Raw genomic sequence first — 114517 nt, 5'->3', positions numbered from 1 at the left:
CGTCTTGGTGGGGGCGGCGGTGCCGATCTGGATCTTGATGCGCTCGGCGGTGCGCTCGCCGATGAGGAGGTTGTACTTGCGCTTGACGTGCTGGACGATCGCCTCGTCCATCTTGTCGCCGCCGACGCGGATCGACTTGCAGGCGACGATGCCGGCGAGGGAGATGACGGCGACCTCGCAGGTGCCGCCGCCGATGTCGACGACCATGTTGCCGCCGGGCTCGGTGATGGGGAGGCCGGCGCCGATCGCCGCGGCCATCGGCTCCTCGATGAGGAAGACCTCGCGGGCGCCGGCGGCCATGGCCGAGTCGCGGACGGCCCGCTTCTCGACCTCGGTGATGCCGGAGGGGACGCAGATGACGATCCGCGGCTTGACGAGGGTCTGGCGGTTGTGGGCGCGGTTGATGAAGTGACGCATCATCGCCTCGGTGACCTCGAAGTCGGCGATGACGCCGTCCTTCATGGGCCGGATGGCGACGATGTTGCCGGGGGTGCGGCCCAGCATCTCCTTGGCGTCCTTGCCGACCGCGACCACCCGCTTGGTGTTGCCCTTGCGCTGGACGGCGACGACGCTGGGTTCGTGGGCGACGATCCCGCGGCCCTTCACGTAGGTCAGGGTGGTGGCGGTGCCGAGATCGATGGCCAGATCGTTCGAGAAAAGGCCGTATACCCAGTCAAAGAGCATGAAGGAGGTGTTTTTCTGGACGGGTTGGCCCTCCCATACCTTTCCGGGGGGGCAGCGGCAAGCAAGTGCAGCCGTGGGGGCAGCGGAAGGGGTTTGGGGGGGCGGCGCATCGGCAAAACGCCGAGAATTTGCGCTCTTTCTCACGAGCTGCCCGCTTCTGACCCGAGCCTGACAGTGTGGCCGGGCCCAGGGCGGCCTGCAACTCCTCACGCGAGGGCGGTATTCCCGGCGCGCGAGCAGGGTTCGCAGCGAGCGGCGGGGGCGCTACCTTCCCGGTGCTCATGCTCGCAGCTCTCCGAACTTCGCTCAGGCAAGTGATCGTGTGGATCTTCCTCGGTGTGCTGGCGCTGGGCTTCGGCCTCAGCTTCGGGCTGCCGAGCGACGCGATCACCTGCGGCGTCGAGCCGATCGCCAAGACCTACGGCGAGAACCTGCTCGATGAGGACTACCAGTACCAGTACCAGGCCATCTCGCTGGTGTTGCCGCTGCCGAAGGACGCGAAGTTTCAGGAGACGATGGGGCTGAAGCAGGAGGTGCTCGACGCGATCGTGGAGCGGCGCGTGCTGGCGAAGGTCGGCGAGCGCATGGGCCTCGCGGCGGTCAAGGAGGACGCGGAGGAGGCGACCTCGCTGGGGCACGTGATCGTGCTCGGCAACACCTACGACTGGCTCGGCGACGGGGCGTTCAACTACACGATGTTCAAGCAGCGGCACCTGCCGCGCTTCCTGGTGACCGAGCCGAAGTACCTCGAGTACCAGCGCCAGGAGCTGCTGGCGCGCACGGTCCGCGACCTGATCGCGGGAGCGGTGACGGTCTCGGAGGCGGAGCTGCGGGCCGAGTACGAGGGGCGGCAGAACCAGCTGTCGCTGCGTTACGCCCGCTACGAGACGGCGCGCTTCGCTGACCTGGTCGACCCGTCGGAGGGCGAGCTGACGAAGTACGTGGAGGGGCACAAGGACGAGCTGGTCAAGCAGTTCGAGGCCCAGGGGACGCGCTTCACCAAGTTGCCGAAGCAGCTGCGGCTGCGCTTCATCCAGGTGCACAAGCCGGAGCCGCCGGCGGAGGACGCGGACAAGCCGACCAAGGCGGCGTACGAGGCTGCGCTCAAGGCGGCGCGGCTGAAGATCGACACGGCGGCGGCGCGGCTGGCCGACGGCGAGGAGTTCCGGGCGCTGGCGCGGACGGTCTCGGACGACGCGATGACGGCGTCGCGCGGGGGCGACTACGGGTGGGCGAGCGTCGAGGGGACGGGGACGGGGCTCGACCCGGCGATCGACCGCGCGGCGGCGGAGCTGAAGGCGGGCACGGTGTCGCCGGTGGTCGAGAGCGAGGAGGCGTTTTATCTGGTGCGGGTCGACGGGGTGCGCGAGGGCGACGTGCCGCAGGAGGAGGCGCTGCGTGAGCTGGCGGAGGACGGGGTGATGCGCGAGCGGGGCAAGGAGCTGGCGCGGCTGGCGGCGGCGGAGGCGTTGCAGGCGTTGAAGGACGGCAAGAAGCTGACGGAGCTGTTCAAGAGCCCGGACGCGCTGGGGATGGTTGAGCCGGGGATCGACGCGTTGCCGGTGGGGGGCGAGGTCGGTTCGGTGAAGGAGCCGGCGAAGGGTCCGGAGCTGCGGGTGACCGGGTTGTTCGCGCGTGAGCGGCCGATCCCCGGGCTCGGCATGAACCCCGAGCTGACCAAGGCGGCGTGGGCCGCGGATCCGAAGGCGGAGTTCATCGATGGTGTGTTCGAGACCGACGACGGTCTGGTGATCGCGGCGGTGGAGAAGAAGGAGACGGCCACCGAGGAGGGGCTGGCGGCGGCGCGGGCCGGGCTCTATCGCGAGCTGGTCGCGCGCAAGGCGGGGCGGGTCACGGCTCGCTTCGCGTTCAACACTTGCCTGGCCGACAAGGCCCGCGGCGACATCGTGCCGCACGACGCGAAGATCAAGCGGCTGATGACCTACGAGACCAAGGAGGCGGTCGATGAGGACGGCAATCAGGTGCTAAAGCCGTATGTGATGTGCGACCGCGTCGGCAACCGCGGCGGGATGTTGCGGGCGAGCGCGATGATGGGTGGGGCTCGCTAGCGGCGACGTGGTGACCGCCGCGACGCCCACGCGCCAGGCTTCCGGGGCTCCCCTGGGCCTGGCGCTGCTGCTCGAGCGCGGCGGGGTGACCTTGGTGGCGCCGGCGCGGGCGCTGGCGTCGGGGGTGACGCTGCTCGAGTTCGCGGCGACGCTGTCGGGGCCGCGGCCGGGCTCGGCGGCGGAGTGTCGGACGCGCGTGTGTGGCGTGGGCAGCGTGCGCCTGCGGGTCGAGGTGGAGGCGCTGCTCGCGTGGGTGCGCGGGCGGGTCGGCGCCGGGCTGCCGGGCTGGTCGGTGGAACAGGTCGAATGGGACATGGCGGAAGGGACAGGTGACGCGGTGTGGACGCTGCGCGGGCGCGACTGGGCGGGGGCGTCGGCGTGGTTGCGGGTCGAGGCGACGGTGGCGCTGCGCGGCGGTGTGGTGGAGATCGGGGCGCGGCGTTGCTGGTGGCTGGGGCCGGCGGGGACGACGGCGGAGCGGCAGTGGCGGGCGCTGACGCGGCGGCTGTGCGGGCGCGGGGTGGTGGTGCGAGGCGGGCGGCTGGTGGTCGACGTGTTGCGGGCGGGGGTCGGGGTGGAGTTCGCGGCGGCGGGGTGGCGGCTGCCGGGGATGGCCGGGGTTGCGTGTCGGCTGCGAGTCGCGGCGGGGTCGCTGGAGTGGCGAGCTGGGTCGGCGGCGGGGTCGTCGGGGCGGGAGGATGGCGGGTGGTCGTTGGGACAGGTGAGGTCGGGGGAGGGAGGCGAGTCGGAGCTTGAAGCGGGGTCGACGGGCTTCGATCCGCTGGCGCAGGTTCGCGGGTGGTTGCGGGGTGATCGCGGCGAGCGGGGGCGGGCCGAGCGGGCGCTGGCGGGGCTGGCTGCGGCGGTGCCGGAGCTCGCGGGGGAGCTCTCGCGGGTGCGGGTGGCGGCGCTGCGCTTCGTCGACCGTGCGGCCTGCGTGGCGGCGCTGGGCGAGTGGATCTCGTGGGCGCCGACGGACAGCGAGCCGCGGTGGTTGTTGGTCGTGCAGCAGGCCCGGCGCGGCGATGATGACGGCGTGCAGGCGGCGCTGGCCGGGCTCGCGGGGCTGCCGGCGGAGGTGGCGGTGCGGACACGCAGGGTGCTGGCGCGGGCGATCGCGCTGCAGCGGCGCGAGCTGCGGGGCGCGGGGGCGCGGGCCTTGCTCGAGCCGCTGGTCGCGGGCCTGCCGGGCTGTCCGCAGGAGCTGCAGGCGGCGGTGTGGCGGGCGCTGGCGCGGGCGCGGGCGGCCGATGCGGCGACGCCGGGGTCGGCGGTCGAGGCGGCGGTGGCGGCGGCGCTGGGTGAAGAGGGCTGGCGGCGGCGCGGGGAGGCCGGCGAGCTGCGGGGGCAGGTGGCGGCGGCGCTGGTCGCGAGCGGGCGCAGGGAGGCCGACACGACGCGATTGCTGCGACGGATGCTGGGTGACGAGCGGCCCGGTCGCGGCGAGCGGGGCGGGGCTGTCCGGGAGGACAGGTCGGAGGGGGCTGTCCGGGAGGACAGGTCGGAGGGGCGGGGCAGCGTGCGGATCGTCGCCGACTACTACGCGCAGGAGGGGCGCTGGACCGAGCTGGTGACGCTGCTGGGGCGTGAGTTGGTCGCGCTCGACGGGGTGGCGCGGGTCCAGGTGTTGCGGCGGCTCGCGCGGATCTACCTGAACTATCTGCACGACCCGGTGAACGCGGAGCGGGCGCTGCGGGTGGCCCTGGCCGCGCTCGGGGAGGACGAGGGGACCCGGCGCGACCGTTCGCTGCTGCACGAAGAGCTGGCCACCTGCCTCGAGATGCAGGGGCGTCACGCGGAGGCGATGGGGCAGCTCGAGGGGGCGCAGGCGCCGGAGCTGTCCGAAGGGACAGGTGTGGAGTTAGCGGAAGGGACAGGTGGAGTGGAGCTGGCGGAAGGGACAGGTGGAGTGGAGCTGTCGGAAGGGACAGGTGGAGTGGAGCTGGCGGAAGGGACAGGTGGGACGGGCGAGGGCGACGAGCTGGCGCGGGTGCTCACGGAGGTCGCGCGGGCGGGGACGGTGGCGCAGCTCGACGCGGTGCTGGCTGCGGCCGCGGCGTTGCATGGTTCGCCGGCGCGGCTGCGGGTGGCGCTGCAGGCGTGGGCGACGGGGCGGCCGCTGCAGCCGGGGCTCACGCTGGGGCTGGCGCGGCTGCACGAGGTGAGCGGGCAGCACCAGGAGGCGCGGGCGCTGCTGCAGCTGGCGGCGTTCATGGTGCCGCAGGGGAAGATCGCCGCGGAGCTGCTGCCGGGGTTGTCGCCGCTGGTGGTGGCGGCGGACGTGCTGGCGGACGATCGTCAGCCGGACTGCGGGTCGCGGGAGGCGTTGCGGGAGGTGTTGCGGCGGATGGCGGGTGAGATGGCGGGGATCCGTGCGTTCGGCGAGGGGCCGGTGACGGTGCGGACGGACGCGGAGGTCGAGGCGCTGGCGCTGGCGGAGGCGGAGATCGGGGCGCTGCGGGCGGCCCTTGGGCTGCCGCTGCCGCTGCTGCTCGGGCGCGCGGGGCCGGACGGAGGGGTCAGCGTGCGCAACGATCGCCCGCCGGCGATCGTGGTCCACGCGGGCTTCGCCGAACTGCCGCCGGCCGAGCGGCGGTTCCGGCTCGCGCTCGCGGCGGCGATGATCGCGAGTGGGCTGGCGATCGTGACCGACCCGCAGGGGGCCTCGCTGCCGGAGCTGCTGGCGGCGCTGCTCCACCTGTCCGATGCGACATGTCCCGCGAGCTTGCCGGGTTCGCAGGCGATCGTGCGCGCGTGCGTGGCCCGGGGGTTTCGTAGCGAGCGCCTGCCGGTGGGGCTGCGCGAGGCGCTGGCTAGCGAGGTGGGGCGCTGGCAGGAGAGCCGCGACAGCCTGGCGCGGCTGGCTCAGCTGCTGCGACGCGACAGCCTGCGGGTGGCGGCGCGGCTGTCGGGGAGCGTCGACGGGGCGCTGCGGGCGATCGGCCGCGACGCGCGGCTGCTCGGGCCGGGGGCGCTCGACGAGCGCGGGGCGCTGCAGGTGCTGGCCAGCGAGGACGCGCAGTGGTTATTGCGCAGCCTCGGGGTGTTCGCGTAGCTGCGCGCGGGGGGCGGGCTGCGATATCCTGGCGTGATGAGCGGCTTCCTGTTCTGGATCGGGGCTTACAACGCGCTCGGGGCGTTCATCGTCATGGCGATGCACTTTGACGGGGTCGCCGACGCTGTGCTGCGGCGGGCGACCGAGGTGGTCGATCGGCCGTATCACCACGAGGGATATGCCCGCATGTGGATGTGGTGGGCGGCGATGGTCAACCTGTTCATGGGTCTGGTGATGGTGCGCGCGGCGGGCTGGCCTGCCGCGGTGCAGCGCGAGGTCGCGGCGCTGGCGGTCGGTGTGTATATATTCGGGTGGTTGTGCGTGGTGTTCGGGCTCCGGCGTCCGCGTTACGGGCGGGGGATCTACGCGTTGCACCCGCTGTGGCTCGGGCAGGCCGGGTGGGGTGCGTGGGCGGTGTGGCAGGGCGGGTGAGGGCTCAGGGTTTGCGGCCCTGGGCGATCCAGGTGGCGAGCAGCTGGATGTCGGCGAGCGGGACGGGCGTGAGGCCGAGGGGCATGCCGCGTAGCTCGGGGGTGGCGCCGGTGAGCTCGGCGTGGCGGGCGAGCAGGTGGGCGACGATCCTCGGGGTGCCGTCCGGGAGCGGGGCGAGCACGCTGCGACGCTTGCCGTCGGGGCCGCGGCTGCCGCTGGAGATCGCGGCGTGGCTCGAGAGGTCGAGGCTGGCGCCGGTGAAGCCGAGGCCGCCGGTGTTGCCGGGGCCGCCGTCGCCGCTGGCGTAGCTGGGGTCGCTGTGGCAGTGCCAGCAGGTCTTGTGGAAGATCGCGGCGTCGACCTCGGCGAAGCCGACCTCGCGGTCGAGCAATGGCAACATGACCGGAGGGACAGGTGGTGGCAATGGCTCGAGCGGGGTCGTGAGGAGGTAGGTGGCGAGGTCGCGGATCTCGTCCTGGCGGAGATCGGGGTCTGGCATCAGGGTGCCGGGTTTGAGCGCTGCGGGGTCGGCGAGCCAGGTGTGGAGGGCGGCGGGGCGCAGGCGGTCGCGGGTGAAGCGGAGGTCCGGGGCCTGCTGGCTGGCGCGGAGCATGGTCGCGGGGTCGGGCGGGTGCGCGAGCGGGCGGGCGGTGATCGTCGCGACGCCGGTGAAGGCGTGGCAATTGGTGCAGCCGTGTTCGCCGAGCAGGTCGCGGCCGCGTGTGGGGTCGCCGGCGGGCTCGTGCGGGGCGGGCTCGGCGTCGGGGACGAGGGCGGCGGCGAGGGCCTGGGCGCTGGGCTCGTCGAGGTGGAGGCGCGGCATGCTGGTGTTCAGGCCGGGGCGGAGGTCGTGGGGGGAGAGGAGGAACGCGGCGACGAAGCTGCGGCGCAGGCGGCCGAGGCCGCGCAGCTCGGGGAGCTCGCGCAGGTGGGTGATGTCGCGTTGCCAGCGGGCGAGCTCGGCGGGCGGGGCCGCGAAGTCGCCGCCCACGGCAGCAACGCCGGCGAGGATGCTCTGGTGGCAGTGGACGCAGTGGCGCTCGCGCGGGGGCGGGGTGAGGGCGTCGCCGTCGTGGCAGCGGGCGCACTGCAGCTCGGCGAGGAGGGCCTGGCCGCGGGCGATCTGGGCCGGGTCGGCGGCGGGCTCGAGCGGCCTGTCCAGAGGGACAGGTGGGTTTGGACCTGTCCCGCAGGACAGGAAGGCGAGGGCGAGGGCGGCGAGGCGGGGCATCGAGGGTGCGCGGGGGATCGAGGGTGCGCGGGAGTCGTGGTGGAACGACGGTGCGCGCGCCAGGGGGTCAGGAGACGCCTTTGGGGTCGCAGCTGGCGTCGTCGGGGGCGAGCTCTTTGCAGCGGGCGGTGGCGCGGGCGGCCGCGTTGGTGTCGCCGCGTTGCTGCTCGAGGGCGGCGAGGACGGACCAGGCGCGGGCGGTGGGCATGATGTCGGCGTCGGCGAGCTCCTTGAGGAGGGCGTGGGCCTCGTGGCGTTCGGCGGGGCGCTGGGCGAGGGCCTCGGCGAGCTCGCTGGTGAGGACGACGCTGGTGTCGCCGCGGGCGGCGTGGAGGCGGAGGGTGGCGGCGGCCCAGGCGAGGGCGACCTCGCGGTCGGCGTCGGTCCTGGCGGGGAGGCCGGCGATCCGGATGTCGCCGCCGCTGCGGATCTGGGCCAGGGCGACGATGCGCTGGCCGCGGTGGAACAGCGCCTGGCGGCGGGTCTGGTGATCGGCGACCAGGACCTTCGGGAAGGTGCCCAGCACGACCTTGGCGGCGCCGCGATAGTTGTTGCGGGCGAGCAGCTCCTCGGCGGTGCGGATCGCCTGGTTGGTGACGTCGACGACGCGCTCGACCTCGTTCATGCAGGCGCTCGCGGGGCTCGGCGGGGCGGCGAACATGGCGAGGAGGGCGAGGGGGGCGAGGGCGAGGCGGGTGCAGGGCATGGTGGGGTCGTCCATCACGCATGAGCGGGGGTCCTGGTTCCCGCGGCGATCGGAAGGTGGTCGGGTGGTGCCGGGCTGCCGGCTTGGCGAGGCCTGGGCCCGGCGATGGTTCCCGCGGCGAGCATTGGGGGTTGCGAGCGACGGTGACGGTGTGGAACCAGCGGGCCGGGTCGCGCGTTGCGCTCCGACCTGGAGGTCTGGATGCGCTATTTGTCGCTCGTCGTGGTGTTCATTGCTTGTGGTTCCGAGGCGGCCCCTGCCGCGGAGGCGGCGGTGCCGGAGATCGCGGCGCCGGCGCCCGTGATCGCGGCGGGCTCGGTGGCATCGCCGGTGGTGGCCCCGGTGGTCGCGCCCGCGGTGCTGGCGGCGGACGGCAAGGTCGGGGTGCAGGTCTGCGACGCGTATCTCGAGACCTATCGCGCGTGTATCGGCGAGATGAAGGAGGAGTTCGCGGCGCCGCATCGCAAGGTGGTGGAGCAGCAGGCGGCGAGCTGGGTGGTGGCGAAGGCGGACCCGAAGACGGCGGATACGCTGGAGGGGACCTGTGTCGCGGCGCGGGCGGCTGCTGCGATCGCGTTGCCGAGCTGCGGGTGGTAGCGGGAGGCAGTGCCCTGAGCTTCGCGGATGGTGTGATACGCGACCGAAGGGTCGTGTCAGCAAAATACCTATTCATGTGACCACGGCGTCACGGAAGTACCCATAGATCGGCCATACGGAGCGCGTATGATCGGCCCTGAGTATTTGGCCGAGCGCCCGATGTGGGCCCAGCATTGTGCGGGGCGGCGCGTCCTGGGCGGGGCCATCGACAGCTCAGGGATGGTGCGCGATGGGCCGGAGCGAGGCAGGAGAGGACAGGACCGGGCCGGACGGGTCTGGGCAGGAGGCATGGAGGCGGCAGAAATATGGTGATCCGCGCGATTATATCCTCGTATCTGGGTCTGCGACGGTGGTCGGGGGAATGCAAGGGTGGTTTCGGGACGCGATGGTCCGTCGGTTGCGGCGGATCCTGGCCGATCATCTGCCGGTGGGTAAGCTGGTCGACATCGGCTGCGCTGTCGGGGATTGGACCCTGCGATATGCACAGTATGGGTTCGCCCCTGAGATCGTGGGGATCGACCTGAGTCCGCACTTCCTCGAGCTGGCGCGGGCCGGCGCGGGCCGGCTGTGCCGGGAGCTGGCGGCCGGTCCGGTCGCGGCGCCGACGATGCGCTTCGTCGAGGAGAACGCGCTGACGACGGGCGAGCTCGCGGGCGCCGATTTGGTGTGTATGGGGGGGTTTATCCAGTGTCTCCCGGAGGAGGCCGCGGAGGCGCTGCTGGGGCGGGTCGCGGCGGCGCAGTCAGCCCGGGGTGCGATCTATCTGCGCACCAATGTCACGACCGATGGCACGACATGGCGTGGCACGAGTTACTACCGTCCCGCGTCGTGGTACGAGGCGCTGTTTCGTCGGCTCGGATATCGCAGCCGGGACATGCATGCCAGCGCGGCCATCCCGATCGTGGAGTACGCGGCCGGGCTGGGGCCCATCGCGCGCGGGCTCGGGCGGCTCGCTGGGTGGGGTCACTCGCGGTTCTCTCAGCGCGGGCGCCTGCAGTTCGTCAACTGGGTGCTGGTGCGGGACGGGACGTAGGAGGCCAGGTCAGGGTCGACCTGCCTGGGCGCTTCGCGTGACACGGCGCGCACGTCCCTCTACAATGGGCCGCCAGCGGGCCGCACCGGAGCCGCCGTGACCAGCATCGAGGAGCCCGACCTGATCGACGCCCTGATGGCGATCCGCCCGGCGCAGACCGATGTGTTCGCCTGCTCCCTGCGCGCCTGGGTCCGCCACGCTGTCGTCGGAGCCGACGACCAGCCGTTCCGCCTTGGCCGCTTCACCGTGCTGGGCCCGCTCGGCGGCGGCGGCATGGGCACGGTCTTTCTCGCCTACGACCCGGACCTCGACCGCAAGATCGCCCTCAAGGTCCTGCACACCCGCGGCGACCGCGGGCTGCGCGAGGTCCTGCGCGAGGGCCGGGCCCTCGCCCGTCTCAGCCACCCCGCCGTCGTCACCGTGCACGAGGTCGGCGTGCTCGCGGACCAGGTCTTCGTGGTCATGGAATACGTCGAGGGCGGCGACCTCCGGGTCTGGCTCCGCGAGCCACGCTCCTCCGCGGCGATCCTCGACATCCTCCTCGAGGCCGGCAGCGGCCTCGCGGCGGCCCATGACGCCGGCCTCGTCCACCTCGACTTCAAGCCCGCGAACGTGCTCGTCGACGCCGCCGGACACGCCCGCGTCATCGACTTCGGCCTCGCCCGTCCGCTCCTCGACACGGGCGCCGCAAGCCCCGTCTCCGGGTTCTCACCTGCCTCCTTCCCCGGCGCCGGCACGCCCGGATACATGGCCCCCGAGCGCCGCGAGGGCGCCCTCGGAGACCCGCGCGCCGATCAGTACTCGTTCTGCGTCACCGCCTGGGAGGCCCTGCTCGGCCAGCGCCCGCAGGGCGGGCAAGAGCTCCCGCCCGAGCGCCCCGGTGTGTCGTCGCGGGTGCTCGCGGCCCTGCGCCGCGGCATGCGATCGAATCCGGGGGAGCGCTTCGCCACGATGCACGAGCTCCTCGCCGCGCTCGCCCCGCGCCCCGCCCGCGGCTTGCGCGTCCTCGCGGCCCTCCTGCTCGTCGGCCTCGTGCTCGGCGCCTACCAGTTCGGCCAGCGGAGCACCCCCGCCCCGCGCTGCCTCTCGCCCTGGGCGCAGATCGCCGGGACTTGGAACGACGACCGCGCCGACGCCCTCGCCGCGGCCTTCATCACCGCCGCCGTCCCGTTCGCGCGCGAGACCTGGGCGACCGTGCGGCCCGCCCTCGACCGCTACGCCGCCGCGTGGATCGCCGCCCACGCCCGCGCCTGCGAGGACGCCGGCGTGCGGGCGATCCTCCCCGCGCCGCTGCTCGAGCAGCGCCTCGCCTGCCTCGAGGACCACCGCCTTCACCTCGCCGCTCTCGTCGACCGCTTCGCCGCCGCCGACGCCGCGACGATCACCAACGCCGTCACCGCGGTCGAGCGCCTGCCCCCGATCGACGCCTGCGACCGTGCCGCCCCGACCGATCTCATCGTCACCAGCGACCCCGCCCTCGTCGCCCGGCGACGGGTCGTCCGCGGCAGCCTCGCCCGGGCCCGCGCCGAGCTCGACACCGGGCGCGCGGCCGCGGCCGCGCCCCTCCTCGAGGAGGCCCTCACCCGCGCCCGCGAGGTCGACAGCCCCGCCCTGCTCGCCGAGGTCCTGGTCGTCGCTGGCAACTCGGACCGCCTCGCCAGCCGCTTCGACCGTGGCCTCGAGCGCGCCCGCGAGGCGCTCACCACCGCGGTCGCCCACGCCGAGCCGCTGCAGGCCGGCTGGGCCGCGCTCCTGCTCGCCCAGCTGCACAACGCCCAGGGGGACGCGGCCCGCAACGACGAGCTGCTCGCGCTCGCCGACGCCTTCACGCGCCAGGCCGGGGAGCCCACCCCGCTGCGGATGAGCGTGCTCCTCACCCGTGGCACCGTCGCCCTCGAGGCCGCCCCCACCTCAGTGGCCTGCGACGAGCTGAGCCGCGCCCGCGACTACGCCCTGCAGCACGACCAGCGCCGCGCCGCCGCGGTCTCGCTCGGCAACCTCGGCAAGTGCCGCGACATGCTCGGCGAATACGCCGTCGCCGTCGACCTGATCACGCGTTCGATCGCCGAGCTCGAGCCCCTGGTCGGCGCGCTCCACCCGTGGCTCGCCAGCCTCCACATCAACCTCGGCGGCGTCCTCACCGAGCTCGCGGAGTACGACGCCGCCCTGCGCCACTTCGATCGCGCCCGGGCGATCGCCGCCGCCAACTTCCCTGGCGACCACGTCCTCCTCGCCGCCGCCCGCATGAACGCCTCGATCGTCCACAACCGCCGCCGCCGCTGGGCCGACGCGCTCGTCGAGCAGCGAGCCGCCCTCGCCATCGACGAGCGCCTGCTCGGCCCGGACCACCCCACCGTCGCGCTCGTGCTCTGCAACATGGGTACGCCCCTGCGAAACCTCCGCCGCCTCGACGAGGCCCTGGTCCTGACCACCCGCGCCACCGCCATCCAGTCCACCGCCCTCCCCCCCGAGCACTGCGACGTCATGGCCTGCAACGAGATCCACGGCGGCATCCTCCACGAGCTCGGCCGCGCCGACGAGGCCGTAGCGATCCTCGACGCGACCCACGCCCGCTTCGCCGCCGTCGCCTGCCCGCCCGACCAGCGCGCCAGCCTCGAGCTGCAGCTCGCGCAAACCCTGTGGGCCACCGGCGGCGCGGCCGAGCGGGCCCGCGTCCTCGCCCTGCTCGACGCCGCCGAGCCGCACATCGCCGCCGACGTGACCCGGGACGAGCTCGCCCGCCTGCGCGCCGCGGTCCGCCCGTAGCTTACGCCTGCGCCCACTGCCCGCCGAGCGCCTCGACCTGCTCGCGCAGCGCCGCCCGGGCCCGCGCCAGCCGGCTGCGCACCGTGTGCTCCCCGATCTCCAGCGCCTCCGCGATCTCTCGCCCCGAGCAGCCCTCCCAGTGCGCCAGCTCGAGGATCATTCGCTGCTCGAGCGAGATCTGCTGCATCGCCTCGCGCACCAGCGCCTCGCGCTCGTCGCGGGCCACCGCCGCCGACGGCGAGGTCCCCAGCGCCCGCAGCGAGTGCTGCTCGACGTCCTCATGCTGCCCCCGCCGGTATCGGCGGCGCAGATGGTCGATCAAGAGGTGCCGCGCCACCCCGAACATGAAGCCGCGGAAGGTCCCGTCCGCCCGCAGCGTCGCCCGCCGCGCCACGCACACCTGAAACGTGCACTGCACGAGATCCTCGATGTCGTCGCCGAGTTTGCCGCGAAAGAACCGGCATACCGCCTCGAAGTGGCGCCGGATCAGCGCGTCGCCGGCCTCCCGGTCGCCCGCGCACCAGGCGTCGAGCAGCTCGTGGTCCGTCGCCACCGCCTCGCTCGCGTCCGTCATCGCGGGCGCGACTGTACCACAGGCCGTGGCGCCCCCCCGGGGTCGGCCGCGCTCAGGGCGTCAGTCGGGCGACGGACAGCGCGCCGACCAGGTGCCCCACGATCAGCGGGAAGCCGTCGCCGTCGAGCGCGACGTCGAAGAGGCGATTGTGCGTCTGGCCCGGCCCGGGCAGCGTGAGGGAGCACAGCAGGTCGCCCGTGCTGGCGTATCGGCGGTAGGTCCGCTGGTAGACGTCGGGATCGACGTGACCGACGACGTGCACGTGGCCCTCGGCCCCCACGGCGACGCCGTAGCCGACGTCGTAGCTCTCGCCCGGGCCGCCGTTGTGCACGTCGGACCACAGCGGCGCGCCGTCACCGTCGAACACGCCGACCCACAGATCGCCGCCGGCGCCGCCGCCGTAGAAGAACTCGCCGGTGACGGCGACGCCCCCTGCCGGGGTCGGCTCGATGTCCCAGCCGCGGGCGAAGCCGGCGCCCGGGTTTTCGACGGCGACCATCCACTGCTGGACGCCGTCCGGGCCGAGCTTGCGCACCAGGAGGCGCGGGTCGTCGCCGATCCACACGACGCCCGTCGTGTAGATCGCACCGGCAGCGTCGACCGCGACCGCCAGGTGCTGGGCCCCGGTCGTCCCCGGGATCTGGGCGGCGCTCGACCACAGGACCGCGCCGGTGTCCGCGTCGAGGCGCGCGAGCCACGGGATGCTGGTGGTCTGGACCTGCCGGAAGCCGGCCGCGATCACGGCGCCGTCCGGCGTCATCGCCGCCCCGAAGCCTTGCGACGACTGGGCCGCGATGTTCTGCGTGAGCCAGCCGGGGGCGCCGTCGGGGGCGAAGCGCCGCGCGAGGTCGCGGAGGAAGGGCTGCTCGTATTCCACGCCGATGCCGACGATGCCGCCGTCCGCCGTGATCGCCAGACCGTTGCCATCCATGCGCAGATCGGCGGCCTCCTGGGCCCAGATCAACGCGCCCGCGGGATCGAGCTTGAGCGTGAGGAGGCGGGAGTCGACCTGGGCGGGGCGCAGGGTCGCGACGATCACGATGTCGCCGTTCGCGTCGGTTGCGACCTTCTTGCCGTGCAGCGAGCCGTCCGGATCGGCGTGGCTGACCTCCCACACGACGCTGCACGGGGTCCAGCTGCAGTCAGCCTCGCAGCCGTCGCCGGCCACCAGGTTGCCGTCGTCGCACGCCTCGCCGGGGTCGACCATCCCGTCGCCGCAGAGCTCGAGCTGACACCCGGCGCTGCAACCATCGCCCGCGCGCGTGTCCCCGTCGTCGCATGCCTCGCCGGGGCCCAGGTCGCCGTCGCCGCAGACGTTGACCGTGCAGTCGGCCTTGCAGGCGTTGCCGGGCCCGTTGTCGCGGCCGTCGTCGCAGCCCTCGCCGCGGTCGAGGACGCCGTCCCCGCAGCCAGCCGTCGGCTCGCTGCAGAGGTCGTCGATGCACACGAGGGGGTCGTCGCAGACCTGTCCCATGAGACATGCACAGCCGCGGCTCCCGGGTGGACACGGCTCACCCGTGCTGGCGGTGACGGGCTCGCTGCTCGAGCCAGACGGCTCGCCGCTCGTGGGCGGCTCGCCGCTCGTGGGCGGCTCGCCGCTCGTGCCAGGTGGCTCGCCGCTCGTGGGCAGCTCCCCGCTCGTGCCCGGGTCCGTCGGCAGGCCGGAGCTGCTCGCGGCCGTCGCGGTGGGCTCGGAGGCGGTGGTGGCCGCGGGCTCGCCGGGGCAGGCGGCGAGCCCGGGGGCGGCGCACAGGAGGATGCGTATGAGGGCAGGACAGCGGTGCGTGGGCGATGACATCGAAGCGCTCCTTGGGCGCCCGCATTCGGCGCGGGCGTCCCCGGGGGAGTCGTCATCGACGCCAATTTGATCCGCACCTCCGTGTGCGAGTGGAGGAGGTCGCGTGCGCGCGGGCGCTCGTGTCGATTCTTCGGATCAATCGGTCGATGCCGCCGACTCCGCGAGGGTCGTCGGCCGCGGCTGGCAGGCGAGAAAGCAGCACGATGTCACGAGTGTCATTTCGGTTCGCGCCGCGCCCGGTCGCGCGGCTCCTCCTTCTGTGTGTGAGCGCGGGGTCGCCTGGCTGCGTCGGGGACCCTGCGGCCAGCGCGAGCGAGCCCATGGTCACGAGCTCGGTCGGCGAGGCCAGCACCACGGCCGATCTGCCCACCACCACGGCGGGGTCAGGCGGCTCCACGACGACCGCGATGCCGACGAGCGGCGGCACGGAGGACGCGACCGCGGGCGAGACAACCAACACACCGACAAGCAGCGAGACCGGCGACGCCACGACCGGAGGCGCGGGCGACGGCGGCTTCTGCCAGGAGGCCTGCGCCGCCGACCGCGACTGCTGGATCGACGGTGTCGACCAGGGCTACGAATGCAAGGAGGGCCGCTGTCGCCCGGGCGGCAAGCCGGCCGAATGCAACAGCGACGAGTTCTGCCAGATCGTGTTCTCGGGGCAGCTGATCTTCTGCGAGTCGACGGCGGAGTGCGGCACCGGTCGCGTGTGCGTCGCGCTCGCGGGGTTCTCGCAAGGGAGCTGCCCGCTGCTGCCCGACGAGAGGGGCGGGTGCCCGACCGACGCTTACGAGACGGCGACGCTCCCGCTGCTGGAGGGCGGTGAGGCCGAGGTGTGCATCGCCCGAGACGTCTTCTGCGACCCGGTCGGGGGACTCGCGCCGTTCCTTAACTGCAACCTGGTCCCCGAGCCCTGCAGGTCGAACGCCGAGTGCGAGAAGTACCCGACCCAGCCGATCTGCGGCGCAGACGGCGGCTGCGTGTGCGACAGCGACGATCACTGCGCCGACGCCGGGCCGCACGCGTGGTGCGTCGAGGGCCGCTGCGCCTGCAAGAGCGACCAGGACTGCGCCGGCCTCGTCGGCGCCGACACCTGCGTCGACGGCGTGTGCGGGTGCGGCTCGCCCGCGGTGTGCCCGAGCGAGACTGCCTTCGACGGCACCGAGTACGTCTGCGAGCCGCTGTGAAGCGGCGCGACCCCGGCATCAGGGCCGCGGCGAATTGCGGCGGGGCGAGTTCGTCGTACGCAGGCTCGACGAGGAGGAGTACGCGCGGCGATCGCCCTCCTACCCCGCGGAGCTGCTCCCGCGCCTCGAGCATGCGATCTGCGAGGCGACGACGATGCTCGCGGAGCGCGTGTTCCCCTTCGACGACACCTTGCTCGGATGGCGGCCGGACGGCGCCTGAGCCCGGCGCCGAGACGCCCTGTAACATGGGTGCCGCGCTCAGCGGGCCTTGCTGGCTGTCCCGCGGGACAGGTCGGCGAGGAGCCTGCGGGCCGCGGCGAGGGGCTCGCTGTCGGTGGGTTGGCCGCGGAGGTCGAGGGTGGCCTGGCGGGCGAGGGCGAGGGCGTCGCTGTGGGTGTGTGGGTCGCGGGCGCGGAGGGTGGCGAGGACCAGGCGGGCGCGGCCGAGCTCGAGGACGCCGGCGGGGTGGTCGGTGAGGATGGCGACGGCGTGGGTGGCGTGGGCGTCGGCCTCGCTGGGGTGGTTGGCCGCGAGTTCGGCGTGGGCGAGGTAGGCGAGGGTGATGCCGACCTCGAGGTGCTTGGCGCCGTAGATCTGCTCACGGAGGGCGAGGGAGCGCTCGATCAGGGGGATGGCGCGGGCTGGGTCGGCTTGCGCGACGGCGAGGCCGGCGAGGTTGTAGAGGAGCAGGGCGTAGTCGGGGCTGTCGGTCTTGCCGTGGCGCTCGAGCAGGGTGCGGGCGCGGTCGAGGTAGGCCTGGGCGGAGGGGAGGTCGTGGGCGTTGATGAGGCTGTTGCCGAGGTTGTTGAGGGGGGCGAAGAGGTCGAGGTTGTCGAGGCCGCGGCGCTGCTCCTCGAGGGCGAGGACGCGGCGGTAGATCTCGAGGCCGGCGGTCGGGTCACCGCCGTCGGTGAGCGCGGCGCCGAGGCCGTTGAGGGTCTCGACGGTGGCCGGGTGGTCGCTGCCGAGGCTGCGCTCGCGGAGCGCGAGGGCGCGGCGGAACATGGCGGCGGCGGGGGTGAAGTCGCGGCGCTGGTAGAGGACGAGGGCGAGGTTGTGGAGGACCACGCCGACCTGCGGGTGGTCGGGGCCGAGGGCGGCCTCGCGGAGGGCGAGGGAGCGGCGCAGGAGGGCCTCGGCTTCGGTGAGGGCGCCCTTGTCGAGCTCGAGGGTGGCGAGGGCGTTGAGGGCGATGACGTGGAAGCCGGGGTCGATGTCGCGGCGCTGTTCGGCGAGGGCCATGGTCTCGCGGAAGCGGAGCTCGCTGGCCTGGAGCTGGCCGGCGTCGAGGAGGGCGGTGGCGAGGTTGAAGCTGAGGCGCAGGCGCAGGGCCGGGTCGTCGCCCTGGCGGCGGAGCTTGGCGTCGGCGACCTCGGCCCAGGTCTCGGCGCGGGGGAGGTCGTGCTGGCGCTCGCCGTGTACGTACACGAGGCGGATCGCCGCGTCGGTGGCGAGGCGGTCGTGGCGGGCGGACTCGGCGGTGGTGAAGGCGCGCAGGAGGGCGGCGCTGGAGGCCGGGTAGTCGCCGCTGGTGAGCTCGGCGGCGCCGAGCAGGAGCAGGGCCTCGGCGAGCAGGGGGGCGTGGGCGAGGTGTTCGGCCTCGGTGACGAGCTCGTGGGCGAGCTCGCGGGCGCGGTCGTGGTGGCCGGCGTCGAGCTCGGCCCGGGCGGCGGCGAGGCGGGGGGTCTGGGCGCGCACGCGGGCGGCGAGGGCGGGGTCCTCTGGTTCGGGTGATCGGTCGTCGGCGGCGAGCAGGCTGGTGAGGTCGCTGCAGGGTTCGATCGCGGGCAGGCGGGCGACGGCCTGGTTGGCGCGTTCGATGGCGCGGGCGTCGGCGTTGCGCAGGACCAGGGTGGTCGCCGCGAGCTCGCCGCGCAGGCGCTCGGCGCAGTCGATCTGCAGCTCGAGGGCGCGGCCGCTTCGCAGGCCGCGCTGGCGGGCCTCGCAGGTGTCGCGCAGGAGGTGCTCGAGGCGGGCGGCGTAGGCGTCGAGCTGGGCGGCGGTGTGGCGAAAGGCCTGCTCGGCGAAGGGGAGGTCGTGGGCGGCGAAGCGGTCGGCGACGGCGCTGCGGGTGGCGGGGTCCCAGACGCCGGCGAGGGCGTCGTGGGCGGCGCAGCTGCTGGCGATGTCGCGGGTGGCGAGGGCGTAGCCGGCCGCGCCGGCGCTGGCGAGGACGAGGCCGGCGGCGAGGCCGAGGGCGCGTCGACGGTGGCGCTTCGCGGGGTCGTCGGCGAGGGCGGCGAGCAGCGCGGGCATGTCGGCGTGGCGCTGGTCGGGGGTGACGGCGAGGCCGCGGACGAGCACGCGGCCGAGCCACGCGGGGACCGGGCCGCGGGGCGGACGCGGGGGGCCGGCGAAGACCTGCAGCTTGAGCTCGGCGAGGGTGCGGCCGGCGAAGGGCCTGACGCCGTGGAGGGCCTCCCACAGGGCGACGCAGAAGCTGTACTGGTCGGAGCGGGCGTCGGTGGGGTGGCGCAGGAGTTGCTCGGGGGCCATGTACGCGGGGGTGCCGAGCAGGGTGCCGATCGCGGTGAGGGGCTCGGAGAGGTCCTGGGAGTCGAGGGACGCGCCGCTGCGCAGGCTGTCCGAAGGGACAGGTTGTGGTTCGTCGGGCTCGCCGGAGACGGCGCGGGCGAGGCCGAAGTCGAGGACGCGGACGCGGCCGTCGTCGGCGACGAGCACGTTGTCCGGCTTGAAGTCGCGATGGACGAGGCCGACGGCGTGGGCGGCGGCGAGGCCCTGGCCGGCCTGTTGGAACACGGCGAGGAGCTCGGGCCAGGGCCTCTGTTTGGCGCGGGTCCAGGCGCGGAGGGTGACGCCGGCGACGAACTCCATGGCGAGGAAGACCTGGCGGTCGTGCTCGCCGACTTCATAGACCTGGACGACGTTGGGGTGAGACAGGCGGGCGAGGGCCTGGGCCTCGCGCAGGAGGCGGGCCTGGCCGATGCTGCCGTGCTCGCGCGAGACGTGGACCAGCTTGAGGGCGATCTTGCGGTCGAGGCGGTCGTCGTAGGCGGCGTAGACGACGCCCATGCCGCCGCGGCCGAGGCGGCGGAGGATCGTGTAGCGACCGATGCGAAACGGCTGCTCGATCCGCGTGGCCGCGGCGGAGCTGCTGGCATCGGAGGGAGCTTCGGCGCCCTCGTGGCGGGTCACCGCGTCGCTGCCGTCGGCGCTGTCGATGGGCTGCGGCATGCGAGTCCGAGGCTAGCGGGGGGGCGCGGCGAGGGACAGCGAGGAGACTGCGGCGGGGTGCGGGCGCGGGCTGGCGATGTCGCGCGCGTCTCGGCTCATATTGATGGTGATGTCCCCTGCGCGGGAACCATCGCGTGCCGCGGCCTCCCGAGATCGATTGCCAGGCCACGCGAGCAGGTCTAGCCTCGGACGATGATGCAACGATCGTCTCGCCTCCACACCCTGGCAGCGACGCTTGTCGCGGCGATCGTTGCGTGTGAGAGCGGCACGCCGACAGCTCCCTCGCCGCAGCCCTCCGGAATGACACCGACAGGCACAGCCAAGGCCTCGGGCCCGACGCCCCCCAACCCCGGCCCTGACCCCAACACCAACACCAATACCGTGGGAGCCGACACCGATTACCCGCTGCCGACCGCCGAGGAGAAGGCAGAGACACCGCTCGAGGCATACGTACCGATCGTGCCCGCGCCGGCGCTCGACTCGGTGCTACCGTGTCCGCCGGGGACGACCCAGAACACCGGCGAAAACGTGATCGAGTGTCGGCTCGGCGGCAAAGTCGGCGAATCGCTTTCGAAGCGCCAGGGACCGTCTGTGTGGTTTCATCCGAACGGCAAGGTGCAGCGCGCCGGCAATTACGAAAGCCACGAGTGGACCGGCCGCTGGTGGAGCTTCGACGAGCAAGGCCGCCTCGAATCGAGCACTGCGTACATCGCCGGCAAGGAGGAGGGCCTTGGCGTGAGCTTCTATCCGAACGGCAAGCGCCGCTCCGAGTCCGTCTACAAGGCCGGCAAGCTCGACGGCCCGAGCAAGTCCTGGACCGAGGACGGCGAGCTGATGGGCATCACCGTCAACAAGGACGACAAGGCCATCAGCAGCAAGGTGTTCCGTTACACGCTCAAGGAGGCGACGCCGCAGGAGGCCGAGAATGCCCGCGAGGAGTTGCGTCGGCTGCTCGAGGAGCAGAAGAAGCTGACCGAGGCCAAGTGACTGTCCTCGCGTACCGGTCCCACGAGGCGGTCGTCAGGTCGGATCAGCTTGTCGACGGCGGGAGCTCGACCGAGTGCCGGAGACCTACCAATTGCGGCGAGGCCATGTCGCGCGGCGTCAGCTCGGATCGGGCGCCGCCAGCACGCGCTCGATGCGGGCGCGGAGGTGCGGGTCCTCGCTGGCGAGCGCGAGTCGACGCAGGGCAGCCGGGACCTCGGGGTCGTCGGCGATGCGGTCGGTGAGCGCGGCGACCAGCCCGGTCTGCAGCGTCGGTGACAGCGGTCGGCCGTCGACCAGCGCGGCCAGGCGCACGCTGTCGTCGGGCCCGAGGTGGCGTCCGTGGAGCAGGGCGAGCGCGCGTGCGGCGACCCGCGGCGCGCGATCGGTGAGCGCGGCGAACAGCGCCTGGGTGGTGTCGTCGCCGGGCAGCTCGCGGAGCGCGTCGATGGCGGTCCAGCGCACGTCGTCGTCGGCGTCGGCGAGGTAGGCGAGGAGGCGTCCGCGATCGTCGGGGCGGCCGGCGTTGCCGAGGCCTGCGAGCGCGGCGATGAGGTCAGGGCCGGAGGGCTCCGCCGCCAGCGCGACCAGCAGGCGCTCGTGCAGCAGGCCGGCGACCCAGGGATCGCTGGCCTGCAGGCGCCGCGCGAGCGAGCCCAGCGGATACAGCAGCGCCCGGCGCAGCTCGCCGTCGGCGGCGTCGTACAGGTCGAGCACGAACCATCCGGTCGCGCTCTCGGGCCGCTGGATCAGCGCGAAGCGCTGGACCAGCGTGGGTCGCTCGCGCTCCGGGGCCGCGGTGGGATCTGCGATCAGCGTCCGCAGCATCTGCTGCGCCTCCGGTGTGCCCGCGGCCGCCAGCAGGTCGAACACCAGCCGGCGCCCGTGCGACGAGCGGGCCCGGGCCGCCAGCGCGCCGACCTCGGGCGTCAGCTCGGGCCAGCCGCGCAGCAGGCCGACCGCGCGGGTGACCTCGCCGGCGGGCGGCAGCAGGCCGTTGTCGATGTCCTGGACCGCGAGCGCGAGGCCGGCGAGGTCCATGCCCTCGGCGAAGCGGCGCGCCATCATCTGTTCGGCCTCGCCGGTGTTGCGCGGGGCCGACGGATCGACCGCCAGCATGTGCTCGAGGTCGGGTCGCGCGAGCAGCTCGCCCGCCAGCACGCGCGTGCGGATCAGGCGGAAGCGGTCCTCGGAGGCGAAGCCGTCGTCCTCGCTGCGCACCTGCTCCTCGGCGACCAGGGTCTCGAGCGCGCCGCGATCGTCGAAGCCCAGCTCGGTCGCGCCGACGATCGTGGCCGAGCCGGGGGCGCCGGTCGACGCCGCGTCGAGGCGGACCAGCCCGCGCAAGCCGCGGCGCAGCCGACCGGCCTCGCCGCTGTACACCGCCTCGGCGAGCCCGTGCGCGACCGGGACCATGCGAGGCCCCGTCGCTGCCGCCCGCAGATCGAGGCGCACCAGCAGACCGCCCATGACGTGGCGCAGCAGCGAGGGCGCCGCGGACGGGTACCACGCGCGCGTCAAGGACCCGTCCTCCGCCAGCGCGACCGTCACCGGCACGTCGATCAGCCCGGCCGCGTCGAACGCGACCGACTCGCCGAGCGCGACCAGCTCGTGCTCGTCGAGGCGCGTGAACCACAGCGCCAGCAGGGTCTCGCCCGGGCGCCCCGCCACCCGCTGCAGCGCCAGCTCGCCGCGCAGGCGCAGCCCGCCCGCGACCGGCAGCCCGTCCGGCAGGCCCTGCGTGCGCGACCCGAGCGCCTGCGCGGTCCACTCGATCGCGTGCAGGTGCAGCTCGCCGACCGCGTAGCGCGAGCCCTGCGCGAGCGCCTGGGTGGGCCGCTGGTCGACCTGTCCCGAAGGACATCCAGAGAGCAGGCACGCGAGCGCCAGGCCCTGCGCGCGGCGCAAGATCACTGCATCCCCACCAGCGGCAGCGACACCTTCACGGGCGGCATCAGCTTGAGCTCGGCCGGCCCGACCCCGCGCCAGCGGAACAGCTCCCACTCCTGCTCATAAAGCAGGAACTCGATGTAGAGCGACAGCCGCCCGGCCAGGGTCCCGAGGGTCATGACCAGGTTCATGTCGAAGCTGAGCATCGGCTGGGTCTCGTTCGCGATCTGCTGGGTCCCCGTCTTCAGGCCGAGCTTGAAGGGCAGCGACAGGGTCACCAGGTTCAGCGCCCCGCGGATCCCCGCGCTGACGACCCCGGAGATGCCGACGCCGACCTGCGCGTGCGCGTTGGCCATGATCGTGGGCACGAACGCCGCCGTGATCGCGAAGTTCGGGTTGTTGACGTTGCAGGCCGGCACCGTCGCCGTCAGCTCCAGGCCGGCGCCGTAGAGCAGCTCGCCCCAGGCCGCGCCGGTGATCGGGATCGGGCCCGCGGGCACCGTGAACGACGGGCGGAAGCCGGGCGGCAGCTCATATTGTTGGCTCTCGAACACGGACACCAGGGTGCTATTCGTGTCGACGGCGTACAGCGAGTCGCCGAGCACGGTCAGGTGGCTGCGCACCTTCGACTTGTGGTCGCCGGCCTTGTTGAGGTCCGACGAGAGCTCGGCGTCGACGACCTTGATCGTGCTGTTGATCATGTACGCGTCGAAGCCCGCGGCCGCGTGGAAGCCCCCGCCGAGCTCGCACACCTTGTTGTTCGAGCGCTTGACCACGTCGACCTCGAAGCCGAGGTCGTAGTGGTATTCGGCGCCGAACCACTTCTTGTCGCCCATGACCTCGCGGTCGTCCCAGCTGCGCGCGTAGCCCTTGCCGCCCGGTCGCTCGTAGGCCTGCAGCTCGCGCTTGGCCGCGCCGACGACCTGCTTCATCTCCTCGATGTAGGCCGTGACCTCGTCGAGGCTGTTCTTGTTGGTCAGGGTCCCGCCGGTCCAGGTCCGGCACTCCTCCTCGAAGTAATCCTGCCAGCTGACGCTCGGCAGGCGGTCGAGGAAGCGCGCGCTGAGCATGTCCGGGTTCCAGTCGCAGTCGCGGCTGCCGAGGTCGAGGCAGCTCTTCTTGCCGTCCTGTTTGCGCTGCCACTCGACCCGGAGAAACTGGCCGATCTCGCAGCTGATCGGCCCGCGCTTGAGCAGCTCGCTGCCCCAATCCTCGTACCCCACGCAAGGGTTGGCGATCATCGTCGGCGCGCCGCTGGCCCGGCCGAGGGCGAGGTCGGTGTGCGGGTCGGCGACCCGGGCCCGGGCCAGCGCTGCGGCGCCGGCCTGCGTCGACGAGCTCGGCGCCGCTGGTTTGTCGACCTTCGGCGTCGGCGCGGCCAGCCACGCCGTCGGCAGCCCCGGCGCGCGCGTGCCCTGCATCCCCTGGCCTCCCTGCTGGGCCGGCGACTTCACCTCGCCGAGCGCCTGCTTCAGCTGCAGCGGCGTGGCCTTCTGGCGAAACAGCTGCTCCTGGACGCGCGCGTCGCGGATGTAGCGCTGGATGATGTCGAGGCGCTCGAGCGGGTCGCGCGTGCGGGCGTCGAACGGGAACACGCGGGCCTGCTCCTCGGGGATCTGGGCCAGCTCGGCGCTCACGGCCGCGTTCCACGACGACAGCAGTCGGCGAAACTTGGCCTTGCGTCGCTCGTACTCCTCGAACTCCGCCGGGCTCAGGTTCGCGGTCGTCTGGCGCAGCGCCTTGTGCCACTTCCACTCGCTGGCGAACTTGCGGTCGTTGCAGCCGCTCTTGCAGTCGGTGCGGTAGTAGGTCGCCCCGGTGGTCATGGCCGTCTCGAGCGCCGTCAGCTGCGGCGTGCTCGCCAGCGGGGTCGCGCCGTGTGAGCGCACGAACTCGGGGCCGGCCGCGAGGATCTCGTTCTTGGGCAGGATGCCGGCGTAGGACTGCATCTCGAAGCCGACGCCCGGCGGGCCGAACAGCTTGCCGTCCTTGCGCCGCAGGGTCCGGTCGGCGAGGCCCGGGGTCTGGTCCATGAAGGCGACGTCGAACACGCAGTCCTGGTCGCCCTTGCACGCCGCCGACGCGTCGATGAAGCGGGCCACGTCGTACATCCACTCGTAGCCGTACTCCTCGCAGCTGGTGATCTTCTGGCCGTTGGCCTCCCAGGCCGGGTTGCGGTGGACCTTCGCGGCGTCGCTCGCCGCGACCCGCTGCATCCGCGGCAGCGACAGCCCGGCGATCCGGGTGCGCCCGATCTGGTGGTTCGCGCGCTGCATGATGTCGGTCTGCGGTCCGGCGTACTTGAAGTACTTGCCCTGCCGCAGGTCATCCGGCAGCTGGTGGCGACCCGGCCGCAGCATCTTGTAGGCCGGCGCCTCGGTGGCCTCATGGAAGGTCTTGAGCTTGTCCTCGACCAGCGCCGTGCAGGCGCCAGTCCTGGACTTGCCGCACGCGCTCGCCAGATACGCCTCCGAGGTGCACTGGGCGAAGCTCGGCGCCGGACAGCTCTGGCCCTGGTTCTGGGCCTGGTTCTGGTCGCCGCCCTTCGGCACCACGGGCGCCGCGATCGCCACACCCGCGAGACAGACACCGATGAGACCGATCGCAAGGGGCGTGCGCATGGGGAGCTCGTCGCAGACTGACCTGTCGACGGCGGCGCGAAAAGCTCAAAGATCGCGCGTCGCTCCAGCTCGCACGCCGCTGGCCGGTGTTCATCCGCCCCGCGGGCGGGTACCGTGTTCGCCGATGCGGTCCCACGCGCGGCGAGTTGGCGTTGCATCGAGGGGTGACGGTCGTGGCAGCGCCTTGTCGCTGGCCGGTGTGCATCGGTCGCGCGGGCAGGTATGTTGTTCGCCGATGCCGACCGACACGTGGCTCATCCTGTCGTTGCTTGCGGCCTCGCTCGGGCTCGGGTGCCCGCCCGGGGAGTCGACGAGTACCACCCTCACCGCGAGCAGCGGTGGCACGACGGCGCCGGGGGACACCTCGTCGGGGGATGCGTCGGGCGTGGCGCCGACCTCATCGACGACGAGCCCGGCGACGTCGTCGACGTCCGGGACCACGGCGCCGGACCTGCCGGGGCCGGTCCATTGTGGGGAGGGTGGCAACTTCATCGGCAGTCTGGACTGCGAGCCGGGCGAGCTGTGCCTCGAGATGTTCGGCGGGGACACGTGCACGGTGGAGCTGTCGTGCCGGCCGATCCCGGAGGGGTGCACTTCGGGCGACCTATGCGCGGCCGAATGCGCGGACTTGTGTGGTAATTACAACTGTGCGCGGCCTGGTGAATGTGCGGTGAATGCATACGATTGTGGCTACGATTGTTCCAGCCAGAAGACGTGCAAGCTCCCGGGGACCGCGTGCAAGCCGATCAACCTCGGGGAGGAGTCGCCGATCAATCACTGCGTGCCGACGCCCGCCCCGGGCGCCGCGATCGGTGAGCCGTGCGCGCAGGTCGGCGACGGCAAGTGGTCGTGGGACAGCTGCGCGCCGGGCGGGATCTGCTGGCCGCTCGACCCGGACACGCTGGAGGGGACCTGCCAGCCGCAGTGCGGGCTGTCGGATTCGGAGGCGTGCGCGCTGTGCGTCGAGATCGCGGTCACCAATGACTTCATCACCGAGCCGATCGCCGTGTGCGCGACACCCTGTGACCCGCTGGCGCCGGCCTGCGAGACGTCCGAGATCTGCGCGCCGGCCGGGGGGGATTTCATCTGTGTCGCCGACGGATCGGGCGACGCTGGCGCGCTCTACGATCCCTGTACGGCGTTCAACGAGTGCGATCCGGGGCTCGTCTGCGCCAATTCGACGAATGCGCCGCTGAACTGCGATCCAGAGGTGATCGGGTGCTGCGTGGCGTTGTGTGACACGGGGCTCCCGGACTGCCCCGACGCGCTGAGCTGTCAGCCCTTCTACCAGCCGGGCCAGGCCCCGGCTGGGCTCGAGGCGCTCGGGTATTGTCGTGTGATGCCGTGAGCGCCGTGGGCTGACCGCGGGAGCATGCAATGGACATCTATCAGCTCAAGACCCTCGTCGCCGTGGCCCGTGAGGGCAGCATCACCCGCGCCTCGGAGCTGCTGCACCTGAGCCAGCCCGCGGTGAGCGCCCATATCAAGGCGATCGAGGACGCGCTGGGGCTCACGTTGTTCGAGCGCACGTCTCGGGGGATGAGCTTGACCCGCGACGGCGAGCGCCTGCTCGTCAAGGCGGAGCAGACCCTCGCCGCCCACCGGGCGTTGATGGACGAGGCCACGCGGGTGAAGGGGCGTCTGGTGGGCAAGCTCCGCCTGGGCGCCGGCAGCAACTCGAACCATGAGGCGATCGGCCGGCTGCTCACGCGCCTCGCCGAGCGCTGCCCGGACGTGGAGGTCGCGCTCAAGCACGGCAACTCGGTCGATATCCTCGGTGGTATCCGCAACGGCAGTTTGGACGCCGGCTTCTACAACGAGGCCGACGAGCCCGACCCGGAGCTCGCGACGATCGAGGTGTCGCGGTTCAAGATCTACCTCGCGGCGGCGCCGGGGCTCGTGGTCGCGTCCGAGGCGCTGGACTGGCCGGCGCTGGCCGACCTGCCGTGGGTCTACCCGACATCGAGCGCCTGTTGTGGGCGGGCCGCGGAGGACCTGTTCGAGCTGCATCAGATCCGACCGAGGCGGATCGTCAGCGTCGATCGTGAGGATGTCACGCGGGCGCTGATCGCCGGAGGCATCGGCGTCGGCCTGCTGCATGCGGGCACCGCGAAGGCGGCCCAGGCCCGCGGAGAGGTCGAGCTTCTCTGTGAGTCCCGGAGACTGGTGCGGGTCCTGTTCGCGCAGCTGGCCAGCCGCGCGTCGGACCCCGTACTGGCGGCTGCGACCGAGATCGTGCGCGGGGGCGCCGCAGCGTAGCTTGCGGGGCGGCGAGCCTCACTTCCCTGCGGGGATGAGCGCGGCCGTGGCTGTCGCGGCGAGGTACAGGCCGAGGCCATACACCGTGTGGGTGGCGAGGCTCTTCATGGTGTTGAAGAGCGGCGTCGCGGTCTTGGCGGACGCGATCCCCGCGCCGAAGGCCGGCTGCAAGATGAGCAGCGGCGCCACGACCGTCACGAGCCCGATGACGAGCGCGGGCAGCAACGACGGCGTGCGCGCCCACTTCAGGCCGTAGGTCGCGAGCAGGAGAAACGCGAAGCTGATGCCGATCGCGTAATGTGCACACCAGCCGATCAGCAGCTCGCCGCGGATCGGCGCGGCCTGGGTGATCTTCTCATGCATCCACTGGCCGTGCCGGAGGTGGCCGAGCCAGCGGCCGAGGAGCGCGAAGTTCAGGGACGGGACCCCGAACTGCCGGAGCAGGAGCGCCCATCCGTCCATTGTCAGGGTCGCGCCGACGCCGATGAGCGCGGCGCGCAGCAGGAATTCGAGGGTCTGCGTCATGGTGAGGCTCCTGGTCGTCTGATGCGATTGGCATCAACACGACCCAATGTTGCCTGGCGGGCGGGTGGCGATCCAATCGTGATTCCGGAGGCCAGGCCTCGGCGATGCTGAGGTCCAGCGCCCGCCCGCGACCCCTGGGGGCCGTGCGTGCGAGCCCTGGGCTCGCAGTCGCGCGTGATCGGTGGTGGGGGCGGGAGGTGGCGGGTCTGTGATAGGTTGCGAGGCGATGGACGCACGTCGCTTCACGCTCGCATGGCTGCTATCCACGGTGTCGCTGGTCGGGTGCAAGCCGGCGCCCGGCGTGGACGAGCTGCTGGGCACGGCGCCGCTGCCCGCGTACGGGCTGGATGACTTCGACGTCAACCCGGCGCTGGGGATCGCCACGGGCAAGCGGCACCTGATCGTGTTCTTCGCGGAGGAGGCCGACGGGGCGGCGGTCGCCGACGCGCTGGCGGAGGCGAAGGCCGAGGTCGTCGGCAGCGCGCCGGAGCTGCGGCTGGCGTTCGTGGCGGTCGCCGAGGGCAGCGGCTGGGACGGGCTGCAGCACGCCCACGACGTGCTGGCGGGGCACCCGGCCGTGAGCGCCGTGACCCACGATCTGCTGGTGGGGGAGAACTTCACGCCGGCGCGCACGCCCGGGTCCGGCTTCGACACGCCGGGCAACTGGGCGCTGTCGGCGATCGGGGCGCGGCAGGCCTGGAACGCGATCCCGGCGCTGCGGTGGATCCACGAGCGTTCGCCGCGGACCGTGCACGTCGGGGTGATCGACACCGGCTTTCAGAACCACCCGGATCTGCAGGGCGTGATGACCTCGCTGTCGGACTACACGCCGAGCGAGGGCGGGTCCTCCGACCAGTTCTGGACCTTCTGGAACTTCGGCGAGGGCGAGGATGGCTGGCACGGCAGCTTCGTCGCCGGGCTCATCGGCGCGAAGTGGAACAGCCAGTATATCGACGGTGTGGTCCCGCAGCCGTTTGTGCAGATCACGGCGACGCGCGGGCGTACGGCGCAGGATCGCGAGCCGGTCACCTATATCACCAACGCCGGGTCGATGTACGCGGCGGCGGTCGAGCAGCTGCTCGCCGCCGACGGCGCGATCCGGGTGGTCAATCAGTCGCTCGGCTTCAACTGGTATAACAATAGTTTCACGAACGTGGTCGAGCGGCTGCGGGGCATCGTTCGCATCTGCGACCCGCGCCCGAGCGGCCGGCGCCCGGGCTCGAGCTGTGATGATGTCGACGTCCGCCTGTCGATCCAGGAGTCCGGGCGCGCGTTCAAGGAGCTGACGGCCCGCGTGAATCGCCGTCGGCCAGTGCTGTTCATCGTCTCGGCGGGCAACGACTCGGCGGGCTGGGGGCCGTTCCCGGCGGCGCTGTCGAGCCCGGGCGCGAACGCCGGGCTGGCGCAGGGGGACCCGAACGTGATCGTGGTCGGCTCGCACGCGCAGGTCCCGACCACGACGGCCCCGCTGACGGAGTTCGTGGGCAGCAACCGCGACGCGCACATGCTCGGGCCGGGCGTGGCGATCGGGTCGCTGCGCGGCGCCGGGTCGACGGTCTCGCAGACCGGCACCTCGTTCTCGACCCCGATCACCGCGGGGGCGGCGAGCTTCCTGCTGGCGCTCAACCCCGACCTGTCGAACACCGAACTGCGGCGATTGTTGACGACCAACCAGGTCGCGGTGACGGACCCGGTGTCGGGCGCGGTGGCGACGCGGCCGGTGCTCAATCTCCGACGCGCGGTCGAGGCGATGCAGGTCAAGCTACCGACCGGGGGCCTGGTGCCCGGGGCCAAGCTGCTGGCGGACCTCGACGACGGCAGCGAGGACGGGTTCTCGCGGGTGCTCACCAATCGGCCGGGGCCGCGGAGCTGGGAGCGGGTGTCGGTCGACATGGCGGACCTGCGGGCGTTCCGCGATATGTGGTGGCTGACGCGGCCGGGCGGGACGATCGTGTGTCCGCGGGTGATCGCTGCGTGCGACCTCAACGGGGACGGCGCCTTCGAGGCGCCGATCGAGCCCTACTCGCGGGCCGCGCTGGTCGGCCGCGACGTCGATGACGACGCGCTCGCGGCCTTCCAGTTGCGGTGGGACGGCGGCGGCCTGCAGCCCTACGCGGCGGCGGAGCTCGGGGACCTGCTGTATTCGGCGGACCTGAAGATCGAGGGGCGGGCGTTCATCGTCCAGGCCGCGACCACCCAGGCCGGCGTCGACGGCCTGCGCGTCACGCTGGGCGGGCGCGACCGCAACGGCGGCGCGGTCCACCACGCGGCGATCGTCGACCGCCAGCTCGGGCGCGAGCCGAAGCTGCTGACGACGGCGGCCACGCGCGACCCGGAGCTCACGGTGCAGGCGACGGTCGCGGGGAATCCGGTCGGGCGGGTGTACACGGCGCGCTTTGATGACCTCGCGGTCGCCGAGGACCGCACCTTGGTGCTCAATCCCTGCGCGTGGGAGTCGCACGATCCGGAGATATCGATCCTCGAGCCGTGGACCAGCGTGGATTGTGACGACGAGGGGCCGGGGGTCAGGCACAGCAATCCCGAGGCGGCTCCGGGCGGGGACGCCGGGGCGATCGTCCTCGGCGGCGGCGGGTCGGGGTCCGGGGCGCGGGCCTCGGGCGTCGGCGACCCGCATATGATCACCTTCGACGGCCTCGCCTACGATTTCCAGGGCGCCGGCGAATATACGTTGTTTCGCGACGGCGAGGTCGAGGTGCAGGCGCGGATGGAGCCGTGGCTCGGCGACGGGGTCAGCATGCACACCGTGGTCGCGGCGCGGGTCGGGACGGACCGCGTGGCGGTGCGGCGCGGGGCGCCGGGGACGATCTGGCTCAATGGTCAGGAGACCGTCGTGACCGGCGAGCGCGCGCTGGCCGGGGGGCGCGTGACCGTGGCGGGGCCGCAGGTCGCGGTGCGCTGGCCCGCGGGCGACGTGGTCGACCTGATCGTGCGCGACGACTGGGTCGACGTGTTCCTCGCGCTCGCGCCGCGACCGGGCCGCGAGCACGGCGGGCTGTTCGGGCCGGCGCCGAACGGCGACACCAGCGACGACCTCGTCGGCCGCGACGGGGTGGTCTACAGGCAGCCCAGCTTCCTCGAGCTGTACCGCAGCTACGGCGAGAGCTGGCGGGTCGACCGGGCCGGCTCGCTGTTCGACTACGGGCCGGGGGAGGGCCCGGACAGCTATACCGACCGGACCTTCCCGCGCGGTGTGGTGACGATCGCCGACCTCGCGCCGGACGTGTACGCGGCGGCGCACGCCCGCTGCGTCGCCGCGGGGATCCGCGAGGCGAGCCTGCTCGAGGCGTGCATCCTCGACCTCGCGCGCACCGGGAAGGAGGACGCTGTCTGGTCTTTCGGACAGGTGCGCGATCCGAAGGCGGCGTTCCGGCCGGTGCACGCGCGGATCGACTTCGAGTCGAAGCCGACGAACTTCGTGTACGCGAAGGATCCGATGAGCATCTTGAACCCGCCGATCAGCCGCGCGCCGGGCTCGGCCGGGTTCGCGGCGACCAGCGTGTTCGGGCCGCTCGGCGAGGTCGGCGAGCTCAAGGAGGCGCCGATGCTCACGCTCTCCGACTTGCCGCCGCACGACATGATCGAGCTGTCCTTCGACGTGGTGCTGCTCGGCGACTGGCCCGACACGGCGGTGGTCGAGGCGGTCGAGACCTTCCGGCCGATCGCGCGGGCGAGCTACTCGCTGGGGGCCGGGCGCCAGTCGTTCCCCGGGACCTATCCGCAGGCGGACTATCCCGCGGGGACGGGGGTGCTGGCGCGGGATGCCACCGGGCTCGCGCGCCGCGACGCGGTGTATCGCCACCGGGCGCTGTTTCACCACAGCGACGGGTTCTTGCTGGTGCACTGGCTGGCGCGGGGCGTCGGTCGCGGGCAGTGGGCCCTCGACAACATCGAGGTCAACACGCTCGACAGCGGCCTGGTGCGCGAGCCGGTCAGCTTCGGCGAGGGGGTCTTCGAGCTCAGCCACGCGCGGCCGATGGAGAAGGCGGTGGCCGGCTGCGCCGACGGGACGCGCGAGGCCTTCCACGACGCGGGTCGCTTCCCCGCGATCGCCGGCTGCATCGCCGCGTGGGCCGACGCGCCGAGCCTGGTCTCGCCGCGCAGCGGGGCCACCTGCGGAGATGGCGTGGGACCCTGCGCGGCGCCGGCCGACGCCTGCGCGGAGGGCTGGCACCTGTGCGCCGCGGCGGGCGAGCTGCGGGCGCTCGACCTGGTCGCCTGCACCCACGCGGGTCCGGGTCAGTTCCTCGCGGGCGCCTCCGCGTGCGTCGGCGAGGACCCTTGCGGCGAGCCGACGGACGGCCTCACGTGCATGTCCGAAGGAACATGTTCGGACACGGTCTGCTGCGGCAGCATGTGCGGCTTCGGGCCGGTCGAGTGCGGGCCCTCGGCGACCCGGCTGCCGCGCGCCGGTGTGGCCTGCGGACAGGTAGCGAGCTCGCCGCTGCGCGGGGTGCTGTGCTGCAAGGACGGGGCGTGACGGTCGCATGAGCGTGGCGATGATCCCGACGCCGGAGGAGCGTGGCTGGCTGATCGACGAGCTGGCGACGCTGATGGCGGCGGTCGGGTGGGAGCGGCTGATGAGCGCGCCGATCCTCGAGCCGACGCCGGAGTGGTTCCCCGACCGCTGGAGCGCGGACGCGGGCGGGGTCCGCCGCCTGGCGCGTCGCCTGCTGCGTTACGCCGGGCTCGAGCGCCTGGGTGTGCAGGTCAGCCTGTTTCACGGCGACCGCGACGTCGTGCTCGACAGCTACGGGCGCCCGGCGGGCGAGCGTCACCACGGGGCGGCGGCGTGGTTCGCTGGCATCGAGGACGGCGTGTGCAGCTTCGGCGCGGAGGTCGGTCAGCTCGGCGACCCGCTGGGCGTGACCGCGGCGATGGCCCACGAGGTCGCCCACGTGTTTCGTCGGGTCCACGCCGTCGAGGTCGAGGACCGCGAGGTCGAGGAGCGGCTCACGGACCTGACGACGGTGCTGCTCGGCTTCGGGGTGCTGACGACCAACGCCAGCTCGCGGCACCGGTCGGCGGGCGGCATCGGCGTGCACAGCTGGTCGCACCAGAGCCTCGGCTACCTGCCACCGCAGGCGCTGAGCTTCCTGTTGGCCGTGCAGGCGCGCGCGCGCGGCCTCGCGGACGAGCAGCAGCGGGCCCTCGGCCGCCTGCTCGAGGCGAATCAACGCGGCTTCTTCGAGCACGCGTGCAGGTGTGTCGAGCGCGAGCTCCCGGACCTCGCGACCCGGCTCGGGGTGTCGGCCAGCGCGACCTGGCCGGAGGGGCCGGACCTGCGCCACCTGTGCGCGCCGCTCGGCGAGGATGAGGGCAATGCGCTGCCCGCGGAGGCGCCGGTGCTCGTGCACCGGGGCGTCAACTTCGGGCGCCCGGTGTTTCGCATCGAGCGGCGCCGGACGCTGCGCTACGCCGGCCTGGCGGCGCTGGCGAGCCTGGCCGTGGCGCCCGTGCTCGGCGCGCTGTCGGGGCTGTCGACGCTGATCTACGTCGTGGCGGCAGCGGGTGTGGTCACGGCGGGGCTGGCTGGCCGCCGCGTGTGCGCGGACTTCTGCGCTGACCCGGACTGCAAGGCCTTGCTCGCACCGGGGCTGGAGTGCTGCCCGGGTTGTGAGGGTACGGTCGCCGGAACGATCAAGCATCCCGACCAGCGCCTCGACGCTGCGGAGGCGATCGCTCGCCGCAGGTACCTGTCGTGAGTGAGTGCGGATCTGGTACCGTGGGTCATGAGGTTCGCGACGCTGTTTCCGGGGGTCTGTCTGTGGACGCTGTGTGTCGCCTGCGGGAGCTCCGGCGGCGAGACCACGGGCGGCTCGAGCGGCGGTCCGGCCACCAGCGAGGGTTCGAGCGGCGACGGGACGACGGGCGGCTCGAGCGGGGGTGAGGTGCCGACCACGGGCGGCGAGAGCACCGGTGAGGTGCCTGACCCCGAGCCCCAGACGCTCACGGTGCTCGACAAGATCGTGTTCTACGACGGCTACGCCGGGCTCGTCGACGAGCCGGTGCCGGCCGGTGTCATCCGGCACACGAACGCGCTGGTCGCGACCAAATTCTCGGACGAGCAATTGGCGGCGATCCAGAAGACGCTGCAGATCGGCGTCATCGTCGGGGCGCTGTGCGACAACTACGACCGGATCGGCTCGGTCAACCTGGCGCTGGTGCCCAAGGGGGCGGCGACCTACGTCCCCGCGGAGGTGCAGCGCCTGGAGCTGGCGCGCTTCATCACCCCGTTCATGAACATGAACAAGGACCCCAAGACGGTGCCGTATCAGTGGCAAGCCGACAATGTGGTGCCGATCTTGAAGGACGAGGCGCTGCTCGCCAAGTATGACTTTTGGTTCGAGCTCAGCATCTTCGGGGTGCCCTACGCGGCGAACACCGAGGTGGCGGGCTGCGCCGACCGCAACGACACCCAGCTCGGCACCCTGCTGCTGTACACGGACAGCAGCCACGCGGCCGAGGAGTTTAGCGTATTGCTGCCGCTGGCGATCAGCGAGTCGTTCAACAATTACGCCGACGGCGCCAGCGACATGGTCGGGACGACCCGCAAGACGGTCCCCTTCGAGCTGCCGGCCGACACCAAGAACTTCCAGCTGGTGCTGATCACGTCGAACCACGGCGCCAACCAGGGCGGCGAGGAGTACATCCGCCGCCAGCACAACGTGTACGTCGACGGCAAGCTGGCGCTGCAGTACAAGCCCGGGCGCATGAGCTGCGAGCCGTTCCGCGTCTACAATACGCAGGGCAACGGCATCTACGGCCAGGTGCCGATGACGGACGAGGAGTGGCAGTCGTTTAGCAACTGGTGCCCGGGTGACGTGATCGACACGCGCATCGTCCCGCTCGGGGCGTTCAAGGCCGGGAAGCATGAGTTCGTGATCGACGTGCCGGACGCGATGTTCGCGGGGGGGCAGGGGGACTTTCCGTTCTCGCTGTATATCCAGGCGGAGTAGCGCGTCATGGTCAAACGTGTGAAGCATGTGCCCGGGTCGGGGCCCGAGCGCGACGTGCTGGACCTCGTGCCGCATCCGCGCTACGGGACCGCGGTCGTGCCGTCCGGGTGCACCGCCACCGCCGAGGACATTCGCAGCTCGTTTTACGGGTATAGTGATCGGACCATTTACCCCGAGTCCGCGATCCTGGCCGATTTTTCGCGCCAGAACTTCACGACCTTCCCGCGCGGCTATTACGTCGACATGCTCGCGGTCTGCCGCACCTGCGCCCGCCCGTTCCTGTTCTTCGCCCGCGAACAGAAGTATTGGTACGAGGATCTACATTTTTACATCGACACGGACTGTGTGCATTGCTCGGCGTGCCGGGCCGCGTCGCACGAGCACCGCGACCGGCTGCGACGCTACGCCGAGCACGTCGGCCGCGATGACCTCGACCTGAACGAGCTGGCGATCCTGGTCGGCGACGCCGTGTTCCTGTGGCAGGCCGGAACCCTGCACGACGAGCAGAAGCTTCGCTGGCTCCGCAACCTGGCGCGCCGTCGCATCCCGCAGGATCGTGCCACCGCCAGCATCGACCGCCTGATCGCCGGCCTGGACCCGGCTCCGCGCTGACAGGGTCCTGGCGATCCAGTGAACCGGCGCTGCGCTCAATCCCGCCGCCGCACGAGCCGCATCGGAATCCCATTCCCCGGCCCCATCGTCAGATTCCGCCGCACCGACCGGACCGGCCGCAGGTCTCGCAATTCAAGCTCCGCCCGCGCGAGGATCGTCCCGAGCACCACCTTCAGCTCATATTGCGCGAACGCGGCGCCGATGCATCGTCGGGCGCCGCCGCCGAACGGCAGATATTGGTACGGCGAATACGCCGCACCGATGAATCGTGCGGGGTTGAATCGTGCGGGTTCCTGGAATGTCTGCTCGCGCTGGTGGGCCAGGAATATATTGATGAGCACGGCGGTGCCGACTGGCAGCATATACCCGACGAGCTCGAGCGGGACCCGCAGCTGGCGGGCGACGCCCAGCACGACGGGGTGGAGGCGGAGGGTCTCGTTGCACACGGCGCCGAGGTAGGGCAGGGCGGCGAGGGCTTCGGGGGCGGGTGAGGGGCCGAGGGGTGCGAGCTCGGCGCGCAGCTGGGCGAGCACGGCGGGGTCGCGGTGGACGTGGTCGAGGGCCCAGGCGAGGGCGATGGCGGTGGTCTCGTGGCCGGCGATGAGGAGGGTGCGCAGCTCGTCGATGATGTCCTGCTCGGGCATCGGGGTGTCGTCCTCGTGGCGGGCCTGGAGGAGCAGGCTGAGGATGTCGCCGCGCTCCGCGGCGTGCGGGCGGACGGCGGCGATCTGGGCCCGGAGCAGGGCGACCAGGTGGTCCTGGGCGCGGAGCAGGCGGTCGAAGGGGCCGAGGCCGAGGAGGCGGCGCTGGAACGCGGGGACGAACAGGAGCAGCGGGCCGGTGGTGGCCATCGCGGCCTCGACGGCGGCGCGGAAGCTGTGGCGCTGGGCGTCGTCGTCGACGCCGAAGACGGTGCGGACGATGACGTCGAGCGAGATGGCCTGGCCGAGGGCGAGGGCGGTGAAGGGCTGGCCGGGCCGCAGGCGCTGCAGCTGGAGGTCGGCGACCTCGGCCATGGCGGCGCCGTAGGCTCGCATGCGGGCGCCGTGGAACGGGGGGGTGAGGACGCGGCGCTCGCTGCGGTGGGGCGGGCCGGAGCGCAAGATCAGGGAGCCGGCGCCGAGCACGGGGACGAGCGAGCGGGCGCTGTAGATGTCGAAGCTGTCGGGGTCGGCGGTGAAGAGGGTGCGGATCGAGGTGGGGTCGGCGGTGATGACGACGGTGCCGGTGAGCAGGGGGACGCGGAACGGGTCGCCGTACGTGGCGAGCCAGCGCGGCAGGTGCTGCAGCGGGTCGCGGACGAGGCGGAGGGTGTTGGCGAGGCGTGAGCGCGGGCCGGGCGGGAGTCCGGCGGTCATGTGGCCTGAGATGGATCGGGGCCGAGGTTGGGGACCAGCTCGGCGAGGGCGGCGGCGAGGATGTCGAGCTCGGCGCTGGTGCCGACGCCGACGCGGAGGCAGCCGCTGAGGCGGGGCAGGCTGGAGGCGTCCTTGACGAGGACGCCGCGGGCGGCGAGGGCGTCGGCGAGGCGGGAGGCGTACTGGGGCGGGTCGAGGCGGACCAGGGCGATGTTGGCGTGGGCCGGGAACACATGGGCCCCGGGGATGCTGGCGAGGAGGGCGACCAGGCGGTCGCGGTTGGCGATGCTGCGGGCGATCAGGCCGGCCTGGACCTCGGGGAAGTCGCGCAGGACGGACTCGGCGAGCAGGAGGCTGGTGGCCGAGATGTTGTAGGGGTGGCGGACGACGTTGGCGGCGCGGGCGAGCGCGGGCGGGGCGATGCAGTAGCCGACGCGGAGGGCGGCGAGGCCGACCTTGGACAGCGTGCTCATGTAGGTGACGTTGCCGGGCAGGTCCTGGCGCCACAGCGAGGCGCCGGGGCTGTAGCGGATGTAGGCCTCGTCGAGCACGAACATGGTGCCGGGGTTGCCGGCGATGAGGCGCTCGATGACGGCGGCGTCCCACAGGCTGCTGGTCGGGTTGTTGGGGCGGGCGAGGAAGCAGATCGCGGCGCCGTTGGCGACGCCCAGGGCCTCATTCATTACGGCCTCGTCGAGCTCCAGCTGCTCGGTGAGCGGGACCTCGAGCACGCCGACGCCGAGGCAGCGGGCGCTGTGGCCGTACATCACGAAGGTCGGCGAGGGGATCACCATGAAGCTCGGCTCGGAGGTGCGGCCGGCGAGGGCGGTGAGCAGCAGGGAGATGACCTCGTCGCTGCCGTTGCCGAGGACGATCGCGTCGGGGTCGCAGCCGTGCTGGCGGGCCAGCAGGTGGCGCAGCGAGCGGCCCGAGGCGTCGGGGTAGCGCCCGAGCTCGACGCTCTCCACGCGGCGGCCGAGCTCGGCCATGACCTCGGCGGGCCACGGCTCGGGGCACTCGTTGGCGTGCAGGCGGGCGCGCGCGGCGACCTGGGGGCTGTCGTAGATGTCGAGGCCGGCGAGGGCGGGGCGGAGGTGGCTGGTCCAGGTCATCGGCTGCTCCAAGGGACAGGTCGGGAAGGGCCAGGTCGGGCGGGGAGAGGTCGCGCTGGTGTCGCGAGGGACAGGTCGGAAGGGACAGGTCGGGAGGGACAGGTCGTAAGGGACAGGTCAGCGCAGGCGGAGGAGGGCGGCGCGGGCGTGGGCCTCGAGGCCCTCGGCGCGGGCGATGCGGACGATCGCGTCGGCCTGGGCGCGGAGGGCGGCGCCGGAGAGCTCGAGGATGCTGGTGTGCTTGATGAAGTCCCACACGCCGAGCGGGGAGGCGAAGCGGGCGGCGCCGGCGGTCGGGAGGACGTGGCTCGGGCCGGCGGTGTAGTCGCCGGCGGCCTCGGGGGTGCAGGGGCCGACGAAGATGGCGCCGGCGCTGTGGAGGCGGTCGAGCAGGGCGCGGGGGTCGTGGACCAGCAGCTCGAGGTGTTCGGGGGCGTAGTCGTTGGCGGCGGCGACCATGGCGTCGCGGTCGTGGACGAGGACGATCGCGCCGTGGTCGGCGAGGGCGCGGGCGGCGATGTCGCGGCGCGGGAGGGTCTCCAGCTGCTCGGCGAGGGCGCGGCGGAGGGGTTCGACCAGGGCGGGGTGGTCGGTGACGGCGATCGGGCAGGCGAGGACGTCGTGCTCGGCCTGGGCGAGCAGGTCGGCGGCGACGAGGGTCGGGTCGGCGCTGTGGTCGGCGAGGATCAGGACCTCGCTGGGGCCGGCGATGCCGTCGATGTCGACGAGCCCGAAGACCTGGCGCTTGGCGGCGGTGACGTAGGCGTTGCCGGGGCCGACGATCTTGTCGACGCGGGGGATCTGGCGGGTGCCGAGAGCGGCGGCGGCGATCGCCTGGGCGCCGCCGACGGTGAAGACCCGGTCGACGCCGGCGAGCTCGGCGGCCAGCAGCACGACGGGGTCGGGGCGCGGGGTGAAGAGGATGACCTCGGCGACGCCGGCGACCTTCGCGGGGATCGCGGTCATGAGCACGGAGGAGGGGTAGGCGGCGGTGCCACCGGGGGCGTAGACGGCCACGCGGCGCAGCGGGCGGGCGCGGCTGACGAGGTGGCTGTCGTCGTCGTGGAGGCCGGTGTCGTGGGGGAGCTGGGTGGCGTGGAAGCGGCGGATGTTGGCGGCGGCGAGATCGAGGGCGTGCCGGAGCTCGCCGGGGATCGCCTCGCAGGCGGCGGCGCGCTCGTGGGGCGTGAGCTCGAAGCGCTCGAGCTGGCGGCCCTCGAAGCGGAGGGTGAGCTCGGCGACGGCGGCGTCGCCTCGCTCGCGCACGGCGGCGATGACCTCGCGGGCGGCGACATCCGCGGGGCCCTCGAGGCCGGCGGAGCGGGCGCAGAGCTGGCCCCAGCGCTCGTGGCCCTGGCCCGGTCCGCGGAGGTCGAGGACGTGCATGGCGCCAACCGTACAGGCTGCGGCGAGCCGGCGGAAGTGAAACCGGCGGGCTGATCCGCTACGATGGGCCGGCTTAGGATGGGGCCCCGCGTCATGCTCGCTCGCACGCTGTTTTGCCTCCCGCGGGTGTCTCCGTCGTGGTTGGCGCGGTGGATGGTGGGCTTGCTTGTCGGTGGGCTCGCGTGCGGGCTCGGCTGCGGGGGCGGAGGCGGGGATGCGTCGGCGGGCGAGGATGCGGGGGAGTCGGGTGGGTCGTCGGGCGAGGGTCCGGCGCCGAGTGAGAGCTTGTTGCCGAGTGACACCTGTTCGCAGGCGCCGCCGGTGGGTCAGGGGCGCTTCTCGGGGACGCTGCGCGACCGGGACTCGGATTCGCGGATCGGCGGGGTGTGCGGGGCAGGCGGGCCGGACGTGTTCTTGCGGATCGAGGTGCCGCTGCGCGCGGACCTGCGGGTCGAGGCGCGGGGCAACGGCTTCACGCCGCGGGTGAGCCTGGCGCCGCTCGGGTGTCTGAAGGGGTCGATGCTGGCGTGCGGGGCCGACGGTGTCGTCGGCTTGACCGACCTCGAGGAGGGTACGGTGCTCGACCTGGCGATCGGGATCGACCAGGCGTCGTTCATGGCGCTCAGCGACGTCGCGGCGCCGCTCGAGGGCGACGACCCGCTGGACTTCGAGGTCGATGTCGGGATGACGCGGGTGCTCGGCCGCGACGAGGTGTGTCGGCCGGCGGCGCGTGGTCGCTGCTCGTCGGGGACGCTGTGCATGCCGGCGTTGAAGACGGTCGACGACGATCCGGAGAATGACGACGCCTGGGTGTGCACGGCGGTCCCGGCCAACAGCTGCGAGGATCCCGAGCGGGTGACGGTGGTGCTGGTCGACGGGGCGGGCACGCTGAGCGTCGACCCCGACCAGCCGCAGACCGACGCGCACCACCACAGCTGCACCGGCGAGGGCACGCGTGAGCGGGTGCTGCGGCTCGCGCTGCCGCCGGGGCAGGGGCTGCTCGGCGGCCGGGAGAGCAGCCTGGACATCTGGGCCGAGCGGCCGGAGATCGGGCTCGCGTTGCGGGCGCCAGGCTGTCTTGCGAGCGACGAGCTGGACTGCTCGCGGCCAGCGCCAGGCGGCTCGCGGGTGACGATCGTGGCGCCCGACGAGCTGGAGCGGGTCGGCGTGGAGCCGTATCTGTTCGTCGAACTGCCGGAGCCGGGTGTGCTGTCGGAGCCCGTGACCTTGCACCTGCGACAGACCCTGCGTGGGCCGCCTGTCGGGTCTTCGGCGGGCCAATGACGGGGCTGTGGCGGGGCCGGTGTGAGTCATGTCCGGGTGGCGAGTGGTGCTTGGCCTGGGCTTGCCCTGTGTGGCGCGGCGCATATGCTCGCCCGCCGCAAGCCCCCCTTAACGCATCCAGGAAGAAAGCACCGCGACATCATGGCCAGCCGTCTGTTCACCAGTGAGTCCGTCACCGAAGGTCATCCCGACAAGCTCTGCGACAAGATCAGCGACGCGGTGCTCGACGCCATCCTCGCCCAGGACAAGCGGGCCCGGGTGGCCTGCGAGACGCTGGTCAAGACCGGGTACGTGAACGTGGCCGGCGAGGTCACGACCTCGACCTACGTCGACATCCCCCGCATCGTGCGCAAGACGGTCCGCGATGTCGGCTACATCAGCTCGGACATGGGCTTCGACGCCGACAGCTGCGGCGTGCTCGTGGCGATCGAGGGCCAGAGCCCGGACATCGCCCAGGGCGTCGACGAGGGCGCCAACAAGGAGCAGGGCGCGGGCGACCAGGGCATGATGTTCGGCTTCGCCTGCGTCGAGACCGACGAGCTGATGCCGCTGCCGATCTCGCTGGCGCACAAGCTGACCCGGCGCCTGGCCGAGGCCCGCAAGGCCGACCCGCGGAGCTTCCTCCGGCCGGACGGCAAGAGCCAGGTGACGATCGAGTACGAGGGCGGCCGCCCGCGCCGCGTCGACACGATCGTGATCTCGACGCAGCACGCCGAGCACGTCGACCACTCGACCCTCAGCGAGTACGTGCGCGAGGAGATCATCAAGAAGGTGGTCCCGGCCCACCTGCTGGACGGCAAGACCAAGTTCCACATCAACCCGACCGGGCGCTTCGTCGTCGGCGGGCCGATGGGCGACAGCGGTCTGACGGGCCGCAAGATCATCGTCGACACCTACGGCGGCATGGGTCGCCACGGGGGAGGCGCCTTCTCGGGCAAGGACCCGTCGAAGGTCGACCGCTCGGCGGCCTACTACGCGCGCTACATCGCCAAGAACCTGGTGGCGTCGCGCCTGTGCACCCGCGCGGAGGTCCAGCTGGCCTACGCGATCGGGGTGGCCGCGCCGGTCAGCATCGCCGTCGACACCTTCGGCACCGGCAAATTCTCGGACGACAAGCTCGAGGCGATCATCGAGCAGGTCTTCGACGCCCGCCCGGCCAGCATCATCCGCGAGCTCGACCTGCTGCGCCCGATCTACAGCCAGACGGCCGCGTACGGGCACTTCGGGCGGCATGAGCCGGAGTTCACCTGGGAGCGGACCGACCGCGCCGAGAAGCTCGCCGGCGCGGCGAGCTGAGAGCGTCGCGGGTGCAGCGAGGGCGCGTCGGGGAGACCCGAAGCGCCCTTACTGTTCCGGAGGGGAGGACTGGGCCGTGAGGCGTCCGAGCGCAGCTGCGGCTGCGGCGAGGTCGAACATTGGCGCGCGCGAGCGCAGCCAGAGACCGGGTGGTGAGCGGACGCCAGGCCGGTCGGGGCCTGAGGGTGGCCAGCCCCCCGCCCAGGTGCGGGCCACCGGGGGAGGCCTGGTGACGAGGGGCGGGAAGCGAAAGACGTCGGCCTTCGCCTGGATGGCCTGCCACTGGTTACGCCAGTCTCGTAAGGTGGGCCCAGGGGCAGCGGGATGGAGGCTAGCGGGGTCAGCAAGAAGTGGCCCCAGATGGCGCGATTGATCCGAGGGCCAGGTCAGCAGGACACGGAGGCATCTCCCCAGTGGCTAGGACGGAAGCCCGCCCCCGGACAGGTCTCTCTTCGGCCTCGGCCCAGGCACCAGTTCCCTTGGGCTCGAACGCCGGGTCACGGGGACCAGAGGTTCGGCCGGAGCGACTCGACGGAGCGGATCGCGTGAATCGAGCACTCGAGGCGCCGCCAGAGGGCCCCGGACGATCTTCGGAGCGACGTCGGTCGCTTGCGGATCGCACAGCAGGACACCGCCCCAAGTCCCCCGGTGGACGAGGTCCGCCTGCCCCCACTTGCTGAACCGGCGATGCAGGTCCCCGCCCACTGACGGCGAAGCCAGGTCCCGACTCGGCGCCGTTGCCGGTGGCAGGCCTGGGCTGGGAGCCCCGCCGAGGAGGTGAGGGCGGGGGAGTGGGTTGGGTAGTGTTGCCGCGGGCTTGCCTGGGCGCCACAGCCTGGACGGGAGAACCGTACCACTGATGGGGCGTTGCTGGTCTCGTAGTTGCGGTGCATCACCGCGTTGCGCAGGAGCTGCTGCTGGGGGGTGGGCTGGCGGGGGGTGTGGGGCTGAGCTCCAGGCCAGGACCTGGGAGCGGGCCGCGGAGCCTTGCGGCGACGATCGGTGGTCGTCCGGGCCGTCGGGCGGACATGGACGTAGGCGCCCGGGTCGCCTCGCGGCCGAGGATGAGCAGGCCGGTGACGTTGGGGACAGCGTCGGGCGAGGCGAGGTGCAGGGCGGCGAGCTGCTCGGCGAGCGAGCGGCCGTTCTCTCGCAGGACCTCGGGCGTGACGGCGCTGGGGAGGTATTCCTGCTTGAACAGGTTGAGGTCGAGGTCTTCGAGCGTGGTGCCGTGGACCGGGTTGAGGGCCCCCAGCGCCCCCCGATGCACCGGTGCGCAGGCGCACGGGGAGGCGCCCGACGACGAGTCCCCCCGGCGAGGGCGTCCGCGGACGGGAACGGCAGGATGCCGCGCGGCCGGGGCGAGGCCGGTCGGGGTGCCGGTCCCGTCGACCCATCGATCACGCCGAGGTTGGATCCGGGTCATGGCCCGACGCCCCTGACCTTTGAACGACCTTGCGCTCGACGCGGAAGCTCTCGAGGTCGGCGGCCAGCTCGGCGATCTGCTGGGTCGTGAGCATGCGAGGGAGGCCAGGGTATCAGCGGCTGTGTTCGCGGACAAGCGCTCAGCTGTCCTCGCGGACAGGTCCTGAGCGCCATGTGCGAAACGCCAGGTCCCACAGCGGGCTGCTGATGCCGAAGTTGTGGGCGGGGTCGCTGAAGTGGTGGCGGAGGTGATGCCGACGCAGGGCGCGGGCGACCCGGCCGCGGCGGCGGCCGTGGTGGATCTGCCAGTGGGCGGCCTCGTAGGCGAGGTAGCCGAGCGTGCTGCCGGCCAGCAAGGCGAAGCGGGCCGGGCCGAGCGGCGTGTAGAGGGCGAGGAGCAGGGCGAAGAGGCCGAGGCTGTAGAGCGGGGTGGCGACCAGGTGGTCGCGGTCGTTGGGGGCGACGTGGTGGTGGCGGTGGACGATGAAGGAGGTGACGCGCCGGGCCGGGCTGCTCGGGCGCATGTGGAAGAAGGCGCGGTGCAGCCAGTACTCGACGAGGGTCCACATCAGCCAGCCGGCGACGAGCGAGAGGAGCAGCGCGGCGGGGCTGAGGCCGTCGGTGTGGGCGCGCCAGAGATAGAGGCCGAGCAGCGGGAGGTGGAGCAGGTAGGGCGAGGCCGGGTGGGCGCGGACCAGGCGCTCGAGCGCGGCGCTGTGGAAGCAGCGGGGGGCGCGGGCTTCGAGGCTGGGCGGCGGTTCGGGGCCGAGGGCGAGGGCGAGGAGCTCGTCGGTGAGGACGGGGTGCGCGGGCGCGGGCGCGGGCGGCATGGTCGTGCGGCGTGGTCAGGCGGCGGGGTGGGCTCGCCAGTACTCGCTGAGCAGGACGGAGCAGGCGCAGGCGACGTTGAGGCTGTCGAGTTTGCCGGTGCCGGGGATGCGGACGGACTCGTCGGCGAGCTGGGCGAGGGCGGGGGAGAGGCCGTGGCTCTCGGAGCCGAGCAGGATGAGGGTGCGCTGCGGGAGGCGGCGGGCGTGGAGGTCCTGCGGGGAGCGAGCGGCGGTGGCGATGAGGCGGAAGCCGGCGGCGCGGGCGGCCAGCAGCGGCGCGGGGCCGGGTTCGACGCCGAGGACCTCGACCCACTCGCCGCCGCCCTCGGCGGTGCGCAGCATCGAGGTGGAGACGCCGCCGTCGCTGCCGGCGATGAGCACAGCGGCGGCCCCGAAGTGGGCGCAGACGCGGACGATCGCGCCGAGGTTGTGCGGGTTCTGGACGCCGTCGAGGTAGACCAGGCAGCGCGGGCCGGGGACTGCGAGCAGGGCCGGCAGCGCGACCGGGGCCCGCTCGCGGACGATGAAGCACACGCCCTCGTGGTGGGTCGACTGGGTGATCTTGGCCAGCTCGGCGTCGTCGACGACGTGGTAGGCGATCCGGCTGGCGGCGCAGCGCCTGAGGAAGGCGCCGAAGGCGGGCAGCAGGGACTCACGGACGTACACGCGGCGGACGTCGTCGGGGCGGTGCTCGGCGACGGCCTGGCAGGCGTTCACGCCGCAGATCTTGAGCTCGGCGCGGGGCTCGTCGCGGGGCTCGTCGCGGCGAGCCTGGTCGCGGGGGTCGCGGGTGTTGCGGGCGCTGTCGCGGTGAGGGGCGTCGCGCTGAGGTTGAGGGGGACGAGCGTCGCGCTGAGATTGAGGCGGACGAGCGTCGCGCTGAGGTTGAGGGGGACGGGCGTCGCGCTGAGATTGAGGGGGACGAGCGTCGCGCTGAGGTTGAGGGGGACGGGCGTCGCGCTGAGATTGAGGATCGCGGGTGCCCTGGCGAGGTTGAGGGTCGCGGGCGTCGTCGCGGCGGGGAGCGGAGGCCGACGTGGGGCGGTCGTCACGGGCTCTGGGGTCGGCGCGTGGGCGCGTGGGTCGGTCGGGGTGGGGCATCCGCGGGCGCAGGATATCTCAGGGTCGCGGGGGAGGGCCGCGGGTGGGGCGTGAGCGTGGAGACCATCGGCGTCGACGCACGCCGGGAATTCGCCGGGGCTGCGGCGCGGGCCGACGAGCGTCAGGTGTCAAGCGTTCACGTTGAGCTGGAGCTCGAAGGCTTGCTGGACCGCGAGGAACTGGCGCTGGAGTTCGGCGAGGAGGGCGGCGGCGCCGTCGAGGGTGCCGTTGCGGCCGCGCAGCTCGAGGGCGGAGGCGAGCTGGTGGAGGTGGTGGAGGTGCATGCCGCCGGCGCTGCCCTTGAGGCTGTGGGCGGCCTCGCGGAGCTGGTCGGGGCGGGCGTTGGCGACGGCTTCGGCGAGGCTGGTGATGGTGGTCGCCGCCTCGCTGAGGAAGAGGGCGGCGATCTCGAGGGCGACCTCGCGGCCGAGGAGGTCGCGGAGCTGGGTGAAGCCGGCCTCGGCGTCGGCCGCGAGCTCGGCGGGGGTGGCGACGAGGCCGGGGTCGAGCTGGTCGCGGGCGTGGAGACCTGAGACAGGAGCCGTGGCCGACGCGGGGTTGCGGGTGCAACGTTCGAGCGCGAGGCGCAGCTCACGGACCTGGATCGGCTTGCTGACGTAGTCGTCCATGCCGGCGGCGAGGCAGGCCTGGCGGTCGCTGTCCATCGCGTTGGCGGTCATGGCGATGATGCGGGGCTGACTGCCGGGCTGCTGGCGGATGCGCCGGGTGGCCTCGAGGCCGTCCATCTCGGGCATCTGCACGTCCATCAGGACGACGTCGTAGGTGTGGCGCGCGAGCGCCTCGAGCGCCTCGAGGCCGTGGTAGGCGCTGTCGGCCCGGTAGCCCAGGCGCTCGAGCATCAGGAGGATGAGCTTCTGGTTGGTGGCGTTGTCCTCGACGGCGAGGATGCGCAGCGGCAGGCGCTCGCCCATGCCGGGGTCGAATTCGCTGCGCACGCTCGGCTCGTGGGTCTCGGGCGGGCGGCGGCCGACCAGCAGCTGCAGCAGGGTCTCGTACAGCTGCGAGGCCTTGATCGGCTTGGTGACGACGGTGGCGCGCTGGCGCTGGGACTCGCCGAGGTGGCGGCGGCCGAGCGGTGTGAGCAGCACGGCGGGCGTGGTGCGGCGGTGCAGCTCGTGGAGCACGCGCAGGTCGCCCTCCTCGGGGAGCAGGCTGTCGACCAGGGCGACGTCGATGTTGCCGCCGTGGCCGTCGCGGAGGCCACTACGGAGATAGTTGAGGGCGTCGGCTGCGGCGCTGCAGAGGATCGGGATCATGCCCCAGGTGCGCACGTGGGCGGCGAGCAGCTGGCGCTGGGTGTCGCTGGCGTCGACGATGAGGACGCGGCGGCCGAACAGCGGGGTCGCGCTGAACTCGGGCTCGGACGGGGTGTGGTCGGCGGCGGCGAGGATCGTGAAGTAGAAGGTGGAGCCCTGGTCGACCACGCTCTCGGCCCACATGGTGCCGCCGAGCATCTCGGCGAGGCGCTTGCTGATCGCCAGGCCGAGGCCGGTGCCGCCGTACTTGCGGGTGGTCGAGTTGTCGACCTGGCTGAAGGACTGGAACAGGCGGTCCATGCGGTCGGGGCGGATGCCGATGCCGGTGTCCTTGACGGCGAATTGCAGCTCGTAGCGCGAGGGGGTGTCGCCGTGGCCCTCGGTGAGCTGGCGGGCGCTGACGGTGATCGTGATCTCGCCGTGGGGGTGAACTTGACGGCGTTGCCGAGCAGGTTGATGAGGATCTGGCGCAGGCGGGTGGAGTCGGAGATGAGCCGCGGCGGGGCGCTCGGGTCGATGATCGCGGCGAGGTTCAGGCCCTTGGTGCCGAGCTTGCTGGCGGCGACGAGGTCGATCACCGACTCGACGAAGCCCCGCAGCTCGAAGGCGTCGTTCTCCAGCTCGAGCTTGTTGGCCTCGATCTTGGAGAAGTCGAGGATGTCGTTGATCAGGGTGAGCAGCGAGTCGCAGGAGCTGCGCAGGGTCTCGACGAAGTCGCGCTGGTCGCGGCCCAGCGGGGTGTCCAACAACAGGCTGGTCATGCCGATGATCGCGTTCATCGGCGTGCGGATCTCGTGGCTCATGTTGGCCAGGAAGGCGCTCTTGGCCCGGTTCGCGGCCTCGGCGGCCTCCTTGGCGGTGGCCAGCGCGGCCTGGTTGCGCATGCGCTCGGTGATGTCGGTGACGCTCGCGCGCACGAGGTTGCGGCCGGCGGCGGGCATCCGCACCAGCCGCACCTCGCAGGGGATGTCGCGGCCGGCGGCGTTGCGGTGCATCCACTCGAACACCGGGGTGCCGCCGGCGAGGGCCTGGCCGACCTTCTCACGGGCGGCGTCCTCGGAGCTGCGGCCGCTCGGCTGCACCGGGGGGCTCATGTCGCCGGGGCCGACCTCGAGCAGCTCGGCGCGCGAGAGGCCGTAGAGGGTGGCGGCGTTGCCGTTGGGGTCGACGAAGCGGCCGGTGTCGGCGTCGACGACGACGACGGCCTCGGGGGCGTACTCGAAGAGGGTCCGGAAGCGCTCCTCGCTCTCGCGCAGGGCGTCCTCGGCCCGGCGGCGCTCGACCAGCTCCTGGCGCGAGGCGAAGTACATGCGGGCGTTGGCGACGGAGATCGCGACCAGGCCGGCGAACTGGCGGACCGCCAGGAGGTCGCCCTCGCTGAACTGGCGCGGCTCGTCCAGCTGGGGCAGCGCCATGATCATCACGCCGAGGCGCTGGTCCTCGGTGGTGATCGGGACGGCGGCGACCTGGGCGTGGGGCTGGCCGGGGCCGGGCCGGCCGGTGTGGGCCTCGGACCACGGCGGGTCGGAGCGCCAGGCCTGGCCGAGCAGGCTCGGGTCGTCGGGCGGGAGGCGGGGGCCGAGGCGCTGGGCCAGCTGTCCGCTGTCGGCGACGGCGACCAGGTGCTCGCCGTCGAACAGGTAGACCGCGGCGGCGACGTTGCCGAAGTACTGGGTGGCGTGCCAGAGGATCGCGGAGACCAGGGTCGACAGCTCGACCTGCTCGCCGAGGCCGCGCTGGACGTCGTGCACGGCGGCGAGGTACTCGTCACGCCAGGGCACGGCGGCCTCCGTGGGCGGCGCTCGCCGCTGTCGCCGGGCCGGCGACCTGCGCCGACCGCCTGCTGTTCGCTTGCCGGGGTTTCATCGCCACCTGGAGGGGGAGCATCATAGGCCAGGTCGCGCGGGGTCTGCGGCGGAATTTTGCCGGGGGCCTCGTGGGGCTTTGCGCCAGACTTCGCGGGGGCGCCCGGGTGTCGCCGCGGGGCCGAGATTTGAGGCAGGCTCGAGCGGAATGCTGACCATCCGAAGATCGCAGGACCGCGGGCACGCCAACCATGGCTGGCTCGACAGTCACCACAGCTTCTCGTTCGCTGACTACTACGACGCGCGCTACATGGGGTTTCGCGCGCTGCGGGTGATCAACGAGGACCGGGTGGCGCCGGGCAAGGGCTTCGGGACCCACCCGCACCGCGACATGGAGATTCTGTCGTACGTGCTCGCGGGGGCGCTCGAGCATCGTGACAGCCTCGGCACCGGGTCGGTGATCCGCCCGGGGGACGTGCAGCGCATGTCGGCGGGCACCGGTGTGACCCACAGCGAATTCAACCACTCGCAGACCGAGGCCGTGCACTTCCTGCAGATCTGGATCTTGCCGGCGCGCCGCGGCGAGGCGCCGGGCTACGAGCAGCGGCGCTTCGAGCCGGCGACCCGGGCCGGGCAGCTGCGCCTGATCGCGGCGCCGGACGGGCGCGACGGGGCGGTGACGATCCACCAGGATGTCGCGGTGTACGCGAGCTTGCTGGCGCCGGGGCAGACGGTCACGCACAGCTTCACGGCCGGGCGCCAGGGCTGGCTGCAGCTGGCTCACGGGGCGCTGAAGATCGGCGAGGCGACGCTGCAAGCGGGCGACGGGGTGGCGATCCAGCAGGCCGACGGGGTCGAGGTCACGGCGATCGGCGAGGCGACCGCGGAGTTCCTCCTCTTCGACCTGGCCTAAAGGACAGGAGGCGCGCCTCAATCGTCGTCGACCGGCTCGAAGTCGGCCTTCATGGCGCCGCAGTCGGGGCAGACCCAATCGTCCGGGAGATCCTCGAAGCCGGTGCCCGGAGGGATGCCGGAGTCCGGGTCGCCCTCGGCCGGGTCGTAGATGTGTTCGCAGATGGTGCAGCGGTAGCGACGCGCCTTCGGCATGGTTGGCCCGATCGTACACGGGCCGGGCGCCGCCAGAAAGCCCGCCGGCTGCCACGCGGGGGTGCCCAAGGGCGACCGCGCCAGGGCTATGATGCGGCGCCATGGTCGACGCGATCACGCCTCCCGTCCTGTCCACCGCCGAGGTGCCTGCTGAATTGATGGTCGAGCTGGTCATCGACGGGCGGCCGGTGTCGGTGCCGGCCGGGACGACGGTGTGGGACGCGGCGCGGACGCTCGGCGTGGAGATCCCGGTGCTGTGCCACGACCCGCGCTACCGCCCGGTCGGGGTCTGTCGCATGTGCGTGGTCGACGTCGGCGGACGCGTGCTGGCGGCGGCGTGCGTGCGGCCGTGCGAGGCGAACATGAAGGTGACGACGCAGAGCCCGGCGATCGAGGGGCACCGGGCGATGCTGACGGCGCTGCTGCTCGCCGACCAGCCGCCGACGCCGACGCAGGAGCGGCCGACGGGCAACCTCCTGCACGCGCTGGCCGGGCGCTATGGGCTCGAGATCCACGGCCGCGCTGACGCACCCGGACCGCTCGGGCTGCCGCGCGGCGAGGGGCGCCCGGCCGATGATTCGTCGCCGGTGATCGGGGTCGACCACCAGAGCTGCATCCTGTGCGACCGCTGCGTCCGCGCGTGCGACGAGGTGCAGAGCAACGAGGTGATGACCCGCAGCGGCAAGGGCTATACGACCAAGATCGCGTTCGACCTCGACCTGCCGATGGGCAGCTCGAGCTGCGTGTCGTGCGGCGAGTGCATGGACGCGTGCCCGACCGACGCGCTGGTGAACAAGCCGCTGGCGGCGCAGCTGCGCCCGGCGGCGCAGCTCAAGCAGGTCGAGACGCTGTGCCCCTACTGCGGGGTCGGCTGCAGCGTGACGGCGCACGTCGACGAGGCTGCCAACAAGGTCGCGTGGATCGACGGACGCGACAGCCGGGTCTCGGACCGCCGGCTGTGCGTGAAGGGCCGCTACGGCTTCGACTACGCCTCGCACGCGCAGCGCCTGTCGGTGCCGCTGATCCGCAAGGACAGCAGCTACCCGAAGGGGCCGCTGTCAGCGGCGGTGCGCCAGAAGAAGGGCCGGCGCCCGGGCGGGCTGGTCGACGACCGCGAGGTGCTGCCGCACTTTCGCGAGGCGAGCTGGGACGAGGCGCTGGCGCTGGTGGCCCGTCGCCTGGCGGAGATCCGCGACACCCGCGGGCCGCGGGCGCTGGCGGGCTTCGGCTCGGCCAAGTGCAGCAACGAGGAGGCGTACCTGTTCCAGAAGCTGGTGCGCGTCGGCTTTCGCAGCAACAACGTCGACCACTGCACGCGCCTGTGCCACGCGTCATCGGTGGCGGCGTTGATGGAGACGATCGGCTCGGGCGCGGTGTCGACGACCTTCCGCGACGTCGAGAACAGCGACGTGGCGCTGCTGGCCGGGACCAACGCGACCAGCAACCACCCGGTCGCGGCGACCTTCTTCAAGCAGGCGGCGAAGCGGGGCACCAAGCTGCTGGTGATCGACCCCCACCGGCCGGCGCTGGCCGACCACGCGCACCTCTACGTGCGCATCAAGCCGGGCACTGACGTGGCCTTCTTCAACGGGGTGATGCACGAGATCATCCGCCGCGGGCTGGTCGACGAGGGCTTCATCCGCGATCGCACGGAGGGCTTCGCGGCGCTGCAGGCGACGGTGGCCCACTACAGCCCGGAGATCGCGGCGCGCATCTGTGGGGTCGAGCCGGCGCAGATCGTCGAGGTCGCGGTGACGTGGGGGCAGGCGAAGGCGGCGATCTGCTTCTGGGGGATGGGCATCAGCCAGCACACCCACGGCACGGACAACGCGCGCTGCCTGATCTCGCTGGTGCTGATGACCGGGCAGATCGGGCGCCCGGGCACCGGGCTGCACCCGCTGCGCGGGCAGAACAACGTGCAAGGGGCGAGCGACGCGGGCCTCATCCCGATGGTGCTGCCCGACTATCAGTCGGTGAAGGACGCGAAGGTGCGGGCCCGCTTCGAGGCGGTGTGGGGCCGGCCGATCGACCCAGCGCCGGGGCTCACGGTGGTGGAGATCGTGCACGCGGCGCTGCGCGGGGACGTGCGCGGGATGTACATCCTCGGCGAGAACCCCTTCGTCAGCGACCCGAACACCGGGAAGGTGCGCAAGGCGCTGGCGGCCCTCGACTTCCTCGCGGTGCAGGACATCTTCCTCACCGAGACGGCCGAGTTCGCCGACGTGATCTTGCCGGCCTCGAGCTTCTTCGAGAAGACGGGGACCTACACCAACACGGACCGCCGGGTGCAGATCGGCCGGCCGGTGCTGCGGATGCCCGGCGAGGCGCGGCTCGACTGGCAGATCACCTGCGAGATCGGGCGGCGCATGGGCGCGCCCGGCTTCGAGTTCGCGAGCGTCGACCAGGTGTTCGATGAGTTCGCCGGGCTCACCGATAGCTACGCGGGGCTGACGTATGAGCACCTGGGCCGCGAGGGCAAGCTGTGGCCCTGCCCGGACCCGGAGCACTCGGACGGGACGATCGTGCTGTTCGACCACGAGTTCCCGAGCGGCCGCGGCAAGCTGGTGCCGGCGGAGTTCGCCCCGGCGGCGGAGCTGCCGAACGACGAGTACCCGATGGTGCTGACGACCGGGCGCCTGCTCGAGCACTGGCACACCGGGACGATGACCCGCAGGTCGGTCGCGCTCGACGCGATCGAGGGCGAGCCGCACGTCGACATGCATCCGGACGACATGCGCAGGCTGGAGCTCGGCGAGGAGGACTGGGTGACGGTGACGAGCCGGCGCGGGACGATCACGCTGAAGGCGCGGAGCAGCCGCTCGCCGGGCCGCGGCGCGGTGTTCATCCCGTTCTGCTGGCGCGAGGCGGCCGCCAACGTGCTCACGATCGACGAGCTCGACCCGTTCGGGAAGATCCCCGAGTTCAAGTTCTGCGCCGTGCGCGTCGAGCGAGCCAGCGTCGAGGACATGGGCGCCAGCAGTCTCGGCGCCGCCGAGTGAAGCCCGGGCGATGGTCGAGATCTTCCTCGTCAGCATGGTGCTGCTGCTCACCGGCTTCGGCTTCTACCGGCTGATGCGCGCGGAGCGAGAGGCGCGTCGCTACCTCGAGAGCAGCAGCGAGACGCCGCTGCAGCTGTCGCACCTGAGCAGCGCGCTGGCCCGCGTGGCCCGCGAGACCCGCACGCTGCGGATCTCGCTCGAGAGCCCGCTGCGCACGCTCCGCGAGTACCTGCGGACCGATCCGACGCGCACCGAGGACGACCTCGAGGCGGTCGACGCGGCGCTGATGGAGGCGACCCGCGGGGTCGGCGAGTGGCTGGCGATGATCGACGCCCTGCCGGCGCACGAGCGCGGCGACATGGAGGCGATGGGCGCGAGCGCGGGACCTGTCCGCTCGGCGCTCGCGGCCGAGGGCGGTGCGTTTGAGCGGGGCCACATTCGCAGCGCCGGCCGGCAGAACCTCGACGAGCGGCTCGAGGCGGTGCTGCGGGAGCTGGCGCGGGTCGAGGCGGCGCTGCAGGTGCCGGTCAATCCGTATCGGTGAGGGGCGGGCGTCTCGAGTAGGATGCGCGGGCGATGGATCTCTCGCGGCGGGCGCTGATTGTTGGTGGTCTGGCTGCGGTGGCGGGTTGTGCGGGAGTACGTGCGCCGGTGGTCGGCGAGCCGCGGCTGCATGGAGTCGCGGGGCGCAGGGTGTTGCTGCCGCTGCCGCACGTGGGCTTCGACCCGACGGAGACGGCGGTGCCGTGGCAGCAGCTGACGGCGCACGGGGTGACGCTGGTGTTTGCGACGCCAGAGGGCGGGGTCGCGGCGGCGGACGATCGGATGTTGACGGGGGAGGGGCTCGGTCGTTATGCGGAGCGGCTGCGGGCTGACGCCAGCGCGCGGGCGGCGTACGAGCGCATGCGGGTGTCGCCGGAGTTTCGCGCGCCGCGGGCGTACGCCGAGCTGCGGGCGGCGGACTTCGACGCGATCATCCTGCCGGGCGGGCACGCGAAGGGGATGCGGGTGTATCTCGAGTCGGCGCTGCTGCAGGGCTTCGTGGGCGAGTTCTTCGCCAGCGGTCGGCCGGTCGGGGCGATCTGTCACGGCGTGGTGCTGGCGGCGCGCAGCCGGCGGCAGGGCACGCAGCAGTCGGTGCTGGCCGGGCGCACGAGCACGGCGCTGCCGAGGCGGATGGAGCGACTGGCGTGGCAGCTGACGCGCAAGCGTCTCGGCGACTACTACCGGACCTACTCGACCTACGTGCAGGACGAGGTCGCGGCGGCGGTCGGCGAGTCGGGCGACTACGTGGTCGGGCCGGGCGGCTTCAAGCGCGACCGCGCGGACGATCTGGGGCCGGGCTTCGTGGTGGTCGACGGCCGCTATGTGTCGGCGCGCTGGCCTGGCGACGCGCATCGCTTCGCGGCGGCGATGCTCGAGCAGCTGGCGTGATCGCCAGCGCCGTGATGACCCGGCCCGCTACCCGCTTCAGGCCCGAAGCTGTGGCGATCGACTGTCTCGAGCTCGGGGAAGCCATGGCGGAGACGCAGAGCTGGCTCGCATCGGACCTGTCCTTTAGCTAGCGCAGGTTGTCGATCACGGCGAGGAGGGCGTCGAGGTTGGCGCGGCCGAGCTGGCGGCAGCGCTCGGGCGACCAGCCGACGGCCTCGTTGGGGGTGTCGGCGGTGTCCTTGAACGGCTGCTCGAGGGTCATCGCCAGGCAGTCGAAGTGGTCGGCGCAGTAGGTGGTGCACATCGTCATGTTGGCCTGGCCCGGCGGGGTCGGGTCGTAGCCGTGGACGGTCTGGAAGTCAGGGCTGGCGCGCGCGAGGGCCTGCTCGTAGGCGGCCTGGAGGGCCTCCTGGCGCTTGGTGAACGACGGGACGCCGTCGGGGCCGGCGATGAAGTTGTAGGGGAGGGCCTCGTCGCCGTGGACATCGAGGCAGTAGTCGACGCCGGTCTGCTGCATGCGCTGGCGGACGAGCAGGACCTCGGGGCTGCGCTCGCGGGTGGGGTTTTGCCACTCGCGGTTGAGGTTGGCGCCGGCCGCGTTGACGCGGAGGTTGCCGCGGAAGCTGCCATCGGGGTTCATGTTGGGGACGACGTGGAAGATGGCGCGGCGACGGAGCTCGCGGGCGACGGGGTCTTCGGGGTCGAGGAGGCGGGCGAGCAGGCCCTCGATGAGCCACTCGGCCATGGTCTCGCCGGGGTGCTGGCGGCCGATGATCCAGCAGGTGCGGGGGTTCGGGTTGTCGCCGCGGGCGTGGAGGGTCAGGAGGTCCATGTCGCGGCCGTCGAGGGTGTGGCCGAGCAGCTCGTGGTGGACGTGGGCGGCGGCGAGGCTGCGGGCGATGAGGTCCTGGTGGCGCTCGTGCGAGTAGGGGGCGAAGTAGCTGTAGTAGACGCTGCCCTGGGTCGGGGTGTGGCGGATCGTGAGGCGCTGGCCGTCGTAGTCGGTGGGGACGCGGAAGAAGTGCTGGCGGTCGTAGGTGGCGACGGCGCGGTAGCCCTTCCAGCCGGGCGGATAGGAGGTCTCGCCGGCGTTGTCGATGTGCAGGGTGAGGGCGACGCCCTGGGCCTCGCTGACGCGGAAGTTGAACCACTGCAGGAATTCGCCGTTGCTGTCGCGGCGGATCTGCAGGTGGGCGTCGTCGTGGCGGGTGATGTCGACGATCTCGATGTTGCCGCCGTCGAAGTGGCTGCTGACCTTCATGGCGCGACCATAGCTGATGGCGCGCGCGGGCACGAAGCAGAAACAGGGAGGCTCGGAGGCGAGGGCGAGAGCGAGGCAAGAAGCCGAGGGCGAGGCAAGAAGCCGGGCCGGGGCGCGGGCGAGGCCGACGCAAGAAGCACGAACGCCGCCGGTCCCTGGAGGGTCCGGCGGCGCGGGTGTTTCGGGGGTCAGGCGTTCAGATCAGTTGCCTTCGATGCAGGAGAGGAACTCTTCCTTGCACAGGTCCGGGGGGAGGTTGGCGCCCAGGCACTCGTCGAGGATCAGCTGGCACTGGTCGTCGCCGGGGTCGCCGGGGACCTGGCCACTCTCGCCGCCGCCGCCCTCGTAGCCGCCGTCGCCCATGTCGCCGCCGCCCTCGGCGTCGCCGCCGTCGCCGCCGCCGTCGCCCCACTCGCCGCCGTCGCCGTTGCCGCTGTCGGCCTCGCCGCCGTCCTCACCGGGGATGCCGGTGTCGGGGTCGCCGCTGCCGACTTCGCCGCCGTCTTCACCGGGGATGCCGGTGTCGGGGTCGCCGCTGCCGGCCTCGCCGCCCTCGTAGCCGCCGCCCTGGCAGGACGCGAGCAGCTTCTCACACAGGGCGGGGGGGTTGTCCTCGGCGAGACAGTTGTCGAACTGGGCCTCGCAGTTGTTGCCGCCGTCGCCGCCGCCGTCGTTCTGGCCGTCGTCGCCGCCGCTGTTGGGGCCTTCGTCGCCCTGGCCGTCGCCGCCGTCGCCCTTGGTGTCGCCACCGCCGTCGCCGCCGTCGCCCTTGCTGTCGCCGCCGCCGTCGCCGTCGCCCTTGCTGTCGCCGCCGTCGCCGTAGCTGCCGCCGCCGCCGTCGCCTTCGTCGTTCTGGCCGTCGTCGCCGCCGCCGTCTTCGTTGCCTTGCTCGGCGCCTTCGTCGTCCTTGATGCTGGTGGTCTTCACGTCACAGCCGAAGGGCGCGACGATGGTGAAGGTGAGGCCGAGAGAGAGGAGGCGAAGGACGTTGCGATGCATGGCGGGGTTCCTCGAGGTGGAGGGACAATAAGTAAGGCGCGACTCGATCACGGTGCCAGGGCCTGGAGGAGTCAGCAACCGGAATCTACGGGAGGACCGGGGGGCCCTGGGGCGATGGCGCGATAACATGGTGAGGTACGCGGCCGCTGTGACCGGCGTGCTGGCGGCGCCTGGGGGCGCGGAGGCGTCCTCTGGTGCCGGCTGGGCTGCTCGCGTTAGCATCGCGGGCGAGTCGGCGGGCGAGGGGCCCGGGAGCACGCACATGGCTGAACACCACATCGATCACACCCATCGCACGCAAAAAGGTCGGAAGTGGACCTACCTCATCGTCGGGATCGTCCTGGTGCTCGGGGCCGTGATCGCCAACTTCGCCATGAACAACCCGGAGCTGGCCCACAAGGGGATCGACACCATCGCCGGGTTGCCGGCGTGGGCCTTCCCGGCCGGGTCGGCGACGATCGGGGCGGTGATGTTCTGGGTCGGCCTCAAGATCGAGACCGACTGGCCGGAGTACCTCGGGGCCATGATGGTCGCCGGCTCGGTGCTCGCGGGCGAGGTCCTGCTCGGGTGGTCGAAGTTCGAGCTCGGCGGGATCGTGGCGATCCCCTATGCGATCCCGGCGCTGGTGCTGCTGGTGCTGCTGATGATCGGCAACGCCAAGACGCGTTAGCGGACCTGTCCCGCAGGACAGCTTGGATCGGGGTCAAGTCCGGCAGCCTGGGCTTGCGGCGGGCGTGCGTGGGCGCGTAGCCTGCGGCCATGATGCGGACCCGGGCGCTGCTGTTGCTGCTGGTGGTCGGTTGCGCGGCGGAGTCGAAGCCGCCGCCCGTGAAAGATGCGGAGGTGGTTGGGCCGGTGCTTGGGCCGGTGCCAGCGGTGGCGCCGGCCGGGCCGCGCACGGTGACGGGGGCGTGGTTCTCGCTGGTGGTGCCGGCGGAGTGGGAGGAGCGTCCGCTGCGAAACGAGGCGGAGCGCGGGGTGAGCGAGGGGATGTGGCGGACGCCGCGGGGGGTGGCGCCGGTCAACATCCTCGTCGCCCGACCGGTGCCGTTCGCGGGCGACGCGGCGGGCTTCGCCGCGCAGTCGCTGTTCGCGTTCACCGAGGCGGGGATGGGGACGATGGCGGCCGATGGCGAGGCCGATCTCGGTGGGGTGCCGGCGCGGCGCTACCGGGGGACGCTGGCGATGATGGGGAAGACGCGGGAGGTCGCGTACTGGTTCTTCGTCCACGACGGCTCGGGCCTGGCGCTGCAGTGCGGCGGTGAGGGGCCGCAGTGGTTTTCCCAGTGCGTGGAGATCGTGGCGAGCTTTCGCGTGACGGGGCCGGTGCCGCCGGCTGCGGTGGCCTTGCCGACCGCGACGGTCTCACAGCGCGAGCTGCCCGGCTACACCGCGGACGTACGCGACGACTGGCAGATGTTCTCGACGGTGCAGCACCCGGATGCGGTGTTTCAGCTGCGGGCGGTCGCGCCGGCGGCCGGGATGTTCCCGGGCGCGGTGCTGCGGCGGCGGCCGTGGACCGGCGGCAAGCTGTGGTCGGCGGACTTCCTGGCGGAGATCACGGCGCTCGGGGGGCGCGAGCTGGGGCGCAATGGCGTCATCTTCCTCGCCGAGAAGGCGGCGATGCTCGAGGTCGAGGTGCCGCCGCAGGCCGGGGGCTACCGGGCGCTCGTGACCGGTGTGGTGCGCGACGGGATGGAGATCCGGCTCAGCTGCGTGGCCTCGCCGCTGGTGATGGACGCGCTGCGGCCGGATTGCCTGCGCCTGATCGCGACACTCGCGCCCCGGGCTGAGAGCAGTCGGTGACCGCGAGCTGCCGGCCGTGGCTCGCCAGTCGCGGGCGCCTGGAGCGGGCTGAGACTCGGTGAGCTCGAGTTGCTGGGGCTTGCAGCGGGAGATCAGTCGATGACGTCGAGGGCCTTGCCGACCTTGGTGAAGGCAGCGATCGCGTGTTCGACGTGCTCGGGGGCGTGGCCGGCCGACAGCTGCACGCGGATGCGGGCGGCGCCCTGCGGGACCACGGGGTAGGAGAAGCCGACCACGTAGATGCCCTCGCCCAGCATGCGGGCGGCGAACTCGCTGGCGAGGCGGGCGTCGCCCAGCATGACGGGGACGATCGGGTGGACGCCGGGCTTGATCGCGAAGCCGGCGGCGCTCATGCCCTCGCGGAAGCGGAGGGTGTTGGCGTTGAGGCGGGCGAGCAGGGCGTCGCTGCCGGTGAGCAGGTCCATGACGGCGAGCGCGGCGGCGACGATCGGTGGGGGCAGGCTGTTGCTGAAGAGGTAGGGGCGCGAGCGGTTGCGCAGGAGCTCGACGATCTCCGGGCGCGCGGCCGTGAAGCCGCCGGCGGCCCCGCCGAGGGCCTTGCCGAGGGTCGAGGTGATGATGTCGACGCGGCCGAGGCAGCCGCGGTGCTCGTGCGAGCCGCGGCCGGTCGGGCCGACGAAGCCGGTGGCGTGGCTGTCGTCGACGTGGACCATCGCGCCGTACTTCTCGGCGAGGTCGCAGATGTCCTTCACGCGGGCGATGTTGCCGTCCATGCTGAACACGCCGTCGGTGGCGATCAGGCGCAGGCGGGCGGACTGGGTCTGCTGGAGCAGGTCCTCGAGCTGGTTCAAGTCGTCGTTGGGGTAGCGGTGGCGCTCGGCCTTGCACAGGCGGATGCCGTCGATGATCGAGGCGTGGTTGAGGGCGTCGGAGATGATCGCGTCCTCGGGGCCGAGCAGGGTCTCGAACAGGCCGCCGTTGGCGTCGAAGCAGGAGCTGTAGAGGATCGCGTCCTCGAGGCCGACGAAGGCGGCGAGGCGGGCCTCGAGCTCCTTGTGGCGGTCCTGGGTGCCGCAGATGAAGCGCACGCTCGACATGCCGAAGCCGCGCTCGTCGAGGGCGGCGTGGGCGGCGGCGATGACCGCCGGGTGGCTCGAGAGGCCGAGGTAGTTGTTGGCGCAGAAGTTGAGGACGTGGCGGCCACCGACTGTGATGTCAGCGGCCTGGGCCGAGGTGATGATGCGCTCGTGCTTGTAGAGCCCGGCGTCGCGGATCTGCTGGAGGATCGTGGCGTAGTGGTCGCGGGCTGTGCTGTACATCGGCGGCCTCGGGTTTTTAGGCGCGCGGGAGGAGGGCGCGCAGCTTGGGCAGCAGGTCGGCGGTCATGCGGGGGAGGTCGTATTCGGGGCGCCAGCCCCAGTCGCGGCGGGCGAGGCTGTCGTCGAGGGCGCGCGGCCAGGAGTCGAGGATCGCCTGGCGGGCGGGGTCGGGGTTGAAGCTGATGTCGGCGCCGGGGACGGCGCGGGTGACCTCGTCGGCGATCTGCTGGGCGGTCGGCGAGAAGGCGGCGACGTTGTACACGCAGCGAGTGAGGCGCTCGCGCGGGGCCTGCGACAGCTCGACCAGCGCGCGCAGGCCGTCGGGCATGTACATCAGCGGGATGGTGGCGTCGGGGCGGCAGAAGGCCTCGTAGTGGCCGACGCGCAGGGCCTCGTAGTACATCAGCGGGGCGTAGTCGCTGGTGCCGCCGCCGGGCAGCACGGCGGAGAGCAGGCCGGGGAAGCGGACGGCGCGGAAGTCGAGGCCGTAGCGGCGGAAGTAGTAGTCGCCGAGGAGCTCGCCGGCGACCTTGGTGACGCCGTACATGGTGGTGGGGTGGAGCGCGATGTCGTCGGGGACGAGCGGGGGGAGCGGGGGTCCGAAGGCGGCGATCGTGCTGGTGAAGAGGACCTGACGGGTGCCGTGCTGGCGGGCGGCCTCGAGGACGTTGACGGTGCCGCCCTGGTTGACGGCGTAGGTGCGCATGGGGTCGGCCTCGCCGCGGGCGCTGAGGATCGCGGCGAGGTGGAAGACGAGCTCGGGGCGGAGCGCGGCGAACAGGGCCGAGACCTCGGGCTCGCTGGTGACGTCGAGGCGGTGCCAGGGGACGTCGTGCTCGCGGCTGGGCGGTGTCACGTCGCTGGCGTGGACCTCGTCGCCGCGGGCTTGCAGGATGCGGAGGAGATCGAGGCCTACTTGCCCACCTGCGCCGGTGACGAGCACTTTCATAGGAGCTGGGCGCATGATGGCCGATCGCGTTTAAGCGAGGCAAGCGCGGGCTTCGGCGGCGGCGCGGGCTGACTCACTGCGGGGGACGCGCTAGCGCTGGGCCTGGAAGTCGAGCTCGGCGGCGGATTCGAAGAAGCGGTTGAGGGCGGGGTCCTGGTAGCGCTTGTAGTCGATGGCCCAGGGGGTGGCCTCGACGACGCCGTCGCGGCTGGTGATCGTGAGGGCCATCGGCCGGACCTCGCGGTAGTTGCTGTCGGCCGGGAGGTCGTCGTTGTCGCTGCCGCCGGCGGAGAACAGGGTGAACAGGCGCATGTCCTCGTCGGGCCACTGGTTGCGAAAGCCGTTGTTGACCTTCTCGTGGCCGCGGATGAGCACGTTGCAGCCGAGCTGGGTCATGAAGCGGCGAAACTGCTGCCGGCCGAAGGCGAAGCGGGCGCTGGCCTTTTGCAGCTCGTCGGGGACGACGTCGGCCTTGCTCGGGTCGCTCCACAGCATCTGGAAGCGAATGTCCTCGCGGTTGAGGGTGGAGAGGTCCTGCCACTTCTCGGCGATGATGGCGTCGCGGGGGATGCCGGCGTGGACGAACAGCAGCTGGTCGAACAGCAGCATGTTGGGCATGGCGTCGAAGAAGTCGAGGAAGCGGGAGAACACGTCGACCGGGAGGAGGCCGGCCATGCTGTTGATGGCCTCGGCCGGGCGGACGCCGCCGTAGATCTTGCCCTGGTACTCGATGTAGTACTCGTGGTTGCCGCGGAGCACGAACACGTGCTCGGGCACGGTGAGGTAGAGGTTCAGGACGGTGCGCAGGACGCCGTTGTAGCTGAAGCGGCCGCGGTCGATGTAGTCGCCGAGGAGGACCAGGCGGACGTCGGGGTTGTGCTCGGGGTCGGCCTTGAAGCGGCGCACCTTCTCCATGAAGTTCGACTGGTGGATCGCGGCCTTGAGGCAGCTGTAGCAGCCGTGGAGGTCGCCGAGGACGACCAGCTCGTAGTCGCGGCCGGGCTTGCTGGGGACGACGTAGATGTGCTCGTCGAGGAACTCCTCGCCGCCGGCGAACTCGCTGACGTTCTGGTGGCCCTCGAGGCGGCCGCGGCCGCGGACGCGCTGCTCCTCCCACTGCTCCTCGACCTTGTCGAGCAGCTTGAGGTCGGTGGAGAACTGCTTGACGAGGCGATCGGGGTCGGCGGAGTAGTGGTGTTCGAACTTGGCGAAGAAGGGGTGGTTGTCCTGGGTGGGGACGAGGGTGGTATGCGGCTTGACCTCGATGCTGCCGACGACGTCGAGGGAGGCCTCGTCGACCATGAGCTCGGCGTCGAGGAGCTCGGCGAGGTCGTTGCGGAACGCGATCTCTTCGGGGTGGGCGGTGCCGTCGGCGTAGATGAAGCGGTCGACGACGGCGAGCAGGGCCTGGCGGTTGTCGTCGCTGAGGCGCTGGAACAGCTCGAAGCAGCGCAGCTTGAGCTGCGAGAGGACGAAGCGCTGCGGGTCCTCGCCGTCGGCGACGGCCTCGGTGAGCAGGCTCTTGATGTCGTGGTCGATCTCCTGGAAGCGCTCGACGTAGTGCTCGTGCTGGGCCTCGATGCGCTCGAAGCGGATCTCGGGCTCGAGCGGGCCCTGGGCGTCGATGCGGGCGGTGACCACCTCGCGCAGGAAGGCCCGGATGAACGCCTTCTCGCGGAGGTCGAACTCGCTGTCGATGTAGCCGCAGGTCGTGAGGTAGAAGATCACCGCCTCGATCTGCTGCTCGGCGATGGCGGGATCGGGGTTCAGCTGGATCGTGGTCGGCGTCGTCGTCATGATCGGTCGGGCCGGCGACAGGATATCGCGGGGCGAGGCCCGTTGAATGGCTCGTCGGCGTGATGGTGCGAGTGGTGGGTGGTCGCTTCCGCGCTGCGTGCCGAGGTGGCGTGACCTGGAGCGCAGGGCTCGCTCGCTTGCACGGTTGCGAGATCCCCGGTGTATGGCCTCAAAATGCGATCGGCGAGCGCGGCGAAAAATTTGGTAGCGTCTGCACCTTGCGTTGCCACGCATATCTCGTCCGCAGCGAGCGGTACCTCGAGATCGAGGACGTGCTCATGCAAAGGCTCGCAGAGGCGAGCCGGAGCGAGCTGCTGGAGCTGATCGGCAAGGACTTTTTCCGCATTGAGCTGCTGAGCGGCGAGTGGCGGGTGCTGTTCACGCAGGCGCGCGTGACCGACAGCTACGGGCCGGTTGCGAGCGACAGCATGCGGGTCGCCCGCTTGATGGCGGCGCCCGACCAGCTGGCGCCGCTGGTCAACACGCTGTGGATGCACGAGCTGCACGACAAGTGGCGCTCGATCACCTTCGGCCTGCAGCACCTGACCTACGCGCTGCCGCTGGCCTCGGGGCTGATCGGGGCGATCTTCGTCGAGGAGGACGACGACTGGCAGAGCCTCGAGGCGAGCCACGAGATCCTGGCGATAAGGCCGGAGGTGTTCGCGCTGCTGAGCCCGTTCATCGAGAAGCTGGTCGACCGCGGCGACTTCACGATGCTGGCCCGCCTGGTCGCCGACCACTGCGAGTCGTCGATCGAGTTCTCGGCCGACCGCTGGCTCGGCTTGCGCGAGCAGAGCAAGGCCCGCGCGCCGGAGCTGATCAAGATGATCGACGGCCACTTGACCCCGCCCGAGGGCTACGAGCGGGCGCTCGCGGCGATGAAGCGCATGCTCGACGCCCACCTGCAGCCGAGCCTCGACGCGTGGCTACGCGTGCACGCCGAGCAGGCCCGCTACGCGCTGGTGTTCCGCGACATCCGCCGCGAGGCCCAGGCGACGCGCGCGACGGTGCCGTTCCTCGACGCGGTGTGAGCCTGGGTCACCCTGGATTGGGCTGGGCTGGGTCCCACTGGGCTGGGCTGGGCTTGGCCACCCTGAGCCACCCTGATATGGGTTGCGATGGCGTGGATCAGCCGTCGTTCCAGCCGCCGGCGATCAGGCAATTGGCGAGGTCGCTGCGACGTATGAAGACGCTGCGCCCGAGCCGAACCGCGGGGATCTGGCCGCGGGCGATGCGGTGGTAGACGGCCTTGCGGCTGGTCCTGAGCGTCGACGCGACCTCATCGACCGTCAGCAGGTCGAGGGCGGCCACATTATCGACCTTGGGCTTCTGCGTCTTCGTCCTATCCCCACGTGGGACCATCTGTTCCCTCCCAATCCCGCAGCGAATCTACCCAAGCCGGGCGCCGCGGACAATGAACGTTGTCGCGCGTGGATCTGGCGCCGCTGGGCTGATTTCTGCGACACTGCGGGCATGCTCGAAGCCGAACCTGACCTGTCCTCTGGGGCATGCCCGCGATGAGCAGCGTCGACTTGCTGCTGCTCGGGGCGGCGACGGAGCAGGCGCGGCTGCTGCGGCGGGGTGAGCTGTCGGCGCTCGAGCTGACGGCGGCGGCGCTGACCCGGATCGCGCGCGACAACCCGCGGCTCTGGGCCTTCGTCGAGGTGCACGACGCCCGGGCTCGTCGGGCCGCGCAGGCGAAGGACCGGGAGATCGCACGGGCGCGGCGGCGCGGCGAGGTGGACGCGCTGCCGCCGTTTTGCGGGGTGCCCACGGCGGTGAAGGACCTGAACTTCGTCCGCGGGTCTCGCACGCGCTTCGGCTCGCGCAGCTTCCCGCGGCTGTGGTCGCCGGTCGACGACAAGACGGTGGCGCAGCTGCGGCGCGGCGGCTTCGTGATCCTCGGCAAGCTGGCGACCTCGGAGTTCGGCGCGCTGCCGGTGACGGAGCCGGACATCCACCCGCCGACGAGAAATCCGTGGCAGCCGGGCTACAGCGCGGGCGGCTCGAGCGGAGGCTCGGGCTGCGCGGTGGCTGCGGGGATGATCGCGGTGGCCCAGGGCAGCGACGGGGCCGGGTCGATCCGCATCCCGGCGGCGTTCTGCGGGGTCTACGGGCTCAAGCCCTCGCGCGGCCGGGTGGCCAACGCGTACGGGCAACCCGACCGCACGCTGCTCTACACCTGCGGCCCCTTCGCCCGCTGTGTCGACGACGCGGCGGCGATGCTCGACGTGATGGCGGGCATCAGCGTGGGTCAACCGCACTGGTTGCCGCGGCCGCCGGCGCGCTTCGCCGAGCTGGTGAGGCAGCCGCCGAAGCGCCTGCGGGTCAAGCTGGCGACCAGCTCGCCCGACGGCACGCCGGTACACCCGGAGTGGCTGGCGGCGACCCTCGCGGCGGCGCAGCGGCTGGCCGACGCGGGGCACGAGGTCGAGGCGTCGGCGATGAGTCCGGGCAGCGTCGACGAGTTCATCCCGCTGTATCAGCACATGTTGGCGAGTGTGCCGGGGGCGCGGCTCGAGGTGTTGCAGCCGGCGACGCGCTGGTTGGTCGAGCAGGGGCGCGGGGTGCCGCCGGGTCAGGCGCGGCGGATCTTCTCGGCGCTGTCGCATCGGGTGCACGCGTGGGTCGGTGACGCGGACCTGGTGTTGACGCCGACGGTGGTCGGGCCGCCGCCGGCGATCGGCGCGTGGGCGTCGCTGGACGGCGAGGCGGCGTTCCGGGCCGCGGCGGTGTACGGGTCGTTCACGGCGGTGTTCAACCTGAGCGGCCAGCCGGGGGCGAGCGTGCCGGTGGGGATGTCGAGCGAGGGCTTTCCGATCGGCGTCCAGGTGGTGGGGCGAGAGACGCGCGACGACTGGGTGCTGGCGGTGTCGCGGCAGCTCGAGGAGGCGTTCCCGATGGCGTCCCCGGTCGCGCCCTCCATGTAGGTGCAGGCTCGGGCCTCGCCGTTGATCTCCTGCAGATCAAGTCACGCGGGTAAGACCTCGCGGCGGTGATCCGATGCGCCCCCGGCGGGCGCTACCCGGACGAGGGACGCGAGGTCCCGCGAACCACGCAGCTCCAGGAGGTTCCCATGCAGTCCATCTTTTCCAAGCTCCCCGTGTACGTGCTCTCCGGCGTGTGGTTCGTCGTGACGGCGCCGCGTTCGGTGCGGCGCCTGACCCACCGGCTGGTCGGGTAGGTTTCTTCGTTCGCCGGCTCGCCCGTGGATCGGGCGGGTCGATCAGGCAGATCGATCGGCCCTCGCGGTGTTCGCGAGGGCCGTGGCGTTTCACGAGGCGGGCGAGCGGTCCATCAGCTCGTCGATCTTCTGGCGCAGGAACTCGACCAGCTGCGAGGGCGGGGCCGACCGGAACTGGGCCAGGTCGAACACGAGCTTGACCTCGCGGTCGAACTTGAAGAGCGAGGTCTTCTCGACCTCGAGGATGATCTGGAGGTTGGTGCCGAGGTACTCGACCGCCAGGTTGATGTCGGTGATGCCGTACTGCGAGCGCAGCTGGACCGGCGGCTGGAAGGTGCCGGTGAAGCGCTGGCCGAGCGGCTCGGGGTCGAGGTTGGCGATCCGGTAGTCGAGCGCGCCGAGGGAGTCCCGGATGCGCTCGACGTCGATGTTGCGCATGTTGATCGGGCTGGCGGCGGAGATGTCGTAGGCCCACTCGATGTCGACGTAGCCGCGGACCTCCCAGTGGACATCGCGGCCCGACATCGAGGTGCCCGGCGGCACGCGCAGCTGGAAGGGCAGGGGCACGACCTCGTTCTTCTTGGCCCGCCACGGGCCCTGGCGGACCAGCATCCGGTCCCACACGTGGCCGTCCTTGGGGCCCTTCTTGTGGTGTTCGACCAGCTCGACGATGATCGAGGCGATGGTCTCGTTGTCGAGGGCGGTGAACTCGAGGAAGCCGTCGACCTCGGCGCCGTTGCTGTAGGTGTCGCTGCGCAGGGCGATGAGGAGGACGCCGTTGTTGTTGGAGCCCTGGCGGCGGTAGGCGAACTCGGCGGCGCGGGGGGCCTCGCGTCCGCCGATGCCGAGCATGGTGGCCGCGGGTCCGCCGGGCATGGGCGGGTCGTGGAGGAGGTTTTGCGGGGCCGTGGTCGGCGCGGCGCCGAGGGCCCGGTTCTTGTGGGCCTCGATCATGGCGCGGAGATCGGCCGGAAGTTCGCCGACGACGGTCTTACCCTGGGTTCCACCCTCCCACTCGACGGCGAGGGGGATGTGGCCGAGGAAGACCTGGTCGCCGGGGCGGATCGGGGTCGGGTCGGCGGCGACTGGCTTGCCGTTGATCCACGTGCCGTTGGAGGAGCCGAGGTCGCGGACGAGGAGGCTGTCGCCCTGGAAGGACACCTCGGCGTGGCGGCGCGAGACGCTGATCTCGGGGGTGGCGAGGCCGCAGGACGCGTCGCGCCCGATGAGCACGCGGGGGTTGCGTTCGTCGAGCGACACCGTGGAACTGCCGAGCTGGAGCTTTGCCGACTGCATGGCCGCCATGGCAGCCGCATTTGCCTCCGCGAGTCAACGGCCTGGGGCTCACGGATTGCAAGGGCGGTGGCGCGCGAGGTGTCCAGGCGAACTGAACGGCGTTCGCCGGCGCGTGCGCGGCTGTGGAGGGGTGTTCTGCGGCGCGCGCTTGGCGTAGCTTCGGACCGGCGTGGAGGCGCGGCGCGAGGTGGACGAACGCGAGGCGACGGGGGAGCGTGAGCCTTCGGCGTCCGAAGCGTCGTGGTTGGCGGATCTGCTGCAGCGTTCGGGCTCGCTGGTGTTGCGGATGCAGGTGCAGCCGGTGCTGCGGGTGGTCGAGGTGGTCGGGGCGCTGGAGGGGTTGTCGGGGCTGGCTCCTGCGGAGTTGGCCGACAACCCGTCGCTGCTGTGGCGGCTGGTGCACCCGGACGATCGCCTGGCCTACGCGCAGGCGCTGGCGGCGGACGAGCCGCGGACGCTGGTGGTCCGCTGGCAGCGGGGGCGCGGGCCGACGCTGTGGACCGAGCACGTGATCCGTCCGTGGCGGGACCAGCAGGGGCAGGGCTTCGCGGCGGCGATCCGCGAGGTGACGGCGCGGGTCGAGGCGCTGCGCGAGCTGGCGAGCACGCGCGAGGCGCTCGAGTCGGCGCGTCGCGACAGCGCCTATTTTCACACGCTGATCCACACGGTCAACGACGGGATCCTTGTCAACGACGTCGACGGGAGGATCGAGTTCGTCAACGTCCAGCTGGCGGGGCTGCTGCGGGCGACGCCCGGGGAGATGATCGGGCGCCACATCTTCGACTACATGGACGACGAGAGCGCGGCGGCGGCGAAGGACAACCTCCGGCGCCGGCGCGAGGGCGAGGAAGATCAGTTCGACTTTCGCTGGCGGCGCAAGGACGGGTCGGAGTTCTGGACGATCGTCGCGGCCAAGCCGATGTACGACGCGGAGGGGGAGCACCGCGGCTCGCTGGTGGCGGTGACGGACATCTCGCGGCGCAAGATGGCGGAGGACGAGCTGCTGCGGGCGCGCAACGAGCTCGAGGAGCGGGTGGCGGAGCGGACCGAGGCGCTGGCGCTCGAGGTGCTCGAGCGGCGGCGGGCCGAGGCGCTGGCGCAGACGGCGAGCCTGACGAAGAGTCGCTTCCTGGCCAACATGAGCCACGAGCTGCGTACGCCGCTGAACGCGATCCTCGGCTACGCGGAGCTGCTGCTCGAGGATGAGGAGGTCGGGGCGGCGCAGCAGCGGACCGACGTGGAGCGCATCCGCGGGGCGGCGGAGCACCTGCTCGGGCTCATCAACAACATCCTCGACCTGTCGAAGATCGAGGCGGCGAAGATGGATGTGTCGGCGGAGGAGTTCGTGCTGGGCGAGCTGGTCGCGGACCTGCGCAGCACGATCTTGCCGCTGGTGATCAAGGGCCAGAACCGGCTGCAGGTGAGCTGCTCGGCGGAGCAGCGGTCGATCGTGACCGACCGGACCAAGCTCAAGCAGATCGTGCTGAACCTGCTGAGCAACGCCAGCAAGTTCACGCAGAAGGGGTCGATCGAGCTGCGCGTGACGCTGGGCTGGGACGATGGGGTCGAGTGGTTGACGGTCGCGGTGAGCGACACGGGGATCGGCATCCCGGCGCACAAGCTGGCCAACCTGTTCCAGGTGTTCTCGCAGGCGGACGACTCGGTGGCGCGCCGCTACGGCGGGACGGGGCTCGGTCTGGCGATCTCCCGCGAGCTGTGTCGGCTGCTCGGCGGCGAGATCACGGTGCGCAGCGAGGTCGGTGAGGGCACGACCTTCACGCTGCGCATCCCGGTGCTCGGGGCGGAGCACCTGGGCGAGCTGTGAGCGCGGCGGGCCTGACTCGGGCTACAGGCCGCGGATCTGGCCGGTGTCGGGGTCGACGTCCATGTCGATGGCGTTGGGGTGCTTGGTCAGCGCGGGCATCGTGGTCAGCTCGCCGGTGAGGACGGTGACGAAGCCGGCGCCGGCGCGCAGCTGGAGGTCGCGCACGGGCAGGGAGAAGGGGCGCGGGAGGCCGCCGTCGGCGGGGTCGTGGGTGGTGGCGAGGTGGGTCTTGGCGACGCAGAGCGGGAGGTCGCCGAAGCCCCAGGCCTCGAGCTGCTTGGCGCGGGTGCGGGCGGCGGGGCTGATGTCGAGGTCGGTGGCGCCGTAGACGGCGCGGGCGAGGGCCTCGAGCTTGGTGAGGAGCGGCTGGTTCAGCTCGTAGCGGAAGCTGGGGGTGCGGGGCTCGGCGGCCGCGACGACGGCGCGGGCGAGCTCGGTGGCTCCGTCGCCGCCGTCGGCGAAGCCGGTGTGGATGGCGAAGCCGGCGTCGGCCTCGCGAGCGACGCGCTCGACGACGGCGATCTCGTCGGCGCTGTCGGTGGGGAAGCGGTTGAGGGCGACGACCACCTGCATGCCGAAGCCGAGGACGTTTTGGAGGTGGTGGCGGAGGTTGGCGGCGCCGCGCTCGACGGCGGCGACGTCGGGGATGGAGACGATCTGGTCGAGGGGCTTGCCGACGGCGACCTTGGCGACGCCGGCGTGGACCTTGAGGGCGCGGACGGTGCAGACGAGGACGACGCAGGCGGGCTTGAGGCCGGCGCTGCGGGCCTTGATGTGCATGAACTTCTCGAGGCCGAGGTCGCTGCCGAAGCCGCACTCGGTGACGACCCAGGGGGCGCGGGTGAGGGCGAAGCGGGTGGCGAGGATCGAGTTGTTGCCGTGGGCGATGTTGGCGAAGGGGCCGGCGTGGATGAGGGCGGGGGTGCCGTCGGAGGTCTGGGCGAGGGTGGGGTGGAGGGCGTCGCGGAGGAGCACGCTCATGGCCCCGGCGGCGCCGAGCTGTTCGGCGCGGACGGGTGCGCCGGTGACGTCCTGGCCGACGACGATCTGTCCGAGGCGGCGGCGGAGGTCGGCGCGGTCGCGGGCGAGGGCGACGATCGCCATGACCTCGCTGGCCTCGTTGATCTCGAAGAAGGACTCGCGGGGGACGCCGTTGAGCGGGCCGCCGAGGCCGATGACGAGCTTGCGCAGGGCGCCGTCGTTGACCGGGCTGACGCGCGGCCAGGTGATGCGCGTGGGGTCGAGGCGGAGCTCGTTGCCGTGGCGCAGGTGGGCGTCGAGCATGGCGGAGAGGAGGTTGTGGGCGGTGCCGATCGCGTGGCCGTCGCCGGTCATGCCGAGGTTGATCGCGTCGGCCGGGACGACCTGGGCCTTGCCGCCGCCGGCGCCGCCGCCCTTGCTGCCGAACACGGGGCCGAGCGAGGGCTGGCGCAGGCAGACGATGCAGGGGGCGCCGATCTTGTTGAGGCCCATGCTCAGCGAGATCGAGGTGACGGTCTTGCCCTCGCCGAGCGGGGTGGGCGTGACGGCCGAGACGACGATCAGCTTGCCGTCGTGGCCGCCGGGGCCGGCGGCGGCGGCGTCGATCTTGGCGAAGTCGTGGCCGTAGGGGAGGTAGCTGCGGTGCTGCGGGTCGAGGTCGAGGCCGCGGGCGAGCTCGGCGAGCGGGCGTGGAGACATGGCTGGCACTTTGCCACGCGGGCGACGCGGGCCACCAGAGTGATTTCAGCGGAGGGCTGGCGGGTAGCTGCTGGCGACGAGGGTGAGGCTCGGGTCGCGGCGCAGACTGACGGGGGTGATGATTTGCAGGCGCGCGAGCGCGGGCATGCAGGCGGCGAGGGAGGGCATACCGGCGCAGCTCGGGTGGCTGCGCCAGCGCTGGCGCAGGAGGGCCTGCACCGGCGGGCTGTGCAGGCCGAGCTGCTCGGCGGGGGTGGAGCTGCCGAGCGGGATGCCGATCGCGGCGTAGGCGAGCACGACCAGCTCGCTGCAATAGATATGGTCGTCGCCGGGGGCGAAGTGGAGGTCGTAGGGGCGGCCGAGGTAGGTCGCGGCGGCGCGCACGACCGCGGCGCGTTGTTCGGGGCGCAGGCCGGCGTGGCGCAGGACGGTGACGCGCCCGCCGAGGCCGCGGCGCTGCCACTGCGACCAGGGGGTGCGCTTGACCGGTTGCACGGCCTCGAGCACGTGGACGGCGGGGCCGCGGCGCTCGACGATGCCGACGTGGGCGTAGGGGCTGGCGGTGGCCCAGACGATCGCGCGGGCCTGGTTGCTGCGCGAGGTGTGGAGCACGAGGTCGCCGTCGAGGAGGGCGGCGGGGTCGACCTCGGTGGGCACGCGCGCGAGCAGGTCGGCGGCGAGGAGGGCGGCGCGGAGGGGCAGCAGCACCGGGTGAGTCTAATGGTTCGCGGCGAAGGGGCTCGCGCGGAGGGCTTGCCGCGTGGGGGCTCCCCTGGGGCGCAGGGCGGGCGAAGGGGCGCGAGCGGGGCGGCCGAACCACAGGGTGAGCTCGAGGCCGAGGTTGATCTCGAGGCCGCCGAGGCGAAGCTGCGGGGTGTTGCCCGTGGTGCTGGCCTGCGAGATGGCGGCGACGCGGGGGCCGTCGTCGACGACGAAGCTGCCGGCGAGCTCGATGCGCGGGCCGACGCGGAGGGCGCGGAGGGGGCCGCGGGGGCGCGCGAGGTAGAGGCCGGGGGAGGCGCGGACGAGGGCGCCGAGCAGCGGGCGGTTGGTGATCGTGGGGTCGACCCACCAGGGCTCGACGCTGATGCCGAGGGCGATCGGCATTTCGAAGCGGCCGCGGCGGAGCGCGTAGCCGGCGAGGGCCGCGATGCGCAGGCGGACGAGGCTGCGCTCGGCGACGCCGCGGCCGAGGCCGCGGAGCTCGAGGCCGAGGAGGGCGCCTTGGCGGCCGCGGATGTCGAGGCCGAGAGAGCCGCCGCCGCCGCCCAGGACGGCGCCGAAGCGCGGCGGGCCGGCGAGGTCGACGAGGCCGGCGAGGACCAGGCCGTAGTCCCAGCGCGGGGTCGGGACGGGGCTGGTCTTTGGGACAGGTGCGGGTGTGGGCTCGGGAGGCGGCGGGGTGGGGAAAGGCTCGGGCTCGGGCTCGGGCTCGGGTTCGGGGAGCGGGGTCTCGGGCGGGGGTATCGGCACGTCGGTGCGGTCGGGCTGGACGCTGCCCTCAGCGATCGACACCAGCAGGTTGGCGAGCACGCTGGCGATCACGCGGGCGGGCGGGTCGGCGCCGGTGTCGACCTCACGGAAGTAGGCGGCGCCGTCCGAGGTGATCACGCCGAGCTGGTGGCGCACCGGGGTGGCTGGGTCGCTGCGCACGGCGATGAAGACGAAGGGGGCGCCGTCTCGCGGCGACTCGGCGACGACCGGCAGGTCCGGGATCCGCAGGGCCAGCGCCGCGGCGAGGCCGTCGAGGGCGATGCCCTCGTTGCGCAGGACCAGCGCGGTGAAGCGGCGGGCGGGCTGCTGCGGGTCGGCGGCGGGTGAGCTGGCCGGAGGGGCCGGTGACGGTGCGGTGGTGGCCTTCTGGACAGGTTGACCCGCGGGTGTGGGGCTGGCTCTTGGGACAGGTTGAACCGCGGGCGTGGGGCTGGCCTTTTGGACAGGCGCGAGCGCGGCGATCACGGCGGCGAGGACGAGCGAGGGCGGCACGGGAGTTCCGGCGGGAACTTGTCACGGATCGCGGGCGGGCGCAGCGGCTCAGGGGGCGGCTTGCTCGGCCTCGGGGCGGTGGGCGCCGTCCGGGTGGGCGGCGAGGTAGTCCCGCCAGCAGCTGCTGCGGGCGTCGGCGGGCGCACGCCGGCACACGCCGGCGCGGGCGTCGTCGGCGTAGCGGCCGCGCGGGAACTGGCGCAGGTAGGCGCGCCACAGGCTGACGAGGTCGCCGCCCAGCTGGTTCTCGAGGGCGAAGAGGTCGCCGTAGGCGGTCTCGGCGGCGCGGCTGCCGGGGGCGCGCTGGACGATCTCGGCGAACTTGTCGGCGGCGCCGCGCAGGTCGCCGGATTGCCAGCGGGCCTGGGCCTCGCGGTCGAGCGCCGAGAGCGGATCTTCTGCAGGGGCCGTGTCGCTGGGCGTGGGCGGCGGGGTCACGCGCTCCGGCTTGTGCGGGCGCGGACGCGGCTCGCGCTTCGACGCTGCACTGGGGTCCTCGGGGCCCTCGGGGCCCTCGGGTGTGGTGAAGCTGTCCTTCGGGGCAGGTGTATTGTTGCTGTCCTCGGGGACAGGCAAGATGTCCTTGGGGACAGCCTGTTCGTGGGCCCGGCGGGCCGGGTCGCGGGGCTCGACGTGGTCGCTGGTGCCGAGCCGGCCGGCGAGGGCGGCGGCGCCGGGGATGGCGCCCGGACGGGCCTGACGGGCCTCGAGGGCGCCGCGGAGGCCGAATGCGAGGAGCAGCGCGGCGGCGAGGGCGAGGCTGACGGCGACGAGGGAGCGGCGGATGCGAGCCGGTGCGACGACGAGCGGGGCGTGCGTGGCGGTTGCGTTCGCGGTGGTGGCGTTCGCGGTCGTGTTCGCGGTGGTGGCGTTCGCGGTCGTGTTCGCGGTGGTCGTGTTCGCGGCGCTGGTGCTGGCGTTGCTGGTGGTCGGGTTGTGGCCGGCGATCGCTACGCGGTGGATCGCGCGGGCGAGCTCGGCCTCGATGTGGTCGCGGAGATCGGCGGCGAAGGGGGCGATGGCTGTCCGATCGGACATGGTCTCAAGGCCAGACGCGGGGCGGGGCCGGAGCTGGGCGATCGGCGGCAGATCGGCGACCTCGCGGACGGCGACGGGGTCAACGGCGGCGGGATCGATCTCGTGGGCGCGGGCGACGGAGGCGGCGAGGTCGGGGCGAGCGTTGCTCGCGGCGATCTCGGCGTCGAGGTGGCGGCGCGTCGCGCCGAGGAAGGCGTCGAGGTCGTCGTCGGTCATGGGCTATCTCCTGACGGCGGGCTTAGCCAGCCGAGCTCGGTGAGGGCGACGCGGATGCGCGCGCGGGCCCGGGTGGCCCGGACGCGGAGGTTGCCCGGGGAGATCCCGAGTTCCTGGGCGGCGTCCTCGGTGGACATGTCACGCAGATCACAGAGGACGAAGGCCTCGCGCAGGTGCTCGGGGAGCTCGTCGAGGACGGCGAGCAGGGTCTGGGCCCGCAGCCTGGACAGGTGATTGTTCTCGGGGTCGTTGGCGGCGAGGCCGAGGCCGCTCTCGGCCTCGATCCTTGTGTACGCACGGGTGCGGCGGCCGCGGGTGCGCCAGTGCTTGCGGACGATGTTCATGGCGATGCCTCGCAGCCAGGCGAAGAACGGGGCGCGGGCGTCGAAGCGGATAAGGCTGGCGAGGGCCTGGGCGAAGGTCTCCTGCACGAGGTCCTCGGCCGCGGTGACGTCGCCGGTCAGGTAGCTGACGTGGCGGAGGAGGCGGGCCCAGTGGTCCTGGTAGAGCCGGGCCCAGGCGTGCATGTCGCCGCCGCGGGCTCGCTCGACGAGGGCGCCGAGGAGCAGGTCGGCGTCTGCGTCTGGGGTTGGTTCTGGCGCGATCGTCACCATCAGCACCTCGGTTGCCCGAAGGTCGGGCAATGTTACCGGGAGTGAGGAGGTTTTCCCGACCTGTCACAGGAAGTGAGACGGTCTGGCGGGTCCGGGGCGGCCTGCGGCTGCACGTGGACAGTCGTACGGGCGCTGGGGCGTTGGGGCGCGCGGGAACAGGCGGCATTTTCTTCGATCGTGGGGATGCCGGCTGGGTGCAAAATAGCCGGCGGCCAGGCGGGATGGACAGGGTCCAGGGCACCACAGCGACGGGCGAGACGGGCGAGCCGACGGGGCTCGGTGCGCCGCTCGGTGAGCGCGACGTGGTCTGCTATCGCCGTCTGCTCGCGGCGAGCGAGACCTTGATCTGCGAGCTCGACCTCGACGGTCGATTCGTCAAGGCGAACGGGCCGATGATGCAGGTGCTGGGGGCGGCCGCGCTCGAGCTGCGGCCGCGCAGCTATCTCGAGTTCGTGCACCCGGACGATCGCGAGGCCACGGCGGCCAGCGCCCGCGAGTTGAACGCGCGGGCGGGCGAGGTGGTCGCGTTCCGCAACCGCTACGTGGGCCACGACGGGCGGGAGATCTGGCTGGCATGGCAGGCGCTCTGCGATCGCGAGGCGGGGCGGGTCTTCGCGGTGGCGCAGGACATCACGGCGCGGGTGCAGGCGGAGCAGGCCGTGGTCCGCGAGGAGGCGGCGCTGCTCGAGCTCAACGGTTCGCTCGAGCGCCGCATCGCCGAGCGCACGGCGGCGGCCGAGGAGGCGTCGCGGGCCAAGAGCGAGTTCCTGGCGCGGATGAGCCACGAGCTGCGGACGCCGCTGAACGCGATCCTCGGCTACAGCGAGCTCATCGAGGAGGAGCTGCGCGAGCGCAAGGAGGAGGGCTTCGCCAGCGACGTGCGGCGGATCCGCGCGGCGGGCAAGCACCTGCTGCAGCTCATCAACGACATCCTCGACATCTCGAAGATCGAGGCCGGCAAGATGCTGGTCCACGTCGAGGAGTTCGCGGTGGCGGCGATGGTCGACGAGGTGCTGGCGGCGGTGCGACCGGGGATCGAACGCAACCGCAACGCGCTGCGGGTGGAGCTCGACCCGGCGGCGGGCTCGATGCGATCGGACGCGCTCAAGCTGCGGCAGTGCCTGCTGAACCTGCTGAGCAACGCCGGCAAGTTCACGCACGACGGGACGGTGTCGCTGCGGGTGAAGCGGCAGCTGGTCAACGGTCGCGCCTGGCTGCTGTTCTCGGTGAGCGACACGGGCATCGGCATCGCGCCGGAGCACGTGGGCCAGCTGTTTCGCGAGTTCTACCAGGTCGACACCTCGTCGACGCGGCGCTACGAGGGGACCGGGCTGGGGCTGGTGATCACGCAGCGGCTGTGCCACATGCTGGGCGGGGAGATCCGGGTGGCCAGCACGCCCGGCGGCGGCTCCACCTTCACCGCGGAGCTGCCGGCGGTGCACATCGAGGCCGGCGCGCCGGAGGTGGCGCTGGAGATCGAGGTGCTGGCGGAGCGCGACGTGGCGCGCGCGCGCATGGCGGTGCGCGAGCTGTGCCAGAAGCTGGGGGCGCGCCCCCTGGCGCTGCAGAAGATCGCCACCGTGGTCAGCGAGCTGGCGCGCAACATGGTGCTCTACACCAGCGGCGGGCGTCTGATCGTCGGTTCGGTCGGGACCGATCAGAGGTGTGTGTTCATCCGGGCGATCGACGAGGGCGCCGGGATCCCCGAGCTCGACGAGATCCTGGCGGGCCGGAGGGTCAGCCGTAACGGGCGGGGTATGGGTCTGGTGGGCGCCAAGCGGTTGGCCGACGGCTTTCGCATCCACACCGGTCCGACCGGCACGTGGATCGAGGTCGAGGTGAACCTGTGAGCGAGGCGCAGCAGGACGACAAGGCGCTGCTGGCGGTGCTCGGGCGCTACGTGAGCCCGACGCGGGCGCAGAGCATCCTGGTCCGGGCGCGGCGCGAGTCGCCGGGGGCGCGCGGGGCGACGCCGGCGACGCAGCTGATGGCGCGCCTGGCCGAGGGGCTGCGGATGTTCTGCGGCGAGGCGGACACGCGGGCGGCGGTCGCCGAGTTGACGCGTCTGGGCTCGTCGCGCAAGGTCGAGGCGATCGAGCTCGAGCTGCGGATCGAGGCGGACATCGCCCGGGCCCGGCTGGCCGCGCGCGACCTGTGCCACGCGCTCGGGGTCTCGCCGCTGGTGGTGCAGAAGCTGGCGACGATCGTCAGCGAGCTGGCGCGCAACATCATCAGCTACGCGGGTCGGGGCCAGCTGGCGCTGCGGCAGTGCGGGCCGGCGCGCCGCTGCGTGCACGTCGAGGCGCGCGACCAGGGGCCGGGGATCGTCAACCTCGAGGAGATCCTCGGCGGGCGCTACAAGAGCCGCAGCGGGCTCGGGCTCGGCATCCTGGGGACCAAGCGCCTCGCGGATCAGTTCCGTATCGACAGCAGCCCGGCGGGCACCCGCGTGGAAGTCGAGGTGAACTACTGATGTCCACCTGGCGCACGGCCCAGCGCAGCGTCCCGAAGGACGGCGAGCACGCCAACGGCGACGCGGTGGTGCTGCGCCAGGAGCAGGGCCGGATCCTGGTCGCGGTGATCGACGGGCTCGGGCACGGGGAGGCGGCGGCGGTGGCGTCGGCGCGGGCCTCGGCGTTCCTGGCGACGATGTCGCTCTGCGCCGAGCTCGAGCTCGGGATGCAGGGGCTGCACGCTGCGCTGCGTGGGACCCGGGGCGCGGCGGCGACGGTGTGCCTGCTGCACGGGCCGACGATCGTGTGCTGCGGGGTCGGCAACGTCGAGCTGCGCTGCTTCGGCGGCAAGCTGCCGATCTTGCTGAGCCCCGGGGTGCTCGGCGCCCGGGTCCAGAAGTTTCGCATGTGCCGCGCGGAGCTGGCGGTCGACAGCCGCCTGGTCCTGTTCAGCGACGGCATCTCGCAGCGCAGCCCGCTCGAGACGATGCTCCACCTGAGCGTCGAGGACCTGTGCGAGGCGGTGATCCGCGAGCACCGCAAACCGAGCGACGACGCCACCGTGGTGGCCTGTGATCTAAAGGTATGAAGCCATGAGCATGTACGAGAACCGCATCCCAGTGATCCAGCTCTGGCAGCGCATCGTCGTCCCGCTGCAGGGCGACGTGACCGACGAGACGGCGGCGGTGCTGGTCGACGACGTGCTGCGGACGATCCGCGACACGGCGGCCGCGGGCCTGGTGATCGACGTGACCGGCATGTGGACGATGGACAGCCACCTGTGCCACGTGATCGCCAACCTGGCGGCCGCGGCCAAGCTGATGGGCACGCCCACCGTGATCTGTGGCATGAGCGCGCCGATCGCGATGACCTTGCAGACGATGGGGGCCGACTTCCGCCTGGCCCAGACGGCGCTCACCCTCGAGGACGCGCTGGTGCGACTCGGCGTCACCGCGACGGTGACGGACATCGAGCCCGAGGACGAGTTCGGCGGCGAGCTTCAGGAGAACGGCTGATATGGACCTGCGTCACCCGACCATCACCATCGAGGGCCTCGAGTTCCGCTGGGACCTCGAGCACGGCGGCTTCTCGATCGCGGGCGTGCCGTGCGTGATGATGTTCCGCGACAGCTCGCTGGCCAGCTTGCTGCGCGGCTTCGTCAACATGGTCGGCCTGCAGCGCTTCTCGCTGGCGATGCAGGCCGAGGGCCAGCGCGGGGTCGATCAGGACTGGGAGATCATCGCGGCGGAGCCCAGCTTCGAGGCGGGCTTCGTCCGGCTGAACCTGTTCGCGTACACGGCGGGCTGGGGCCGCTGGGAGTGCGTCGAGGTCGACCGTGCGGCCCGGCAGGCGGTGTTTCGCGTGTACGACGGCTGGGAGGGGCTGCTCCAGCGCAACACCGGCGTTAACTGGGGGGCGGGGCTGATCGCCGGCAAGTTCACGGCGTACGGGACGCGCCTGTTCGGGACCAATTGCTGGTGTCGTCAGACCATGTTCGTCGCCGAGGGCGATCCTTATGACGAGGTGGTGGTCGAGGTGTCGGAGCGGGACCTCGACGCCGAGCTGGCCGAGCTGGCGCGGAGCGAGCAGGCGACCAGCGCGGACCTCCAGCGGGTGCTGGTCGAGCTGCGGCGCACCGGCGAGGCGCACATGCGGGCGCTGGCCGAGCGCGACCGCAGCGTGCAGGAGCTGCGCGACAAGCTCGACATCATCGCCCAGCAGCAGGCGGCGATCCAGGCCCTGTCGACGCCGATCATCCAGGTGTGGGACGGCGTGCTGGCGGTGCCGGTGATCGGCTCGGTCGACGGCGATCGGACCAGCCGCATGATGGAGAAGCTGCTCGAGACGATCATCCAGACCAAGTCGCGCCACGCGATCATCGACGTCACGGGCGTCGAGACGGTCGACACCTACACCGCCGACAACTTCGTGCGGCTCATCCGCGGCGTCCAGCTGCTCGGGGCCAACGGCATCATCTCGGGGATCGGTCCGCTGGTGGCCCAGACGATCGTCGACCTCGGGGTCGACCTGACGGGCATCCCGACCTACGCCAACCTCAAGGAGGCCCTCCAGGCCTGCATCGCCAACAAGAGCGGGCGCGGGGCGCGTCGCCCGAGCCCGTAGTGTTCGCATCGCTCCCCGCTACGCCCGCCGAGGACCCGCGCCATGGCTGACTACGACCGCTTCTTTCAGGTCTCGCTCGAGATGCTCGCGACCGCCAACCGTGACGGCTACTTCGTCGACCTGAACCCCGTGTGGGCCCGCGTGCTCGGCTACTCGCTGGCGGAGCTGCGGGCGCGGCCCTTCGTCGACTTCGTGCACGCCGAGGACCGTGAGGCGACGGCCGCGGCGGCGGCGAAGCTGTTCCAGGGCGCCGAGCTGGTGGGCTTCGAGAACCGCTACCGCCACCAGGGCGGCGAGTACCGCTGGCTGTCGTGGACCGCGGCGGCGGCGGGCCCGGATGGGCTGCTCTACGCGTGTGCGCGGGACATCACGCCCTACAAGGAGGCGCTGGCGGAGCGCGAGCAGGCGCTGGTGTTGTCGTCCCAGTTCGAGGCCGACTATCGCCGCGTGGAGGAGGAGCTGCGGCAGCGGGTCGAGGCCCAGCAGGACGCGATCCACTCGATGTCGACGCCGATCATCCAGGTGTGGGACGACATCGTGACCATGCCGGTGGTCGGGCTGGTCGACAGCATGCGGGCGGCGGACATGAAGAACTCGCTGCTCGAGACGGTGGCGCGCACGGGGGCGAAGTTTGCGATCGTCGACCTGACGGGCGTCGACACGGTGGACACGGCGACCGCCGATCACTTGCTGAAGGTGATGCGCGCGGTGGGGCTCTTGGGGGCGCGCTGCGTCATCACCGGCATCCAGCCGTCGGTCGCGCAGATCATCGTCGCGCTGGGGCTCGACATGCACGGCGTGATCACGCTGCGCAGCCTGCGGGAGGGGCTCAAGTACTGCATGCGGGCGATGGGCCTGCGGGTGACGAGGGTCGAGGGCGGGGCGGCTACGTCGGTCAGCGCTGCGGCCTTGCCAGGAAGCGGGTGACGCTCAGGCACTTGCCGGCGCCGTCGGGGCGCTGGAGCAGGCGGTCGCCGAGGCGGGCCACGGCCCCGAGCCCGCTGCCGATGCCGCGGCGGCGCAGCATGAGCTCGTGGGGGATCGGGCCGCCTGCGGTGTGGCCGTCGCGCTGGGCGAGGGCGAGGTCGGCGATCGGCGGCGCCGGGTCGTGGGCGTGGATCTCGAGGCCGGGGCCGTGCTCGGGGTCGATCACGAGGGTGAAGGAGATCGTGCCGCGGCCGGCGTGGCGCACGATGTTCCACGCGAGCTCGGAGGTGATGAGCGCGACCTCCTGGGCGGCGATGCGGGCGAAGCCCTCGGTCCGCGCGAGCCGCTCGGCGGCGTGCCGGGCGGTGTACACGTCGGCCTCGACGCGGACGACGTAGCGCTGCGACGACACCATGCATGGATAACACGCACGGGTGACGCGGCGGCTGTCTCAAGGGACAGGTCGTGGCGGCGCGCGTGGCGAGCGGACAGCGGACAATTGACCGACACGTCGACGGTGGTTCGGCCTGCCGCGGGTGAGCTCGCCGCTCAGGTCGACTCTTCCGTCTCGTCGTCCTCGTGGCTGTCGTCGACCGGGGCGCCGGTGGCGGCTTGCTCGGCCTTCAGCTTGGCGCGGAGGACCGCGCGGCGGCGGTTCTGTTCGCGCAGGCGGTGGTGGAGCTGGGCGATGCGGGGGGCGAGCAGCTCGTTGGTGTCGTTGAGCTTCTGCAGGAGCGGCGCGTCGAGGCCCTTGCCGGCGTGCATGGCGGCGTAGAAGGTGTCGAAGACCTCGGCGACCTCGGGCTCGACGGAGGTGGATTCGGGGCGCTTCTGGGTCCGGTGTTCGGGCTTGACGGCGGCGAGGGCCTTGGCCGGGTCGCCGCGGCCGAGCCACTTGAGGACCGCGGGGATGACGGTCTCGGGGTCCTTGAGCAGGCCCTCGTAGGTCTGGACGTGGACGGGGTAGCGGCGGACGGCGATGTCGCGGACGAGGGCGAAGTTCTCGGACCACCACTCGAGGGCGCCGGGCATGCGCTCCTCGGGGATGAGGGCGCCCTTGCCCTCGGCGCGGCGGGACTCGTCCTCGATGGCGTAGAGGCGGGCGATGGAGGACTCGTACTCGCGCCACTCGCGGACGGTGGCGATGACCTTGCCGATGAAGGCGCGGTCGCTGCGGACGAGGCCGGGGATGAAGACCTTGACCGCGTGGTGGGCGACCTGCTCGGGGAACAGGTAGGCGCCGGTCTTGGGGTGCGGGTTGGTGCGGTAGAAGATGCCGCGGCGGAGGTGTGACTCGTAGAAGCCCTCGGGGTTGGCGGCCTTGATCGTGTGCTCCCAGCGCATCGGGAACGCCTCGCCGATGATCGGGTAGCCGGCGCCGATGAGGATCTGCATCCACATCGAGGTACCGGAGCGCTTCGTGCCGGTGACGATCATCATGCCGGCGGGAGCTTATCAGGGCGGCGGGCTACCAGGCCAGGTCGGCGACGAGGGCGGCGATCTGCTCGAGCTGGGCGGCGTCGACGGCGTCGAAGGCGGCGGCTCGCTCGCTGTCGAGGTCGAGCACGGCGAGCAGCTGGCCGGCGCGGACGATCGGGACGACGATCTCGCTGCGGGTGTCGGCGTCGCAGGCGATGTGGCCGGGGAAGGCGTGGACGTCGGGGACGACGAGGGTCTCGCGGCGGGCGGCCGCGGCCCCGCACACGCCCTTGCCGGGGCCGATGCGGGTGCAGGCGAGTTTGCCCTGGAACGGGCCCAGGACCAGATCTGGGCCGATCTGGCGGTAGAAGCCGACCCACGAGACGGGCGCGAGGGCCTGCTTGATCGCGGCGCTGATGTTGGCGAGGTTGGCGATCAGGTCGGGCTCGTCGGCGACCAGGGCGCGGATGCTGGCGAGCAGGTCGCGGTAGAGCTCGGCCCGGTCGGCGTCGGGGTGGATCGCGAGCGTGTGCATGGTCAGGTGTTGGTCTCGAGCAGGGACTGGAGGTCGTCGGCGTGCTCCTCCTCCATCGCCAGGATGCCCTCGAGCATGCGGCGGGTGGTGGAGTCGTCCTTGCCGATGTAGGCGATCATCTCGCGGTAGCTGTCGATGGCGATGCGCTCGGCGATGAGGTCCTCCTTGAGCATCTCGCGCAGGGTCTCGCCCTCGACGTACTCGGCGTGGCTGCGCTTGGTGAGGCTGTCGGGGTTGAAGTCGGGCTTGCCGCCGAGCTGGACGATGCGGGCGGCGAGCTGGTCGGCGTGGGTCTGCTCCTCGGTGGCGTGCTGGGCGAACTCGGCGGCGACGGAGTCGGCGTGGAGGCCCGAGGCCATGTAGAAGTGGCGCTTGTAGCGGAGCACGCACACGAGCTCGGTCGCCAGGGCCTCGCCGAGCAGGCGGAGGATCGTCTCGCGGTCCCCGGTGTAGCCGGAGGTCACGGCGCCGCGCTCGATGTGCTGGCGGGCGCGCTCTCTCAGGGTCTTGATGTCGGTCAGGAAGGGCTTGTCTTGGGGGGCCATGGTCGCCGGAAGATAAACGAGGTCGACGGCTTGTCCATCCGCGAGGTGGCCGCGAGGTGGCCGCGAGGTGGCCGGAGGTGGCAGGGGGCCGGCAGGGGGCCAGCCAGGTGGTCGATTTGCGGAGATCGCGCGGGCAAACGGCAGAGGTGAATTTGATAGGCTTCGCCCGCCAAAATGACCGCATCCAAGCGTGACCCGTTCTCCGCGAGAGCCCAGCTCGACACTCCGCTCGGCCAGCGAACCGTGTACCGTCTCGACGCGCTGCGCAGCCTCGGCCCGGTCGACACGCTGCCGTACAGCATCAAGGTGCTGCTCGAGTCGTGCCTGCGTAACTTCGACGACTTCATCTTCACGCCGGCGCACATCGAGGCGCTGGCCCGCTACGACGCCAGGCACGTCGGCGAGGTCGAGATCCCGTTCATGCCCGGCCGGGTGGTCCTGCAGGACTTCACGGGGGTGCCGGCGGTGGTCGACCTGGCGGCGATGCGCGAGGCGATCGTGCGGCTGACGGGGGACCCGGGCGCGGCGGCGCGGGTCAACCCGCTGGTGCCCTGCGACCTGGTGATCGACCATTCGGTGCAGGTCGACTCCTTCGCCTCGTCGCAGTCGCTGCGGATCAACAGCACGCTGGAGTTTCAGCGCAACGGCGAGCGCTACGAGTTCCTCAAGTGGGGCCAGGGGGCCTTCAACAACTTCCGCGTGGTCCCGCCGGCGACCGGCATCGTCCACCAGGTCAACCTCGAGTATCTGGCGAAGGTGGTGTGGGACGGCGACGGGGTGGAGGGGCAGCACGGGAACATCTACCCGGACTCGCTGGTCGGCACCGACAGCCACACGACGATGATCAACGGGCTCGGGGTGCTGGCGTGGGGCGTGGGCGGGATCGAGGCCGAGGCGGTGATGCTGGGCCAGCCGATCTACATGCTCATCCCGCAGGTGGTCGGCGTGCGCCTGACCGGCAAGCTGCCGGAGGGCTGCACGGCGACCGACCTGGTCCTGCGGGTCACGGAGCTGCTGCGCAAGCGCGGGGTGGTCGGCAAGTTCGTCGAGTTCTTCGGGCCTGGTCTGGCCGACATGCCGCTGGCCAACCGGGCGACGATCGCCAACATGGCGCCGGAGTACGGGGCGACGGTCGGCTTCTTCCCGGTCGACGAGCAGACCCTGGCGTACCTGCGTCTGTCGGGTCGGCCCGAGCCGCTGATCGCCGCGGTCGAGCAGTACTACAAGCTGCAGGGGCTGTGGTACGACGACAGCCGCGCGGTGCAGTACAGCGAGGTGCTGGAGCTCGACCTGGGGACGATCGACGCGGCGCTGGCCGGGCCGAAGCGGCCGCAGGACCGCATCCCGCTGCGCGAGATGAAGGAGCAGTGGCACCGCGATCTGGCCAAGGTGTTCGGCAAGACCGGGCCGAGCCCGGGCGTCGGCATCGAGCTCGAGGACGACGAGCTGACGCTGCACGACGGGGCGGTGGTGATCGCGGCGATCACGAGCTGCACCAACACCTCCAACCCCGAGGTGATGATCGGCGCGGGGCTGCTGGCGCGCAAGGCCAACGCGCGCGGGCTGACGCGCAAGCCGTGGGTCAAGACCTCGATGGCGCCGGGCTCGACGGTGGTGCAGGAGTACTACGCGAAGGCCGGTCTGTGGCCGGACCTCGAGGCGCTGGGCTTCAACCTGGTCGGTTTCGGCTGCACGACCTGCATCGGCAACTCGGGTCCGCTGCCGGAGCCGATCTCGCGCGGGATCCAGCGCGGCGACCTGGTGGCCGCGGGCGTGCTCTCGGGCAACCGCAACTTCGAGGGGCGCATCAACCCGGACGTTAAGGCCAACTACCTGGCGTCGCCGCCGCTGGTGGTGGCGTACGCGATCGCGGGGACGGTCGACATCGACTTCGCGAAGGACCCGATCGGGCGCGACCGCTACGGCGAGCCGGTGTTCCTGCGCGACATCTGGCCGACGCGGCAGGAGATCCTCGACACGATCAAGAAGTGCGTGACGCGCGAGCAGTTCATCGCCCAGTACGCGGACGTATTCGCCGGCTCGAGCGAGTGGCAGGCGATCGAGACGGTCGAGAGCTCGCTGTATCGCTGGAACCAGCAGAGCACGTACATTCAGGAGCCGCCGTTCTTCACCGAGCTGACCCGCGAGGTGCGGCCGATCGGGCCGATCCAGTCGGCGCGGGTGCTGTTGATGCTCGGCGACTCGATCACGACGGACCACATCTCGCCGGCCGGGTCGATCAAGAAGGACTCGCCGGCGGGCCGCTACCTGCTGGCGGAGGGGGTGACCTACGAGATGTTCAATCAGTACGGGGCGCGCCGCGGCAACGACCGGGTGATGACCCGCGGGACCTTCGCCAACACGCGGATCAAGAACCTCATCGTCCCGGACGGGCGCGAGGGCGGCTACACCCTCGACTTCCTCAGCAAGGAGGTCACCTCGGTGTACGAGGCGGCGATGCACTACCAGCAGCAGAAGGTGCCGCTGGTGGTGATCGCGGGCAAGGACTACGGGATGGGCTCGTCGCGCGACTGGGCGGCCAAGGGGACCTTCCTGCTCGGCGTGAAGGCGGTGCTGGCGGAGTCCTACGAGCGCATCCATCGCTCGAACCTGGTCGGGATGGGCGTGCTGCCGCTGCAGTTCCTGCCCGGCGAGACGCGCAACAGCCACGGGCTGACCGGGCGCGAGGTGTTCGACATCGCGGTCGGCGACGACGTGAAGCCGCTGCAGGAGGTCCGCGTGACGGCGCGGCATCCGGACACGGGGGTCATCACGCTGATCGACGCGGTGGTTCGCATCGATACGCCGGTCGAGGTCGAGTACTACCGCAACGGCGGCATCCTCCACACGGTGCTGCGCAAGATGGCCGCGAGCTGAGGCGGTGGCGACGGTGAGACCCGGCAGGACGGAGCGTCGTGCCGGGTCTTCGCGTGGTTCTTGGTGGTGACGGTGAGACCCGGCGGGACGGAGCGTCCTGCCGGGTCTTTTCGTGGTTGCGGTCGGTCAGTTGGCGCGGGCCGGGCCGCGGCCGTTGCCGTCACCGCGGCCGTTGCCGTGGCCGCGGCGCTTGCCGTGGCCGTGGCCCTTGCCGCGGCGCTGATCGGCGGCGGCGAGCAGCTTGGTCTTCTGCTCGGGGGTGAGGAGGGCGAGGAGCTGGAGCTGGCCGGCGCGGCGCTGGCTGTGGATCGCGGCGCGCTGGGCGTCGATCTGGGCGTCGAGGCGGGCGATCGCCTTGGCGTCGGGGCTCGGCTTGCGCAGCTCGGCCTGGACCTGGGCCCGGAGGGTGCGCATCTGCTCGCGGGCGGCCTTGACCTGCGGCGCCTTGCTGGCCTTGATCTGCTGGATCTTGGCCTTCTGGTCGGGGCTGCAGGCGAGGCGGGCGCACATGCGTTCGGCCTTGCCGGCGCCGTGCTCCTGGCGGTCGGCGGGGGCGGCCTCGGCGGTGCTGCTGTGGATCAGGCCGGCGAAGCTGAAGCTGGCGAGGGCGAGGGCGATGCGGGTGGTCAGGGTGGTCAGGGTGATCATGGCGGTGTTTCCTTCCGATTGCTTCGACGAGGGCGGGGCAGCGGGCGTCAGGGGCGGGCGCAAGAGTTCGGTGTGCTGGGCGTAAACTCGGCGTAAAGCAGGACGGGGCGGGCATCAGCGGCGGGCGCAAGAGTTCGGTGTGCGGGCCCCAAGCTGGGCGTAATGCGGGCCATGGTCGCGGCTGTGTCTGGCGGGTTATGCTGGCGACGCATGCCGTGGTGGTCGCAGCTCCTGGTCCTGTTGATCGGCGGCTTTCATGCGGCGGCGAGCTTCTTCCACTTCAGCCGGCGGCGTCACGGCGTGGTGTGGGCGGCGGCGTGGGGGGTGCTGACGCTGGCGACGGCGCTGCTCGGCTCGCTCGAGCTGCTGGCGGTGTACGTGGTGGCGGTGGTGGTGTGGAACGCGTGGTGGGCCTCGCTGCGGCCGCGGACCGACCGCGACTGGGCGCCAGACGTGGCCCGTCAGACGACCGCGACGATCGAGGGCGGGCTGCTCACGGTCCGCGACGTGCGCTGCTTCGACTGGCACAGCGAGACGGCGTTCGATGAGCGCTGGGAGACGCGCAGCTACGAGCTGGCGCGGCTCGAGTCGATCGACCTGTTCGCGTCGTACTGGATGGGTCCGTCGATCGCCCACCTGATCGTCAGCTTCGGCTTCGAAGGCCAGGATCACCTGGCCTTCTCGATCGAGGTCCGGCGCGCGCGCGGCAAGGAGTGGTCGAACTACGCCGGCTTCTTCAAGGCTTACGAGCTGGTGACGATCGCGGCGGACGAGCGCGACATCATCCGCCTGCGCACGACGGTGAGGCGTGAGGACGTGTATCTCTACCGCCTGGTGTCGACGCCGGAGTTTCGCGAGCGTCTGCTGCGGGCCTACGTCGCCGACTGCAACCAGCTGGCCCGCACGCCGCGCTTCTATCACACGGTCATCACCAACTGCACGACGCAGATCGTCCGGCTGGTGCGCGCGGCGGGGCAGCGGTTGCCGCTCAACTGGCAGATGATCGCCACGGGCCACACGCCGGAGTATCTCCAGCGGATCGGGATCATTAATCCCGGGCTGCCGTTCGCGCGGCTGAAGCAGCGGGCGGCGATCTCGACGCTGGGGCAGGCGATCGACCGCGACCCGCACTTCTCGACGCGCATCCGCGAGGAGCAGGCGGGGTGAGGCGAGTCGTCGCGGCGGCGCTGCTGATGGGCTGCGCGCCGCGGGCGACGCCGGAGGCGGTGGTCGCGACGAGCGCGGAGGTGGCGATGGACGTGCCGGCGAGCGCGGCGGAGCTGCCGATGAGCGTGGCCGAGGCGGAGGAGGCGGAGGCGGGGGCGAAGGTGCCGGAGAGTGGCGCGGAGATTGGCGCGAGTGCGGCGCATCCGGGCGGGCTGCAGGTGGTGGCGGGGCTGATGCACAGCTGCGCGGTGATCTCGGGGCGCGTGCATTGTTGGGGATACAACGGGCACGGCGAGCTCGGCGACGGGACGCGGGAGGACAGGCGGGCGCCGACGCCGGTGCTCGGGCTCGCGGACGCGGTGGCGGTGGCGATCGGCAACTGGCACAGCTGTGCGCTGCGGCGCGGCGGGACCGTTGCGTGCTGGGGCGACGCGACGCAGGGGCAGGTCGGTGATGGACAGGCCGGGTCGCGGCTGCAGGCGGCGCAGGTGCCGGGCTTGACGGGGGTGAAGGTGATCGCCGCGGGGGGATCTCGAACCTGTACCTTGGGACAGGCCGGGGAGGTGCAGTGCTGGGGCGAGCGCTACGGGGCGGGCGACGACGAGGACGGGAGCGACCGGCCGCGGGTGGTGGCGGGGCTGCGGGCCTCGGCGGTGACTGTGGGCGAGGGCTACGCGTGCGCGGTGCAGCGGGGGCGAGTGTGGTGCTGGGGGCGGCCGCCGCTGCCGGTGGGGGTGACGTATTCGACGACGCCGATCGCGGTGCCGGGGGTCGCGGCGGTGGTCGAGGTGGCGGCGGGAGATCGGCACATGTGCGCGCGCACGGTGGATGGTCGGGTGCAGTGCTGGGGCGAGGGGCGGGCGGGGCAGCGTGGTGACGGGGTGCTCGACCCGCCGCCGCCGCGCTGGCCCGGGCATCATCCGCCGCCGTTTCGTGACCCGGCGAAGCGCGGGCCGGTGGTGGTGCCCGGGCTGCGCGACGCGGTGCGCGTGGCGGCCGGCAGCGACTTCAGCTGCGCGCTGCGGCGCGGTGGGGAGCTGCTGTGTTGGGGCGAGGACCGCGACGGGCAGCTCGGCGACGGTGGTACGGAGGCGCAGGCGAAGCCCGTGCAGGTGGCGATCGGGTCGGTGGCTGACCTATCCCTTGGGTCAGCTCACGCTTGCGCCGCGCTGCGCGACGGGACGGCGTGGTGCTGGGGTTACAACGAGGCGGGCCAGGCGGACAACGGGGCGGCGCCGCGGCGACGCGGGCCGTACCTGGCCTTTGAGACAGACGCGAAGAAGGCCCCGCTGACGGCGCTGGCGGCAGGGGGAGGGCACGCATGTGCGGTGGCGGGTGGTCGGGTCGCGTGCCTCGGGGACAACAGCTTCGGGCAGCTCGGCGACGGCGGGTGGACCACGCCGAAGCGGCCGGTGTTCGTGGTCGGGCTGTCGGACGCGGTGGAGGTGGTCGCGGGGGCGCGGCACAGCTGCGCGCGGCGGGTCGGCGGGGAGGTGCAGTGCTGGGGCGACGACACCTTCGGGCAGCTCGGGCAGGCGGGCGAGCCGGTGGGTGAGTCGCGCGACGAGCACGGGATGGGTCCGCCGCCGCCGGCTCCGAGCACGCGCAGTCGACCGACGCCGGTGGTGGTCGCGGGGCTGCAGGGGGTGACACAGCTGGTGGCGCGCGGGCACACGAGCTGCGCGCTGGAGACGGGGGGCAAGCTGCGGTGTTGGCACGGCGAAGGGGCGGCGGCGCTGGCCGACGCGGTGACGCTGCCGCGTGACACCCAGGAGGTCGGGCTCGGGGCGGTGCACCGCTGTGTGCGGCGGGCCAGCGGCGAGGTGCTGTGCTGGGGGCTGAATTTTTATGGACGGATCGGTGACGGCACGCGGGTCGACCGGACGGAGCCGACGCTCGTGCGGGGGCTCGCGGACGCGACGGCGCTGGCGATCGGTCACCTGCACAGCTGCGCGCTGCGGCGCGGCGGCGAGGTGGTGTGCTGGGGCAGCGGCTTCGGCGGGCGCCTGGGCGACGGGGCCGAGGAGGAGCGGGCGACGATCGTCACGGTGGAGGGGCTGCGCGACGCGGTCGCGGTGGTCGCGGGCGAGGACCACAGCTGCGCGCTGCGGCGTGCGGGCGAGGTGGTGTGCTGGGGCAGCAACAGCGAGGGGGCGGTCGGCGACGGCAGTATGAGCACGCGTCTGGTGCCGGTGTCGGTGCGGGGTCTGGCGCGGGTGCGTGCAATCGCGGCCGGCGATCAGCTGAGCTGCGCGCTGGCCAGTGGCGGCGAGGCGGTGCACTGCTGGGGCCGCGAGCTCGCGGCGACGGACGCTCCGCGGGTGTGGGACGTGGCGCGCAGGCCCGCTGCGATCCGCGGGTTGCCGTGAGCGGGGCGCGTGGTGATGCGGAGCTGTCGTGGTGCGCCGCGGCTCGGATGTGCAGTGCGCGGGCTCCCGGGGCTTGCGTGGGGGCGAGAGTGCGGGCAAGATGGCGGCGCTTCGAGGTTCGCGTGCTGACCTGTGTCCGTCATCGTCGTGCTGTCGCCTGCGCTTCGCGCTGCGGGCGGCTGCCGGCGTGGCACGGTTGACCGCGGCCCGGGTTTGCGGGTGGGCGGCGGATCTCCGCTGTGCGCCTGAATTTCGCCGTTTTGCGGCGCTCTGGCCGGTCGCTGGCAGGTGACCCGGAGGACAGGGCGCTTGGGACATGTCCCGGGGGACCTGCCAGGAGAAGGACCATGGAGACGATCATCGTGGAGATCCGGGCCGCCGAGGGCGGCGCCGACGCGCGCCTGTTGGTGTACGAACAGCTGGCCATTTATCAGAAGTTCGCCGCGCGGGAGCACCTTTGACCTCGAGGTGATCGACGAGCGGCCGGGCATCGTCCGCTGCAAGGTGCGGGGCAAGCGGGCGCAGGCCTGCTTCGCCGACGAGGCCGGCGGGCACCGCTGGCAGCGGGTGCCGCCGACCGAGAAGCGGGGTCGGGTGCACTCGAGCACGGTGACGGTGGTGGTGCTGACGCCGGCCGAGGCGGCGCGGGTCGAGCTGCGGCCGGAGGACCTGGTCGAGCAGTTCACGAAGGGCAGCGGCGCGGGCGGGCAGCACCGCAACAAGACCTCGACGACGGTGCTGCTGAAGCACCTGCCGTCGGGGATCTCGATCCGCTGCGACGGCGGGCGCAGCCAGAGCATGAACCGGGACACGGCGCAGGAGCTGCTGCAGGCCAGGTTGCAGGCGCAGGCGACGACGCGGGCGCGGGAGGAGCGTGACGCGACGCGTAAACAACAGGCGGGCTCGGGCATGCGCGGCGACAAGATCCGCACGGTGCAGGTCCAGGGCGACGTGGTGGTCGACCATCGCCGGGGCACGCGGACCTCGTACAAGCTGTACGCGCGCGGGCAGCTCGATGGGCTGCGCGGCGGGTCGGCGGAGTAAGGCGAGCGCGGGCCTGTCCTTCGGGACAGGCCCGTGGCGGCTCAGGCTGGCGGGTCGAACTTCATGCAGGCGAGGTCGATCTTCTCGGTGAGGGCGGTCTTGACGGCCTCGGGGACGGTCTTGGTGCCCTTGCACAGGTCGGCGGCGTAGCCGTTGGCGCCGAGCATGCCGGTGAACTGGTAGAGGCGGTCGGCGTGGAAGACCCCGCAGTCGATGCCGTTGCAGCCGCAGCTGCCGGGCTGGCCGCAGAAGTTGACGCCCGGGTTCAGGGTGGGGTCGCCGGCGATGACGATCGCCGCGACGCCGCCCATGTCGCCGCCCTTGACGGTGACGAGCTTCTGCAGGAGGCCCGGCAGGGGCGGCGGAGGGGTGCCGCAGCCGATGTTGCAGTCGTTGCCGTTCATCTGGTCGTAGGCGCCGTAGTCGTCGACGTCGGTGACCATGACGAGGACCAGGAGGGCGTCCTTGCGGATAAAGCCGCTCTTGTCGCTGGTGAGCAGGTCGGCGGCGCTGGTGAGGACGTGCTCGCAGCCGACGGAGGCCTCGAAGGTGTTGTTGCCGAAGCCGGAGACGGAGCAGTTGAAGGCCTTGGCGACGTCGGCGGGGGTGTTGCCGACCGAGTCGATCCACTTGTTGGGCTGGTCCCAGCAGTTGTTGGGGTTGACGAAGCCGTCGTCGTTGTCGGTGGTGACGGCGATGCGGTAGTCGATCTCGCCGTTCAGGTTGGCGAGGGTCGTGACGATGTCGGTGAAGGCGTTGACGGCGGAGAGGGCCTGGCGCTCCTCGATCATCGAGCCCGAGCCGTCGAGCACGAAGAGCATGTCGATCTTGCGGCAGCCCTCGACCGGGACGCCGGTGGTGGTGTCCTGGCCGACGTCGAGCTTGGGGCCCTCGTCGCCGCCGCTGCTGTCGGTGGTGGGGCCGCTGGTGACGGGGCCGGTGGTCGGGGCGTCGGTGGTGCTCTGCGTGACGCTGTCGCTGACGCTGCCGGGGCCGTCGCTGGTGAGGCCGGTGGTCGGGCTGGTGGTGGTCTCGCCGGGCAGCTCGACGCAGGTGTTGCTGAGGCAGGTCAGGTTCGGGTCACAGCCGCCGCCGGTGGTGCAGGGGCAACCAGCGCTGCCGACCGTGCAGCCGCCGGTGTCGCCGCTGCCGGCCGTGCTGTCGCCGCAGGCGATGCCGAGGAGGAGCGCGCCAACAAAGGAAGCCAGGCCAAGGGTACGCATGTCGGCAGGTTATCTTAGAGCGGGGCGCGTGGGCGCGCGCGGCCTGCCGGATGGGTGGCTCGTGTACACTGGCGCCGTGGTGCAGGCGCAAGCTTCGGTGGCGGAGGCGCTGGCCGGGCTGGTGCACCAGTTCGCGGACCCGATGGCCTGCTTCCGTGAGCTGGTCCAGAACGCGGTCGACGCGGGCTCGACCGAGATCGACATCCGCTTCGAGCACGTGGACGGGCGCCTGGTGGTGCACGTGGACGACTACGGCGAGGGCATGGACCGCCACATCATCGACACCAAGCTGACGCGGCTGTTCTCGTCGAGCAAGGAGGGCGACCGGACCAAGATCGGGCGGTTCGGGATCGGGTTCGTGTCGGTGTTTGCGTTGCAGCCGGAGGTGATCTGCATCGACACCTCGCGCGCGGGGGAGCACTGGCGGGTCATCTTCCTGCCGGACCGCAGCTTTCGCCGGGTGGCCCGCGAGCAGCCGGTCGACGGCACCAAGATCACGATCTACAAGACGATGGCGGAGAAGGAGGCGCGGGCGTTCATCGCGCGGGCGCGTGAGGTGATCGCGTTCTGGTGTCGCCACGTGCCGGCGGAGATCCGCATCGAGGGGCGATCGATCTCGCGGGCCTTCGGGCTCGAGCTGGCCTGCGTGGTCACGGCGGAGATCGGGGACGCTCGCATCGTCGTCGGCTACGACCAGGGCGATGACAGCTCGATCAGTTATTACAACCGCGGCTTGACCCTGCTCGAGGAGCGACCCGGGCCGTTCCCGGGGGTGCACGTGAAGCTGTGGTCGCCGGAGCTCGAGCACACGATGACCCGCGACAACGTGCTGCGCGACGAGGGCCACGCGCGGGTGCTGGGGCTGGCGCGGGCGCAGGTGGAGGGGCCGCTGCGGGAGCAATTGATCCGCGAGCTGGCGGCGCGGGCCGGGGAGCTGGCGGCGCGGACCGGGGCGCTGCACCGCCGCGGCGACGAGGCGGACGGGCTGATGCGCCAGCTGCTGCGCCACCTGCGAGAGGACGACGCGCTGCCGAAGGCGGCCTGGCGGACGCCGCTGGTCCGCTGTCACCACGCGGGGCTGGTCGACCTGAACACGCTGCGCAAGGCGGCGAAGGCGGGGCGGGTGACGTGGGCCTCGCAGGTGTCGCCGCTGACGGAGGCGCTGCACGCCCGCGGTGAGCTGGTGATCGCGGCCGAGGGTGAAGTGCCGGCGGGCGCGGCGGAGCGTGAGCCGCCGCGGGTGTGCGAGCTGGCCCAGGTGCTGGCGGGGCGGGCGTCGCCGCGGGCGAACGCGGTGCTGTGTACCTCGCTGGCGGCGGAGGAGCCGGCGTCGTGGGGAGTGCTGCGCGGCGAGCTCGACCTGCTGCTCTCCGAGCTGGGGCCGCGGCCGCGGCCGGTCGCGGCGAGCCTCGAGTACGCGAACTCGGCGGTGGCCTCGCGGGTGGCGATCGCCCAGGAGGAGGTGGGGGCGGTGAGCTCGGTCGATTCGTTGACGCTGACGTCGGGGCGACGGTTGATCGTGAATGTGCAACATCCGACGGTGCTGGCGGCGCTGCGGCTGGCGGCGCAGGAGCCGGAGCTGGCGGCGTACAAGCTGGCCAAGACGATCGTGCTCGAGGGCGGGGCGGGGCTCTCGCTGCAAGACGATCACAAGTTGGCTGCGAAGGCGATGGAGCGACGATGGCGACGGATGACCTGATCGCGGCGCTGCAGGGGGCGGGGCGGGTGGAGTCGGTGGGGAGCTTCAGCTTCGACCGCGAGAAGGCGCGCGAGAAGCTGCGGACCTTCCAGGTCGCCGAGCCGCAGCGCTATGTGCTGCACCTGGTGGCCCTGGCGACGCTGAAGGGGGCGAGCCAGCTGGAGATCGAGTGCGACAGCGACGACCTGATCGCGCGCTTCGACGGGGCGCCGATCACGGCGGAGGACCTCGACGACCTGTACAACTCGAGCTTCGCCGCGGCCCACACGGACCACCAGCGGGCGCGCCAGCAGCTGGCGATCGGCTTGCACGCGGCGCTGGCCCTGAACCCGCGGCACGTGCGGCTGATCAGCGGTGCGGGTGAGGGGGCGGTGACGATGCTGGCGCGTCACGACGAGGCCGACGTGATCGGGACGGCGACGGCGGCGACCCCGGGCACGCAGATCCACGTCAAGCAGCGGTTTCGGCCGGGGCTGGTGGTCCGCTTCGTCCGCCACCTGCGCGGCACCCTGGCCGAGGCGACGTGGCTGCGCGAGCGCGGGCGCTACGCGAGCTTGCCGATCACCTTGAACGGCGAGCGCATCAGCGAGGGGCTCGTGCTCGCCGACGCGGAGCATGTCCAGCGCGGGGAGCAGGGCAGCTGCCGCGGGGTGGCCGGGCTGTTGCCGGCGAGCGGCGGCTGCGGGGTGATCCGGCTGGTGCGGCACGGGGTGTGGATCTGCGACGAGGCGCGCGAGTGGCTGCCGGACGGGCTGGTGGCGGTGGTCGCGAGCGACCGCCTGCTCACCGACCTCTCGGGCGACAAGGTGGTGCAGGACGAGGAGCACGCGCGGGCGCTGGCGCTGGGGGTGAGCCTGGCGGCGGAGGTGGTGGCGCGGGCGATCGGGCCGGGTGAGGCGGTGGAGCTCGAGGCGGGGCTCCTCACGCGTCTGCGGCCGGTGTGGCGCAAGTGGCCGGGGGCCCTCGCTCCGCGGACGGTGATCGGCGAGGCGATGGCGCGGGTGGTCGCGTTCACGGACCTGTGGGGGCGCCGCTGCACGCTGGGGATGTTGCGCGCGCAGGCGGAGCGGGTCGGGCATCTGGCGGTCACGGACGGGGACTTCGCGGAGCTGCTGTCGGCGCGCGAGGAGCTCGTGATCCGCAGCGGCGACGCGTTTGTTGACTCCGTGCTGGCCATGGCCTTCGGCGAGCGGCGGCGCGACGTGAGCACGGCGCTGCGGCGCGACATGCAGATCGAGGCGAGGCGGCGGCGCTGGCGGGCGCAGCCATGCGAGGCGACGCTGAACCCGGGCAACTACGTGCTGGTCGCGCCGCTGGTGGTGACGCTGGGAGATCGCCAGGTGGTCGGCGAAGTCGGGGTGCGGCGCGTGGCCAGCGAGGTCTGTGCGCTGCGGGTGATCGTCGATGGTTGTTCGCTGGTGGAGCTCGAGCTCGCGGCGCCGATCGCCGGGGTCGACGCGGTGATCAGCGGCCCGTTCGCGGTCGCGGACGACTGCTCGGGGCCGGTGCGCGACGAGCTGTTCGCGGCGGCGCTGGCGGGCTGGCTGGCGAGCGCGCGCGCGCTCACCGAGGCGGCGCTGCGCCGCGGCCTGGTCGTGTGGGGCCCGGGTCCAGCGATGCAGGCGCTGCTGTACGGGCTGGTGCGGGCGATGCACCGCAGCGAGGGGCTGCGGGCGACCTTGAAGGCGGGCGGCTACGAGGGCGAGGCGCTGGCCGGGCGCGAGCGGGCGCTGCTCGCTGGCGTGCCGCTGGTACATGTCCCGAAGGACATGGCCGAAGAGCCATGGATCCGCGAGGCGCTGCAGTTCGCCACGGGGGCCGGGTTGCAGCTGAGCGTGGGCGCGGTGGCGGCGGGGCTGCGGCAGAAGTTGCCGCTGGCATGGGTGCCGGAGGAGTGCGAGCCGCACCCGGGGCTCTCGGCGCCGGTGCTGCGCGTGGATGGGCGCGGGCGGGACCTGCTGCGCTGGCTGTTTCCGGGGCAGGTGCGGCGGATGGACCCGGAGGAGTACCGGCGGCTGCGCGGCGAGGCGATCTTGCGGGCGCGGCCGGAGGAGCGCTTCGGGCTGTCGCAGTTCACGCATCTGGCGAGCGTGGTGGTGGTGCACGAGGGGCAGCGGGTGGCCATGGCGTTCGCGCGGACGCAGGAGGGCTGGGACGAGGCGACGTCGCGGTCGACCTGCACGATCTTCTTTGCGGGGCGATCGATGGCGCGGGCGACGATGTGGTCACCTGTCCTTGGGGTCAGCTATGTGATCGCCGGCGACGCGCTGACGCCGAAGCCGAGCTGGGACGCGATGGTGCCGGACGACGCGTACTTCGCGGCGCTGCAGCGGGCGGCGGCGGCCGTGCCGGCGCTGGTGCGCCGGGCGATCGAGGAGGTCGCGGCCGACCCGTCGGGGGAGGAGGGGCTGGCGTGGCGACGCGGGCTGCTGGCGGCGCTGGCCGCCAGCTTCCCGACGCCGGCGCTGCGCGACGTCTACGCCCGGCTCGTGGCGGAGTACGGCCCGGCGGCGGGGATGAGCCACTACGAGCGGCTGCTCGCGCTGGCTTCGCTCGTGACGCCGGCGACCTTCACGCGCCAGCTCGCGGAGCTGCGCGACAACCTCGGGCTGCTCGTCGATACCCGGTCGCTGGCGGCCTCGCTGTCGCTGCCGCCGCCGACGGCCGCGCAGGTGTCAGGGGTGTCGACTGTGCTCGGCGAGCTGCGGAGCTTGCTCGGCCAGAGCGGCGGGGCGACCTGGCTCGACGACGTGCTGCGATGCACACCGGAGCTCGCCGCGTTGCCGTTGTTTGCGCGGGTCGACGGGCGTCCGGTGAGCCTGGCCGAGGCGACCGCGCAGGCGCAAGCGGGCGGGCTGCACATCCACGTCAACCCGGGTGAGCGGCGGCCGGCGGGCTTTCTCCGCTCGCTGCGGGTCGACGCGGTGACGCGCGAGCTGCTCGCATGTCTCTACGGCGAGCATCGCCTGAAGGCGGAGCCGATCGCCGCGCCGCGGGAGCCGGAGGCCGAGGCGGTGGTGTCGACGCGGCGACGGCCTCGCGCGGCGGCGCCGGTCGACGAGGTGAGCGAAGATCCGCCGCCGACGGCGGCCGACCTGGCGGCGCTGTTCGCCGCGCTCGAGACCGAGGCGCGCACGTCGAGGCCGCCGCCCGTGCCCCAGCCCGCGCCCGTGGTCGCCGACGTGGTGGTCGCGCCGCGGCCCGAGCCGGCGCCGCCGAGCCCGGACGACCGCCTGATCTCGGCGCTGCGGGCCGAGCTCGACGCGCTGCGCCGCGGCCATGAGTCGCTGCTCAGCGGCTTCAACCTCGACCACGTGCGGGCCACGCGGGGCCGCAGCAGCGGGGCGGTGAGCATCGGCCTCGCGGGCTTGCAGGTGCATGTCAGCGACCCGCTGGTGCAGCGGGCGATCGCCGGCCACGCGGATGACCCGGTGCTGGTCAGCTTCCTGGTCTCGCGGGTGTACACGGCGCTCAACCTGTGGCGCGAGGACATCACGGATGTCGATGAGCGCAGCTTCCACGCGCGCCACCTGGCGTGGCTGGCCGAGCGCGGCGGGTCCTAGCAAGTCGACACGCCGCGCCGACTTGCTAGGGGCTGAGCAGGCTGAGCTCGATGCGGCGGTTGCGGGCTCGTCCGGCGGCGGACTTGTTGCTCGCCAGCGGCTCGTTGGCGTCGGCGCCGCGGGTCTCGATGCGCGTCGGGTCGACGCCCTTGTCGACGAAGTAGTCGCGGATCGCGTCGGCGCGCTTGTGTGAGAGCAGGCCGGAGTACGCGGCCACGCTGCGGCTGTCGACGTGACCGGCGAGCTCGATGCGGACCTGCGGGTAGCGCTGCAGGACGGCGACGATGCGGTCGAGCACGCGGCGAGACTTCGCGCGGATCTTGTCCTTGTCGGGGTCGAACTCGAGGCCCTTGATCACGCCGGTGATCGCGGTCAGCTCGGCGGGCAGCTCGTCGATGCAGCCGTCGAGGTCCTCGAAGCCGTTGCGCGTCTCGGGCGTGGCGGGGCAGCGGTCGTCGGGGTCGCGGATGCCGTCGTGGTCGCTGTCGGGCGGCAGGCAGCCGTGCGGTGCGACGCCGGCCTCGCGCGGGCAGCGGTCGAAGGGGTCGGCGAAGCCGTCGCCGTCGAAGTCTCGCATCGCGCTCGGCGGCGGCGGCGGGGTCGAGGCGGCCGGGGCCAGGGGTGGCGGGGCCGCGTTGAGGCAAGCGGCGAGCAGCGGCGCGGCGAGGCCGGCGATGATGGCGGTGGTTCGCGCGTGGCGCATCCGCGACGACGCTAGACCATCCGCCGGCCGCCGCATAGGCGTGGGCCGGTGCGGCTTCGCCCGGCGGGCAAGGGTCTCGGCGAGGCGATGCGGGAAAGCGCGGGGTATTCCATCAGGGCGCCCCGGTACGAAATGGCCGCAGCAGCTGCGCGAGGTATCTGCGTGGCCATGGCTCCGCGAGGCCGAGGGGATAGGTCTCTGGCTCGCGCGGGCGGTGGTAGGTGCCAAACAGCAGGTCGAGGTAGGGGGCGAGGTTGGCGAAGTTGTGGCGCGTGCGGGTGGTCCGGGCGTGGTGCCAGTGGTGCAGCTCCGAGGCGCCCAGCAGCACGCGCAGCGGCCCGAGCGGCACGCGGACGTTGCTGTGGATGAAGATCGCCCACAAGCCACGGAACACGATCAGGCCGCCGATCGCCGCGAAGGGCAGCCCGAGCAGCATGCCCGGGAGGTTGATGCAGATCTGCGTGATCACGCCGTCGACCGGATGCTCGCGGTGCGCGGCCAGCCAGTCGAGGCGCTCGCTGCTGTGGTGGACCGCGTGGAAGCGCCAGAGCCACGCATATCGATGGCAGGCGCGGTGGAACCAGTATGTCAGTAGATCGCCGAGCACCAGCGCCACGACGACCTGGGCCCACAGCGGCAGCCCGCCGGACCAGGCATCGAGGGACACCGGCAGGATCGCGGCGTGCACGGCGTGGAGCGCCGCCACCACCAGGACGCCGAACACGAGGTACTGGCCGAGGAAGAACGCGAGGTCGATCGTCCATTCAGGTCGCAGCGCCGGCTGCCCCGGCCGCGCCGGGAATACGCGCTCGAGCGGCGTGAACACGAGCACCAGCACCGTGAGGCTGGCCACCGCCGTCCACAGCGCGGCCGTCATCGCTGGCCTCGTTGCGCCGGCTGCCCCTTCGGGTCCGGCCTGGCAGGCGCCGGGACCCAGACCTCATCGTCGGACTTGGCGCCCCCGAAATAGCGGTCGGGCAGCTCGGCTTCGGCGAGGTCCCGCACCGGCGTGGACGTGGACGTGGGCGTGGGCGTGGGCGTGGCGGGCGTGGGCGTGGCGGGCGTGGGCGTGGGCGCGGCCTGCGAGGCCACCGGCGTGGCCTTCGCGGGCACCTGCGCGGCCTGCGAGGTCACCGGCGTGGCCTTCGCGGGCACCTGCGCCGGCGGGGCTGCGCTGCAGCCGGCCAGCCCGGCGCGGGCGATCGCCATGCTGGCGACGGTGCCCGAGAACACCAGGGTCACGAGCTTCAGCGGCCAGGAGAGGGGCTCGGTGGGGGGCGGCAGCGGGTGCATCCTCGCATGTACGCACGCGCCGCAGGATCGTGTCTCACGCGTGTACCCGACGGCGGCGCCGCGGCGCGCAGCCGCGACTACTCCTCCCAGCGCGTGACCCACAGCGGCTGCGGCGGGAAGTAATGATCGACGTTGGTCCAGCGGAGCTCCGCGATCGGCGGGACCCGCCCCTGCGTCGCCGGATCTGACACGTTCTCATACACCTTTACTGCGTGCTGATCGGAGTTCGCCGCGGGCGGACCCATCGGCGTGTAACCGGCGGCGACGAACATTCGGTCGCCCTCCGGGCGATAGAACAGCCCGTACGCGCTCCATTGCCCCATATCCGAGTCGTCCTCGGCCTCGTGGATCGACAGCACACGCGGCGCCAGGTCGAGCACCTCGGTCGGTCCCTTGTTGCCCCAATGTGCGCCCTTGAGCGAGTAGAACAGCACCTCGTTGGTGTGGTGGGCGACCGCGAGGATCTCCCCCTTGGCGATGAACCAGGTGTTGTGGGTCGTCGGGTTGCCGATGTCGAGTCGCGTGTTCGGCCCGGCGACCAGGAGGTTCGGCAGCGAGGGCCCGTTGCGGGTGGAGATGTTCTCGTAGATGAGCACCTGCGGCTGCTTGCCGCCGATCATCGGCATCGCCGCCACGAAGGCGCGGTCGGTCGCCGCGTCGACGTATATGTACACGGGCGCGCCCATATCCTGCCACGTGATCGTGCGGTCGGGCTTGATGTCGCCGTCGACCTCCGAGGCCTTGTCCCACACCAGGATCGACCCCGCGAAGGTGTTGGCGACATACAGGATGTCGCGCGTCTCGTCGACCCAAACGCCGTGTGGCAGCCGCAGGGTGGTCGTCGGGCCGAACAGGCTGCGCGTCGCCACCTGCGGCCCGTCCAGCTGCGACGCACCGGCGAAGACCGCGACCGACCCGCACAGGCTGGCCATCGGGCAGGGCTCGCCCTCCGTCGTCGTGAACAGGGCGCCCGCGTACAGCTCGTCGCGGTCCTCGCGGACGAAGATGGTGTGCACGAAGTTGAGGTGCACCCCCTGCGCGTCGCTCGACATCTTGACATTGACCGTACCGTCCGGATCGACGGGTCCGGTCTTGGCGCTGTTGACCCCCGTGATGTCGTCGAAGCGGACGATCCCGTGCCAGTCGCGCATCGGGTCGAACTCGCCGGTGCCGACGTAGAGGCGCTCACGCACCGGCCCCGCCGGGCCGCCCGAGCTCTCGCTCTCGCCGCCCGAGCTCTCGCCCACACCACCCGATGCACCGGTCTCACCGTCCGAGGTCGGCGTCGAGGTCGAGGCCGGCCCCGTCGTGCCCGCGCCGCCGGTGGAGGCCGTCGCACCCGTCTCGCTGGTCCCGCCACCGGCGCCTCCGCCCGTGTCCCCACAGGCCAGCGTCCCGACGGACAACAAACACGCGAGTGATCGGTAGATCATCGCCGCATCATAGACTTTCGCGCGCGAATGCGCAGCCTGGCGTGCCCCGGAGCTCCCCATGGCGGAGGTCTTCAGGGCGCGAGCTTGATCTGCGCCAGGACAAGCAGCCGGGCTAATGGGGAGTCATGCCGCAGATCATCCTTGAAGACTTCAACCTCGCCGCCGCCGAGCGCCGCCTCTGCGTCGCCGCCCTCGATCTCGCCGGCAACATGGTCGGCGCGGCCCAGCTGCTCGGCATCACCCGGCACGCGCTCAAGCGCCGCATCATCAAGCTGCAGATCGTCTATCCGCGGCCGGCCGAGCCGGCGCCCGGGTCGACCCGGGAATAGCGAGCCGGGCTGCGTATGCTCGCACTTGCTTCCGCCGCGTGGCGGGACAGGTCATTGCCCCGCGAGCGCGGCGAGCAGCCTGGTCCTGGCCGCGGTCTCGTCGGCCTGCGACATGCGCGTGCCCATCGTGGGCGCGACCCTACCATGAGGCATGGCGAGCACTGTCCAGCCCGCGCGCCGCGTGGTACGAGTCTCTCGTGCGCGTCGCCCACGGTCTGTATGTCCTGTCCCTGTTCGCCTGCGGGCCAGCCGAGCCGGCGCCAGCGGCATCACCAGCGGCATCACCAGCGGCGACGGCTCCGACAGCTCCGACGGTGGCAGCGGCGGAGCTGGTGCCCGAGAAGCTCGACGTCAAGGCCGAGCCGGAGATCTACGACCTCAAGGCCGACGGCGACGCGCTGTTCGAGCAGGCGCTGGCCCAGGCGCGCGAGCAGAACAAGCGGGTGCTGGTGACGATCGGCGGCAACTGGTGCGTATGGTGCCACAAGCTGCACCTGCTGTTTCGCCGCGATCCGGCGATTGGCGCCCGCCTCGAGCGATCGTTCGTGGAGCTCAAGCTCGACACGGTCGCCCACGAGTCGATCGTCACACGGCTCGCCCCAAACCCGAAGGACGGTGTGCCCTACCTCTTCGTCCTCGCGGCGACCGGCGAGGTGCTCGCGCGCCAGGAGACCGGCTCGCTCGAGCTCGGCCCGCGTCACGACCCCGCCAAGGTGCTGGCATTCCTCGAGGCCCAGGCGGGCGCCTGAGTCGAGGCCGCGTGATGGCGCGAACGCGGCCAAAAGTGCGCATGACCGCGCCGATAATTGACTTGCCGCTTTCGTGACCACGCCGGAAGATCGGCCGATGCACTGCCGCGGCACGCTGCTCTCGTCTGTCCTTTGGGTCATCCTCCCGGCCTGCTCACCACCGGCCGCGCCGGCCGCGAAACCCGGCGCTGACGCGAGCCCCCCAGTCGCGGTCGCGCCACCAGCCGCGGTCGCGCCACCAGCCGCGGTCACTCCACCAGCCGCGCCAGCCGCGGCCTTGCCCCTGGCTGCGACGAAGCCGCGGCCCGCGACCGCGGGCTGGAAGAGCTTCGAGGACGGCGACCTCGTCGGCTTCAAGGACGCCGAGGGGAAGGTCGTGCTCGCCGCGCGCTACCAGGTCGCCCAGGAGTTCACGCCAGGCGGCATGGCCTGCGTGGTCGACGGCGACGGCTGGGTGTGCATCGACGGTAACGGCGCTCCGCTGCTGCGCCCCTTCATCTTCGACAACGGGCCGGACGAATTCTCCGAGGGCCTCGCCCGCTTCGTCGAGGGCGAGAAGATCGGCTTCTTCGACGAGTCCGGGGCCAAGCAGATCCCCGCGCGCTTCAGCTTCGCCCTGCCCTTCGCCGACGGGCGGGCCGCGTTCTGCGACGGCTGCACCCGGCGCTGCGAGGACGAGCATTGCAGCGTGAGCGGCGGCAAGTGGGGCCTCATCGACAAGACCGGCACCGAGGTCGTCGCGGCGAGCTTCGACGAGATCGGCACATTCGCGGGAGGCAGCGCCCGCGCCGTGCGAGACGGCAAGCCCCTGACGATCGACCGCGACGGCCAGCCACAGACCGGCAAGGTCAAGAAGGGCGGGTGACCCGTATGCACGCAGATTGCCGCAGCCTCGCCTCCCTCTGGGCCCGGCTCAGCCGCCGCAGAAGTTCTGGTCGTAGAACTGGCGGAAGGGGCCCGAGAACCAGCCGTCGTATTCGTTGGGGTGGGCCCAGAAGAACACGCCGCCGTCGTTCGGATACCAGCCGGCGACGGTCTGGGCGACGGTGACGGCGGCGGGCTGGGTGGCGACGGGGTTGCAACCGGGCTCGATGCAATGGCCGAAGACGACGCGAGAGGCGTCGCCGGCAAACGGACCGTCGACGAGCGCGCGGTAGTGGTCCTCGATCGCGGCGAGGCCGTTCGGGTCGAACGGGTTCATGCCGCCGTTGTAGTACTGCGGCATGAGGAAGCTGATCGCATCAGCGTGCTGAGCGACGATCTCGAAGTACGGATCGCCGGCGTGCAGCTCGCTGTCCATCGGCGCGTGGGTCACCAGCTTCCGGGCCGCCGGGAGGGCGTCGAGCGCGGCGCGCAGGCCGGTGGTGAGGGCGGCGACGAAGTCCCGGTGCGGCGCGTCGTGCAGGCAATACTCGTAGTCGATGTCGATGCCGTCGAGGTCGTTGTCGGCGACAAGGCCGGTGAGGGCCTCGACGACGGCGGGGGTGTTGCTGATGCAGTGGTCCCAGCACTTCGTCATTTGCCCGCAGGTGCCCTCCCAGACGCCGCCCATGCTGGCGCCGCCGAAGCTGAGGAGGACCTTGACGCCGGCGGCGTGGAGGTCGGCGGCGAGCTCGGCCAGGCTCTTGCCGTTGCACCCGGGGACGGCGCCGATCGTGCAGCTCTCGTCGCAGATGACGCCGTTCGGGGTCCAGGTGTAGCTGACCGCGAACGCGATCACAGCATGGCTCCAATTCGCCATCTGCGCCGGCGTGGGGCACTCCTGCCAGTTGGCGACGAAGGCGACGACGCGGTGGTCGTCGACGCAGGCCTCGCCGCCGCCCGTGCCATCGGTGGTCGCGCTCGACGACGTGTCGCCCGAGCTGTCGGTGGCCGTGCTCGGGCCCGAGGACGGGCCCGAGGACGGGTCGGTCGTCGGGTTCGTCGCGCTGGTCGTCGGCTCCCGGCCGGTGGTGCCGACGGTCTCGACAGTTGCGGAGTCGGCCGAGCTCGGGTCCGAGGTCGGGCCGGGGCCCGTGGCGTCGCCCGTGGAGGGGTCGCTCGTCGCGTCGCCGCGGTCTACCCCACAGGCGGCAAGGGCCACGAAGAGAAGCGAGGCGTGGGAGCTACGCATCCGCGGAGCGTATCACGGACCTGCCGAGGATCGCTCGTCTGCGTCGACGAGGCCCCCGTCCGCGCGTTCGCCGACGCGCTCGAACAGCGAGGGGCGCGGTGACTTGCCCGGCGTAGATGACCCCCTGGCCACCCGTGTCTGTGCTATGGAGCTTGTCGCCATCCGACGGACCGCGGGACCGTTCAACGCGCACGCACCGGCCGAGGTCCTTGAATTTCTGGCAGATCCGCGGCCATCGTCGCCGGGGTAGTAGCCATTGCTTCGCACCCATGCGGCAAGGCTCACTCCACAATGCCCTCCGAATCTCTGCGAGTCACCGAGCAACAATTGCTCGCCAAATACAAGATCGTTCCCAGCCTGAAGATCCCGCTGCGGGCCACCGACGAGCACTTGAAGCTGGTGGTGAGGATCCTGGCGGCCTTCGACGGTCAAGCCCTGCGCCAGCAGGGGGTCGTGGCCGCGATCGCGGAGTTCACCCGGTGTTATGAACAGTTTGCCAGGCAGCTCCCGACCGAGGTGTCGGTCGGCGTCGTCCGGCTGCGCATCGCCTGCGCTGCCGGATGTAGCCACTGCTGCGTGACGCCGGTGACGGTGATATCGTCGGAGGCGCTCACGATCGCCGCATATATCGGTGATACGTTCTCAGGGTGCAAATGGCGGCGCTCGCCGAGCGATTCGCCGCTTACAGGCTACCCGTCGATCCGCAGGGGACGCCGGGGTCTTTGTGCCCTCTGAACGAGAACGGGCTGTGCTCGGTGTACGAGGTCCGACCATTCAACTGTCGGCGGTTCCACTCTCTCGATGTGCGGGCCTGCGAGCGCTACTTTCGCGAGGGCATCCTGCCCAGCGAGCGAATGGAGGAGCCCAACCGGGCCGACCGCTTCGGCTTCTTCTGGCAGAGCGCCGACGTCGCGTTCATGGCGCTCGGTCTGGAGACCAGCGATCTCGACTTCATTCCGGCGCTCCTGATCGCCCTGAGCGAGCCCGGACGCCGCGAGCAGGCTGCTTGACGGCGAGGCGCTGTTTTGTGGCGCGATCCACCCGGAGTCGTAGGCAAGTTCTGCGAATGAATCGCTGAGTCATGGACCCGAGGCAAGCGGCCTCGACTCGAGTCAAGCCTGAAATGGCACTCATGCGACCAGAGACTCGCCTCGATCTCGGCAGGGTTGAGCCAACTCCCATGTTTTGGCGTGTAGTGGACCGTAAACCTACTCCACAGGGCCTGGCCTGCTTCGGCACCAAAGGTGGTGCACAGCGAGTTCTGGGAGTGGCCTCCGTCGTTCCGGAGAACCCCGAGGCGTGCCGGGGCATCGGCGATCTTGCCGTCGGGCGGTCGAACGACCATTGTGTGGAGGCGGTGCTCGGCGGGCTCTCGTACCTCGCCTCGGAGACGATCCAGGGTGACGAAAACAAGTTCTGGAGCGGGCTCCTGTGCATCCTGGCGGCCGGCACAGTCCCGGAGTGGCCCGAACAGGACGACCCGCAGCCGATCAAGGCGGTCCTTGAGGCGCTCACCCCGGAGAAGAGCCAGCCTGGGGGTTGCAACGACGGCTTCGCTCGCCCGGCGGCCCCTCTCTTGGTCCTGCTGTTCACGAACGCCGACCAGGCGCCCCTGCAAGACCCCTGGTCACCTATGCCCCAGGGGTGGGGGTCCGACCTCGTCATGCTGCGCGGTCCGGGCAAGGCCTACGATCGGATCGGTGTCGTGACGATCGTCGGCCCCGACATCCTCGCGGATCCCGGCGTCTGTCAGGCCGCCGCGCCGGAGAAGTTGCTCGAGTTCTCCGACATCTTCGACCCGATGCAGACCCGTCGTTATGACATTTGCTCGCTCAAGCACCCCGACAAGTGCCAGGCGAACACCGACGATGCGCTGGTCCCGGCCACGGAGTTCCTTGAGGAGTCCCTGCGCAACGTGACCTGCGCGATCTGTGGCGGTCGATGAGGCCATGGTCCATCACCGCTCGCCAGCGCATCGGCGGCGTTTCGCGGCTTGAGGGGTTCGGAGGGAGAAGCCGGCTGGACTCCGGCGTGGAAGTCGCGGTGCCAGTTGGGCATGGCGCCTCGCGGCTCAATTACGCCCAGGGGCCCTCTGGCGGGGGGATAGGGCGCTTCGTTTGGTGCCAGTCTGGTGACAGTACTGGGGGAGTCAGAGTCGGCCCGGGTACCTGGAGGGTACACGGGCCGACGGCTGAAAGCGGACTGAAGCGGCGAAATGAGGCCTAGGTAGGCCTGGTTGATGTTCTGAGCCTTAATCTGGCGTATCGCAGGAGGCCCAGTTGTAGATCTGCGTCTTCTCGGCATCCGAGAGTTGCGGGCTGCCGGCGGGGGGCATGGCGCCCTCGTAGACCTCGTCGATGGCGGTGGCGGCGTTGGCTTTGGCGGCGTCGTAGGTGTCGTAGTTGATGGCTGCGGGGGCGTTGGCGCGGGCGGCCCCGGTGAGGGTCGAGCTGTGGCAGGTGACGCACTTGGACCAGGCGGTGATCTCGGAGTACTTGGGCGGGGTCACGGTGGCGCAGTCGACGTTCGGGCCCTCTCCGCCTTCGTCGCCTTCGCCGCTGTCGCAGGCGGGGAGCAGGGGGGCGCTGAGCAGGAGGGCGAGGGACAGTGTTCGGAGCGTCATGGTCTTGGTCCTGAGGGTGGCGACGATAGCCCGGGCGCTTGGGGCGGTGCAAGGCGGTGCTCAGGGGCGTGGGCGGGCGGCGAGCGCATGGGTTGCGTGTTCGCGGTCGTCGAAGTGGACCTTGGTGGTGCCGAGGATCTGGTAGTCCTCGTGGCCCTTTCCGGCGATGAGGATGAGGTCGTCGGGGCCGGCGCTGGCGATCGCGTGATCGATCGCGGCCGCGCGGTCGACGATGTCGCGGACGCGGGGGCGGTGGCTGGCGGGGATGTCGGCGAGCATCTGGGCGACGATGGCGGGCGGGTCCTCGGTGCGCGGGTTGTCCGAGGTTGCGATGAAGTGGTCGGCGGCCTGGGCGGCGATGCGGCCCATGGGGGCGCGCTTGCTCGGGTCGCGGTCGCCGCCGCAGCCGAGCACGATCCACAGGTGGCCGCGGCAGGCCGGGCGCACGGCTTCGAGGGCGCGGGCGACGGCGTCGGGGGTGTGGGCGTAGTCGACGACGACGGTCGGGCCGGGGACACCGGGGACCTCGACGCGCTCGAGGCGGCCGGGGGCGCCGCGGCTGCTGGCGAGGCCGGCGAGGCAGTGGGTGAGGCCGAGGCCGAGGCCGAGGCCGAGGCCGAGAGCGACGAGCGCGTTGTCGAGGTTGTAGGCGCCGATCAGCGGCGAGCGCAGGTGGGCCTCGCCGGCGGGGGTGCGCACGCGCAGGTCGAAGCCTGGCCCGACGGACATGTCCTCGAGGACACAGAGCTCGGCGTCGGGGTCGCGGCCGCGGGAGGCTCGCCAGGCGCGGGCGCCGGTGTCGCGGGCGGCGGCCAGGAATTCGTGGGCGCGGGGCTGGGCGTCGACGGCGGCGACGGCGAGGCCATCGGGGCGGAGATAGTCGCTGGCGAGCAGGCGCTTGGCGGCGAAGTAGGCGTCCATGTCGCCGTGGAAGTCGAGGTGGTCCTGGGAGAAGCTGGTGAGGCCGACGGCGTGGTAGCGCAGGGGCTGGACGCGGGCCTGGGCGAGGGCGTGGGAGGAGACCTCCATGACGAGGTCGGTGGCGCCGCGGGCGACGGCGGCGGCGAGGAGGGCCTGCAGCTCGAGCGGGAAGGGGGTGGTGAAGCCGGCGGGGGCCTCGTGATCGACGATCCAGTTGCCGGCGGTGCCGATGCGGAGGTGCGGGTGGGCGGCGGCGCGGAGCATCGCGGCGACGAGATAGGTGACGGTGGTCTTGCCGTTGGTGCCGGTGACGCCGGCGAGGCGGAGCTGGTTGGCGGGCTGGCCGAAGCTGCGGGCGGCGAGCTGCGGGAGGGCGGCGGCGGTGTCGTTCAGCCACACGTGCGGGTGCTGGGGCGCCGGGGCGCGGCCGCGTTGGAGCAGCAGGGTGGTGGCGCCGGCGGCTGCGGCCTGGGCGAGGAAGGCGTGGCCGTCGTGGGTGAGGCCGGGGACGGCGAGGAAGGCGAGGCCGGGGCGGACGTGGCGGGAGTCGACGGCGAGGCCGTCGATCTCGGTGGCGGGGGAGCAGCCGTGGTACTCGGCGGGCAGGTCGGCGAGGAGGGTGCCGAGGCGCATGGCCGGGACCTTAGCCGCGGCGGGCTCGCGGGGGACAGGAAAATGCTCGGTCGCGAATGTCAGCGGCAGCTATTGCGGCGGGGCGCCGGTCGGGCCGAAAGCAACAGCGGCCGGCTCGGGCTGGGGAGCGCCGGGCACGTGGGCTGAAAGAAAAAGCGGCCGGCTGTTGGGAGCCGACCGCGTGTTGCACTGCTGGGGGGCAGCGCAGGTGCCTCAGGCGCGGAGGAAGCGGGCGATCGGGCGGGCGAAGGTGAGGGGGGCGGCGATCATGCTGCCGGCGAGCAGGGCGAAGGCGGAGCCCCACAGGACCACGGAGCCACTCGGGGTGAGCAGGAGGTAGCTGACGGTGGGGGCGCCGAGCAGGCCGCAACCATCGGCGAGGGCGATGCCACCGGCGATGCCCATGCCGGCGAGGCCCCAGGTGCGGCCGCGCAGGAGGCCGGCGACGCCGACGACGCCGGCGACGAGGGCGACCATGTGCAGGAGCTCGGGGGCGGGGGCGAGGGGGTAGAGGATGAGGAGGGGCAGCGACATGCCGGCGGACTTGACGGCGCGGCGCATGAGCACGAGCGACTCCTCCTGGAAGTGCCAGCGCTCGGCGGTGGACTCGGAGTGCTCGTAGCGGGCGGCCATGCCCTCGCCGGCGAGGAACAGGGAGACGATGAGGTGGGAGGCGCCGAACACGGCGATGGTGGGCTCGAGGCCGGTCTGGAGGAGGGTCAGCAGCGACAGGGCGCCGAAGTTGCCGAGGCCGATGGCGAACCAGCGGGCCCAGAACCACTCCGCGGCGACGCCGACGAAGGCGAGGCCGTAGACGATCGAGAGGCCGGTGAAGCAGGCGAACAGCTCGTCCGGGCCGAGCAGGGCCGTGAGGACGAAGTTCCAGAAGAACAGGCTGAGGAGGAGGAGGGAGATCGCGCGTCGGATGCCAATCATGAAACCTCGGGGGGACCAGCCTACGCCGGGGGTAGCGACGGCGCAACCGTGGCGCAACCGCTGTTTGCTGCCGTCTGCGCGGGAGATCGGGCATGTGCTTTGCGTCGGGTGCGGCTCGCCACAGGACGCCTGGGCGGCGAGTCCGCGTGTGGCTCGTGGGCGGGACCGGCGGTGAGTCCCTGGCGGGGTCGACATGACCGCGTCGCGGGTGCAGGGCCGGCCCCGGGGCGGTGAGGGTCGACATGACCGCGTCGCGGGTGCAGGACCGGCCCGGGGCGGTGAATTCCAGGCGGGGTCGACGTGACCGCGAGGGGATGTCGCGGGCCGCTTCCGCCCGCAGCGTGATTGACAAGCCTTGCCCCGGCTGGGGTAATCCTGCCCGTGATGATGAAGCGAAGCTCCATGCTGAAGGCCATCCTGCGCCCGTTGAATTTCTGGTCGCGGCGGGCTCGTCTCGCGGTGGCCATGACGGCGGCGGTGTCGCTGGCGGGCTGCGCCCTGACGGTGACGCGGCTCAACTCGGCGCAGAAGAAGCCGAACAACGTGTGGGTGTTCTTCACGGTCGAGAAGGGTGACGAGCCGGTGGCGGGGCTGCAGGCGGAGGACTTCGAGATCTACGAGGACGACGAGCTGGTCTCGGTCTACGAGAGCAAGCAGGTGATCCAGAACCCCGAGGTCGCGGCGGTGATGTACACGATGCTGCTGCTCGACGTGTCGGGCAGCGTGACCGAGTCGGGCTCGACCGACTCGTTGGTCGACGCGGCGGAGCTGTTCACCGACCGCGTGGGCAAGACGCAGAAGGTCGGGGTCTACGCGTTCGACGGCGAGAAGGAGATCAAGTCGGTGGTGCCCTTCACCGAGTCGGAGGGCGCGGCGGTCGGCGGGCTCGAGGGGCTGCGCAGCTACAAGGCCAAGGACCCGTCGACCAACCTGCACGGGGCGGTGATCGAGGGGCTCAAGGAGCTGAAGAAGGGGCTCGACAAGGAGAAGAAGCCGCTCAAGTTCGGCACCCTGGTGGTGTTCTCCGACGGCACCGACCGCGCGGCCCGGTTCTCGCGCGACGAGATGAAGACGGAGATCGCGAAGGAGCAGTACAGCGACTACGAGATGTACGCGATCGGGGTCGGCGCGGAGATCAAGAAGGCGGGGCTCGGAGGATGTCGGCAAGGACGGCACCGAGCTGGCGACCGAGCAGGCCGAGGTCAAGACGGCCTTCGAGCGGGTCGCCGAGCGCATCGAGAAGCACACCAAGCGCTTCTACCTGCTCAGTTACTGCACGCCGGCGCGCAAGGGCAAGCACGAGGTCCGCATCACCGCCAACAGCAAGAACGACCCGAAGGGCAAGGGCTCGCTCGAGTGGGAGTTCAACGCGGACGGCTTCGGGCCGCCGCCGGACTGCGACCCGAACACGCCGCCGTCGTTCCCGCTGAAGACCAACGGGCAGCCGGTCGAGGGCGGCGACGGGGGCGGCGGTGGGAAGGGCGGCGCGAGCGTGAAGGTGAAGGCCAGCGCGAGCGCCGAGGCGAAGTAAGGGCTGGCCGGGCCAGCTGGCGAAGTTCGTGGGTTCGCCGGGCAAGCGGCCCGCCGGGCTGGCGGGTTTCTGCGGGGTCGGGTGGGGACGCCGGGGGACGGGCGGGGGAGGCGTGCACCGGCTTTCGCGCCGGCGCGGAGTGGTCTATTCTCCGCGCCCGTACCGATGCAACACGCGCTCTCTGTCACGTCGCCTCGCACGCTCGCCGTGCTCCTTTCCTCGCTCGTCGCGTTCGCCTGCAGCAAGGACGAGCCGAAGAAGCCCGAAGCCAAGACCGGCGCTGCGGCGACGGTGGACGGTAAGGACGCGAGCAAGCTGGGGACCGCGACCGGGACGGCGCCAGACATCGCCAAGCCGCCGGCGCCGAGCTCCGTGGTGGCCTCGGTCAAGATGGGCAGCGGCGGGACGATCCACGCGCTGCAGGCCGAGCCCGACGTGCTCGGTCACTTCGCTATCGCCAGCCCCTCGCAGCTGCTGGCGGACATTCGCACCCAGCTGGTGCCCGCGCGCTTCGCCGGCTTCCTCGACGAGGGGGCGCTGCGCAGCTTCGTCTCGCTGGCGCTGGACAAGCGCAGCAACCTGGCGATGAACTACGACCTGGCGGCGCCGCTGGGCTGCGCGCTGGTCGAGCCGAAGCTCGACGACATCAAGCTGGGTTGCACCTTCGGGTACAAGGGCGGGGCCAAGGCCTTCGTGGCCGACCTGGGTGACACCAACAAGCAGACCGACGCGGGCGGGCACGTGGCGGCGTACATGATCGAGGGCAAGTCGGTGTACGTCGACGCCGGCGCGGGCGACACGGTGTTCGCCAGCAGCGGGGCCGAGACGCACGCCAAGACCCAGGCGTACCTGCAGCGCAACGTGGTCGACCGGGCGGCGGACATCCACGGCGACGTCGAGTTCGTCGCCTACGTGGCGACGGTGGCCCAGCGCTACAGCAGCTTGCTGGCGCCGATCCTCGAGCAGATGAACGGGCAGACGCCGCCGCCGACCGGCAACCCGGCGGCCGACGCCGCGGTGAAGGCGTGGTCGGACTACCGCCAGCGCAGCAGCAAGACGACGATGGACCGGCTGTCCGAGTTCTCGCAGTTCACCTTCTTCTTCAGCGTCGAGCCGGCGGGGGTGATGCTCGGCGGGGCGCTGTTCCCGACCGCGGGCAGCCGGATGGCGCAGGACATGGCGCTGTACGGGGATGCGCGGCTCGACCCGGCGTTCGCGGGGCTGGCCCCGAGCGGGACGGCGGCGTTGCTGGCGCTCCACATCAGCAACGCGGCCTACACGCTGCAGAGCGCGGCCGAGGGTCGCAAGCTGGTCGGCGAGGTGTGGGGTGCGTTGACCGGTCGGGACGCGGCGGGCGTCGAGGCGGCGATCACGGCGTTCCAGACGGAGAACGCCGCGCTCTACGACGGCCAGACCCTGGTCGCGCTGGGGCGCGAGGAGGGGGCGATCTTCGGGCTGACGATGGCGGGGCGGCTGCAGCCGGGCAAGTCGGGGCGTGATGGTTGGAAGGCGTGGTCCGCCAGCTTCACGCCGGAGGCGGTGCTCGGCTCGCAGTTCTCGCAGTACGTGAGCTGGAAGTTCACGCCCGACGCGGCGAGCCTCGACGGCACGGCGGTCGACCGCTGGACGATCGAGCCGGGCGCGTTGATCAAGGGCGAGATTGAGAAGAACATGCCGCCGGATGCGAAGGCGATGGTCGACAAGACCCTCGGCGGGCTCCTGATCAACATCGATCGCGCAGAGGCCGGGGGCAGCGTGATCTTCACGGTCGCGCCGAAGGCCGAGGCGAAGTACCTGAAGCGGGTGATCGCTGGCTTCACGGGCGCGGGCAACGTGGCCGGCGAGGCCGGGCTGCAGAAGGCGCTGGCGCGCGACAGCGAGATGGCCGGCGTGCTGGCGGTCGACCTCAAGGAGCTGCTGGCGTGGGTGCGCGGGCTCTCGGCCTACGGTGCGCGCACGGAGGGTGTGCCGCAGAACCTCGGCACTGACCTCGGCGACTTCTACTTCACGACGCGTTACACGAAGGAGGGCGCGACGGTGATGGAGTATGTGTTCTCGCAGCAGCTGATCGAGCAGATCAAGCCGCTGATCCCGACGCCGTGAACCAGGTGTCGGCGTTGGCCCGGCGGCCCGTGAGGGTCGCGCGGGCCAGCGGCCATTCGCGGTGCACGAGGCCGTTGGAGCGCTCGGCGGCGCGGGTGACGAGTTCGGTGAAGAGCGGGCGGGCGTGGTCTGGATCGACGCTGCTGTCGCTGCGCTGGTAGTAGAGCGAGTGGTCGAAGCGGGCGTGGCTGTGGGCCTTGCCGTCGTGGATGTGCAGGGTGGGGAAGAAGATGCGGGCCGGGTCGCGGGTGGGGAAGCGGAAGGCCATCGGGTGGATCTTGGCGTCGCCGCCGGTCTCGCGGAGCTTGAACACGGCGAAGCCGAAGTCGTGGACGGGCAGCTCGGACCACACGGCGTCGGGCAGGCGGAAGCGGGGGTCGAGGCGGTCGAAGTCGGCGATGCTGGGGACGAAGGAGGCCTCGAAGGCGCCGACCTGGCGGACGATCAGCGTCTGGCGGCTGCGGGAGATGCCCTGGGGCATGAAGCCGCCCTTGGCGGCGGGCATCGGCGGCGGCATGAAGGCGAGGTGGAGCAGGTCGAAGAGGTCGGGGGCGGCGGAGAGGTCGATGAAATGCAGGTCAGCCTCGTCGGCGCCGGGGCGGACGGGGAGCGGCAAGATCATTGCGACCTCGCTGCGGGCGCGCAGGTTCATGGCATATGCGACGAGCTGCTGCGGGCCGTCGAGGCGGGCGAAGATCTGGGTGTTGTGCACGCGGATCGGTCGCACGAGCATGCGGGCGAGCAGCGAGGTCGGGGTCGGGAAGGCGAAGCAGCACATATGCGGGAGCTCCAGGCCCGGAGGCGGGAACGGGGTCAGGCGGGCAGCAGCGGCCAAACGGTGGCCCAACGAAGGTCCTACGAATGTCAGCGGGCGAGCGAGCGCGGGCCGACGGGCTCGGGCACGTAGTTGCCGCCCGAGAGGGCGAACTTGAAGGCCTCCTCGGCGGAGATGCCGAGCTCGACGCAGCGGGCGCGGGGGGCGAAGACGAGGCGCCCCGAGGTGGGGTTCGGGGTGCCGGGGATGAACACGCAGCACAGCTCGGGGTTGCCGGGGACGGACTCGCCGCTGGTGAAGCCCATGGCGAGGGCGTCGCCCTCGGTGGGGACGAGCACGACCTTGGCGTAGATGCCCTCCTTGCCGCCGGGGGTGAGGGTGATGTGGCGCCAGGCCTCGTAGACGTCCTTGAGCACGGGGACGCGGCGGAGGAGGGCGTCGAGCCAGCGCAGGAGGTAGCGGCCGACGAGGCTGTTGACGAGGAGGCCGAGCAGGTAGAGGAGGACGATGGCGGCGGCGATGCCGAGGAAGGGGGTGTCGACGCCGGTGAGGGCCTTGAGCGGTTCGCGGGTGAGCTTCTCGACGTACCAGATGACGACGACGGTGATGACGATGGGGATCGCGGAGAAGATGCCGGTCAGGAAGGTGTTGCGCAGGTGTCGCTTGAACCAGTCCATCGCGGCGAGATTGTATCAGCGGGGGGTCATTCGGGGTCGCAGGGCCCGTCGCAGAAGTTCTCGATCTGGCCGCCGGGGCGCAGGAATGCGTCGATCATGTCCCTGATCTTCGGGTTGCGGCGGACGCCTTCGTGGACGTTTTCCTCGTCGGGCGGCGGGTCGGGCAGCTTGGCCTCGATGCCGGCCGGATTCGGGTACATGAAATCGACGACCACTGCGGCCGAGCCGGCGGTGGGCGCTGGGACGGTGCCGAGGCCATAGACCTCCTTGGCTGCCGGGGCGAGCAGGTCGATGCCGAGCGCGCGCAGGAGCAGGTGGCTGGCGACGTTGGTGACGGAGTGGTCGCCGACGCCGAAGCTAAACAGCACTGTTCGCGGCGGGCTGTCCTTGGGTGGGTCTTGCAGCACGCGCGGCGCGTAGGTGATCGGGTCGACGCGGTCCCAGGTGTGCTGGCTCATCGCGATGAACTTCTGGACCGTCAGTGGTTCGTCGCCGAGCACCACCTTCACGATCGAGAACAGGTCGGAGAAGCTGCCGGAGCGGGTCATCATCAGCGAATAGGGGCCGCCCCCGACGTCCAGGACCGCCTTCTCGATCGTCGGCGTGAGGGCCATGAAGGTCGCGCCGAAGATGGAGCCCTGGGAGATGCCGTACCAGTACAGCTGGTCGGGGTCGTAGAGCAGCTGCTTGAACGCGGACATCGCCTCGGCGTCGGCGAGGGTGGTCTGGATTGCGTAGCTGAGGGCGAGCTGGTTGGCGAAGCCCTGGTGGAGGCGGTCGGTGAACAGGAACACGTTGGCGGGGTCGTCGAAGATCGTCTGGACGACCGCGCCCTGGTCGTCGGCGGCCATGCCCACCCATTCGGTGGCGATCATGGCGACGCGGCGCTCGCTCGAGAAGGCCCGCATCGCGCTCCAGTTGATCTCCTCGCGCTCGCCGAAGAAGCCGTGGCCGAACTGAATGATGCGCAGGGGCTCGAAGCCGGGTTCGGTGGGGAAGGCGGTCGTGGGGATCTGGAAGGTGAAGGGGACCCAGTGGGTGCCGTTGGCGACGACGTTGCCTTTGCCGTCGCGGTGCAGCCAGGCCATTGGTTCGTCGGCTTCGAGGTAGAGGGGGACCTCGATGCGGCCCTCGACGCGCAGGGCGATCTCGTCGCTGTATTCCGGGAGCACGAGGTCGACCTCGAGGGCCGGGCCGGCCTGGCCGAGGGTGGCGACGATGTCGTCGCGGATCGCCCACATGTCCCGGGTGTTGCGCTCGTCGGAGGCTGTGGTGAAGTCCCACGCGAGCTGGAGGTCGTCGCGGGCCACGCCGAGCTTGGTGAGCGCCGGGAAGATCTCGGCCTCGTAGCGGGTGGCCAGGGTCTCGAGCAGCGGATGGCCGGCCACGTCGCCTTGCAGCAGGTGGGCGAAGCCGAGGGGCGGGGCGACCCGCTCGCCGCTGGCGGCGGTCAGGCCCTGGAACGCGACGATGTAGCGGGTGCTGGCGGTGAGGCGCACGAACGGGCGGACGATCAGCGCTTGCTTCTTCGGGTCGTCGGTCATGGCGTCGAGCTCGACCCAGTG

The 114517-nt window shown here is 71.9% G+C and carries 94 protein-coding genes and 2 pseudogenes (1 of these 96 running past the window's edge); 46 read left to right on the top strand and 50 right to left on the bottom strand.

The genetic code is table 11. The annotated features are described in order from the left end of the window. A partial coding sequence (locus tag IPJ59_RS23330) for a rod shape-determining protein (RefSeq protein ID WP_293273347.1) occupies positions 1-684 on the bottom strand: 684 nt, incomplete at its 3' end. 281 nt (positions 685-965) lie between these two features. On the opposite strand from IPJ59_RS23330, the gene IPJ59_RS23325 reads away from it, so the two are divergent. From IPJ59_RS23325 to IPJ59_RS23315, 3 genes are read left to right on the top strand one after another with little or no spacing between them, the layout of a single operon-like run. Then, entirely contained in the window at positions 966-2753 is a 1788-nt protein-coding gene (locus IPJ59_RS23325; RefSeq protein WP_293247337.1) for a peptidylprolyl isomerase, read from the top strand. A gap of 10 nt (positions 2754-2763) precedes the next feature. Further along, on the top strand, positions 2764-5808 hold the full coding sequence (locus IPJ59_RS23320; RefSeq protein ID WP_293273346.1) for a hypothetical protein: 3045 nt from the start codon (positions 2764-2766) through the stop codon (positions 5806-5808). Between the two features lie 36 nt (positions 5809-5844). Next, positions 5845-6240, top strand: coding sequence for a hypothetical protein (locus tag IPJ59_RS23315; protein WP_293273345.1), 396 nt, complete (start codon positions 5845-5847; stop codon positions 6238-6240). 4 nt (positions 6241-6244) lie between these two features. Here the strand turns inward: IPJ59_RS23315 and IPJ59_RS23310 are convergent, their stop codons facing one another. Together IPJ59_RS23310 and IPJ59_RS23305 are read right to left on the bottom strand one after the other, a co-directional pair. Next, positions 6245-7471 (bottom strand): c-type cytochrome, encoded by a 1227-nt coding sequence (locus IPJ59_RS23310; protein ID WP_293273344.1) that lies wholly within the window; start codon positions 7469-7471, stop codon positions 6245-6247. 67 nt (positions 7472-7538) lie between these two features. Beyond that, positions 7539-8192 (bottom strand): hypothetical protein, encoded by a 654-nt coding sequence (locus IPJ59_RS23305; protein WP_293273343.1) that lies wholly within the window; start codon positions 8190-8192, stop codon positions 7539-7541. A 186-nt stretch (positions 8193-8378) separates the two neighbouring features. Between IPJ59_RS23305 and IPJ59_RS23300 the strand changes: the two genes are divergently transcribed. From IPJ59_RS23300 to IPJ59_RS23290, 3 genes are all read left to right on the top strand, one after another. Then, positions 8379-8774, top strand: a complete 396-nt coding sequence (locus IPJ59_RS23300) for a hypothetical protein (RefSeq protein ID WP_293273342.1) — start codon at positions 8379-8381, stop codon at positions 8772-8774. 397 nt (positions 8775-9171) lie between these two features. Next, a complete protein-coding gene (locus tag IPJ59_RS23295) occupies positions 9172-9807 on the top strand; it encodes a class I SAM-dependent methyltransferase (protein WP_366524664.1) in 636 nt (211 codons plus the stop codon). Between the two features lie 96 nt (positions 9808-9903). Continuing rightward, positions 9904-12573: a serine/threonine-protein kinase gene (locus tag IPJ59_RS23290; RefSeq protein WP_293273341.1), complete on the top strand. Its 2670-nt coding sequence runs from the start codon at positions 9904-9906 to the stop codon at positions 12571-12573. Between the two features lies 1 nt (position 12574). Here IPJ59_RS23290 and IPJ59_RS23285 read toward each other — a convergent pair whose 3' ends face one another. Together IPJ59_RS23285 and IPJ59_RS23280 are read right to left on the bottom strand one after the other, a co-directional pair. Continuing rightward, a complete protein-coding gene (locus tag IPJ59_RS23285) occupies positions 12575-13147 on the bottom strand; it encodes an RNA polymerase sigma factor (protein ID WP_293247367.1) in 573 nt (190 codons plus the stop codon). Between the two features lie 52 nt (positions 13148-13199). Beyond that, positions 13200-14945, bottom strand: a complete 1746-nt coding sequence (locus tag IPJ59_RS23280; RefSeq protein ID WP_293273340.1) for a DUF4215 domain-containing protein — start codon at positions 14943-14945, stop codon at positions 13200-13202. Between the two features lie 320 nt (positions 14946-15265). Between IPJ59_RS23280 and IPJ59_RS23275 the strand changes: the two genes are divergently transcribed. Beyond that, positions 15266-16132: a hypothetical protein gene (locus tag IPJ59_RS23275; protein ID WP_293247373.1), complete on the top strand. Its 867-nt coding sequence runs from the start codon at positions 15266-15268 to the stop codon at positions 16130-16132. Positions 16133-16166: 34 nt separating this feature from the next. Then, positions 16167-16352 carry a hypothetical protein gene (locus IPJ59_RS23270; RefSeq protein WP_293247376.1) on the top strand — a complete coding sequence of 62 codons (186 nt, stop codon included), beginning with the start codon at positions 16167-16169 and terminating at the stop codon, positions 16350-16352. A gap of 38 nt (positions 16353-16390) precedes the next feature. Here the strand turns inward: IPJ59_RS23270 and IPJ59_RS23265 are convergent, their stop codons facing one another. Beyond that, on the bottom strand, positions 16391-19327 hold the full coding sequence (locus IPJ59_RS23265; protein WP_293273339.1) for a serine/threonine-protein kinase: 2937 nt from the start codon (positions 19325-19327) through the stop codon (positions 16391-16393). Positions 19328-19708: 381 nt separating this feature from the next. Between IPJ59_RS23265 and IPJ59_RS23260 the strand changes: the two genes are divergently transcribed. Further along, entirely contained in the window at positions 19709-20314 is a 606-nt protein-coding gene (locus IPJ59_RS23260; RefSeq protein WP_293273338.1) for a toxin-antitoxin system YwqK family antitoxin, read from the top strand. A gap of 117 nt (positions 20315-20431) precedes the next feature. Here the strand turns inward: IPJ59_RS23260 and IPJ59_RS23255 are convergent, their stop codons facing one another. The 3 genes from IPJ59_RS23255 to IPJ59_RS23245 all read right to left on the bottom strand — a co-directional run bounded on the left by IPJ59_RS23255 (position 20432) and on the right by IPJ59_RS23245 (position 25416). Next, positions 20432-22219, bottom strand: coding sequence for a HEAT repeat domain-containing protein (locus IPJ59_RS23255; RefSeq protein WP_293273337.1), 1788 nt, complete (start codon positions 22217-22219; stop codon positions 20432-20434). 2 nt (positions 22220-22221) lie between these two features. Further along, positions 22222-24822 (bottom strand): hypothetical protein, encoded by a 2601-nt coding sequence (locus IPJ59_RS23250; RefSeq protein WP_293273336.1) that lies wholly within the window; start codon positions 24820-24822, stop codon positions 22222-22224. Positions 24823-24912: 90 nt separating this feature from the next. Beyond that, positions 24913-25416, bottom strand: a complete 504-nt coding sequence (locus IPJ59_RS23245; RefSeq protein WP_293273335.1) for a hypothetical protein — start codon at positions 25414-25416, stop codon at positions 24913-24915. A gap of 76 nt (positions 25417-25492) precedes the next feature. Between IPJ59_RS23245 and IPJ59_RS23240 the strand changes: the two genes are divergently transcribed. Then, a complete protein-coding gene (locus tag IPJ59_RS23240; RefSeq protein ID WP_293273334.1) occupies positions 25493-26170 on the top strand; it encodes a hypothetical protein in 678 nt (225 codons plus the stop codon). Positions 26171-26199: 29 nt separating this feature from the next. Continuing rightward, a complete protein-coding gene (locus tag IPJ59_RS23235) occupies positions 26200-27081 on the top strand; it encodes a LysR family transcriptional regulator (RefSeq protein ID WP_293273333.1) in 882 nt (293 codons plus the stop codon). A gap of 18 nt (positions 27082-27099) precedes the next feature. On the opposite strand, the gene IPJ59_RS23230 is transcribed toward IPJ59_RS23235, so the two are convergent. Continuing rightward, positions 27100-27606, bottom strand: a complete 507-nt coding sequence (locus tag IPJ59_RS23230) for a DUF2938 domain-containing protein (RefSeq protein WP_293247398.1) — start codon at positions 27604-27606, stop codon at positions 27100-27102. 226 nt (positions 27607-27832) lie between these two features. On the opposite strand from IPJ59_RS23230, the gene IPJ59_RS23225 reads away from it, so the two are divergent. The 4 genes from IPJ59_RS23225 to IPJ59_RS23210 are packed head-to-tail and all read left to right on the top strand — an operon-like array spanning position 27833 to position 35195. Continuing rightward, positions 27833-32104: a S8 family serine peptidase gene (locus IPJ59_RS23225; RefSeq protein ID WP_293273332.1), complete on the top strand. Its 4272-nt coding sequence runs from the start codon at positions 27833-27835 to the stop codon at positions 32102-32104. A gap of 13 nt (positions 32105-32117) precedes the next feature. Further along, complete coding sequence (locus tag IPJ59_RS23220; protein WP_293273331.1) at positions 32118-33329, top strand: hypothetical protein; 1212 nt, start codon at positions 32118-32120, stop codon at positions 33327-33329. A 27-nt stretch (positions 33330-33356) separates the two neighbouring features. Then, entirely contained in the window at positions 33357-34583 is a 1227-nt protein-coding gene (locus IPJ59_RS23215; protein ID WP_293247404.1) for a peptide-N-glycosidase F-related protein, read from the top strand. Positions 34584-34601: 18 nt separating this feature from the next. Next, positions 34602-35195, top strand: coding sequence for a zinc-ribbon domain containing protein (locus tag IPJ59_RS23210; RefSeq protein WP_293273330.1), 594 nt, complete (start codon positions 34602-34604; stop codon positions 35193-35195). A gap of 35 nt (positions 35196-35230) precedes the next feature. On the opposite strand, the gene IPJ59_RS23205 is transcribed toward IPJ59_RS23210, so the two are convergent. From IPJ59_RS23205 to hisD, 3 genes are all read right to left on the bottom strand, one after another. Beyond that, positions 35231-36553 carry a cytochrome P450 gene (locus IPJ59_RS23205; protein WP_293273329.1) on the bottom strand — a complete coding sequence of 441 codons (1323 nt, stop codon included), beginning with the start codon at positions 36551-36553 and terminating at the stop codon, positions 35231-35233. After that, positions 36550-37665 (bottom strand): pyridoxal phosphate-dependent aminotransferase, encoded by a 1116-nt coding sequence (locus IPJ59_RS23200; protein ID WP_293273328.1) that lies wholly within the window; start codon positions 37663-37665, stop codon positions 36550-36552. The genes IPJ59_RS23205 and IPJ59_RS23200 overlap by 4 nt, the downstream gene beginning before the upstream one ends. A gap of 117 nt (positions 37666-37782) precedes the next feature. Beyond that, on the bottom strand, positions 37783-39051 hold the full coding sequence (gene hisD / locus IPJ59_RS23195; RefSeq protein ID WP_293273327.1) for a histidinol dehydrogenase: 1269 nt from the start codon (positions 39049-39051) through the stop codon (positions 37783-37785). A 93-nt stretch (positions 39052-39144) separates the two neighbouring features. Here hisD and IPJ59_RS23190 point away from each other — a divergent pair, with 93 nt between their 5' ends. Then, positions 39145-40335 carry a hypothetical protein gene (locus IPJ59_RS23190; protein ID WP_293273326.1) on the top strand — a complete coding sequence of 397 codons (1191 nt, stop codon included), beginning with the start codon at positions 39145-39147 and terminating at the stop codon, positions 40333-40335. 141 nt (positions 40336-40476) lie between these two features. Then, positions 40477-41631, top strand: coding sequence for a methionine adenosyltransferase (gene metK, locus IPJ59_RS23185; protein WP_293273325.1), 1155 nt, complete (start codon positions 40477-40479; stop codon positions 41629-41631). An 892-nt stretch (positions 41632-42523) separates the two neighbouring features. Here the strand turns inward: metK and IPJ59_RS23180 are convergent. From IPJ59_RS23180 to IPJ59_RS38040, 7 genes and pseudogenes are all read right to left on the bottom strand, one after another. After that, positions 42524-42901 carry a hypothetical protein gene (locus tag IPJ59_RS23180; protein ID WP_293273324.1) on the bottom strand — a complete coding sequence of 126 codons (378 nt, stop codon included), beginning with the start codon at positions 42899-42901 and terminating at the stop codon, positions 42524-42526. Positions 42902-43196: 295 nt separating this feature from the next. Beyond that, positions 43197-43886 (bottom strand): sterol desaturase family protein, encoded by a 690-nt coding sequence (locus tag IPJ59_RS23175; RefSeq protein WP_293273323.1) that lies wholly within the window; start codon positions 43884-43886, stop codon positions 43197-43199. Positions 43887-43901: 15 nt separating this feature from the next. Continuing rightward, positions 43902-44603, bottom strand: coding sequence for a TrmH family RNA methyltransferase (locus IPJ59_RS23170; protein WP_293273322.1), 702 nt, complete (start codon positions 44601-44603; stop codon positions 43902-43904). After that, entirely contained in the window at positions 44600-44938 is a 339-nt protein-coding gene (locus IPJ59_RS23165; RefSeq protein WP_293247423.1) for a hypothetical protein, read from the bottom strand. Before IPJ59_RS23165 ends, IPJ59_RS23170 begins: the two co-directional genes overlap by 4 nt. Positions 44939-45115: 177 nt before the next feature. Continuing rightward, the gene (locus tag IPJ59_RS38050) at positions 45116-46447 is read right to left on the bottom strand and encodes a response regulator (protein ID WP_366524666.1); all 1332 of its coding nucleotides are present in this window, start codon (positions 46445-46447) and stop codon (positions 45116-45118) included. Between the two features lie 9 nt (positions 46448-46456). Next, positions 46457-46672, bottom strand: a pseudogene (locus IPJ59_RS38045) (ATP-binding protein); the annotation flags it as partial. Positions 46673-46956: 284 nt separating this feature from the next. Beyond that, positions 46957-48015 (bottom strand): annotated as a pseudogene (locus IPJ59_RS38040) (PAS domain S-box protein); the annotation flags it as partial. Positions 48016-48277: 262 nt separating this feature from the next. Between IPJ59_RS38040 and IPJ59_RS23150 the strand changes: the two are divergent. Further along, on the top strand, positions 48278-48982 hold the full coding sequence (locus IPJ59_RS23150; RefSeq protein ID WP_293247427.1) for a pirin family protein: 705 nt from the start codon (positions 48278-48280) through the stop codon (positions 48980-48982). Positions 48983-48999: 17 nt separating this feature from the next. On the opposite strand, the gene rd is transcribed toward IPJ59_RS23150, so the two are convergent. After that, complete coding sequence (gene rd / locus IPJ59_RS23145) at positions 49000-49176, bottom strand: rubredoxin (RefSeq protein ID WP_293247429.1); 177 nt, start codon at positions 49174-49176, stop codon at positions 49000-49002. Between the two features lie 101 nt (positions 49177-49277). On the opposite strand from rd, the gene fdhF reads away from it, so the two are divergent. Genes fdhF through IPJ59_RS23130 form a run of 3 tightly spaced genes read left to right on the top strand, consistent with a single transcriptional unit; the run spans position 49278 to position 53609 of the window. Beyond that, positions 49278-52175: a formate dehydrogenase subunit alpha gene (fdhF, locus tag IPJ59_RS23140; RefSeq protein WP_293273320.1), complete on the top strand. Its 2898-nt coding sequence runs from the start codon at positions 49278-49280 to the stop codon at positions 52173-52175. A gap of 10 nt (positions 52176-52185) precedes the next feature. Then, positions 52186-52719: a hypothetical protein gene (locus IPJ59_RS23135; RefSeq protein ID WP_293247433.1), complete on the top strand. Its 534-nt coding sequence runs from the start codon at positions 52186-52188 to the stop codon at positions 52717-52719. A 32-nt stretch (positions 52720-52751) separates the two neighbouring features. Continuing rightward, on the top strand, positions 52752-53609 hold the full coding sequence (locus IPJ59_RS23130) for a type 1 glutamine amidotransferase domain-containing protein (protein ID WP_293247435.1): 858 nt from the start codon (positions 52752-52754) through the stop codon (positions 53607-53609). A gap of 127 nt (positions 53610-53736) precedes the next feature. Here the strand turns inward: IPJ59_RS23130 and IPJ59_RS23125 are convergent, their stop codons facing one another. Next, on the bottom strand, positions 53737-54870 hold the full coding sequence (locus IPJ59_RS23125; protein ID WP_293273319.1) for a M14 family metallopeptidase: 1134 nt from the start codon (positions 54868-54870) through the stop codon (positions 53737-53739). Between the two features lie 201 nt (positions 54871-55071). Then, entirely contained in the window at positions 55072-55869 is a 798-nt protein-coding gene (locus IPJ59_RS23120; RefSeq protein ID WP_293247439.1) for a hypothetical protein, read from the bottom strand. A 262-nt stretch (positions 55870-56131) separates the two neighbouring features. Here IPJ59_RS23120 and IPJ59_RS23115 point away from each other — a divergent pair, with 262 nt between their 5' ends. Together IPJ59_RS23115 and IPJ59_RS23110 are read left to right on the top strand one after the other, a co-directional pair. After that, positions 56132-56539 carry a hypothetical protein gene (locus IPJ59_RS23115; RefSeq protein WP_293247442.1) on the top strand — a complete coding sequence of 136 codons (408 nt, stop codon included), beginning with the start codon at positions 56132-56134 and terminating at the stop codon, positions 56537-56539. An 89-nt stretch (positions 56540-56628) separates the two neighbouring features. Further along, a complete protein-coding gene (locus tag IPJ59_RS23110) occupies positions 56629-57675 on the top strand; it encodes a hypothetical protein (protein ID WP_293273318.1) in 1047 nt (348 codons plus the stop codon). 92 nt (positions 57676-57767) lie between these two features. Here the strand turns inward: IPJ59_RS23110 and kbl are convergent, their stop codons facing one another. The 3 genes from kbl to IPJ59_RS23095 form a co-directional block, all read right to left on the bottom strand. Beyond that, a complete protein-coding gene (gene kbl / locus IPJ59_RS23105; protein ID WP_293273317.1) occupies positions 57768-58955 on the bottom strand; it encodes a glycine C-acetyltransferase in 1188 nt (395 codons plus the stop codon). A gap of 16 nt (positions 58956-58971) precedes the next feature. Continuing rightward, entirely contained in the window at positions 58972-59904 is a 933-nt protein-coding gene (locus IPJ59_RS23100) for an NAD-dependent epimerase/dehydratase family protein (protein ID WP_293247451.1), read from the bottom strand. Between the two features lie 90 nt (positions 59905-59994). After that, complete coding sequence (locus IPJ59_RS23095; protein WP_293247453.1) at positions 59995-61701, bottom strand: metallophosphoesterase family protein; 1707 nt, start codon at positions 61699-61701, stop codon at positions 59995-59997. A gap of 218 nt (positions 61702-61919) precedes the next feature. Between IPJ59_RS23095 and IPJ59_RS23090 the strand changes: the two genes are divergently transcribed. Further along, on the top strand, positions 61920-62732 hold the full coding sequence (locus IPJ59_RS23090; protein ID WP_293273316.1) for a hypothetical protein: 813 nt from the start codon (positions 61920-61922) through the stop codon (positions 62730-62732). A gap of 97 nt (positions 62733-62829) precedes the next feature. Here IPJ59_RS23090 and IPJ59_RS23085 read toward each other — a convergent pair whose 3' ends face one another. Beyond that, on the bottom strand, positions 62830-63012 hold the full coding sequence (locus tag IPJ59_RS23085; protein ID WP_293247459.1) for a helix-turn-helix domain-containing protein: 183 nt from the start codon (positions 63010-63012) through the stop codon (positions 62830-62832). Positions 63013-63218: 206 nt separating this feature from the next. Here IPJ59_RS23085 and IPJ59_RS23080 point away from each other — a divergent pair, with 206 nt between their 5' ends. Continuing rightward, a complete protein-coding gene (locus tag IPJ59_RS23080) occupies positions 63219-64631 on the top strand; it encodes an amidase (RefSeq protein WP_293247462.1) in 1413 nt (470 codons plus the stop codon). Between the two features lie 344 nt (positions 64632-64975). Here the strand turns inward: IPJ59_RS23080 and IPJ59_RS23075 are convergent, their stop codons facing one another. Beyond that, positions 64976-66181 carry an FHA domain-containing protein gene (locus tag IPJ59_RS23075; RefSeq protein WP_293273315.1) on the bottom strand — a complete coding sequence of 402 codons (1206 nt, stop codon included), beginning with the start codon at positions 66179-66181 and terminating at the stop codon, positions 64976-64978. Positions 66182-66350: 169 nt separating this feature from the next. Between IPJ59_RS23075 and IPJ59_RS23070 the strand changes: the two genes are divergently transcribed. Continuing rightward, positions 66351-68006 (top strand): PAS domain-containing sensor histidine kinase, encoded by a 1656-nt coding sequence (locus IPJ59_RS23070; RefSeq protein ID WP_293247467.1) that lies wholly within the window; start codon positions 66351-66353, stop codon positions 68004-68006. A gap of 21 nt (positions 68007-68027) precedes the next feature. On the opposite strand, the gene IPJ59_RS23065 is transcribed toward IPJ59_RS23070, so the two are convergent. Genes IPJ59_RS23065 through IPJ59_RS23045 form a run of 5 tightly spaced genes read right to left on the bottom strand, consistent with a single transcriptional unit; the run spans position 68028 to position 73537 of the window. Continuing rightward, entirely contained in the window at positions 68028-69686 is a 1659-nt protein-coding gene (locus IPJ59_RS23065; RefSeq protein WP_293273314.1) for a formate--tetrahydrofolate ligase, read from the bottom strand. 45 nt (positions 69687-69731) lie between these two features. Then, the gene (locus IPJ59_RS23060; protein WP_293273313.1) at positions 69732-70394 is read right to left on the bottom strand and encodes a YiiX/YebB-like N1pC/P60 family cysteine hydrolase; all 663 of its coding nucleotides are present in this window, start codon (positions 70392-70394) and stop codon (positions 69732-69734) included. Positions 70395-70403: 9 nt separating this feature from the next. Next, complete coding sequence (locus IPJ59_RS23055; RefSeq protein WP_293273312.1) at positions 70404-71672, bottom strand: hypothetical protein; 1269 nt, start codon at positions 71670-71672, stop codon at positions 70404-70406. A gap of 48 nt (positions 71673-71720) precedes the next feature. Then, on the bottom strand, positions 71721-72926 hold the full coding sequence (locus IPJ59_RS23050; protein ID WP_293273311.1) for an outer membrane protein assembly factor BamD: 1206 nt from the start codon (positions 72924-72926) through the stop codon (positions 71721-71723). Further along, the gene (locus IPJ59_RS23045) at positions 72923-73537 is read right to left on the bottom strand and encodes an RNA polymerase sigma factor (protein ID WP_293247482.1); all 615 of its coding nucleotides are present in this window, start codon (positions 73535-73537) and stop codon (positions 72923-72925) included. The genes IPJ59_RS23050 and IPJ59_RS23045 overlap by 4 nt, the downstream gene beginning before the upstream one ends. 224 nt (positions 73538-73761) lie before the next feature. Here IPJ59_RS23045 and IPJ59_RS23040 point away from each other — a divergent pair, with 224 nt between their 5' ends. The 6 genes from IPJ59_RS23040 to IPJ59_RS23015 are packed head-to-tail and all read left to right on the top strand — an operon-like array spanning position 73762 to position 79044. Then, the gene (locus tag IPJ59_RS23040) at positions 73762-75390 is read left to right on the top strand and encodes an ATP-binding protein (RefSeq protein WP_293247485.1); all 1629 of its coding nucleotides are present in this window, start codon (positions 73762-73764) and stop codon (positions 75388-75390) included. Beyond that, a complete protein-coding gene (locus IPJ59_RS23035; protein ID WP_293273310.1) occupies positions 75387-76013 on the top strand; it encodes an ATP-binding protein in 627 nt (208 codons plus the stop codon). The genes IPJ59_RS23040 and IPJ59_RS23035 overlap by 4 nt, the downstream gene beginning before the upstream one ends. Next, positions 76013-76582, top strand: a complete 570-nt coding sequence (locus IPJ59_RS23030) for a SpoIIE family protein phosphatase (RefSeq protein WP_293247491.1) — start codon at positions 76013-76015, stop codon at positions 76580-76582. The genes IPJ59_RS23035 and IPJ59_RS23030 overlap by 1 nt, the downstream gene beginning before the upstream one ends. 4 nt (positions 76583-76586) lie before the next feature. Beyond that, positions 76587-77009, top strand: coding sequence for an STAS domain-containing protein (locus IPJ59_RS23025; protein WP_293247494.1), 423 nt, complete (start codon positions 76587-76589; stop codon positions 77007-77009). A gap of 1 nt (position 77010) precedes the next feature. Beyond that, positions 77011-78117 (top strand): STAS domain-containing protein, encoded by a 1107-nt coding sequence (locus IPJ59_RS23020; RefSeq protein WP_293273309.1) that lies wholly within the window; start codon positions 77011-77013, stop codon positions 78115-78117. A 42-nt stretch (positions 78118-78159) separates the two neighbouring features. Beyond that, positions 78160-79044 carry a PAS domain-containing protein gene (locus IPJ59_RS23015; RefSeq protein ID WP_293273308.1) on the top strand — a complete coding sequence of 295 codons (885 nt, stop codon included), beginning with the start codon at positions 78160-78162 and terminating at the stop codon, positions 79042-79044. Here the strand turns inward: IPJ59_RS23015 and IPJ59_RS23010 are convergent. The 4 genes from IPJ59_RS23010 to IPJ59_RS22995 form a co-directional block, all read right to left on the bottom strand. Continuing rightward, positions 79013-79456 (bottom strand): ATP-binding protein, encoded by a 444-nt coding sequence (locus IPJ59_RS23010; protein WP_293247503.1) that lies wholly within the window; start codon positions 79454-79456, stop codon positions 79013-79015. The two genes, IPJ59_RS23015 and IPJ59_RS23010, sit on opposite strands and share 32 nt — an antisense overlap. 137 nt (positions 79457-79593) lie before the next feature. Further along, positions 79594-80484 (bottom strand): hypothetical protein, encoded by an 891-nt coding sequence (locus IPJ59_RS23005; RefSeq protein ID WP_293247506.1) that lies wholly within the window; start codon positions 80482-80484, stop codon positions 79594-79596. A 28-nt stretch (positions 80485-80512) separates the two neighbouring features. Next, positions 80513-80998, bottom strand: a complete 486-nt coding sequence (locus IPJ59_RS23000) for a GAF domain-containing protein (protein WP_293273307.1) — start codon at positions 80996-80998, stop codon at positions 80513-80515. Between the two features lie 2 nt (positions 80999-81000). Continuing rightward, on the bottom strand, positions 81001-81543 hold the full coding sequence (locus IPJ59_RS22995; protein ID WP_293273306.1) for a ferritin-like domain-containing protein: 543 nt from the start codon (positions 81541-81543) through the stop codon (positions 81001-81003). A gap of 174 nt (positions 81544-81717) precedes the next feature. Between IPJ59_RS22995 and acnA the strand changes: the two genes are divergently transcribed. Continuing rightward, positions 81718-84420 (top strand): aconitate hydratase AcnA, encoded by a 2703-nt coding sequence (acnA, locus tag IPJ59_RS22990; protein WP_293273305.1) that lies wholly within the window; start codon positions 81718-81720, stop codon positions 84418-84420. A gap of 126 nt (positions 84421-84546) precedes the next feature. On the opposite strand, the gene IPJ59_RS22985 is transcribed toward acnA, so the two are convergent. Continuing rightward, positions 84547-85068, bottom strand: a complete 522-nt coding sequence (locus IPJ59_RS22985; RefSeq protein ID WP_293247518.1) for a Spy/CpxP family protein refolding chaperone — start codon at positions 85066-85068, stop codon at positions 84547-84549. Between the two features lie 210 nt (positions 85069-85278). Between IPJ59_RS22985 and IPJ59_RS22980 the strand changes: the two genes are divergently transcribed. The 3 genes from IPJ59_RS22980 to IPJ59_RS22970 all read left to right on the top strand — a co-directional run bounded on the left by IPJ59_RS22980 (position 85279) and on the right by IPJ59_RS22970 (position 89648). Further along, positions 85279-86235: an Lnb N-terminal periplasmic domain-containing protein gene (locus tag IPJ59_RS22980; RefSeq protein ID WP_293247521.1), complete on the top strand. Its 957-nt coding sequence runs from the start codon at positions 85279-85281 to the stop codon at positions 86233-86235. Then, the gene (locus tag IPJ59_RS22975) at positions 86232-88604 is read left to right on the top strand and encodes an RCC1 domain-containing protein (RefSeq protein WP_293273304.1); all 2373 of its coding nucleotides are present in this window, start codon (positions 86232-86234) and stop codon (positions 88602-88604) included. Before IPJ59_RS22980 ends, IPJ59_RS22975 begins: the two co-directional genes overlap by 4 nt. 468 nt (positions 88605-89072) lie before the next feature. Further along, positions 89073-89648, top strand: coding sequence for a peptide chain release factor-like protein (locus IPJ59_RS22970; RefSeq protein WP_293273303.1), 576 nt, complete (start codon positions 89073-89075; stop codon positions 89646-89648). Positions 89649-89689: 41 nt separating this feature from the next. Here IPJ59_RS22970 and IPJ59_RS22965 read toward each other — a convergent pair whose 3' ends face one another. Next, a complete protein-coding gene (locus IPJ59_RS22965) occupies positions 89690-90871 on the bottom strand; it encodes a vWA domain-containing protein (RefSeq protein WP_293273302.1) in 1182 nt (393 codons plus the stop codon). A gap of 76 nt (positions 90872-90947) precedes the next feature. Between IPJ59_RS22965 and IPJ59_RS22960 the strand changes: the two genes are divergently transcribed. Further along, positions 90948-92570 (top strand): sacsin N-terminal ATP-binding-like domain-containing protein, encoded by a 1623-nt coding sequence (locus IPJ59_RS22960; protein WP_293273301.1) that lies wholly within the window; start codon positions 90948-90950, stop codon positions 92568-92570. After that, positions 92552-96133, top strand: coding sequence for a hypothetical protein (locus tag IPJ59_RS22955; RefSeq protein ID WP_293273300.1), 3582 nt, complete (start codon positions 92552-92554; stop codon positions 96131-96133). The genes IPJ59_RS22960 and IPJ59_RS22955 overlap by 19 nt, the downstream gene beginning before the upstream one ends. A 25-nt stretch (positions 96134-96158) precedes the next feature. Here the strand turns inward: IPJ59_RS22955 and IPJ59_RS22950 are convergent, their stop codons facing one another. The 4 genes from IPJ59_RS22950 to IPJ59_RS22935 form a co-directional block, all read right to left on the bottom strand. Further along, on the bottom strand, positions 96159-96836 hold the full coding sequence (locus tag IPJ59_RS22950) for an OmpA family protein (protein ID WP_293273299.1): 678 nt from the start codon (positions 96834-96836) through the stop codon (positions 96159-96161). Positions 96837-96948: 112 nt separating this feature from the next. Next, a complete protein-coding gene (locus tag IPJ59_RS22945) occupies positions 96949-97713 on the bottom strand; it encodes a sterol desaturase family protein (protein WP_293273298.1) in 765 nt (254 codons plus the stop codon). Next, entirely contained in the window at positions 97710-98129 is a 420-nt protein-coding gene (locus IPJ59_RS22940; RefSeq protein ID WP_293273297.1) for a hypothetical protein, read from the bottom strand. The genes IPJ59_RS22945 and IPJ59_RS22940 overlap by 4 nt, the downstream gene beginning before the upstream one ends. A 77-nt stretch (positions 98130-98206) precedes the next feature. Next, positions 98207-99562, bottom strand: a complete 1356-nt coding sequence (locus IPJ59_RS22935; RefSeq protein ID WP_293273296.1) for an LVIVD repeat-containing protein — start codon at positions 99560-99562, stop codon at positions 98207-98209. Between the two features lie 125 nt (positions 99563-99687). On the opposite strand from IPJ59_RS22935, the gene IPJ59_RS22930 reads away from it, so the two are divergent. From IPJ59_RS22930 to IPJ59_RS22920, 3 genes are all read left to right on the top strand, one after another. Beyond that, positions 99688-99891: a helix-turn-helix domain-containing protein gene (locus IPJ59_RS22930; RefSeq protein ID WP_293247551.1), complete on the top strand. Its 204-nt coding sequence runs from the start codon at positions 99688-99690 to the stop codon at positions 99889-99891. A 197-nt stretch (positions 99892-100088) separates the two neighbouring features. Then, the gene (locus IPJ59_RS22925; RefSeq protein ID WP_293273295.1) at positions 100089-100640 is read left to right on the top strand and encodes a thioredoxin family protein; all 552 of its coding nucleotides are present in this window, start codon (positions 100089-100091) and stop codon (positions 100638-100640) included. 277 nt (positions 100641-100917) lie between these two features. Then, entirely contained in the window at positions 100918-101505 is a 588-nt protein-coding gene (locus IPJ59_RS22920; protein ID WP_293247557.1) for a WG repeat-containing protein, read from the top strand. A gap of 48 nt (positions 101506-101553) precedes the next feature. Here IPJ59_RS22920 and IPJ59_RS22915 read toward each other — a convergent pair whose 3' ends face one another. Next, a complete protein-coding gene (locus IPJ59_RS22915; RefSeq protein WP_293273294.1) occupies positions 101554-102753 on the bottom strand; it encodes a glycosyl hydrolase family 18 protein in 1200 nt (399 codons plus the stop codon). Positions 102754-103044: 291 nt separating this feature from the next. On the opposite strand from IPJ59_RS22915, the gene IPJ59_RS22910 reads away from it, so the two are divergent. The 3 genes from IPJ59_RS22910 (at position 103045) to IPJ59_RS22900 (ending at position 104698) form a co-directional block, all read left to right on the top strand. Next, positions 103045-103488 (top strand): hypothetical protein, encoded by a 444-nt coding sequence (locus IPJ59_RS22910; protein WP_293273293.1) that lies wholly within the window; start codon positions 103045-103047, stop codon positions 103486-103488. Between the two features lie 68 nt (positions 103489-103556). Further along, positions 103557-103763 carry a hypothetical protein gene (locus IPJ59_RS22905; RefSeq protein WP_293273353.1) on the top strand — a complete coding sequence of 69 codons (207 nt, stop codon included), beginning with the start codon at positions 103557-103559 and terminating at the stop codon, positions 103761-103763. A 257-nt stretch (positions 103764-104020) separates the two neighbouring features. Next, a complete protein-coding gene (locus IPJ59_RS22900; protein WP_293273352.1) occupies positions 104021-104698 on the top strand; it encodes a hypothetical protein in 678 nt (225 codons plus the stop codon). Positions 104699-105004: 306 nt separating this feature from the next. Here IPJ59_RS22900 and IPJ59_RS22895 read toward each other — a convergent pair whose 3' ends face one another. The 3 genes from IPJ59_RS22895 to IPJ59_RS22885 form a co-directional block, all read right to left on the bottom strand. Beyond that, positions 105005-105376 carry a c-type cytochrome gene (locus IPJ59_RS22895; RefSeq protein ID WP_293273292.1) on the bottom strand — a complete coding sequence of 124 codons (372 nt, stop codon included), beginning with the start codon at positions 105374-105376 and terminating at the stop codon, positions 105005-105007. Positions 105377-105436: 60 nt separating this feature from the next. After that, on the bottom strand, positions 105437-106930 hold the full coding sequence (locus IPJ59_RS22890) for a UDP-N-acetylmuramoyl-L-alanyl-D-glutamate--2,6-diaminopimelate ligase (protein WP_293247575.1): 1494 nt from the start codon (positions 106928-106930) through the stop codon (positions 105437-105439). A 213-nt stretch (positions 106931-107143) separates the two neighbouring features. Next, on the bottom strand, positions 107144-107866 hold the full coding sequence (locus IPJ59_RS22885; protein ID WP_293273291.1) for a hypothetical protein: 723 nt from the start codon (positions 107864-107866) through the stop codon (positions 107144-107146). A 402-nt stretch (positions 107867-108268) separates the two neighbouring features. On the opposite strand from IPJ59_RS22885, the gene IPJ59_RS22880 reads away from it, so the two are divergent. Then, a complete protein-coding gene (locus IPJ59_RS22880; RefSeq protein ID WP_293273290.1) occupies positions 108269-109699 on the top strand; it encodes a vWA domain-containing protein in 1431 nt (476 codons plus the stop codon). Continuing rightward, positions 109605-111500, top strand: a complete 1896-nt coding sequence (locus IPJ59_RS22875) for a hypothetical protein (RefSeq protein WP_293273289.1) — start codon at positions 109605-109607, stop codon at positions 111498-111500. Before IPJ59_RS22880 ends, IPJ59_RS22875 begins: the two co-directional genes overlap by 95 nt. Here IPJ59_RS22875 and IPJ59_RS22870 read toward each other — a convergent pair. The 3 genes from IPJ59_RS22870 to IPJ59_RS22860 all read right to left on the bottom strand — a co-directional run. After that, entirely contained in the window at positions 111475-112278 is an 804-nt protein-coding gene (locus IPJ59_RS22870) for a hypothetical protein (RefSeq protein WP_293247586.1), read from the bottom strand. The two genes, IPJ59_RS22875 and IPJ59_RS22870, sit on opposite strands and share 26 nt — an antisense overlap. An 86-nt stretch (positions 112279-112364) precedes the next feature. Further along, on the bottom strand, positions 112365-112952 hold the full coding sequence (locus tag IPJ59_RS22865) for a DUF502 domain-containing protein (RefSeq protein ID WP_293247588.1): 588 nt from the start codon (positions 112950-112952) through the stop codon (positions 112365-112367). 26 nt (positions 112953-112978) lie between these two features. Further along, positions 112979-114517, bottom strand: the 3' portion of a protein-coding gene (locus IPJ59_RS22860; protein ID WP_293247590.1) for a hypothetical protein. It continues 564 nt past the right edge of the window; only the last 1539 of its 2103 coding nucleotides appear in the window; the start codon falls outside the window, past its right edge — the gene reads right to left on this strand; it ends in the stop codon at positions 112979-112981.

It is taken from the genome of Nannocystis sp., from assembly GCF_016714285.1.
Classification (GTDB): Bacteria; Myxococcota_A; Polyangia; order Nannocystales; family Nannocystaceae; genus Nannocystis.
The sequence above is the reverse complement of the archived record's forward strand: the minus strand, read 5'-3'. Positions and strand labels throughout refer to the sequence as shown.

Bases quoted from the DNA above. Each gene is read 5' to 3' on its own strand.
- IPJ59_RS23205 (WP_293273329.1), bottom strand. From the start codon at position 36,553: ATGACCGCCGGACTCCCGCCCGGCCCGCGCTCACGCCTCGCCAACACC.
- IPJ59_RS22915 (WP_293273294.1), bottom strand. From the start codon at position 102,753: ATGCGTAGCTCCCACGCCTCGCTTCTCTTCGTGGCCCTTGCCGCCTGT.
- IPJ59_RS23190 (WP_293273326.1), top strand. From the start codon at position 39,145: ATGCTCGCTCGCACGCTGTTTTGCCTCCCGCGGGTGTCTCCGTCGTGG.
- IPJ59_RS23280 (WP_293273340.1), bottom strand. From the start codon at position 14,945: ATGTCATCGCCCACGCACCGCTGTCCTGCCCTCATACGCATCCTCCTG.
- IPJ59_RS23050 (WP_293273311.1), bottom strand. From the start codon at position 72,926: ATGACCGACGACGACCTCGACGCCTTCCTCGGCGCGACGCGCCGCCAC.
- IPJ59_RS23015 (WP_293273308.1), top strand. From the start codon at position 78,160: ATGGCTGACTACGACCGCTTCTTTCAGGTCTCGCTCGAGATGCTCGCG.
- IPJ59_RS22935 (WP_293273296.1), bottom strand. From the start codon at position 99,562: ATGATCTACCGATCACTCGCGTGTTTGTTGTCCGTCGGGACGCTGGCC.
- IPJ59_RS23080 (WP_293247462.1), top strand. From the start codon at position 63,219: ATGAGCAGCGTCGACTTGCTGCTGCTCGGGGCGGCGACGGAGCAGGCG.
- IPJ59_RS23115 (WP_293247442.1), top strand. From the start codon at position 56,132: ATGGCTGAACACCACATCGATCACACCCATCGCACGCAAAAAGGTCGG.
- IPJ59_RS23040 (WP_293247485.1), top strand. From the start codon at position 73,762: ATGGACAGGGTCCAGGGCACCACAGCGACGGGCGAGACGGGCGAGCCG.
- IPJ59_RS23235 (WP_293273333.1), top strand. From the start codon at position 26,200: ATGGACATCTATCAGCTCAAGACCCTCGTCGCCGTGGCCCGTGAGGGC.
- IPJ59_RS23215 (WP_293247404.1), top strand. From the start codon at position 33,357: ATGAGGTTCGCGACGCTGTTTCCGGGGGTCTGTCTGTGGACGCTGTGT.
- IPJ59_RS23300 (WP_293273342.1), top strand. From the start codon at position 8,379: ATGCGCTATTTGTCGCTCGTCGTGGTGTTCATTGCTTGTGGTTCCGAG.
- IPJ59_RS23265 (WP_293273339.1), bottom strand. From the start codon at position 19,327: ATGCCGCAGCCCATCGACAGCGCCGACGGCAGCGACGCGGTGACCCGC.
- IPJ59_RS23005 (WP_293247506.1), bottom strand. From the start codon at position 80,484: ATGATGATCGTCACCGGCACGAAGCGCTCCGGTACCTCGATGTGGATG.
- IPJ59_RS22870 (WP_293247586.1), bottom strand. From the start codon at position 112,278: ATGTGCTGCTTCGCCTTCCCGACCCCGACCTCGCTGCTCGCCCGCATG.
- IPJ59_RS23135 (WP_293247433.1), top strand. From the start codon at position 52,186: ATGGTCGAGATCTTCCTCGTCAGCATGGTGCTGCTGCTCACCGGCTTC.
- IPJ59_RS23285 (WP_293247367.1), bottom strand. From the start codon at position 13,147: ATGACGGACGCGAGCGAGGCGGTGGCGACGGACCACGAGCTGCTCGAC.
- IPJ59_RS22895 (WP_293273292.1), bottom strand. From the start codon at position 105,376: ATGACGCTCCGAACACTGTCCCTCGCCCTCCTGCTCAGCGCCCCCCTG.
- IPJ59_RS23095 (WP_293247453.1), bottom strand. From the start codon at position 61,701: ATGACGACGACGCCGACCACGATCCAGCTGAACCCCGATCCCGCCATC.
- IPJ59_RS22940 (WP_293273297.1), bottom strand. From the start codon at position 98,129: ATGCACCCGCTGCCGCCCCCCACCGAGCCCCTCTCCTGGCCGCTGAAG.
- fdhF (WP_293273320.1), top strand. From the start codon at position 49,278: ATGGTCGACGCGATCACGCCTCCCGTCCTGTCCACCGCCGAGGTGCCT.
- IPJ59_RS22930 (WP_293247551.1), top strand. From the start codon at position 99,688: ATGCCGCAGATCATCCTTGAAGACTTCAACCTCGCCGCCGCCGAGCGC.
- hisD (WP_293273327.1), bottom strand. From the start codon at position 39,051: ATGCACGTCCTCGACCTCCGCGGACCGGGCCAGGGCCACGAGCGCTGG.
- IPJ59_RS22985 (WP_293247518.1), bottom strand. From the start codon at position 85,068: ATGATCACCCTGACCACCCTGACCACCCGCATCGCCCTCGCCCTCGCC.
- IPJ59_RS23065 (WP_293273314.1), bottom strand. From the start codon at position 69,686: ATGTCTCCACGCCCGCTCGCCGAGCTCGCCCGCGGCCTCGACCTCGAC.
- IPJ59_RS23030 (WP_293247491.1), top strand. From the start codon at position 76,013: ATGTCCACCTGGCGCACGGCCCAGCGCAGCGTCCCGAAGGACGGCGAG.
- IPJ59_RS22995 (WP_293273306.1), bottom strand. From the start codon at position 81,543: ATGGCCCCCCAAGACAAGCCCTTCCTGACCGACATCAAGACCCTGAGA.
- IPJ59_RS23310 (WP_293273344.1), bottom strand. From the start codon at position 7,471: ATGCCCCGCCTCGCCGCCCTCGCCCTCGCCTTCCTGTCCTGCGGGACA.
- kbl (WP_293273317.1), bottom strand. From the start codon at position 58,955: ATGTACAGCACAGCCCGCGACCACTACGCCACGATCCTCCAGCAGATC.
- IPJ59_RS22880 (WP_293273290.1), top strand. From the start codon at position 108,269: ATGCTGAAGGCCATCCTGCGCCCGTTGAATTTCTGGTCGCGGCGGGCT.
- IPJ59_RS23150 (WP_293247427.1), top strand. From the start codon at position 48,278: ATGCTGACCATCCGAAGATCGCAGGACCGCGGGCACGCCAACCATGGC.
- IPJ59_RS23250 (WP_293273336.1), bottom strand. From the start codon at position 24,822: ATGCGCACGCCCCTTGCGATCGGTCTCATCGGTGTCTGTCTCGCGGGT.
- rd (WP_293247429.1), bottom strand. From the start codon at position 49,176: ATGCCGAAGGCGCGTCGCTACCGCTGCACCATCTGCGAACACATCTAC.
- IPJ59_RS22980 (WP_293247521.1), top strand. From the start codon at position 85,279: ATGCCGTGGTGGTCGCAGCTCCTGGTCCTGTTGATCGGCGGCTTTCAT.
- IPJ59_RS23315 (WP_293273345.1), top strand. From the start codon at position 5,845: ATGAGCGGCTTCCTGTTCTGGATCGGGGCTTACAACGCGCTCGGGGCG.
- metK (WP_293273325.1), top strand. From the start codon at position 40,477: ATGGCCAGCCGTCTGTTCACCAGTGAGTCCGTCACCGAAGGTCATCCC.
- IPJ59_RS23000 (WP_293273307.1), bottom strand. From the start codon at position 80,998: ATGCACACGCTCGCGATCCACCCCGACGCCGACCGGGCCGAGCTCTAC.
- IPJ59_RS38050 (WP_366524666.1), bottom strand. From the start codon at position 46,447: ATGTGGGCCGAGAGCGTGGTCGACCAGGGCTCCACCTTCTACTTCACG.
- IPJ59_RS23100 (WP_293247451.1), bottom strand. From the start codon at position 59,904: ATGAAAGTGCTCGTCACCGGCGCAGGTGGGCAAGTAGGCCTCGATCTC.
- IPJ59_RS23075 (WP_293273315.1), bottom strand. From the start codon at position 66,181: ATGCAGTCGGCAAAGCTCCAGCTCGGCAGTTCCACGGTGTCGCTCGAC.
- IPJ59_RS22950 (WP_293273299.1), bottom strand. From the start codon at position 96,836: ATGCGCCACGCGCGAACCACCGCCATCATCGCCGGCCTCGCCGCGCCG.
- IPJ59_RS23020 (WP_293273309.1), top strand. From the start codon at position 77,011: ATGGACCTGCGTCACCCGACCATCACCATCGAGGGCCTCGAGTTCCGC.
- IPJ59_RS23325 (WP_293247337.1), top strand. From the start codon at position 966: ATGCTCGCAGCTCTCCGAACTTCGCTCAGGCAAGTGATCGTGTGGATC.
- IPJ59_RS22890 (WP_293247575.1), bottom strand. From the start codon at position 106,930: ATGCGCCTCGGCACCCTCCTCGCCGACCTGCCCGCCGAGTACCACGGC.
- IPJ59_RS22965 (WP_293273302.1), bottom strand. From the start codon at position 90,871: ATGCGTACCCTTGGCCTGGCTTCCTTTGTTGGCGCGCTCCTCCTCGGC.
- IPJ59_RS22955 (WP_293273300.1), top strand. From the start codon at position 92,552: ATGGCGACGGATGACCTGATCGCGGCGCTGCAGGGGGCGGGGCGGGTG.
- acnA (WP_293273305.1), top strand. From the start codon at position 81,718: ATGACCGCATCCAAGCGTGACCCGTTCTCCGCGAGAGCCCAGCTCGAC.
- IPJ59_RS23025 (WP_293247494.1), top strand. From the start codon at position 76,587: ATGAGCATGTACGAGAACCGCATCCCAGTGATCCAGCTCTGGCAGCGC.
- IPJ59_RS23110 (WP_293273318.1), top strand. From the start codon at position 56,629: ATGATGCGGACCCGGGCGCTGCTGTTGCTGCTGGTGGTCGGTTGCGCG.
- IPJ59_RS22945 (WP_293273298.1), bottom strand. From the start codon at position 97,713: ATGACGGCCGCGCTGTGGACGGCGGTGGCCAGCCTCACGGTGCTGGTG.
- IPJ59_RS23175 (WP_293273323.1), bottom strand. From the start codon at position 43,886: ATGCCGCCCGCGCCCGCGCCCGCGCACCCCGTCCTCACCGACGAGCTC.
- IPJ59_RS23275 (WP_293247373.1), top strand. From the start codon at position 15,266: ATGGTCACGAGCTCGGTCGGCGAGGCCAGCACCACGGCCGATCTGCCC.
- IPJ59_RS23305 (WP_293273343.1), bottom strand. From the start codon at position 8,192: ATGGACGACCCCACCATGCCCTGCACCCGCCTCGCCCTCGCCCCCCTC.
- IPJ59_RS22885 (WP_293273291.1), bottom strand. From the start codon at position 107,866: ATGATTGGCATCCGACGCGCGATCTCCCTCCTCCTCCTCAGCCTGTTC.
- IPJ59_RS23125 (WP_293273319.1), bottom strand. From the start codon at position 54,870: ATGAAGGTCAGCAGCCACTTCGACGGCGGCAACATCGAGATCGTCGAC.
- IPJ59_RS22865 (WP_293247588.1), bottom strand. From the start codon at position 112,952: ATGGACTGGTTCAAGCGACACCTGCGCAACACCTTCCTGACCGGCATC.
- IPJ59_RS23130 (WP_293247435.1), top strand. From the start codon at position 52,752: ATGGATCTCTCGCGGCGGGCGCTGATTGTTGGTGGTCTGGCTGCGGTG.
- IPJ59_RS23200 (WP_293273328.1), bottom strand. From the start codon at position 37,665: ATGACCTGGACCAGCCACCTCCGCCCCGCCCTCGCCGGCCTCGACATC.
- IPJ59_RS23120 (WP_293247439.1), bottom strand. From the start codon at position 55,869: ATGCATCGCAACGTCCTTCGCCTCCTCTCTCTCGGCCTCACCTTCACC.
- IPJ59_RS23230 (WP_293247398.1), bottom strand. From the start codon at position 27,606: ATGACGCAGACCCTCGAATTCCTGCTGCGCGCCGCGCTCATCGGCGTC.
- IPJ59_RS23225 (WP_293273332.1), top strand. From the start codon at position 27,833: ATGGACGCACGTCGCTTCACGCTCGCATGGCTGCTATCCACGGTGTCG.
- IPJ59_RS22910 (WP_293273293.1), top strand. From the start codon at position 103,045: ATGCCCTCCGAATCTCTGCGAGTCACCGAGCAACAATTGCTCGCCAAA.